Origin of the sequence: Klebsiella sp. CN_Kp113 (assembly GCF_040064585.1) — a bacterium.
Lineage (GTDB): Bacteria > Pseudomonadota > Gammaproteobacteria > Enterobacterales > Enterobacteriaceae > Klebsiella > Klebsiella michiganensis.
Genome location: NZ_JBEAID010000070.1, coordinates 1 through 86,400 on the forward strand (window position 1 = coordinate 1; position 86,400 = coordinate 86,400).

67 protein-coding genes and 1 pseudogene are annotated in these 86,400 nt (G+C 55.0%); 25 read left to right on the top strand and 43 right to left on the bottom strand.

Annotated features, from left to right (window positions below):
- Positions 1–33: 33 nt before the first annotated feature.
- Both ABLV30_RS27440 and ABLV30_RS27445 read right to left on the bottom strand, forming a co-directional pair.
- A complete protein-coding gene (locus tag ABLV30_RS27440; protein WP_348865704.1) occupies positions 34–1,893 on the bottom strand; it encodes an Ig-like domain-containing protein in 1,860 nt (619 codons plus the stop codon).
- Positions 1,894–2,494: 601 nt separating this feature from the next.
- Positions 2,495–2,908 carry a CoA-binding protein gene (locus tag ABLV30_RS27445; protein WP_014228669.1) on the bottom strand — a complete coding sequence of 138 codons (414 nt, stop codon included), beginning with the start codon at positions 2,906–2,908 and terminating at the stop codon, positions 2,495–2,497.
- Between the two features lie 154 nt (positions 2,909–3,062).
- On the opposite strand from ABLV30_RS27445, the gene mgsA reads away from it, so the two are divergent.
- Positions 3,063–3,521, top strand: coding sequence for a methylglyoxal synthase (gene mgsA, locus ABLV30_RS27450; RefSeq protein ID WP_014228668.1), 459 nt, complete (start codon positions 3,063–3,065; stop codon positions 3,519–3,521).
- 28 nt (positions 3,522–3,549) lie between these two features.
- Here mgsA and helD read toward each other — a convergent pair whose 3' ends face one another.
- The gene (gene helD / locus ABLV30_RS27455; protein ID WP_348865705.1) at positions 3,550–5,604 is read right to left on the bottom strand and encodes a DNA helicase IV; all 2,055 of its coding nucleotides are present in this window, start codon (positions 5,602–5,604) and stop codon (positions 3,550–3,552) included.
- A gap of 122 nt (positions 5,605–5,726) precedes the next feature.
- Here helD and ABLV30_RS27460 point away from each other — a divergent pair, with 122 nt between their 5' ends.
- Complete coding sequence (locus ABLV30_RS27460) at positions 5,727–6,173, top strand: YccF domain-containing protein (protein ID WP_004849527.1); 447 nt, start codon at positions 5,727–5,729, stop codon at positions 6,171–6,173.
- Positions 6,174–6,190: 17 nt separating this feature from the next.
- Positions 6,191–8,326, top strand: coding sequence for a YccS family putative transporter (gene yccS, locus ABLV30_RS27465; RefSeq protein WP_046878166.1), 2,136 nt, complete (start codon positions 6,191–6,193; stop codon positions 8,324–8,326).
- Here the strand turns inward: yccS and ABLV30_RS27470 are convergent.
- Entirely contained in the window at positions 8,314–8,937 is a 624-nt protein-coding gene (locus ABLV30_RS27470) for a TfoX/Sxy family DNA transformation protein (protein ID WP_046878167.1), read from the bottom strand. The genes yccS and ABLV30_RS27470 overlap by 13 nt on opposite strands.
- 462 nt (positions 8,938–9,399) lie before the next feature.
- Here ABLV30_RS27470 and sulA point away from each other — a divergent pair, with 462 nt between their 5' ends.
- Together sulA and ompA are read left to right on the top strand one after the other, a co-directional pair.
- Positions 9,400–9,909, top strand: coding sequence for an SOS-induced cell division inhibitor SulA (gene sulA, locus ABLV30_RS27475; RefSeq protein ID WP_048261052.1), 510 nt, complete (start codon positions 9,400–9,402; stop codon positions 9,907–9,909).
- Positions 9,910–10,262: 353 nt separating this feature from the next.
- The gene (ompA, locus tag ABLV30_RS27480) at positions 10,263–11,333 is read left to right on the top strand and encodes a porin OmpA (RefSeq protein WP_004849520.1); all 1,071 of its coding nucleotides are present in this window, start codon (positions 10,263–10,265) and stop codon (positions 11,331–11,333) included.
- Positions 11,334–11,436: 103 nt separating this feature from the next.
- Here ompA and matP read toward each other — a convergent pair whose 3' ends face one another.
- On the bottom strand, positions 11,437–11,889 hold the full coding sequence (matP, locus tag ABLV30_RS27485) for a macrodomain Ter protein MatP (protein ID WP_014228663.1): 453 nt from the start codon (positions 11,887–11,889) through the stop codon (positions 11,437–11,439).
- A 185-nt stretch (positions 11,890–12,074) separates the two neighbouring features.
- On the opposite strand from matP, the gene ABLV30_RS27490 reads away from it, so the two are divergent.
- Positions 12,075–13,832 carry a Lon protease family protein gene (locus ABLV30_RS27490; protein WP_032749746.1) on the top strand — a complete coding sequence of 586 codons (1,758 nt, stop codon included), beginning with the start codon at positions 12,075–12,077 and terminating at the stop codon, positions 13,830–13,832.
- A 69-nt stretch (positions 13,833–13,901) separates the two neighbouring features.
- Entirely contained in the window at positions 13,902–14,420 is a 519-nt protein-coding gene (fabA, locus tag ABLV30_RS27495; protein ID WP_004849514.1) for a bifunctional 3-hydroxydecanoyl-ACP dehydratase/trans-2-decenoyl-ACP isomerase, read from the top strand.
- 64 nt (positions 14,421–14,484) lie between these two features.
- Here the strand turns inward: fabA and rmf are convergent, their stop codons facing one another.
- From rmf to rlmKL, 6 genes are all read right to left on the bottom strand, one after another.
- A complete protein-coding gene (rmf, locus tag ABLV30_RS27500) occupies positions 14,485–14,652 on the bottom strand; it encodes a ribosome modulation factor (RefSeq protein WP_004100764.1) in 168 nt (55 codons plus the stop codon).
- 255 nt (positions 14,653–14,907) lie between these two features.
- Complete coding sequence (gene pqiC, locus ABLV30_RS27505; protein WP_004849513.1) at positions 14,908–15,471, bottom strand: membrane integrity-associated transporter subunit PqiC; 564 nt, start codon at positions 15,469–15,471, stop codon at positions 14,908–14,910.
- Positions 15,471–17,108, bottom strand: coding sequence for an intermembrane transport protein PqiB (gene pqiB / locus ABLV30_RS27510; protein ID WP_014228660.1), 1,638 nt, complete (start codon positions 17,106–17,108; stop codon positions 15,471–15,473). Before pqiB ends, pqiC begins: the two co-directional genes overlap by 1 nt.
- Positions 17,098–18,366, bottom strand: a complete 1,269-nt coding sequence (gene pqiA / locus ABLV30_RS27515) for a membrane integrity-associated transporter subunit PqiA (protein WP_049079884.1) — start codon at positions 18,364–18,366, stop codon at positions 17,098–17,100. The genes pqiB and pqiA overlap by 11 nt, the downstream gene beginning before the upstream one ends.
- 14 nt (positions 18,367–18,380) lie before the next feature.
- Positions 18,381–20,288, bottom strand: a complete 1,908-nt coding sequence (locus ABLV30_RS27520; protein ID WP_004849507.1) for an ABC transporter ATP-binding protein — start codon at positions 20,286–20,288, stop codon at positions 18,381–18,383.
- Between the two features lie 12 nt (positions 20,289–20,300).
- Positions 20,301–22,406, bottom strand: a complete 2,106-nt coding sequence (rlmKL, locus tag ABLV30_RS27525) for a bifunctional 23S rRNA (guanine(2069)-N(7))-methyltransferase RlmK/23S rRNA (guanine(2445)-N(2))-methyltransferase RlmL (RefSeq protein WP_014228658.1) — start codon at positions 22,404–22,406, stop codon at positions 20,301–20,303.
- Positions 22,407–22,504: 98 nt separating this feature from the next.
- On the opposite strand from rlmKL, the gene ABLV30_RS27530 reads away from it, so the two are divergent.
- The gene (locus ABLV30_RS27530; protein ID WP_032695055.1) at positions 22,505–23,614 is read left to right on the top strand and encodes a YcbX family protein; all 1,110 of its coding nucleotides are present in this window, start codon (positions 22,505–22,507) and stop codon (positions 23,612–23,614) included.
- Here the strand turns inward: ABLV30_RS27530 and zapC are convergent.
- A complete protein-coding gene (gene zapC, locus ABLV30_RS27535; RefSeq protein ID WP_004849504.1) occupies positions 23,611–24,153 on the bottom strand; it encodes a cell division protein ZapC in 543 nt (180 codons plus the stop codon). The genes ABLV30_RS27530 and zapC overlap by 4 nt on opposite strands.
- Before the next feature lie 168 nt (positions 24,154–24,321).
- The gene (gene pyrD / locus ABLV30_RS27540; protein ID WP_004130996.1) at positions 24,322–25,332 is read right to left on the bottom strand and encodes a quinone-dependent dihydroorotate dehydrogenase; all 1,011 of its coding nucleotides are present in this window, start codon (positions 25,330–25,332) and stop codon (positions 24,322–24,324) included.
- 248 nt (positions 25,333–25,580) lie between these two features.
- Here pyrD and ssuE point away from each other — a divergent pair, with 248 nt between their 5' ends.
- The 3 genes from ssuE to ssuB are packed head-to-tail and all read left to right on the top strand — an operon-like array spanning position 25,581 to position 27,774.
- A complete protein-coding gene (gene ssuE / locus ABLV30_RS27545) occupies positions 25,581–26,156 on the top strand; it encodes an NADPH-dependent FMN reductase (protein ID WP_009653287.1) in 576 nt (191 codons plus the stop codon).
- 56 nt (positions 26,157–26,212) lie between these two features.
- Positions 26,213–27,004 carry an aliphatic sulfonate ABC transporter permease SsuC gene (gene ssuC, locus ABLV30_RS27550; RefSeq protein WP_004849501.1) on the top strand — a complete coding sequence of 264 codons (792 nt, stop codon included), beginning with the start codon at positions 26,213–26,215 and terminating at the stop codon, positions 27,002–27,004.
- Positions 27,001–27,774: an aliphatic sulfonates ABC transporter ATP-binding protein gene (ssuB, locus tag ABLV30_RS27555; protein ID WP_014837971.1), complete on the top strand. Its 774-nt coding sequence runs from the start codon at positions 27,001–27,003 to the stop codon at positions 27,772–27,774. Before ssuC ends, ssuB begins: the two co-directional genes overlap by 4 nt.
- 65 nt (positions 27,775–27,839) lie before the next feature.
- Here the strand turns inward: ssuB and pepN are convergent, their stop codons facing one another.
- A complete protein-coding gene (pepN, locus tag ABLV30_RS27560) occupies positions 27,840–30,455 on the bottom strand; it encodes an aminopeptidase N (RefSeq protein ID WP_014228655.1) in 2,616 nt (871 codons plus the stop codon).
- Positions 30,456–30,782: 327 nt separating this feature from the next.
- On the opposite strand from pepN, the gene pncB reads away from it, so the two are divergent.
- The 4 genes from pncB (at position 30,783) to ABLV30_RS27580 (ending at position 36,743) form a co-directional block, all read left to right on the top strand.
- Positions 30,783–31,985 carry a nicotinate phosphoribosyltransferase gene (gene pncB / locus ABLV30_RS27565; RefSeq protein WP_025107499.1) on the top strand — a complete coding sequence of 401 codons (1,203 nt, stop codon included), beginning with the start codon at positions 30,783–30,785 and terminating at the stop codon, positions 31,983–31,985.
- Positions 31,986–32,287: 302 nt separating this feature from the next.
- Positions 32,288–33,688 (top strand): asparagine--tRNA ligase, encoded by a 1,401-nt coding sequence (gene asnS / locus ABLV30_RS27570; protein WP_004849497.1) that lies wholly within the window; start codon positions 32,288–32,290, stop codon positions 33,686–33,688.
- A 591-nt stretch (positions 33,689–34,279) separates the two neighbouring features.
- Complete coding sequence (locus ABLV30_RS27575; RefSeq protein ID WP_014228653.1) at positions 34,280–35,365, top strand: porin; 1,086 nt, start codon at positions 34,280–34,282, stop codon at positions 35,363–35,365.
- 187 nt (positions 35,366–35,552) lie between these two features.
- A complete protein-coding gene (locus ABLV30_RS27580) occupies positions 35,553–36,743 on the top strand; it encodes an amino acid aminotransferase (RefSeq protein ID WP_048261058.1) in 1,191 nt (396 codons plus the stop codon).
- A 59-nt stretch (positions 36,744–36,802) separates the two neighbouring features.
- Here ABLV30_RS27580 and ABLV30_RS27585 read toward each other — a convergent pair whose 3' ends face one another.
- The 7 genes and pseudogenes from ABLV30_RS27585 to cmoM form a co-directional block, all read right to left on the bottom strand.
- On the bottom strand, positions 36,803–37,450 hold the full coding sequence (locus ABLV30_RS27585; RefSeq protein ID WP_014837967.1) for an MBL fold metallo-hydrolase: 648 nt from the start codon (positions 37,448–37,450) through the stop codon (positions 36,803–36,805).
- Between the two features lie 13 nt (positions 37,451–37,463).
- Positions 37,464–38,015: a YcbK family protein gene (locus ABLV30_RS27590; protein WP_004130967.1), complete on the bottom strand. Its 552-nt coding sequence runs from the start codon at positions 38,013–38,015 to the stop codon at positions 37,464–37,466.
- Between the two features lie 300 nt (positions 38,016–38,315).
- A complete protein-coding gene (ldtD, locus tag ABLV30_RS27595) occupies positions 38,316–40,109 on the bottom strand; it encodes a L,D-transpeptidase (protein ID WP_219558148.1) in 1,794 nt (597 codons plus the stop codon).
- A gap of 183 nt (positions 40,110–40,292) precedes the next feature.
- Positions 40,293–44,741 (bottom strand): chromosome partition protein MukB, encoded by a 4,449-nt coding sequence (gene mukB / locus ABLV30_RS27600; protein ID WP_348865706.1) that lies wholly within the window; start codon positions 44,739–44,741, stop codon positions 40,293–40,295.
- Positions 44,741–45,445, bottom strand: coding sequence for a chromosome partition protein MukE (gene mukE / locus ABLV30_RS27605; protein WP_004100725.1), 705 nt, complete (start codon positions 45,443–45,445; stop codon positions 44,741–44,743). The genes mukB and mukE overlap by 1 nt, the downstream gene beginning before the upstream one ends.
- Complete coding sequence (mukF, locus tag ABLV30_RS27610) at positions 45,426–46,748, bottom strand: chromosome partition protein MukF (RefSeq protein WP_014228648.1); 1,323 nt, start codon at positions 46,746–46,748, stop codon at positions 45,426–45,428. The genes mukE and mukF overlap by 20 nt, the downstream gene beginning before the upstream one ends.
- A pseudogene (gene cmoM / locus ABLV30_RS27615) lies at positions 46,745–47,531 on the bottom strand (tRNA uridine 5-oxyacetic acid(34) methyltransferase CmoM). The gene mukF and the pseudogene cmoM overlap by 4 nt, the downstream one beginning before the upstream one ends.
- Positions 47,532–47,652: 121 nt before the next feature.
- Between cmoM and elyC the strand changes: the two are divergent.
- A complete protein-coding gene (elyC, locus tag ABLV30_RS27620; RefSeq protein ID WP_032748912.1) occupies positions 47,653–48,432 on the top strand; it encodes an envelope biogenesis factor ElyC in 780 nt (259 codons plus the stop codon).
- Here the strand turns inward: elyC and ABLV30_RS27625 are convergent.
- From ABLV30_RS27625 to ABLV30_RS27685, 13 genes are all read right to left on the bottom strand, one after another.
- Positions 48,409–49,302: a YcbJ family phosphotransferase gene (locus ABLV30_RS27625; protein WP_014228646.1), complete on the bottom strand. Its 894-nt coding sequence runs from the start codon at positions 49,300–49,302 to the stop codon at positions 48,409–48,411. The two genes, elyC and ABLV30_RS27625, sit on opposite strands and share 24 nt — an antisense overlap.
- Before the next feature lie 141 nt (positions 49,303–49,443).
- Complete coding sequence (gene kdsB, locus ABLV30_RS27630; protein WP_032748911.1) at positions 49,444–50,190, bottom strand: 3-deoxy-manno-octulosonate cytidylyltransferase; 747 nt, start codon at positions 50,188–50,190, stop codon at positions 49,444–49,446.
- Positions 50,187–50,369: a protein YcaR gene (gene ycaR, locus ABLV30_RS27635; RefSeq protein WP_004130952.1), complete on the bottom strand. Its 183-nt coding sequence runs from the start codon at positions 50,367–50,369 to the stop codon at positions 50,187–50,189. The genes kdsB and ycaR overlap by 4 nt, the downstream gene beginning before the upstream one ends.
- Positions 50,370–50,421: 52 nt before the next feature.
- Positions 50,422–51,651, bottom strand: coding sequence for a winged helix-turn-helix domain-containing protein (locus tag ABLV30_RS27640; protein WP_265800519.1), 1,230 nt, complete (start codon positions 51,649–51,651; stop codon positions 50,422–50,424).
- 45 nt (positions 51,652–51,696) lie between these two features.
- Positions 51,697–52,677 carry a tetraacyldisaccharide 4'-kinase gene (gene lpxK / locus ABLV30_RS27645; protein WP_014228643.1) on the bottom strand — a complete coding sequence of 327 codons (981 nt, stop codon included), beginning with the start codon at positions 52,675–52,677 and terminating at the stop codon, positions 51,697–51,699.
- Positions 52,674–54,422: a lipid A ABC transporter ATP-binding protein/permease MsbA gene (gene msbA, locus ABLV30_RS27650; RefSeq protein ID WP_048261067.1), complete on the bottom strand. Its 1,749-nt coding sequence runs from the start codon at positions 54,420–54,422 to the stop codon at positions 52,674–52,676. The genes lpxK and msbA overlap by 4 nt, the downstream gene beginning before the upstream one ends.
- Before the next feature lie 45 nt (positions 54,423–54,467).
- A complete protein-coding gene (locus ABLV30_RS27655) occupies positions 54,468–56,723 on the bottom strand; it encodes a ComEC family protein (protein WP_265800517.1) in 2,256 nt (751 codons plus the stop codon).
- 215 nt (positions 56,724–56,938) lie between these two features.
- Positions 56,939–57,226 carry an integration host factor subunit beta gene (gene ihfB, locus ABLV30_RS27660; RefSeq protein WP_004100704.1) on the bottom strand — a complete coding sequence of 96 codons (288 nt, stop codon included), beginning with the start codon at positions 57,224–57,226 and terminating at the stop codon, positions 56,939–56,941.
- A gap of 150 nt (positions 57,227–57,376) precedes the next feature.
- Positions 57,377–59,050 carry a 30S ribosomal protein S1 gene (gene rpsA, locus ABLV30_RS27665; RefSeq protein ID WP_004100702.1) on the bottom strand — a complete coding sequence of 558 codons (1,674 nt, stop codon included), beginning with the start codon at positions 59,048–59,050 and terminating at the stop codon, positions 57,377–57,379.
- Between the two features lie 137 nt (positions 59,051–59,187).
- Positions 59,188–59,871 carry a (d)CMP kinase gene (gene cmk / locus ABLV30_RS27670; RefSeq protein WP_004849475.1) on the bottom strand — a complete coding sequence of 228 codons (684 nt, stop codon included), beginning with the start codon at positions 59,869–59,871 and terminating at the stop codon, positions 59,188–59,190.
- Positions 59,872–60,163: 292 nt separating this feature from the next.
- Entirely contained in the window at positions 60,164–61,447 is a 1,284-nt protein-coding gene (gene aroA, locus ABLV30_RS27675) for a 3-phosphoshikimate 1-carboxyvinyltransferase (RefSeq protein ID WP_004849473.1), read from the bottom strand.
- Positions 61,448–61,520: 73 nt separating this feature from the next.
- Positions 61,521–62,609 carry a 3-phosphoserine/phosphohydroxythreonine transaminase gene (gene serC, locus ABLV30_RS27680; RefSeq protein ID WP_004849472.1) on the bottom strand — a complete coding sequence of 363 codons (1,089 nt, stop codon included), beginning with the start codon at positions 62,607–62,609 and terminating at the stop codon, positions 61,521–61,523.
- Positions 62,610–62,795: 186 nt separating this feature from the next.
- Complete coding sequence (locus ABLV30_RS27685; protein ID WP_014228639.1) at positions 62,796–63,488, bottom strand: DUF421 domain-containing protein; 693 nt, start codon at positions 63,486–63,488, stop codon at positions 62,796–62,798.
- Between the two features lie 114 nt (positions 63,489–63,602).
- Here ABLV30_RS27685 and ycaO point away from each other — a divergent pair, with 114 nt between their 5' ends.
- From ycaO to pflA, 4 genes are all read left to right on the top strand, one after another.
- Entirely contained in the window at positions 63,603–65,363 is a 1,761-nt protein-coding gene (ycaO, locus tag ABLV30_RS27690) for a 30S ribosomal protein S12 methylthiotransferase accessory factor YcaO (RefSeq protein WP_014228638.1), read from the top strand.
- 385 nt (positions 65,364–65,748) lie between these two features.
- Positions 65,749–66,606, top strand: a complete 858-nt coding sequence (focA, locus tag ABLV30_RS27695) for a formate transporter FocA (protein WP_004849465.1) — start codon at positions 65,749–65,751, stop codon at positions 66,604–66,606.
- 51 nt (positions 66,607–66,657) lie between these two features.
- Positions 66,658–68,940, top strand: coding sequence for a formate C-acetyltransferase (gene pflB, locus ABLV30_RS27700; RefSeq protein ID WP_014228637.1), 2,283 nt, complete (start codon positions 66,658–66,660; stop codon positions 68,938–68,940).
- Positions 68,941–69,143: 203 nt separating this feature from the next.
- Positions 69,144–69,884, top strand: coding sequence for a pyruvate formate lyase 1-activating protein (gene pflA / locus ABLV30_RS27705; RefSeq protein WP_004871674.1), 741 nt, complete (start codon positions 69,144–69,146; stop codon positions 69,882–69,884).
- Positions 69,885–69,938: 54 nt separating this feature from the next.
- Here the strand turns inward: pflA and ABLV30_RS27710 are convergent, their stop codons facing one another.
- Positions 69,939–70,796 (bottom strand): MurR/RpiR family transcriptional regulator, encoded by an 858-nt coding sequence (locus tag ABLV30_RS27710; RefSeq protein ID WP_014837957.1) that lies wholly within the window; start codon positions 70,794–70,796, stop codon positions 69,939–69,941.
- 122 nt (positions 70,797–70,918) lie between these two features.
- Between ABLV30_RS27710 and ABLV30_RS27715 the strand changes: the two genes are divergently transcribed.
- Genes ABLV30_RS27715 through ABLV30_RS27735 form a run of 5 tightly spaced genes read left to right on the top strand, consistent with a single transcriptional unit; the run spans position 70,919 to position 74,689 of the window.
- Complete coding sequence (locus ABLV30_RS27715; protein ID WP_014228635.1) at positions 70,919–71,194, top strand: PTS sugar transporter subunit IIB; 276 nt, start codon at positions 70,919–70,921, stop codon at positions 71,192–71,194.
- Positions 71,195–71,211: 17 nt separating this feature from the next.
- Positions 71,212–72,477, top strand: a complete 1,266-nt coding sequence (locus ABLV30_RS27720; RefSeq protein WP_232553425.1) for a PTS ascorbate transporter subunit IIC — start codon at positions 71,212–71,214, stop codon at positions 72,475–72,477.
- A gap of 12 nt (positions 72,478–72,489) precedes the next feature.
- Complete coding sequence (locus ABLV30_RS27725) at positions 72,490–73,287, top strand: transketolase (RefSeq protein ID WP_232553426.1); 798 nt, start codon at positions 72,490–72,492, stop codon at positions 73,285–73,287.
- A complete protein-coding gene (locus ABLV30_RS27730; protein ID WP_025107510.1) occupies positions 73,287–74,198 on the top strand; it encodes a transketolase C-terminal domain-containing protein in 912 nt (303 codons plus the stop codon). The genes ABLV30_RS27725 and ABLV30_RS27730 overlap by 1 nt, the downstream gene beginning before the upstream one ends.
- A gap of 53 nt (positions 74,199–74,251) precedes the next feature.
- Positions 74,252–74,689 (top strand): PTS sugar transporter subunit IIA, encoded by a 438-nt coding sequence (locus ABLV30_RS27735; protein WP_048261072.1) that lies wholly within the window; start codon positions 74,252–74,254, stop codon positions 74,687–74,689.
- 39 nt (positions 74,690–74,728) lie between these two features.
- On the opposite strand, the gene ABLV30_RS27740 is transcribed toward ABLV30_RS27735, so the two are convergent.
- The 8 genes from ABLV30_RS27740 to ftsK all read right to left on the bottom strand — a co-directional run.
- On the bottom strand, positions 74,729–75,877 hold the full coding sequence (locus ABLV30_RS27740; RefSeq protein WP_009653261.1) for an MFS transporter: 1,149 nt from the start codon (positions 75,875–75,877) through the stop codon (positions 74,729–74,731).
- Positions 75,878–76,151: 274 nt separating this feature from the next.
- Positions 76,152–77,015 carry a dimethyl sulfoxide reductase anchor subunit family protein gene (locus ABLV30_RS27745; RefSeq protein WP_025107512.1) on the bottom strand — a complete coding sequence of 288 codons (864 nt, stop codon included), beginning with the start codon at positions 77,013–77,015 and terminating at the stop codon, positions 76,152–76,154.
- A 1-nt stretch (position 77,016) separates the two neighbouring features.
- Positions 77,017–77,634 (bottom strand): DMSO/selenate family reductase complex B subunit, encoded by a 618-nt coding sequence (locus tag ABLV30_RS27750; protein ID WP_265800513.1) that lies wholly within the window; start codon positions 77,632–77,634, stop codon positions 77,017–77,019.
- Positions 77,635–77,644: 10 nt separating this feature from the next.
- Positions 77,645–80,083: a dimethylsulfoxide reductase subunit A gene (dmsA, locus tag ABLV30_RS27755; protein ID WP_265800512.1), complete on the bottom strand. Its 2,439-nt coding sequence runs from the start codon at positions 80,081–80,083 to the stop codon at positions 77,645–77,647.
- Positions 80,084–80,283: 200 nt separating this feature from the next.
- Positions 80,284–81,576 carry a serine--tRNA ligase gene (gene serS, locus ABLV30_RS27760; protein WP_009653254.1) on the bottom strand — a complete coding sequence of 431 codons (1,293 nt, stop codon included), beginning with the start codon at positions 81,574–81,576 and terminating at the stop codon, positions 80,284–80,286.
- A gap of 91 nt (positions 81,577–81,667) precedes the next feature.
- Positions 81,668–83,011 carry a replication-associated recombination protein RarA gene (gene rarA, locus ABLV30_RS27765; RefSeq protein WP_004849446.1) on the bottom strand — a complete coding sequence of 448 codons (1,344 nt, stop codon included), beginning with the start codon at positions 83,009–83,011 and terminating at the stop codon, positions 81,668–81,670.
- 8 nt (positions 83,012–83,019) lie between these two features.
- Positions 83,020–83,631 (bottom strand): outer membrane lipoprotein chaperone LolA, encoded by a 612-nt coding sequence (gene lolA / locus ABLV30_RS27770; RefSeq protein ID WP_004130911.1) that lies wholly within the window; start codon positions 83,629–83,631, stop codon positions 83,020–83,022.
- Between the two features lie 121 nt (positions 83,632–83,752).
- Positions 83,753–86,400 (bottom strand): DNA translocase FtsK (gene ftsK / locus ABLV30_RS27775; RefSeq protein ID WP_348865707.1); only part of this gene is annotated, 2,648 nt, incomplete at its 5' end.

Below are 86,400 nucleotides of genomic sequence, written 5' to 3' on the forward strand. Positions count from 1 at the left end.
TGAAAACCAGTATTATCAACGGCTCGGAAGTGTCTAGATTATCCGTGGCGATTCACTGTCGGAATCGGAGTCGCTGTCAGAATCCGAGTCACTGTCTGAATCGGAATCACTGTCAGAGTCCGAATCGGAGTCGCTGTCAGAATCGGAGTCGCTGTCCGAGTCGGAGTCACTGTCGGAGTCAGAATCGCTGTCTGAGTCAGAATCGCTGTCCGAGTCGGAATCACTGTCAGAGTCCGAGTCGCTGTCCGAATCCGAATCACTGTCCGAATCCGAATCGCTGTCGGAGTCGGAGTCGGAGTCGGTATCATCGCTAAGATCGACAGTTAATATAAATATCGGGGATCGTTCGCTGACGTTGCCGGCCAGATCGGTCACCGTGGTGCTCAGTCTATGGGATCCTTCAGCCAGTGCGTCAGGAGTAAAGCTCCAGCGTCCGTCCTCGTCCGCAATCGCGGTGCCCAATACGGTATCACCGTCATAAATTGTGATCGTGGCGCCTGCTTCCGCCGTACCGCTCAAGGTTGGTGTATCATCATCCGTCACGCTACCGCTGTTCAGTGTACCCGTGTCTTCTCCTGCATTATCAGTTACCTGCAGATCGCTAACCGGGTTCACTATAGTGTCTACCGTCAGTTCAAACGCCGGCGAACGTTCGCTGACGTTCCCAGCTTTGTCCGTTACCGTAGTGCTCAGGCTGTGGGCGCCTTCCTCCAGACTATCTGGAGTGAAGCTCCAGCGCCCATCCTCGCCGGCAACCACTGTGCCCAGCACGGTGTCGCCGTCATAGATCGTCACCGTGGATCCCGCTTCCGCCGTGCCGTTCAGGGTGGGCGTCGCATCGTTGGTCAGATCCCCGCTCTGCAGCTGGCCGGTGTGCTCTGCAACATTGTCGGTTACCTGCGGAATGCTGGCTGCCGGCGCAGTGGTATCGATGGTCAGTTCAAACGCCGGCGAACGTTCGCTGACGTTGCCGGCTTTGTCCGTCACCGTCGCGCTCAGGCTATGGGAACCCTCGCTCAGCTCCGGTAACGTGAAGCTCCAGTTGCCATTTTCATCCGCGACGACAGAACCCAGTTTGGTATCGCCGTCATAAATCGTTATCGTTGCCCCAGCCTCTGCTGTCCCTTTAATCTCCGGGGTCGTATCGTCAGTGACATCTCCAGAATGCAGCACACCGGTGATGGGGCCCACATTGTCAATGACCGCTATGTTCTGTGCCGCGGTAGGTAGCTCGGTATCAGTATCGGAGTCGCTATCAGCATCAGAATCACTATCCGCGTCGCTGTCAGCATCCGAATCACTATCTGAATCTGAATCCGAGTCGGAATCACTGTCAGAATCGGAATCACTATCTGAATCAGAATCACTGTCTGAATCAGAGTCGCTATCGCTGTCAGCATCCGTATCACTGTCGGAGTCTGAATCACTGTCAGCATCAGAATCGCTTTCAGAAACCGAAGAGTGGTGGTCTTTGTTTGAGGTGCCGGCGAACATTGCCGCAATACCCAGCAAAGCCGCGCCAGCCATGACCCAACCGGCAATACTTTGTCCCGCGCCACCGGTCGCGATGACTTCTGAAAGATCGCTAATCAGCGAATAGTGTGCCCCATCGGTACCCGCACCTTCTAGCCACCATAGCGCGCCGGTCTCATCATCCATAAGAACCAAATCACTATGCTGTCCATGCTCATCCACAACGAAAAAGTTTTTAATTGTAACGGTGTCACCGTTTTGGAGTTTTAGAACAAGATCATTACCTTGTCGGGTATATGAACGAATATCCTCGCGCTTAACGTGCAGGAGAACCACTGACTGCGTATTGAGATTAACTTGATTGCCATCGACGGTGTATTCAGCACCAGTTTCTTTCACTGTCACATTTATATTTTTCATCAGGCTGCACCCTTGAGATGAAGACGCAGTCAGAGGTATGAGATAATTCTTAATTATGCATCTTATTAGATATACCACTTAACGGAGTCCCGCAAGGTGAAAGCTAAATAATCCAATTACATTCTGTAATAAATTAAATTACTTAAATTACAATAAATTAAAATAATAAACTTACATTTTGAGATGTTAATAGAGACCAGAAGAAAAATGATTGCTCACGGTTATTACAATGAAGATAAAATCATGGATAATACATTTCTTATATCACCAAACCTCCATTTTAACGCTACCCAAAAAATATCTGTGATGTTAGTCATATAAATGACATGAGAAAAAACAATTATTTTTTAAACTTTAAAATATTTTACAATGATTTCCCATGTATTTTTCATGGTTTATTTATAGAAAATAAATTATCCTCGCGAGGAAATTTTAAGTAATAAGGGAGATAAAACCTGGACGATGTCTGTTAAATCCACAAAGATAATGGGTTTTATTTTAAAATAAAGAAACGTTTCGATGTAGTTTTAATTAAAATATTGACCATAAATAACTTAATCAATAGTGATAATAAAAAACCCCGCCAGGCGGGGTTTTAGGTTTAACGGGCTAATCCTAATCGCGGGATCTCTATCGCCGGACAGCGATCCATCACCACGTTTAGACCGGCGTCTCGGGCGAGAACAGCCGCCTGTTCATTGATTACCCCCAGCTGTAGCCATAGCGTTTTCGCACCGATAGCCACTGCCTCCTGGGCGACGCCCCAGGCCGCTTCTGAGTTACGGAAAACATCGACCATATCCACTTTTTCCGGCACGTCAGCAAGCGTGGCATACCCTTTTTGCCCCAGCAGCGTGGTACCCGCAACCTTAGGGGAAACGGGAATGACGTGATACCCCTGCTCCAGAAGATACTTCATCACCCGATAGCTTGGGCGGTCAGGTTTGTCACTTGCCCCCACCAGGGCGATAGTCCGTGTCGAGGTCAAAATACCTGCGATATCGTTTTCTTTCATCATCATCCTCCTGCTATTTAGCCCAAGTGTATGCTAATCCGGATGAACCCGCATGAGTCCTGACCTGCAGATGCGTCAAATTTTTTCATCCCGACGCTTGCAGCAACAGTCACTTCCAGTAATCTGTCTACAGGCCAAAATGTGGAATGAAATGATGGAACTAACAACACGTACCTTGCCAGCACGCAAGCATATTGCGCTGGTTGCTCACGATCACTGTAAAGATATGCTGATGAAGTGGGTCGAGCGCCACCAGCCACTGCTGGCGCAACACACGCTCTCGGCGACAGGAACGACCGGAAATCTGGTGTCACGCGCAACCGGGCTGGAGGTGCATGCGATGCTGAGTGGTCCCATGGGCGGCGACCAGCAGGTGGGTGCGCTGATTTCAGAAGGTAAAATCGATGTATTGATTTTTTTCTGGGATCCGCTAAATGCCGTGCCACACGACCCGGATGTTAAAGCGTTATTACGTTTGGCGACGGTATGGAATATTCCCGTCGCCACCAATGTCTCAACCGCCGACTTTATTATCCAGTCCCCGCACTTCAGCGACCCCGTTGATATCCTGATCCCTGATTATCAGCGCTACCTTGCAGAGCGTCTGAAATAAGCCCCGCTGGCGGCCACGCCGCCAGCCATCATGGCTTTCTTGCTACCGGCACATCCAGCGCCTCTAGCATTTCAACAAACGGCGAAGGTTGCTCTTTATTAAACAACAGCCATACGCGCAGGCGGGCGCGGGTGATGGCGACATACAGCAAACGCCTCTCTTCGGCATCGGGAAAATCCTCCGGCTGCGGTAAGAGCGCCTGCTCCATAATCGACTCACGCGCCGATGCAGGAAACGCATCATCCCCCTCCTGAAGGCCAAGAATAATGACGTAATCAGCTTGTTGTCCTTTGCTGGCATGAATAGTCATAAAATCGAGCTGCAGATGCGGCCAGCGCGTGGCGGCTTTCTCCAGCGCCGCCGGCTTCAAATGATGATAGCGCGCTAGCAATAAAATCCGCTGCTCTCGTTTGACATAGCCGCTCATTTTATCAAGCAGATCGTCGAGTTTGTCCTCCGCCAATAACGTCACCGCTTTTTTGTCCCCTGCGACCAGGCTGTTTAGTGGTTTCGTTAACTGGTGCGGATTTTGCTGGATAAACCCGTTGGCTATCTCGCCTATCCGGCTATTAAATCGGTACGTCGTATCCAGCGCACAGCAATCCCCTTCGCCAAAATAGTGATTAAAGGCCGTTGTTAAAGAGAGCTGAGCACCGCTGAAACGGTAGATAGCCTGCCAGTCATCGCCAACGGCAAACAGCGTCGTCTGCGTGTTTTGCCGACGTAACGCGGCGAGTAGGGATGCCCGCTGCGGGGAGATATCCTGAAACTCATCCACCAGAATATGCTTCCACGGGCTGACGAACCGCCCTTTATCCAGAATATTGATCGCCTGATGAATCAGGCCGGAGAAATCGACGGCGTTTTCATCTTTTAACGCCGTTTTCCACGCTTTTAGCAGAGGGGCCATCAGCTTAACGCGCTTGCCAAAAAGGTCGCGTATCTCTTTAGGGGCTCCGGCAATCATCTCAGCCTGCGATCCGCCATGCATACGCATCAAGCTAACCCAGCGGTCAAGGCGGCTGGCAACACGACGCTGCAGCTTTTTGTCCTGCCAGAAATCCCCTTCAGGGATCTGCCAGCCCATTTCCTCCTCCAGCCACAATCGCCAGCCTTTCGCCTGCGCTTTTTTCTCCTGGCACTGCTGCTGCCAGCTCTGTACTAAAAGCTTTTGCCGTGCAGCGCTGTCGCTCTCCAGCTTGCTGATCGCCGGGGCTTTTTTACTGCCCTGCTGGATAATGTGCAGGGCAAGGGAGTGAAAAGTACGCGCAGAGATCTCTTCAGTGCCCAGGCGCTCGCGGATGCGCTCATCCATCTCCTGCGCGGCTTGCCGACCAAACGCCAGTAGCAGAATTTGCTCAGCCGCCGCTTCGCCACGGGTCAATAACCAGCCTGCGCGCGCCACTAACACGGAAGTTTTACCGCTTCCGGCACCTGCCAGAACTAATAACGAACGCTCGCCGTTTACGACTGCGCGTGCCTGAGCCGGATTCAACGGCGATGATTCCACTGCGGCAAAAAATCCGCGGTATTGCTCCAGCATGGATTCCGTAAAAGTTTGGTTATGCTCGAGCCTGGCTTTTTCCGTATTACTCAACCAACTCTGGCATTGCCGCCATAGCTCGCGGCAGTTATCAAAAGCATCAAGACGGACTGTCGGCACTGGTAATCCGCTCAGCGCATGGCGTATTTTGCGCTGAATATCGCTTACCTGCTGACGCGTCAACCATTTACCTTCCGCGCTGGAACGCGCCACTTCCGCCAGCTGCTGGCGAAGTACATCAGCGGCAATATCGCTCATTTCCGCGCTCCACTGCTGCCAGAGCGTGTTCAGATGATGGTAAAAACGCTGGGTTTCACTCCATTCGGTACCGTGCAAACGCACAACTTTCTCGCCCGGTAGGGTAAACTCCAGCTCCCCCCAAACCAGCCCACGCTTGCAATGAATTGATAATAACTGATTGAAAGGTATAAGATATTCATGGCTATCACCGGAAACCTTTACTCCGGCATTAAGAAGTTGCACCCTGTCATAAGGATGCTGAGCCATACGCTTGCCCAATGTTGTCGCTCTAAGTTCCATATAATGTCGAATTTCAATCAGGTTGGATGTTTTTAAGTTTAACCGCCAGCGACCGGGTGCTCCAGCGTAAAAAACGCTACAATGGCCGTGCCTTATTATCCACCGTATTAAGCAGAGGGTTTATGCGTACCGTTCTGAATATTTTAAACTTTATCCTTGGCGGATTCGCCACCACGCTCGGCTGGCTTCTGGCGACGCTGGTCAGCATTGTGCTGATCTTTACCCTGCCTCTCACCCGCTCCTGCTGGGAGATAACAAAACTCTCTCTTTTTCCCTATGGGAATGAGGCCGTTCATGTCGACGAACTCGATCCTCAGGGAAAGAATAGCCTGCTAAACGCGGGTGGGACACTATTGAATATTTTATGGTTTATTTTCTTTGGCTGGTGGCTGTGCCTGATGCATATCTTTTGTGGTATCGCCCAATGCCTGACTATCATTGGCATCCCGGTTGGTATCGCCAATTTTAAAATCGCCGCTATTGCTTTATGGCCAGTAGGCCGACGAGTCGTCTCCGTCGAGACCGCTCGCGCCGCGCGTGAAGCCAATGCGCGTCGCCGCTTTCAGTAATTGAATGGAATAGAGAAATGCTCACCCCCCTGCTACGCCGCTATACATGGAACAGTGCCTGGTTATATAACATCAGGATATTTATCGCACTCTGCGGCACGACCGCATTTCCCTGGTGGCTTGGCGAAGTAAAACTCACGATTCCTCTAACACTCGGGGTGGTGGCAGCGGCGCTGACCGACCTTGATGACCGCCTGACAGGACGTCTGCGTAATCTGGCCATTACCCTCGTGTGCTTTTTTATTGCTTCAGCCTCAGTGGAACTCCTTTTTCCCTGGCCGTGGTTATTTGCGGCGGGATTAACCGTTTCAACAATCGGTTTTATTTTGCTCGGCGGCCTGGGCCAACGCTATGCCACCATCGCCTTTGGTGCTTTGTTAATCGCCATCTATACCATGCTGGGCGTTACGCTTTACAGCCACTGGTATCTTCAGCCGCTGTTTTTGCTGGCTGGCGCGGTGTGGTACAACTTACTTACCCTCTCCGGACATCTGATTTTCCCTATCCGTCCTCTTCAGGACAATCTGGCACGCAGCTACGAGCAGTTAGCTCACTATCTGGAGCTTAAATCACGCCTGTTCGATCCGGATATTGAAGATGAAAGCCAGGCTCCGCTGTATGACCTGGCGATAGCCAATGGCCAGCTTGTGGCCACGCTGAATCAGACGAAAGTTTCCCTGCTGACTCGCCTGCGCGGCGATCGCGGGCAGCGCGGAACGCGTCGCACTTTGCAGTATTACTTCGTGGCGCAGGACATCCACGAACGCGCAAGCTCATCGCATATTCAATACCAAACGCTGCGCGATCATTTTCGCTACAGTGACGTGATGTTCCGCTTCCAGCGTATGCTGTCAATGCAGGCGCAGGCCTGCCAGAAACTGTCTCGTGCCATCCTGCTACGCGAACCCTACCTTCATGACACTCACTTTGAGCGCGCTTTTATGCATCTTGACGCCGCGCTCGATCGCGTAAAAGCCAGCGGCGCGCCGGCAGAACAGATTAAGGCGTTGGGATTTTTGCTTAATAACTTACGCGCCATTGACGCCCAGCTGGCGACAATTGAATCCGTCCAGACGACTGTACAGTCCAGTCACAACACGGAAAACCTGTTAGCCGACGACCAACCCGGCAGTTTCAGCGATATCTGGCTGCGCCTGCGCAGTAATATGACCCCAGAGTCAGCTCTGTTTCGCCATGCGGTTCGAATGTCATTAGTCCTGTGCGCAGGTTATGCATTTATCCAGTTAACCGGACTGAACCACGGTTACTGGATATTGCTGACCAGCCTGTTCGTATGCCAGCCAAACTATAACGCCACTCGTCACCGGCTGGCGTTAAGGATAATCGGTACGCTCATCGGCGTAGCGATAGGCCTGCCGGTGCTGCTTCTCGTCCCTTCCGTCGAAGGCCAGCTGCTTTTAATTGTCCTGACCGGCGTGCTGTTCTTCGCGTTCCGTAATGTACAGTACGCCCATGCGACCATGTTCATTACCCTTCTGGTTTTGCTGTGCTTTAACCTCCTGGGGGAAGGTTTTGAAGTCGCCCTACCGCGTATATTTGATACGCTGATCGGCTGCGCTATCGCCTGGGCCGCAGTCAGCTTTATTTGGCCAGACTGGAAATTCCGCAACCTGCCCCGAGTACTTGAACAAGCAATCAATGCCAACTGCCGATATTTAGATGCCATACTCGAGCAATATCATCAGGGGCGCGACAACCGTCTTGCCTATCGTATTGCGCGAAGAGCGGCGCACAGCAGGGACGGTGAGCTGGCATCCGTTGTATCAAACTTATCAACGGAACCCAGAGCGGGCTCGCAAATGCGGGAAACCGCTTTTCGGTTGTTATGCCTGAACCACACTTTTACCAGCTATATCTCCGCCCTGGGCGCACACAGGGAAAAGCTGACAACGCCAGATATCCTGGCGCTGCTGGACGATGCCGTTTGTTATGTTGATGACGCGCTGCACCACTCACCGGCCGATGAACAGCGGGTACAGCAAGCTTTAACAAGCCTGCAAACCCGGATACAGCACCTTGAACCTCGTGCCGATAGCAAAGAGCCGTTAGTGCTTCAACAAATCGGGCTGCTACTGGCGCTGCTGCCAGAGATTTGCCGGCTACAGCGACAGGTTGAGATTCAACCTGAATAGCTCTCACTCTCCCGCATCTGTTCCGTTGCCCACTTCTCAAGCTCCTGACGCTGCTGCGTCGGGAGCGTGGCCGCGTGGACGCCTTCAATAGCCCCCTGTAAGGAATAAAGAATATTCACCGTTAGCGCTTTATTTATTTTTCGTAACCTCAACCAGGCTTCTTTGGCCCCAATCTTACGCAGCATCAATTCATCCGTAATGCCTGAATTAATCAGCTGTAGTTCCATATGAAAACTGATATTTGGCAAATTTTTTAATCTTCCGGAATGTCGCTGCCGATGTTTTTCATGACGCGCGCTCTGTAATGACAGCGCCGATAAATGAAAAAGCATTTTGCTATCCCGCCAAAGTTCCTCATCAATATGATAATACTTCAGCGCGACCAGACGACCATTCTTCTGCATCTTCAACAGCGGGTTTTTATGCGCCACGCGGTACTCCGCGCTCTGCTCGCAAACCCGAAGATAGATCTCTCCCTCAGCCATCATGGCAAACACGGTATTATCTATCGCCAGGCTATAGCCACCAAATAAGGGCCGACAGCTTATTTTTCCTAATGGAGACAAACATGCCCGAAACTGATGGATCCTAAGACATATAAGTTTCTTCATGATTATTCCTTTGTTAATCATGTAAATAAGACATAAATGTGCTAACGGATCCGTTAAAAGAGAAAATAAGTGACTTCTCTTCATGCGGCAACATGAATTATCTGTTCATTTTAATCAGCGTGTTTTTTTGCGAGCCGCTTTCAGAAAATAGTCATTTGATGAAGTTAAACGCGGGAAAGATAAAATGCTTAATTAATATTCATCACAGTAGCGTACAGAGAGCAGGGCATCCCTGTTCGCTCATAGACCGTTAATGCCATCATTTATGAGAAGAATTTAGCCAGCAAGAAAGCGCGACAACCATGAATTCACATTGTGTACGCGCGGACATCCGATGCGACCGGTTCGGGTTCACTCCCGGCGACGTACAAATTTCATCCAGCAACAGAGAAAATAGGGTTGATCTTTCACCCGGCCGCATATACTGTATATGCATACAGTAACCCACAGGCGGGATAGACTATGTTTACATCAGCTCACGCAAATCGTTCACCACTGACTTCTACTTCAGTACGTCGTCGCTCTCATGACGCTGCCGAACAGCCAGCTAATGGGCTGATCAGTGAAATAGTCTATCGAGAAGACCAGCCCATGATGACGCAGCTGCTATTGCTTCCTTTATTACAACAGCTTGGCCAGCAATCGCGCTGGCAGCTCTGGCTGACGCCACAACAGAAGCTGAGCCGCGAATGGGTGCAGTCGTCCGGTTTGCCGCTGTCGAAGGTGATGCAGATCAGCCAGCTCTCCCCCGCTAACACCCTGGAATCCATGGTTCGCTCACTGCGCACGGGAAATTATAGCGTCGTTATTGGCTGGCTATCAGAAGAACTGAGCATTGAGGAACATGAACGCCTGGTTGCCGCTGCAGAAGAGGGTCACGCGATGGGCTTTATCATGCGTCCGGTAAGAAATACCAATCAGCCAGGCAGACAACTTTCTGGGCTAAAAATTCACTCAAACCTGTATCATTAACCGAGTTTAGGATTAATCCTGGAATTTTTTTTGCCCTGGCGCGAGATGGGCTTTCTTGAACGGCATTTTTGTTAAAATGCTTGTCTGATGCGGCTTCGCGACTTTTTTTGCCTCGATTAAGTTCAACCGTATTGGTTAAACATAGCGTACACAACCCTTTTTTTTCATATGCCTGACGGAGTTCACACTTGTAAGTTTCGAACTAAGTTGTAGACTTTACATCGCCAGGGGTGATCGGCTTACGCTGCATGTATCAGCATAGTTAACAACAAGTCACGCCCCGGGTGAAGGATTTAACCGTGAGGTCTTCTGAACCTTCATGGCGAATTTTGGATGATAATGAGGCGCAAAAAATGAAAAAGACAGCTATCGCGATTGCAGTGGCACTGGCTGGCTTCGCTACCGTAGCGCAGGCCGCTCCGAAAGATAACACCTGGTACGCAGGTGCTAAACTGGGCTGGTCCCAGTATCACGACACCGGTTTCTACGGTAACGGTTTCCAGGGCAACAACGGCCCGACCCGTAACGATCAGCTGGGTGCTGGTGCGTTTGGTGGTTACCAGGTTAACCCGTACCTCGGTTTTGAAATGGGTTACGACTGGCTGGGCCGTATGGCTTACAAAGGCAGCGTTGACAACGGCGCTTTCAAAGCTCAGGGCGTTCAGCTGACTGCTAAACTGGGTTACCCGATCACTGACGATCTGGATATCTATACCCGTCTGGGTGGTATGGTTTGGCGCGCTGACTCCAAAGGTAACTACGCTTCTACCGGCGTTTCCCGTAGCGAACACGACACTGGCGTCTCCCCGGTATTCGCGGGCGGCTTAGAGTGGGCTGTTACTCGTGACATCGCAACCCGTCTGGAATACCAGTGGGTTAACAACATCGGCGACGCTGGCACCGTTGGTACCCGTCCTGATAACGGCATGCTGAGCCTGGGCGTATCCTACCGCTTCGGTCAGGACGACGTTGCTCCGGTTGTAGCTCCGGCGCCGGCTCCGGCTCCAGAAGTGACTACCAAGCACTTCACCCTGAAGTCTGACGTTCTGTTCAACTTCAACAAATCTACTCTGAAACCAGAAGGCCAGCAGGCTCTGGATCAGCTGTACACCCAGCTGAGCAACATGGATCCGAAAGACGGTTCCGCAGTTGTTCTGGGCTACACCGACCGTATCGGTTCTGATGCCTACAACCAGCAGCTGTCTGAGAAACGTGCTCAGTCCGTTGTTGATTACCTGGTATCCAAAGGTATCCCGGCTAGCAAAATCTCTGCTCGCGGTATGGGCGAATCCAACCCGGTTACTGGCAACACCTGTGACAACGTGAAAGCTCGCGCAGCTCTGATCGACTGCCTGGCGCCGGACCGTCGTGTAGAAATCGAAGTTAAAGGCTACAAAGACGTTGTAACTCAGCCGCAGGCTTAAGTTATCTCGTTAATAAAAAACCCCGCGATGCGGGGTTTTTTTTTACCTTAAATTCCGCTATCAAAAAGCAGCAGCGCACCGATATATCCCGATGCTTGCATCACTACTCTTTACCTAACAGTACCTGCAAATCATGCTTCAGGCTGGACATCTTGCTGGCATACTTCTCTTTATGCTCAGCATCCTCAATCAACTGCACAATGGTTTCAGAAAGCGTTTTACCCCGTCTTTGCGCCAGACCCGCCAGACGCTGCCAGACCATGAACTCCAGGTCGATAGACTTTTTACGCGTATGCTGATGCTCCGCGTTAAAATGACGCTTACGTCGGGCGCGGATAGTCTGCTTCATGCGGTTCACCAGCGCCGGATTGATATGCTGCTCAATCCAGGTATTCACCAGCACGGGTTCATTTTCGAGCGTCAGTAATAAATCGACGGCGGCTTGCGCAGCGCTGGCTTCAATGTAGCGGGTAATAAGCTCACCTTCCCGGTGCTTTTTTACCAGATAAGTCCATTTCCAGCCGCTTTCAAGATTTTCCAGTTGTTGATATTTCATTGCGATCTCAATGTGACCGTGTAACTCATTTCAGGATATCAGTTTTTTCCTGATGTGCTGAGAATAAATGATCTTTCGTGATGTTGGTAGATTCGTTATCACCGCGACAATCGCAATCCCTCGTGTGCTCGGACGCCGCATAATGTATAATCGCGCGTTTTACATCTGACTAAAAAACAGCGACTTTGACCATTACGAAACTTACCCGAAACGACCTCGCTCCTGATACGGAAAGTTATCAGGCGCTGTTTGCACAAGCCGACTTAGCTCACGCAGAGACATCGCTCTCAGGCGAACTGCAACCCCGACTCTTCTATGGCCTGGAGCAGCTCCTGGTCACTCCAGCCATTTCGCCGTTTATGCTGGTTAAAATTCCGGAAGAGCCGGAGTACCTGCAGTGGCTGGCTAACGAAACCCGTACTTTACACCAACCGGCACAAACGCTCTGTGGCGTTCGCTATCAGGTTGATGGCGGAAAAATCTCGCTCTCCCCGGCACAAACGGCTGAAGATAATTTCGCCAGCGTTGCGCCGGTTGAAGCCGCGGACTGGATCGAAGCAGAGCAGCTTTTTGGCTGCGTGCGCCAGTTTAATGGTGAAATCACGTTACAACCCGGTCTGGTCCATCGCGCTAACGGCGGGGTATTAATTCTCTCCCTCCGTGCATTACTGGCACAGCCCCTGCTGTGGATGCGGCTGAAAAATATGGTAACCCGCCAGCGTTTTGACTGGTTATCATTCGATGAGTCTCGCCCTCTTCCGGTCAGCATTCCCTCTATGCCCCTGAGTTTGAAAGTTATCCTGGTCGGCGAGCGAGAATCTCTTGCTGATTTTCAGGAGATGGAACCCGAGCTTTCTGCGCAGGCTATCTACAGCGAATATGAAGATAATCTGCAAATCGCTGACGCCGATACGCTGAAGCAGTGGTGCCAGTGGGTCTGGCAAAATGCTCAGCTGCTCGAACTACCGGGGCTGTCAGCTAACGCCTGGCCGCTGCTGATCCAGGAAGGTGCGCGTTATACAGGCGATCAGGAAACCTTGCCGCTGTGCGTGCTCTGGATTGCTCGCCAGCTTCGCGAAGCCGCCGCGTTCTGTGAAGGTGAAGAGATTAGCGCTGAAGAGATGCAAACCATGCTGGAGCGTCGTTTGTGGCGCGAAGGCTACCTTGCTGAACGCATCCAGGATGAAATACTGCAGGAGCAAATCCTGATCGAGACCGAAGGCGAATGCGTCGGACAAATCAACGCACTCTCCGTCATTGAGTTTCCGGGCCATCCGCGTGCGTTTGGCGAGCCTTCACGTATTAGCTGCGTCGTACATATCGGCGACGGCGAATTTATTGACGTTGAGCGTAAGGCCGAGCTCGGTGGCAACATTCATGCAAAAGGCATGATGATCATGCAGGCGTTTCTGATGTCCGAGCTGGAGCTCGAACAACAGCTCCCCTTCACCGCCTCCCTGACCTTCGAGCAGTCCTACAGCGAAGTGGATGGCGATAGCGCCTCCATGGCCGAACTGTGCGCGCTGATCAGCTCGCTGGCCAATGTGCCGATTAATCAGAGCATCGCCATTACCGGTTCTGTCGATCAGTTTGGTCGCGTACAGCCGGTTGGCGGGCTTAACGAGAAAATTGAGGGCTTCTTTGCTATTTGCCAGCAGCGTGGGCTGACCGGTAAACAGGGAGTCATCATTCCCTCCGCCAACGTTCGTCACCTGAGCCTGGCGCAGGAACTGCAACAGGCCGTTGCGGATGAGCAGTTCTTTATCTGGGCAGTCGATGACGTGACGGAAGCGCTGCCCATTCTGACCCAGCTACTCTGGGACGGCGAAGGACAAACGTTACGGCAAACCATTCAGGAACGTATTGCGCAGGCGACACAGCAAGAGAGTCGTCATCGCTTTCCGTGGCCGCTACGCTGGTTAGGCGGTTCAGGTTCGAACTGATCGGACTTGTTCAGCGTACACGTGTTAGCTATCCTGCGTCCCGAACTCAAAATAAGGCTTACTGAAAACATGGTAGATAAACGCGAATCCTATACAAAAGAAGACCTTCTTGCCTCTGGTCGTGGTGAACTCTTTGGCGCCAAAGGCCCACAGCTGCCGGCGCCAAGTATGCTGATGATGGACCGCGTCATCAAAATGACCGAAACCGGTGGTAACTATGACAAAGGTTATGTTGAGGCAGAACTCGATATTAACCCGGACCTGTGGTTCTTCGGTTGCCATTTCATTGGTGACCCGGTGATGCCGGGCTGTCTGGGCCTGGATGCCATGTGGCAGCTGGTTGGCTTCTACCTGGGCTGGTTAGGCGGCGAAGGTAAAGGACGTGCATTAGGCGTGGGCGAAGTGAAGCTCACCGGTCAGATACTGCCAACGGCGAAGAAAGTGACCTACCGTATTCATTTCAAACGCGTGATAAACCGTCGTTTGATTATGGGGCTGGCGGATGGAGAAGTGCTGGTTGACGGTCGTTTGATTTACACCGCAACCGATCTGAAAGTGGGCCTGTTCCAGGACACTTCCGCGTTCTGATAAACATCACGCGTTAGAAAAGGCGAAGCCCCCGCGCAGCGGAGGCTTCTTTTTAAAGAGACAGTCAGGCAATTTGTACCCTGTCCTCCATGGCCTCTCGCCAGCCTCCTAGCCAATAAGACCTTTGGTTTAAGGTCTGGTAAGGACACATTTCCTTAGACCTTCCGGTAATACCGGCCTGGTACCCACGCTGATGTGCCCGCTCCAGGCGATCTCGTTTTTGTCTCTTCATGCCTCGTTTCCCTCATACTTTGATCTGGTGGAAAAGAAAACAATGGTCACTAAATACGCAACCACGGTTAACGAATACCGCGAATCGGGGATAGCGTCAATGCGCAAAATTCACGCCATTGTCATATTTGTGAGCTACATGAAACTTCGTTTGTACAAAAACTGTGAACCAGCACAAGTAACAAACTGATGAGACAAATAAAAAAGCCGCTGCGATTTTCACTGTCGCAGCGGCTTTTATTCTTATTAATTTTACTTATGGCAAGCGGTTAATCTCGCTGGCAATCGCCGTCGCTTCCTGGGTCCAGGCCTGCGCGAGCGTTTTCACCATCGCGTCGTAACCATCCTCTTGTTGCTTAAGCTCAATATGGAACGGCCGCTTAATCAGCTGCCCCTGATGCTTCAGCAGCCACTCGCCGCTAACGATGACCCGGCCATCGTAACGGCCGTGAAAACCGCTGACGGACACGTTCAGCGTATCCTGCTCGCTCCCCAGCGGTTGAGAGGCAACCACCCAACCCGGAAGCTGGTTGCTAAGGTTCGCCACCAGCGTCGTTTTCAGCTGCTGATCGAGCGGGCTCGCCCACAGATTGTTATTCGCAATCACATACTGAACATCGGTGGTCTGATAGACCACCCCGTTACCGGCAAGATAATCCGGAATGCTCACCTGCTCGACCCAAAGCAAGTTTTTGCTTTGGTGGGCGGCGCTTTGCGCGCCACCCTGCGCCACGGGAAGCTGATAGTAAGTTTTACTCTCACCGCCGCTACTGCATGCCGTCAGCGCGCATACCGCCGCCGCTATTAGCCATTTCTTCATTATTTCGCTCCCTTCGGCTGCGGATCTTTTTTATCCTTCGCCTCAAATACCAGCGCATTGCTCTTATCATTGAGCGTTTTCAGTACCGGCTGCAGTTCACGAAGAACCTGATCGAGACGCTGCATATCCGCAACCATCTTATTGTATGCCGCAGATCCCGGCTGGAAGCCCTGCATACTACGATTAAGCTCGCGCAACGTATTCTGCATATCGCCCGGTAGCTGCTGCATCGACTGACTTGACGTTATCTTGTTCAGACTGTCCAGCGTCGCCTGTACGTGCTGCATCGTTTTTTCACTTTGCGCCAGCGTACTGGTTGCCTGCTCCAGCAGCGGGTTAATTGGCAGATTGTTAATTTTATCCAGCGCGTCCATCAGGCGCTGCTGGATCTGCGCCAGACCACCGCTCACGGTTGGAATAATCGGATAACCGCCAAACTCCTGCATCTTGCCGCGCGGAGGGGCTTTCGGGTAGAAGTCGAGATCGATATACAGCGCACCGGTCACCAGGTTTCCGGTTTTAAGCGAACCGCGCAGCCCGCGATTCATTAGATCATCGATATGCTTACGAATGTCAGGATCGGCGCCTAACTGATTGATCAGACGTTCCGGCTCAATTCGCACTTCTACCGGGATACGGTAATCGTCGTTGATGTTCTGCTTCAGGCCTGGGATAAAGAACGGCACCTTGCCGACGGTCCCCAGACGGATACCGCGGAATTCAACCGGCGCGCCGGGCTGCAAACCGCGAATCGAATCTTTAAAGAACATCACGTAGTCAATATGCTGGGTAAACACCGAATCCTGGATGCTGCGTTGATCGTCAAACAGATGATATTCTGTTTTATTCGCCACCGGCTCACCTAACGGTAGCCCTTCGGGAATATCAAAGCTGACGCCGCCGCCAAACAGCGTCGACAGCGATCCCATCTCAACGCGCATACCCGCAGCAGTCAGATCCACCGCAATACCGCTATCTTTCCAGAAGCGCACGTTATTGGTGACCAGCCGATCGTTAGGCGCGCTAATAAACAGCTGATAGGTAATATTGCGTTTTTGCGCATCGAAGGTGCTGGTTTCAACTGAACCTACGCGGTAGCCGCGGAAAAGCACCGGATCGCCGGGTGAAAGCTGCCCCGCTTTGCTGCTTTCCAGCAGAATGCGAATACCTTTAGCATCAGGGGAGGCCAGCGGCGGTGAATCCAGCAGCGGATACTGCGCAGGAACAGAGCCTTTGCTTCCCGGCTGCAGTTCGATATAGGCGCCGGATAACAGCGTTCCCAGACCGCTAATCCCTTCACGGCCGACCTGCGGTTTAACCACCCAAAAAACCGAATCCTGATGCAGCAGTTTTTCCATACCTGAATTCAGCCGCGCTTTAATCTCCACGTGGGTCAGGTCGTCCGTCAGCGTCGCGCTTTCAATCACGCCGACGTCAACGCTGCGGCTTTTTATCCGGGTTTTGCCCCCTTCAATACCTTCTGCGTTAGTGGTTATCAGGGTCACTTCCGGCCCCTGGTGGCTATAGTGATAAAAGAGAATCCATGCGCCAATCAGCGCCGTGACAATCGGGAAGATCCACACCGGTGACCAGTTCTTCACCTTTTGCACTTTCGCTTCTCCGCTCTTATTTTCCATGCTGCAGTCTTTCCTCATGGCTTGAATCTGGCTCACGATCCCACAATAAACGCGGGTCAAAGGTCATGGCCGAAAACATTGTCATTACTACGACCAGCGCAAACATCACTGCTCCTATCGCCGGATAGATATTCATTAATCCACCGATGCGAACCAGAGCGGAGAGGACTGCGATAACAAACACATCAATCATTGACCAGCGGCCAACAAACTCGACGACTTCATAAATCAGATGCATGCGCTCCGAGTCGCGCGCTCCCTTGCCGCTGGCGTTCCAGCATAGCCAGCCAATGGCGATCATTTTTAACGTCGGCACCATAATACTGGCAATAAAGATCACCATCGCCACCGGATACGATCCTTCGCTCCACAGCAGGATCACCCCCGCCATAATCGTGGAAGGCATTTTATCGCCCAGCAGATCGGTAATCATGATCGGCAGAATATTGGCGGGCATATAGAGGATCAGCGAAGTCACCAACAGCGCCAGCGTCCACTGCAGGCTGTTTTTACGCCGGGCGGTTCCCCTTGTCCGACAGCGCGGACAAACGGCCTCATCGACGGGCAAAACCGCCGTGCAGCATGAGCACGAGCGTAGCCCCTGACGCAGGCCGGAGACGCCGACTTTCAGCGGCTGTGTAATCGGCGGCATTGGTGCAATGTCATCCCATAACCAGCGGCGATCCACGCACTGGAACGTCCTCAGCTGTAACAGGCAGAACATACACCAGGGAACGAAGCTCAGGCCGATGCCGATATCGCCGTAGGCCATCAGCTTAACGAAGCTGACCAGCACCCCGGCGAGAAAGATTTCCGCCATCCCCCAGGTTTTAAGGTGAAACAGGATCCGCGCCAGAAACGCCTTTAGCCCGGAAGGCATGCTCACCCGATTGACCAGCAGCAGTATGGTGACCAGGCAGAAAGCCGGCACCAGCTGGACGAAAAGTAAAAAGAAGGTACCGAGGCTGGCGTAATCCTCGCTAAACAGCACGTTCGGAATTTCCAGCAGCTCGATTTCGCTGCTGATCCCTCCAACCTTCATATAGATGAAGGGGAACAGATTGGCCAGCAGCAGCATGAACAACGCGACCAGCGCGTAGGCTGTGGGACGCTGCCGGGGCGCGTCCCATGACGTTGTCAATGTCGTTCCGCAACGCGGACACGTAGCTTTCTGGCGATGCTCCAGCTGCGGCAAAGCCACCAGCAGATCACATTGTCGACACAGGATATGCCGCGCAGCATGATGATGATCGCACATGAAAACTCCTCAGCTTATGCGCCGTTTTTTAAACCTTCGAGATATTCCCAGCGTTCGAAGGCGGTTTCCAGCGCCTGCTCCGCTTCACTCAGCTGTGCGAGCACCTGCTGCGTATGGTCATGCGACTGACCAAAGAAAGAAGGGTCGGCAACCTGCTCCTGCAAATTCTGCAGCTGGGCTTCCAGTTCTTCCAGTTTTTGCGGCAGCTGTTCCAGCTCGCGCTGCAGGTTATAGCTTAGTTTGCTGGCAGCGCGTTTGACACTTTCTGCTTTCGGTTGAGCAACTTCAACTGTCTTTTTAGAAACCGGCTGTTTTTTCGCCAGATACTGCGCCTGCTGACCGCGTGCGTCATGATAGCCGCCCACGTATTGGCCAATTTGCCCCGCGCCTTCGAAGATCCAACACTCCGTTACCGTGTTATCCACAAACTGACGGTCGTGGCTAACCAGCATCACGGTTCCCTGATAACCGTCGACAAGCTCTTCCAGCAGCTCCAGGGTTTCGACATCCAGATCGTTTGTCGGTTCATCGAGTATCAACAGGTTGCTGGGCTTGAGGAACAGGCGCGCCAGCAGCAGGCGGTTACGCTCCCCGCCCGACAGTGCCCGCACCGGCGTCATCGCGCGTTTCGGATGGAACATAAAGTCCTGCAGATAGCCCAGGACGTGGCGCGGCTTGCCGTTCACCATCACTTCCTGTTTACCTTCCGCGAGGTTGTCCATCACCGTTTTATCCGGATCAAGTTCCGCGCGGTGCTGGTCGAAGTAAGCCACTTCCAGCTTGGTACCCACATGAATACGTCCGCTATCCGCCTGCAGCTGACCGAGCATCAGCTTCAGCAGCGTAGTTTTGCCGCAGCCGTTCGGGCCAATCAGCGCAATTTTGTCGCCGCGCTGGATTTGGGCGGTGAAGTCTTTAACCAGCACCTTGCCATCAACCTGGTAGTTGACGTTCTCCATTTCGAACACAATCTTGCCCGAACGCGCGGCCTCTTCCACCTGCATCTTCGCGCTGCCCATCACTTCACGGCGCTCACCGCGCTCGCGGCGCATGGCTTTCAACGCCCGCACGCGCCCTTCGTTACGGGTGCGACGCGCTTTGATCCCCTGACGGATCCACACTTCTTCCTGCGCCAGCTTGCGATCGAACTCCGCGTTCTGTAACTCTTCCACGCGCAGCGCTTCTTCTTTATCCAGCAGATATTGATCGTAGTTCCCCGGATAGGTCACCAGCTTACCGCGATCGAGATCGACAATTCGCGTCGCCATGTTGCGAATAAAGGAACGGTCGTGCGAAATAAAAATAATGGTGCCTTTGAACATCTTCAGGAAACCTTCCAGCCAGTCGATAGTTTCAATATCGAGGTGGTTGGTCGGTTCATCGAGCAGCAGCACGCGCGGCCCGCTGACCAGCGCGCGGCCGAGGGCCGCTTTACGCAGCCAGCCGCCGGACAGCGAGGAAAGCTCGGCGTTAGGATCCAGATTCAGCTGTTCCAGCACTTCATTAATGCGGCTATCGAGCTGCCACAGCCCTAAATTATCCAGTTGTTCCTGAAGGCGCGCCAGTTCGTTCAGATTCTTGTCGCTCGGGTCGGTCATCACCAGCTGCGAAACATCGTGATAACCCTTGAGGTATGCCGCTTGTTCAGCAATACCTTCCGCCACAAAGTCATAGACGGTTCCGGTAACATTACGCGGCGGATCCTGCTGTAGACGCGCCACAACCAGATCCAGTTCATAGATAATGCGCCCGTCATCAAGACCCTGTTCACGATTGAGGATCTTCATCAGGGTCGATTTACCCGCACCGTTGCGCCCTACCAGGCAGACGCGTTCGTTATCTTCGATATGCAGTTCAGCATTATCCAGCAGCGGCGCATCGCTGAAAGAGAGCCAGGCGCCGTGCATACTAATTAAAGACATTCTTTATTCCTTTCAGGCTGCGGTAATCAGCCAGCAGTTGTGAATCTGACGGTTGCGGGCAAAATCCTGAGACAGCGTTTTTTGCGTGATCTCCTGCGCCTTCAGGCCCAGCTGCGCCAGCCCGTCATGATCCATACGGAAACCGCGTTTGTTGTTCGAGAACATAATCGTGCCGCCTTTACGCAGCAGACGTTTTAAATCGGTCATCAGGCGCAAATGGTCGCGCTGTACGTCAAACGCATCATCCATACGCTTTGAGTTGGAGAAGGTTGGCGGATCGATAAAGATCAGATCAAACTGTTCGGTGGTCTCCCGCAGCCAGCCCAGCACATCAGCCTGCATCAGGCGATGCGCGCGGCCGGTTAAGCCATTGAGGCGCAGGTTACGTTCAGCCCATTCAAGATAGGTACGTGACATATCGACCGTCGTCGTGGAACGCGCGCCGCCAAGGCCGGCGTGGACGCTGGCGCTACCGGTGTAGGAGAAAAGGTTGAGGAAATCTTTGCCTTTGCTCATCTGGCCCAGCATGCGGCGAGCAATACGGTGGTCGAGGAACAGCCCGGTATCCAGGTAGTCGGTCAGGTTTACCCACAGACGTGCGTTATACTCCTGCACCTCAATGAACTCACCTTTTTCACCCATTTTCTGATACTGGTTTTTCCCTTTCTGCCGTTCGCGGGTTTTCAGCACCAGCTTGTTCGGCGCAATCCCCAGTACGGCAATGGTGGCGGCGATAATATCAAACAGGCGCTGGCGGGCCTTGTGCGCGTCAACGGTTTTCGGCGGCGCATACTCCTGCACCACCACCCAGTCGGCGTAGCGGTCGATAGCGACGTTGTACTCCGGGAGGTCGGCATCATACAGGCGATAGCATTCAATGCCTTCCTGACGCGCCCACTTCTCATATTTTTTCAGGTTCTTACGCAGACGGTTGGCGAAATCTTCCGCCAGCATCGCGGTTTTGCCGCCTTCGTTTTCCGCAAGATGATAGTTCTTCTGGACGCAGTCGAGCGGTCCATTTTTCGCTTTGAACTGCTTATCAGCGCGCAGCTGCAGGCAGCTCAGCAGATCCGGCGAGGCGCTAAACAGCGACAGGTTCCAGCCGCCAAACTGATTTTTCATGATCCGCCCCAGCAGGCTATGCAGGGCAATCAGCGCCGGTTCACTCTCCAGACGCTCGCCGTACGGCGGGTTGCTTATCACCGTGCCGTAAGGGCCCTTCGGCAGTGGGTTGCTAAGCTGGGCAACGTCTTTCACTTCGAAGGTAATCAGTTCGCCAATACCGGCGCGACGGGCGTTGCGCTGCGCACGTTCGATGACGCGGGCGTCAACGTCGGAACCGTAAAAGCGCGACTCATACGCCGCCAGCCCCTGACGGGCGCGGGTTTGCGCTTCGGACTTCACCTCTTTCCAGATAGCATCGTCATGCTGCGCCCAGCCGCCGAAACCCCAATGGCCGCGGTGTAAACCCGGCGCACGATCGGTAGCAAGCATCGCCGCTTCAATCAGCAGCGTACCGGAACCGCACATGGGATCGAGCAGCGGCGTACCGGCAGCCCAGCCGGAACGCATCACTATCGCCGCAGCCAGGTTTTCTTTGATTGGCGCCATACCGGTACCGTCGCGGTAGCCGCGCAGGTGTAGCCCCTCGCCGCTAAGATCCAGGGAGATATGCGCGGTCTCTTTATTCAGCCAGACGTTAATACGCAGATCGGGATTTTCGCGATCGACGTTGGGACGCGGCAGATTCTTACGCGTAAAGCTGTCGACGATGGCGTCTTTCACCTTCAACGCCCCGTACTGGCTATTGCGGATCTCTTCGTTCAGCCCGCTAAAGTGCACGGCAAAAGTGGCATCCTGAGTGAAAATCTCGGTCCATGGAATGGCCTGTACGCCAAGGTACAGATCCAGGTCGCTGTATACGCTGCACTGCCCCAGCGGCAGCATAATCCGCGAAGCCAGCCGGCTCCACATCAGGCTTTGATACAGCAGCCGCGTATCTCCCTGAAAATGGACCCCGCCCTGGACCAACTGGCAGTCCACCGCGCCCAGCCCTTCCAGTTCAGTTTTTAACAGCTCTTCCAGCCCACGAGCCGTACTGGCAAACAGAGAATTCATATCGTCACTTTTACTAAAAGAAAATTGGTGCGCATTATAGCCAATATGCGCCTCATGTCATAAAGTTAAAGGCTTATTTTTAAAGCCAGGGGCAGCGTATGGTAACCCTTTCGCGACTTTTCATTCATCCCGTCAAATCGATGCGGGGAATGGGACTCAGCCACGCTTATGCAGACAGCAGCGGGCTGGCCTTCGATCGTATATTTATGGTGACGGAAACCGATGGCACCTTCATTACCGCCCGTCAGTTTCCGCAAATGGTCAAATTTATTCCCGCGCCGCTCCATGATGGTCTGCATCTGACCGCGCCGGACGGCAGCAGCGCGATGGTGCGCTTCAGCGATTTCTCCGTACAGCAGGAGCCGACCGAAGTCTGGGGCAACCATTTTACCGCCCTGATTGCCCCGGACCGGGTGAACCAGTGGCTAAGCGGGTTCTTCAACCGCAGCGTTCAGCTCCGCTGGCTGGGGCCAGCGCTTAGCCGCAGGGTAAAACGTCACGATGCCGTCCCCCTCTCTTTTGCCGACGGTTTTCCCTATCTGCTGGCCAATGAGGCCTCGCTGCGCGATCTGCAAAATCGCTGTCCGGCCAGCGTAAGCATAGAACAATTTCGCCCAAATCTGCTGGTGACCGGCGCGGCCGCCTGGGAAGAAGATACGTGGAAAGTGGTGCGCATTGGCGAGGTCATTTTTGATGTCGTCAAACCGTGCAGCCGCTGCGTATTGACCACCGTCAGCCCGGAGCGCGGGCAAAAGCATCCTTCCGGGGAGCCCTTAAGCACGCTGCAGCGTTTCCGCACGGCGCTGGATAATGGCGATGTCGATTTTGGCCAGAACCTGATCGCGCGAAATAGCGGCGTAATCCGCGTGGGCGATGCGTTAGAAGTGCTGGCCCGCGGGCCGGCGAAGGCCTACGGCGCAGGCGAGAGTGATACTACGCCGGCACCTGAAGCGCAGGAGAACGCGACGGTGGAAATAGCGTGGCAGGGAGTGAGTTTTACCGGTAATAATCAGCAAATCTTGCTGGAGCAGCTGGAACAACAGGGAATTCGTATTCCTTACTCCTGTCGGGCTGGGATTTGCGGCAGCTGCCGCATCCGGCTGGAAGAAGGAGAAGTCAGCGCGCTGAAGAAAAACGCGGTCGCCGCAGATGGCACCATTTTATGCTGTAGCTGCGTGCCGAAAACCGCGGTGAGGCTGGCGCCTTAAACCGCCTGACCCAGGCTGTAGCTGGCGACGCCTGGCGCTGGCTGCAGCCTGTCGTTCATAATTTTAATCACGTCGCCGAGCTGCATCACCCGCCCGGCAAGCGTCAGACCGGGCTGGGCTAACAGGCACAGCGCGGCGTTTTCTCCGGGCTCAACCACCAGCAGATTCACCTGCTGGCCGGTATCGCTGAGCCATGCGCTGGCGGCATCGCCAACGCCGGGCTGCCAGCTCTCTTCATGCGTGTTGAAATGCCAGCTTTTCGGCATTTGCGGCTTGAGAAAACGAATAGCGACCAGCGCATTGAGTACTAATTCAGCACGCTGTTCTTTTGATAATTCGAGATCGCGGCACTTTTCTTCAAATGAAAAATAGAGCGCTGCGTCATCAACGCAAAATCCGGAAGGCGCGAAGGCGTCGGGCGTCAACATGCGGCGAGCAAAACGCGATCTGAATAACATACCATTAGCCAGATCGAGCATCATGCGGTCATGCTCTTCATCGTAATACCAGCGCCAGTTATCGTCAGGTTTGATCCGCATTTCTACCCCCGTCCTCTTCCACTTCCGTCTGTAATAAACAGGTAAACTGCTACAGAATATTTCAAAAATTAAGAAAAGACTAAAATGTCTAAATAAGCAACAATGAAGGAATATAAAACAACCAGGGCTATAAATAAAGCCCTGGTGGAGTATCAGAGGGGGAAAAGATTAGATATGGGTAACAATTTCTTTAATCAGCGGCGGGCCTTTAAAAATAAATCCGGAATAAATCTGCACCAGCGTCGCTCCGGCGGCTATCTTTTCCCGGGCGGCAATCACCGAGTCAATACCGCCGACTCCGATAATTGGCAGGCGGCCATTTAATTCCGCAGACAGCATGCGGATAATTTCCGTACTCTTCAGCTGCAATGGACGTCCGCTAAGGCCACCGGTTTCATCACAATGTTTCATCCCCTGCACCAGCGATCGATCCAGAGTGGTATTGGTGGCAATGACGCCATCTATATTATGCCGGACTAAACTGTCCGCTACCTGGATCAATTCTTCGACGGAAAGATCCGGAGCGATCTTTACGGCCACAGGAACATATTTTTGATGTTTCTCTTGTAGCTCGCGTTGCTTATTTTTAATACCAGAAAGCAAATCGTCCAGCGCATCTCCGTATTGTAAAGTGCGCAAGCCTGGGGTATTCGGCGAGGAGATATTAATGGCGATATAGCCGGCATAAGCATAGATTTTTTCCATACAAATCAGATAATCATCTTTGCCTTGTTCTACCGGTGTATCTTTATTCTTGCCAATATTAATACCCAGAATACCGTCAAAATGCGCCTTTTTTACGTTCTCCACGAGGTTATCAACACCGTGGTTATTAAAGCCCATGCGGTTGATCAAACCTTCGGCATCGACCAGGCGGAAGATCCTTGGCTTATCGTTGCCCGGCTGTGGACGCGGCGTCACGGTACCAATTTCAATGGAACCAAAACCCATCGCCCCGAGGGCATCAATGCACTCGCCGTTCTTATCCAGCCCGGCGGCCAGGCCCAGCGGGTTCTTAAATGTGAGCCCCATACAGGTTACCGGCTTTGTCGGTACCTTCTGGCGAACCAACATTTCCAGCGGGGTACCCGAAACACGGCGTAATTGTTGAAAAGTGACTTCATGAGCGCGCTCAGGATCGAGCTGAAAAAGGGCTTTACGAACGAAGGGGTAGTACATGAACTCTCCTGGATTCCCGGTGTGCAAACCGGGGGCGTATTATGTGCGATCCACCCCGGAAAGGGAATTGACCTACGACAAAAAATCTTACCTCCGACGCAAACGTTTACTTTTCTCCCGCTCGTTATGCACTTTCTGACAATCCAACGCCGGATAAATCATTTAGGGAAATAAAAGCGCTCTGTCACACTGCGGCTAAATGTTATCAATTATAGATAAATGCAAATATTTAGTTATAAGGAGAGAGTATGCGAGTCATCACACTTGCGGGCAGCCCGCGCTACCCTTCCCGCTCCAGCGCGCTTCTGGAATACGCCAGAGAGACGCTTTCGGCGGCGGATATCGAGGTCTGCCACTGGCATCTGCAGAATTTCGCTCCGGAAGACCTGCTCTACGCTCGCTTTGATAACCCAGCCCTCCATGCGTTAAATGAACAGCTTGCCGGCGCCGATGGGCTGATCATTGCGACGCCCGTCTATAAGGCCTCTTTTTCCGGCGCGTTAAAGACGCTTCTGGACCTGCTGCCGGAGCGCGCGCTGGAGGGCAAAATCGTTCTGCCGCTGGCTACCGGCGGAACCATCGCCCATATGCTGGCGGTGGATTACGCCTTAAAACCGGTACTCAACGCGCTGAAAGCCCAGGAGATCCTCCACGGCGTTTTCGCTGACGATAGCCAGGTTACGGATTATCAGCATAAACCGCAGTTTACCCCGAATCTGCAGGGCCGCCTCGACCAGGCGCTGGAAACCTTCTGGCAGGCGCTGCATCGCCCCAGCAGCCGCGCGCCGGCGCTGAAAACCTTACAGCGGGTTGAGCACGTTTAAAGTTCAGCGTTGATGCCCGTCACCAGGCAAAACGCTAAAGAATAAAGGAACACTGTATGGCGACGCTTTCGCAAAAACTCCTGATCCGCATAGCCCCCTGGCTTTTGCCGGTTGGCAGCGTGATTGTATGGCAATTCGCCTCTTCCGTTGGTTGGCTCTCTACCCGTATTTTGCCGTCACCGGAAGGAGTGCTCAAAGCCTTCTGGACGCTCTCCGCCAGCGGCGAGCTTTGGCAACATCTGGCCATCAGCTCATGGCGGGCGCTTATTGGTTTCAGCATCGGCGGTTCCATTGGCCTGGTTCTCGGGCTTATCAGCGGCCTGTCGCGCTGGGGCGAACGCCTGCTGGACACCTCCATTCAGATGCTGCGCAACGTGCCGCACCTCGCGCTGATTCCGCTGGTGATTTTATGGTTCGGCATCGATGAAAGCGCCAAAATTTTCCTCGTGGCGCTGGGGACGATGTTCCCGATTTATATCAACACCTGGCACGGTATTCGAAACATTGACCGGGGTCTGGTGGAGATGGCCCGCAGCTATGGCTTATCGGGTTTTGCTCTGTTCCGTCACGTGATCCTGCCGGGCGCCCTGCCCTCCATTATGGTCGGCATCCGGTTTGCGCTCGGCCTGATGTGGTTAACGCTGATCGTGGCTGAAACCATCTCGGCTAACGCCGGTATCGGCTATCTGGCGATGAACGCCCGCGAATTTCTGCAGACCGATGTCGTGGTCGTCGCCATTATTCTTTACGCTATTCTCGGCAAACTGGCCGACTTCAGCGCACAGCTTCTTGAACGCGTCTGGCTGCGCTGGAATCCGGCTTACCACCTTCAGGAGGCCAACGCATGACAACCGCGCGTCTTAATCCGGGGATCCCGCTGCTGCTAAACGGCGTAAGCAAGCGTTACGGCAGCAAAACGATTCTGAATGAACTCGATCTGCATATTCCCACCGGGCAATTTGTCGCGGTGGTCGGACGCAGCGGCGGCGGTAAAAGCACCCTGCTGCGGCTGCTCGCCGGGCTGGAAAAACCCAACGCCGGGCAGCTGCTGGCGGGTTCGACGCCGCTGGCGCAAATCCAGGAGGATACCCGGATGATGTTCCAGGATTCCCGCCTGCTGCCGTGGAAAACGGTGATCGACAATGTCGGCCTCGGGCTGAAGGGACAGTGGCGCGAGGCGGCGCTCAAGGCGCTGGCGAGCGTCGGCCTTGAAGACCGCGCCGGTGAATGGCCCGCGGCGCTTTCCGGCGGGCAAAAGCAGCGCGTGGCGCTGGCTCGCGCGTTAATTCATCGCCCCGGATTATTACTGCTTGATGAACCGCTGGGCGCGCTAGACGCCCTCACTCGCCTGGAGATGCAGGATCTGATTGTCTCGCTGTGGCAGGAGCACGGATTTACCGTTCTGCTGGTCACCCACGACGTCAGCGAGGCGGTGGCGATGGCCGATCGCGTTTTGCTGATTGAAGAGGGGAAGATAGGGCTGGATCTGCTGGTGGACATTCCCCGTCCGCGACGCACGGGTTCAGCGAAGCTGGCCGAACTGGAAGCGGAAGTACTGAATCGGGTGATGCAGCGCGGCAAGAACGAATCCTCGCCACGCTTAGTGAGCCACGGTTAACGACTGCGACGTTCCCCCGCTCGCGCTGCGCTTAGCGGGGCTACAGGTTTGGACTCGCGCTGGCGTTACGCCAGCGCTTTACTGATTTTCTCGAACAGATCCCCGGAAAGATTCTCCAGACCCTTCAGCTGCTCCAGCGCCCCGCGCATCAGCGCCTGACGTTTCTCGTCATAGCGTTTCAGACGAATCAGCGGCTCAATCAGACGCGAAGCCACCTGCGGGTTGCGGCTGTTCAGCTCAGTCAGCATCTCGACCAGGAACTGATAGCCGCTGCCGTCTTCTGCATGGAACGCCGCCGGGTTGCTGCCGGCAAAGGCGCCGATCAGAGAACGGACGCGGTTCGGGTTACCCATGCTGAACGAGCGATGATGCAACAGGCCGCGAACCGTCTCCAGGACGTTATCCGCCGGGCTGGTGGACTGCAGGATAAACCATTTATCCATGACCAGTCCGTCCTGGTGCCACTTGTCGTCATATTCCTGCATCAGCGCATCGCGGCACGGCAGCTGGGCCGCTACGGCCGCCGCCAGCGCCGCCAGCGCGTCGGTCATATTGTCCGCATGGTGATACTGCGCGCTAATCAGTTTATCCGCCAGCTCGGTATCGCCAAACGCCAGGTAGCGCAGGCAGGTATTACGCAGAGAACGCTTACCGATATCGGCATGCTCAACGCGGTAGCCGTCGAGCTTGTTGGCGTTGTAAACCGCCAGGAACTCGTCAGCCAGCTCTTTCGCCAGCGTGCGGGTCAGCGCTTCGCGCACCGCCGCGATGGCAAGCGGATCGATAATCGCAAACAGCTCCGCCATTTCATTCGCTGAAGGCAGCGTCAGGATCTCCGCCGCCAGCGCCGGATCGATCTTCTCATCCAGCAGAATCGCGCGGAACGCATCGGCGACGTGAATCGGCAGAGACAGCGGCTGCCCCTGCTGGTGACGGTTGACGTTGAGTTTGATATAGGTCGCCAGCAGGCTCTGCGCCGCGTCCCAGCGGGAGAAATCATTCCGCGCGTGGCGCATCAGGAAGGTCAGCTGCTGATCGCTCCATTTGTACTCCAGCTTCACCGGCGCGGAAAACTCGCAAAGCAGCGCCGGGACCGGCTGGAAGTAAACGTTGTCGAAAACAAAAGTCTGCTCCGCCTGGGTGACGTTCAGCACGTGATGCACCGGGTGACCGCCCTTCTGCAGCGGGATTACCTTGCCTTCGTTATCGTACAGCTCGATGTCGAACGGAATATGCAGCGGCAGCTTCTCCGCCTGCTCAGCGGTCGGCGGCGTGCGCTGGCTGATGGTCAGCGTGTACTGCTCCGTTTCCGGGTTGTAGTCATCATGGACGGTGACAATCGGCGTACCGGACTGGCTATACCAGCGGCGGAAGTGGGACAGATCGACGTTGGAAGCGTCTTCCATCGCCTGGACAAAGTCGTCGCAGGTCGCGGCGCTGCCGTCGTGGCGCTCAAAATAGAGCTGCATGCCTTTCTGGAAATTTTCTTCGCCCAGCAGGGTATGCAGCATGCGGATCACTTCCGCTCCCTTCTCATACACCGTCAGGGTATAGAAGTTGTTCATCTCAATCACGCTATCCGGGCGAATCGGATGCGCCATCGGGCTGGCGTCTTCGGCAAACTGCAGGCCGCGCATGGTGCGTACGTTATTAATGCGGTTCACCGCACGCGAGCCGAGGTCGGAGCTGAATTCCTGATCGCGGAAAACGGTCAGCCCTTCTTTCAGGCTGAGCTGGAACCAGTCGCGGCAGGTCACGCGATTGCCGGTCCAGTTATGGAAATATTCATGACCAATCACGCGCTCGATATCCAGGTAATCTTTATCGGTCGCGGTATCGGTACGCGCCAGTACGTATTTGGAGTTAAAGACGTTAAGGCCTTTGTTCTCCATGGCGCCCATGTTGAAGAAATCGACGGCGACAATCATATAGATGTCGAGGTCGTACTCGAGACCAAAGCGGGTTTCGTCCCACTTCATGGAATTTTGCAGCGAGGTCATCGCCCACGGCGCGCGGTCAAGGTTACCGCGGTCAACGTAGAGCTCCAGCGCCACTTCACGCCCCGAACGGGTTTTGAAGGTATCGCGCAGGACGTCAAAATCACCGGCCACCAGCGCAAACAGGTAGCACGGTTTTGGGAACGGGTCCTGCCACTGGATCCAGTGACGGCCATTTTCCAGCTCGCCCTGGGCCACGCGGTTACCGTTGGAGAGCAGAAACGGGTATTTTGCTTTATCGGCGATGATTTTGGTGGTGAAGCGCGCCAGAACGTCCGGGCGGTCCGGATACCAGGTAATGTGGCGGAAGCCTTCCGCCTCGCACTGGGTACACAGCGCTTCGCCGGACTGATATAGCCCTTCCAGCGCGGTATTCGCCGCCGGGCTGATTTCATTGACGATGGTCAGAGTGAAATGTTCCGGCAACCCGCTAATCACCAGCTGGTTATTTTCTTCCTTGTAGTCGCTCCACGGCTGACCATCAATCCGCAGAGAGACCAACGTCAGGTCTTCGCCATCCAGACGCAATGGCACATCAGACGTAGCCGCGTGGCGGGAGACCTTGCTCTCAGCCGTCACAACGGTTTTCGCGGCATCCAGGTCAAAGGTCAAATCGATATCGCTAATCAGATACTCCGGCTCACGGTAGTCGTGGCGGTATTTGGCTTGGGGCTGTTGTGTCATAAAAAACCTTTAGCGTGTCCTGTAAAGTGTCGACTCAGTCTATTCCTGTTGCGCAAATCTCGCTATGCAGAATCTTCATCTTTTCAATGCTAAACATGAAAATTGCTACATTTTGATAACACAAGAGGCACGAAATGCGCTCGACCAGGCGCAAAGCTTGTGGTGTGATGCGTGTTCAATATATTAAACTAGGCCTCGCAAATGACCGTCAGCGTCGCCATCAGCCGTCACCGCGGGACAGCGTCGGGTATTACAGGTATACTCCGCCTCCTTTTACCGCTTTGGTTTTGATGGAAACGCTCCAGTGAGAGGATGCTACTGCGCACCATGACCCAATTCACTTCTCCTGTACTGCACTCGTTGCTTGATACGGATGCCTACAAGCTGCACATGCAGCAGGCTGTCTTCCACCGCTACAATGATGTACAGGTTGCGGCGGAGTTCCGCTGCCGCGGGGACGATCTGCTCGGCATCTACGCCGATGCGATTCGCGAGCAGGTTGAGACGATGCGCGACCTGAGACTGCAGGACGATGAATATCACTGGTTGTCGAGCCTGCCCTTCTTTGCGCCAGACTATCTCGAGTGGCTACGCGGCTTCCGCTACGACCCGCGCCAGGTCACGGTCATCAATGACAACGGCAAGTTGAATATTCGCCTTTCCGGCCCCTGGCTTGAAGTTATTATGTGGGAAGTTCCGCTGCTGGCGGTGATAAGCGAGCTGGTACATCGCTATCGCTCGCCGGAAATCAGCGTCGATCTCGCGCTGGACACCCTTGAGCATAAGCTGACTGACTTTAACCGCCTCACTGCTGATATCGATATGTCGGGCTTCCGCCTGATGGATTTCGGTACCCGCCGCCGCTTCTCCCGCGAGGTGCAGCAGGCGATTGTTCAGCGTCTTCAGCAAGAATCCTGGTTCACCGGTACCAGCAATTACGATCTGGCGCGGCGTTTGAATTTGACCCCAATGGGGACCCAGGCTCACGAATGGTTCCAGGCGCATCAGCAGATCAGCCCGAACCTGGCGAGCAGCCAGCGCGCGGCTCTCGCTGCCTGGCTGGAAGAGTATCCCGATCGGCTGGGGATTGCGCTGACCGACTGCATTACGATGGACGCTTTTCTGCGCGATTTCGGGCCGGAGTTTGCGACCCGCTATCAGGGGCTGCGCCACGACTCCGGCGACCCGGTGGAATGGGGCGAGAAGGCTATCGCCCACTACAAAAAGCTGGGCATCGACCCGCTGAGCAAAGTGCTGGTATTTTCCGACAATCTCGACCTGACAAAAGCGGTTGATCTCTATCGCCACTTCTCATCGCGGGTGAATCTGAGCTTCGGTATCGGCACGCGTTTAACCTGCGATATTCCTCAGGTGAAGCCGCTCAATATTGTTATCAAGCTGGTGGAGTGCAACGGTAAACCGGTGGCGAAACTTTCGGATAGCCCGGGTAAAACGATTTGTCACGATAAAGCTTTCGTCCGCGCGCTGCGCAAAGCCTTCGATCTACCGCCGGTTAAAAAAGCCAGCTAGGTCATATAAAGACAAAATGCGTCCGCCAAAACGGGCGCATTTTTATTCGCCTCCGCTTATCACCCCGAGACGTTATCAAGCATTAAGAACCCCGGTCGCCCTGCATGGGATCATCGCGCTGAACGAATCTCTCTGAATATCAGGCTCTCACGCAGCAAAGTAGGCTATCTCCTTATTTATTTCCTAAAACCCCCTTTCTTGTGCGAAATCTACTTGTCTGATGGAAGATGACAGGTAACATAGATATCCCCCTGTTGCAGGGGAATACAGATTTTTCTATTGGACTAACAAGAGAGACTATTATGAGCGTTGTGCCTGTAGCCGACGTACTCCAGGGCCGCGTTGCCGTTGACAGCGAAGTCACCGTGCGCGGATGGGTGCGTACCCGCCGAGATTCTAAAGCTGGCTTTTCTTTCCTCGCCGTCTATGACGGTTCCTGCTTTGATCCTGTACAGGCCGTTATTAGTAATTCTCTTCCCAATTACAATCAGGAAGTGCTGCGCCTGACCACCGGCTGCTCGGTCGTGGTGACCGGTAAAGTCGTGGCATCTCAGGGCCAGGGCCAGAGTTTTGAAATCCAGGCCAGCCACGTGGAAGTCAGCGGCTGGGTGGAAGATCCGGATACTTATCCGATGGCGGCTAAACGCCATAGCATCGAGTACCTGCGTGAAGTTGCCCACCTGCGCCCGCGCACCAACCTGATTGGCGCGGTGGCGCGCGTTCGCCATACCCTGGCGCAGGCGCTGCACCGTTTCTTCGACGAGCAGGGCTTCTTCTGGGTTTCGACTCCGCTGATTACCGCTTCCGACACTGAAGGCGCCGGCGAGATGTTCCGCGTGTCAACGCTGGATCTGGAAAACCTGCCGCGCAACGAACAGGGCAAAGTCGATTTCGATAAAGACTTCTTCGGCAAAGAGTCGTTCCTGACCGTTTCCGGCCAGCTGAACGGCGAAACCTACGCCTGCGCGCTGTCCAAAATCTACACCTTTGGCCCGACCTTCCGTGCGGAAAACTCCAACACCAGCCGTCACTTGGCGGAGTTCTGGATGCTGGAGCCGGAAGTCGCCTTTGCTAACCTGAACGATGTGGCAGGTCTGGCGGAAGCGATGCTGAAGTACGTCTTCAAAGCCGTTCTCGAAGAGCGCGCAGACGACATGCAGTTCTTTGCCGAACGCGTTGATAAAGACGCTATCGACCGCCTGCAGCGTTTCGTTTCCGCTGATTTTGCCCAGGTTGATTACACTGACGCGGTCACCATTCTGGAAAACTGCGGTAAGTCGTTCGAAAACCCGGTCTACTGGGGCGTGGATCTCTCCTCCGAGCACGAACGCTATCTGGCGGAAGAGCACTTTAAAGCTCCGGTGGTGGTGAAAAACTACCCGAAAGACATCAAGGCGTTCTATATGCGCCTTAACGAAGATGGTAAAACCGTCGCCGCAATGGACGTTCTGGCGCCGGGCATCGGTGAAATTATCGGTGGCTCCCAGCGTGAAGAGCGCCTGGACGTGCTTGACGCGCGTATGGCGGAAATGGGTCTTAATAAAGAAGACTACTGGTGGTATCGCGACCTGCGCCGTTACGGCACCGTACCGCACTCCGGTTTCGGTCTGGGCTTTGAGCGTCTTATCGCCTACGTGACCGGCGTGCAGAACGTTCGCGACGTCATTCCGTTCCCGCGGACCCCGCGTAACGCGACTTTCTGATTTTTTTCTGCAATTTTCATCCAGGGCCAGCGCAAGCTGGCCTTTTTTTATGTCAATTTACGTTAACGAATATCAGGAAACTTAAACATCAACCATCCTGATTCACAATTATGTTACGCACTATTTCATTAGCGACCGCTAATTAAAACCGCACCTTATGTTCATAAATTGGCAAACATGCTGATTATATTGCTCGTTTTTTAACCAGTCACAGCACAACTTGCAACGACAAGATTTGAATAAAAATAAAGCAAAATGCTGACGTAAAATGCACAAACCCTCTCTTATCTAAATTAATCATAATTAATTCATATAGATATATAAAAACAGGTGATTTAATCGGCGAACAGGGGCGGAATGTTGATTGAGTTCACAAAGTTCCCAAAAATACATATTTAGTTACATAGGATTTCCTTTTGTTACTCATATGCGATATTGGTAGCATTTTCAGGCTAGCGAAACGTTGTTCTGAATGGAAAGATGCCTCCAGACACCAAACTATCATCAATAGTTCTGTAAATTTTTATTGACGAAACTTATTGACGGCAGTGGCAAGTGTTCATAAAAAAATATAAATGAGGGTAATAAATAATGATGAAGCGCAAAATTCTGGCAGCGGTAATTCCTGCCCTGCTGGTAGCCGGTGCAGCTAACGCTGCAGAAATCTATAACAAAAACGGCAACAAACTGGACTTCTACGGAAAAATGGTTGGCGAGCACGTCTGGACCACCAACGGCGACACCAGCAGCGATGATACCACCTACGCCCGTATCGGCCTGAAAGGCGAAACCCAGATCAACGATCAGCTGGTTGGCTACGGTCAGTGGGAATACAACATGGATGCGTCCAATGTTGAAGGTAAACAGACCACCAAAACTCGTCTGGCTTTCGCAGGCTTAAAAGCCGGTGAATACGGTTCATTCGACTACGGTCGTAACTACGGCGCCATCTACGACGTTGAAGCGGCAACCGATATGCTGGTTGAATGGGGCGGCGACGGCTGGAGCTACACCGACAACTTCATGACCGCGCGTACCAACGGCGTAGCCACCTACCGTAACTCTGACTTCTTCGGTCTGGTTGACGGCCTGAGCTTCGCGCTGCAGTACCAGGGTAAAAACGACGCTTCTAGCCGTGATGTTAAGAAACAAAACGGCGACGGCTTCAGCACCGCGGCAACCTACGCGTTTGACAACGGCATTGCGCTGTCTGCAGGCTATGCGAACTCCAACCGTAGCGGCGATCAGAAAGCTGACCGTCAGGGCGAAAAAGCTGAAGCATGGGCAACCTCCGCTAAGTATGACGCGAACAACGTCTATGCTGCGGTCATGTACTCTCAGACTTACAACATGACGCCGGAAAACGAAGGCAACTACTTCGCTAATAAAACTCAGAACTTCGAAGCCGTTGTTCAGTATCAGTTCGACTTCGGCCTGCGTCCGTCCATCGGCTACGTACAGACTAAAGGTAAAGACCTGCGCTCTCGCGCTGGCTTCTCCGGCGGCGATGCTGACCTGGTTAAATACGTCGAAGTGGGTACCTGGTACTACTTCAACAAAAACATGAACGTCTACGCTGCGTATAAATTCAACCAGCTGAACGACAACGATTACACCAAAGCCGCTGGCGTTGCGACCGACGACCAGGCCGCAGTGGGTATCGTTTACCAGTTCTAATCTGCAGTACACCCCTTCGTGATATGCCTAAAAAGCAGGACTTCGGTCCTGCTTTTCTGCTTTCCTGAGAGGAAGATCGTAACTTTCAAAAACCTTCTCGCTTTTTGTCGCAAACGGTTGGCAATTAACATAACTCCCGTTAACCTGATAGCGGATTTCCCTTCAGTAATCACAATGGAACCTCGTCATGTTTGAGAACATTACCGCCGCCCCTGCCGACCCAATTCTGGGCCTGGCCGATCTGTTTCGTGCCGATGACCGCCCAACAAAAATTAATCTTGGAATTGGTGTTTATAAAGATGAAACGGGTAAAACACCGGTCCTGACTAGCGTGAAAAAAGCAGAGCAGTATCTGCTGGAAAATGAAACCACTAAAAATTATCTGGGTATCGATGGTATTCCGGAATTTGGCCGCTGCACCCAGGAGCTTCTGTTCGGGAAAGGAAGCGCAATTATCAATGATAAACGTGCCCGCACCGCGCAAACGCCCGGCGGTACAGGTGGCCTGCGCGTCGCCGCCGATTTTCTGGCGAAGAACACCGACGTTAAACGTATTTGGGTGAGCAACCCCAGCTGGCCGAACCATAAAAGCGTGTTCAATTCAGCCGGGCTGGAAGTGCGCGAATACACCTACTACGATGCCGCTAATCACAAACTCGACTTCGAGGGGCTGCTGGCCAGCCTGAACGAAGCGCAGGCCGGCGACGTGGTTCTGTTCCACGGCTGCTGCCATAACCCAACCGGTATCGATCCGACGCTGGAGCAGTGGCAACAGCTGGCGCAGCTCTCCGTAGAGAAAGGCTGGCTGCCGCTGTTTGACTTTGCCTACCAGGGCTTTGCCCGCGGCCTGGAAGAAGATGCTGAAGGCCTGCGCGCTTTCGCCGCTCTGCATAAAGAGCTGCTGGTTGCCAGCTCCTACTCGAAAAACTTCGGCCTGTACAACGAGCGCGTGGGCGCCTGTACGCTGGTCGCCGCTGACCAGGAAGCGGTAGACCGCGCTTTCAGCCAGATGAAGTCGGTTATCCGCGCGAACTACTCAAACCCGCCCGCTCACGGCGCCTCGGTAGTGGCGACCATTCTCAGCAATGACGCGCTGCGCGCCATCTGGGAGCAAGAGTTGACCGACATGCGTCAACGCATCCAGCGTATGCGTCTGCTGTTCGTTAATACCCTGCAGGAAAAAGGCGCCAGCCGCGATTTCTCTTTCATCATTCAGCAAAACGGGATGTTCTCGTTCAGCGGCCTGACCAAAGAGCAGGTACTGCGTCTGCGTGAAGAGTTCGGAATTTACGCGGTGGCGTCCGGACGTATAAACGTCGCCGGTATGACGCCCGACAACATGGCGCCGCTGTGCGAAGCGATTGTTGCCGTACTGTAATCTCAGCGCAGGGCAAACAAAAGGCCGCATGTGCGGCCTTTTTTATATGCTGGTTTAGGTCACCAGACCGGCATTTCATCCTGCAGGAATGGGTTGTGCAGACGCTCATAGCCAAGGGTCGACATCGGTCCATGACCCGGAATAAACGACACGTCATCGCCCAGCGGCAACAGCTTGCGCTTAATCGCATCGATCAGTTGGCTATGGTCGCCGCGAGGGAAGTCGCTACGCCCTACTCCGCCTTTAAAAATCACATCGCCAGAAATCAACAGTCGGGAAGCAGGATCGAAGAAGACCACGTGCCCCGGCGTATGGCCTGGGCAGTGCAGCACCTGCAGGGAAATATTCCCCACGCTGACCGTATCGCCTTCGTTCAGCCAGCGATCTGGCTGCAGCGGCTGGCAATCTTCCAGACCGAACATCCGGCTCTGCGCCGGTAATCCTTCCAGCCAGAACTCATCTTCTTTTTCCGGCCCAATAATCGGCACGCCATAATGTTGTGCCAGCTCCGCCGCCGCACCAACGTGATCGAGATGACCGTGCGTGAGCAGAATCTGCATCAGGCTAACGCCTGCCGCCGCGACTTCCTGTTTGATTCGCTCAGCATCACCGCCGGGATCGACCAGCGCCGCCAGTTTGGTTTGTTCACACCAGATTAAAGAACAGTTCTGCGCGAACGCGGTAACCGGAATAATACGATAGTTCATGAGGCTCCTTTCGTTACCAGTGCCGTACTGGCCCGGTATCAATATGCACAAAGTTGCTACGTGGGTAGTATCCTACACCACCTGTGCGCATAGATAACGCGGCTTTGCGAACATTGCTTAACGAAATGCCTTCAATATGAAAATCCATGGCCTGGCCTTTAGTGTGGTAGCTGTGTTTTGCCACACCCCGGCTACGCGCGCGAAGCTCATTATTGGTATCAACAGAACGATAACCGGAAATAAGCTGGACAGGCTTGTTGGTACCAAGTAATCCCTGCAAACGATAGAGTTGATCGAACAAACCGGGATCGATGGACTTAATCTTATTCGCGCGATAATCACGGAAAAAATGATTAAGTCTTGCTAATTCATCCTGAATATAGCCTCTGCCATCGAAAAACTCCGCCTTGAGTGATTCACCGGTATGCAGGTTGTTCAGCGTCAAAATACGCGGTCGGGGGGTCGAGAGGGTGGCAAATGCCGGCGCAGGCAGAATGGCAGCAGCACCGAGCGCCGCTCCACCTAACGCCAGCAGTTTGCGGCGATTAGCGTCAAATTTGTCCATGATAATCAGGTCTACAGGTAAATGAATCGTAATATACTTTTCCCGCAACGCGCCCGTTAGCCGCCAGCACGCACTCGCTCCCCTACGGCTAATAAATATCAGCTATGGAGAACGGGCTGCTTACTGCCACAGCGCCTTTGCAGGATTATATGTATATGCACTTCTGGCGCACGAAAGGCACCTTACCGGGCATTATTGCCAACGTCAAGGTAGCCTAACCCCAGTAAACTCGGGCCTTGCAGCGTGCAAGGCCCGTTTTCACACAGAGGTAGGACAACCAAATCCGTTGAACTACTTCATTTATCTGATTAATTGTTCAGCTTTAGGTAGAATTTGTGCGCTGGATCGCGCGGTGAGATCGTAATTGTAAATATCTGTTCGATATTGTGTACGTCCATCAGCGCCGACGAACGCGGTCAAATAATAGAGATTAACCGGGATATTCTGGCGAATATTAACGTAGCGGGTATTCCCCTGTTTAAGCGCATCTGAAATACGCGCATCATTCCAGCCAGCATCCTGAAGCAGCATATTGGCCAGTTCTGAGGCTTTATTCACGCGCACGCACCCGGAGCTCAGCGCGCGTCCATCCCGCTGGAACAGATTGTGATTGGGCGTATCGTGCAAATATATCGCATCTGAACTTGGCATATTGAATTTATAGCGCCCCAGCGAATTGCGCGCGCCGGGAGCCTGCTGGAAGCGGAACGGCAGATTCGATGCGGTTATCGTTTCCCAGTCCACCTGATACGGGTCAATAGTCTCTTTGCTATTCCAGCCGCGCATCATCGTATAGCCGTGCTGCTCAAGATAGCCTGGGTTATTGCGCACCTTCGGCAGAATATCGTTGCGCGCCAGCGTCGGCGGAACGTTCCACGGCGGGTTGACCACAACGTTGTTCAGCGCACTGCTCATCATAGGGGTTTTGCGGTCCGGACGGCCAACGATAACCCGCGATGCCAGCACCTGGCTACCGTCCTGGTAATAGACCAGCGAAAAGGCGGGAATATTCACCATAATTCCGGTCGCCAGATTACCCGGCAGCAGGCGCAAACGCTGGATATTCAATGCCAGCACGCCGGCGCGCTGCGCAGGAGAAACGTTGAGCCAGTCGCGGGTCGCCTGACCAATCACGCCGTCAGCACCCAGCCCCTGCCACGCCTGGAAGCGCTTAACGCCCTCCACTAACTGGCGATCGTAAACGCCACGGCCGCTGCTTTTGGCCTTTTTCCCGGCGGACGGACTCACCACCTCATCGCCGGGCAACGAAATTTTTGCCGCGTCATCCAGCATACCGGTGCGCTGTAAAATTTCGCGCAGCGCGCCGGCATCGTTGCTCCATTCCCCCGGGCGCAGCGACGCCTTACCGGTGAGCTGCGGCCAGGGACGGGAATCGGCAACCTGAGCTAATAGCGCCTGATGCATTGCGGCATACTGCGGATGCTGCGGAGCCAGACTCGAAATAAACTGCGGCAGCGAACCGTTATCCAGCGCCACCTGCCACTGGTTAATCACCGACAGAGGCGGCGTCGACATGGCATACGGTTTCGTGCCATACAGCCAGCGGTTGCCCTGAGTCGGAATACCGCTAATAAAATGCAGATAGCCCATCATGGCGTCAGACAGAACGACATCCCGCGCCAGACCGTTCACTGCCGGGTCGGTCAACAGCTCAACCCAAGTGGTGAACTGCGGCTGAAAACCGGCGATAGCGACCTCAGCCAGCTGTTGTTGAAACGCCTGCACCGCCTCGCGGTTATCCCACATCGGTTTCATATCCCTGGCCGCATACAGCGATACCAGCGGATTCATAAATACGGGTTGATAACCGGACGGCAGTACCGCCTGAATCCCGGCGCGGCTCTTCGCTGCCGCATCGGCAGAAAGCGCCTGCTCGCCGGCCATTTGAGCGACCGCCGCGGATTGGTTTGCGCTTTGGCTTAGCGCGGAAGAGAGCTCGCTGATGGTGGCAGAGCTATCCGATGGTACCACTTCAGGCTCTTCAGCCTGGACATTGAACAGTGGAGCAAATGCAAACGCCAGGCTCAGGCTGAGCGCAGACAATTGACGACCATACCGTTTCTTTAGCAACATCCCTTGCCCCCTGTTAACACATTGCTGCCCGCTAAAATGGGGCTTACTTTCAGTATATGAAGACGAAAACGCTTTTGCCTTCCCAAATGTAAAGAAGTTAAAAGATTATACAATCCTAAAGTACAGGAACGGATAACAAAAAGGGCGACATCGCGTCGCCCTTTGGCTGGTTATTGTACCATCCTATGAAGCATTTGCCGTTCCCGGCAGCGTTTCGGGCAGCTGCGGTGCGAAGCCACGCAGCCCGACGACGTGCACGTGCTCGTGATTATTCACGACCTTACGCACCAGCTTATAGGTGGTACCTTTTTCCGGGCTGATATTTTCCGGCGCCGCGATAATCAGCTGCATCTCCAGACGATCGCAGAGCTCGAACAGCGTCGCGATAGAGCGAGCATCCAGACGCGCCGCTTCATCAAGGAACAGCAGACGACACGGCGAAATGTCCTTACCGCGCAGGCGCATGGATTCATCTTCCCAGCTCTGTACTACCATCACCAGAATCGACATCCCGGTACCGATAGCCTCACCGGTCGATAGCGCACCGGATTCCGCGCGCAGCCAGCCGTCGGAACCACGGTTAACTTCCACTTCCATCTCCAGATAGTTGCGGTAGTCCAGCAGCTCTTCACCGATGGTCTGCGGCGTACGCTGCCCCATATCAATCTGCGGATTGAGGCGCTGATACAGCTTCGCCAGCGCTTCCGAGAAGGTCAGACGATTGCTGTTAAACAGGTCCTGATGCTGTTCATGCTGTTCTGACAGCACGTCCAGCAGCATCGAGTGGGTTTCCCGCACGTTGACGTTCAGACGCACGCTGTTGACCTGGCCGAAGGAGACGCTCTGCAGCCCCTGGTTGAGCATACGAATACGGTTTTGCTCGCGCTGGATAGTCTTGCGGATAATATTGGCCACGCTGCGGGAGCTGATGGCCAGCTTCTGCTCGCGGTTGGTCAGCTCTTCCGTCAGACGGCTGAGTTCGATCTCCATCTGCTCAATCGCTTCCACCGGATCGTCGGTGCGGATGATATCCTGGCGAATACGCTCGCGCAGATGCTGATAAACGGCGACAAAGAACTGGATTTTACGCTCCGGGCGTTTCGGATCTTCAGAAATACGCAGTACATCGCGCAGGTGTTCGTTATCCGAGACCGCCAGACGCAGCGCGCCGAGCGCCTTATCCGACATCGAGCGCAGTTCATCTGCCGAAAGGTAGGCCAGCTCGCGACGATGCAGGCGACGCTCCACGCCGTTGTCTTTCACCAGGCGCATGACCGCACACCAGCCGGCTTTAGCGCTGACCACCTGTTCGCGCATTTCGCAGTAATCGCGCTCCAGCTTGCGCAGCCTGCGAGTCAGGTTATCCATTTCCGCTTCGCAGAAGGTCAATGCTTTTTCGAGCTGGTTCCGCCGCGCGCGGTTGTTGCTGAGCTGAGCATGAAGCTCATCGCGGCGCAGACGAGCGCGCTCTTCGGCGCCGGCGTCGGCGCGCACGCCAATGTCCTGAAGCTCTTTATGCAGGTCGTTGAGCAGCTCTTTCTTGGTGTCGTAGGAGCTTTTCAGCGATGCCAGCACCTGGTTGTACTGGTTGAGCTGCGCGGCGTGGGTACGCAGCGCTTCGCGGGTACGGGCGCGCTCCGCCTCAGCCTGCTCCAGACGCTGGCGCAGCTTCTCGTTCAGATCGCTATTACCGCTCAGCATCTCTGCGGAATCGGAGTAGCTAAAGTGGGCGCGACGCTGCACCACTTCGGTCAGCGCAAATGCCTGCTGACGCGCGTCGCGCTGAGTCTGCTGCGAATAGGCGTAATCTTCTTTCAGCTGTTCAAACTGCTCCGGGTCGCTTTGAAGCACGGAAACGATCGGCTCCAGTTTTGCCAGCTGATTCCCATGCTGCTGGACGAAGCGCGCGGCTTCCTGCGCTTCGTCAAGGCGTTCCTGGATCTCATCCACGCGATCGGCCAGCGAGTCATCGGCCAGCAGATTCAGACGCGGCAGCAGGCGGTTGAGTGCGGATACGCCCTCTTTTGCCTGCTCATACTGCACCCGGTTCTGCTGGTTATCGCTCTCATGGGCGGTCAGCGCCCGCTCCAGTTCGCCGCGACGCGTATTCAGTTTACGGATTTCTTCTTCCGGGTCGTCCTCAAAGGCTACCGCAAGATGGTTACCGATAAAGCGGCTGAACGCCTGACGGAGGCGCTGGGTTTTCTGCACATCAAACGACAGGGTCGCAAAGCGCTCGGACAGGCTTTCGCGCTCGGCGTGCAGCGTTTCAACGCGGCTTTCACGCGCGGCGCGGCCAAACAGCGGCAGCGTCGGGAAGCGTGAATAGCGCCACTGACGATCGGCAATCTTAACGACCACCGCCTTTTCCAGCTCATCGACACTGAATACGCTGTCATCGAACGACTGCGGATCGCCCTCGATCAGGTAGAGATCTTCGGGACAATCTTCGAGACCTTCCAGCTGATCGGCAATCAGCGACAGATCCGGTACCACAATGGCGTGGCGGGAAGGACCGTAGAGCGCGGAGTAATACGGCGCATCATCGAGGCTCACGTCATCGTAAATTTCCGACAGCAGTACGCCGCCAAAACGTTCCGCCAGCGCGTTCAGGCGCTGATCTTCCGAACCGCCCGGCTGGCTAAGACGCTCAATTTCATCGTCGATAGCGCGCTTGCGGGCCCCGACTTCATCGCGCTCCACGATAGCTTCGCGTTCACGCTCCAGCAGCTGCTGGAGATATTCGGTGACGTCCTGGCTTGACTCAAACTGCTCGCCGCTCTGCTCGCACAGCTGATTGAGGCTGTTCTGCGCCGCCAGCCAGATGGGCGCGCGGCGCATCAGCGTTTGCGTCCGCGACTGCAGCTGTTCCAGCTCCTGACGCAGGGTCATCCGCCGTTCGCTGGCGGTGGAAACGCTGTCGGAAAGGGATGCGATGCGGGCTTCCAGCTCCTGGTGCAGGGCTTCCAGCTCGTCGATATCGTAGCGTTTGCCCTGGCGCTTACAGAACTCATTGAGCTGGCGTTCGGCATCCTGCTGTTCACGCAGACGCTGTTCAAGCTCCGTCAGACGACTGCGCAGCCCGTGCGCCTGTTCGGCCTGATGACGTTGATTAACGCCTTCGCGCAGCAGCTCGCGCGCCACGCTCCAGGCTTCATTACGCGCCAGCGGGCCGTTGATCTCCGCCACCAGCTGGTAAGCCTGTTCAAACTGGCTGTGCGCGGTTTGCGCCACGCTCATCTTCTGTTCCAGCGACAGCATTTTCTCCGTCGCTTCCTGCTCTTTCGCCTGGAAAGTTTCCAGCCACTCGTCGGCGCTCTCCGGCGTTAAATCCGGCAGATGGCAGAGGGCTTTTGCCCGCTCCAGCGCCTGCAGCGCCTGGGTGTACTGAATCGCGCGAGTCTGCTGCACGTCCAGCGCCTGCTGATAGTCGGCAAGCTGGTTTTTCAGCTCATCCACTTCCAGCTCGGCGGCTTCGGCGCGAGCCTCGTTCTCTTCCTGCTGGTCAACCGCTTCCGCGACGACTTCATTTTGCTCTTCGAGGCGAATCTGCAGTTCATCAAGATCCGCTTCATAGCGCTCGATTTTTTCCTGCTGGCGCAGAGCGGTCTGCACCAGGTTCAGATGGTCGCTGGCGGCCTGATAATCGGCTTCCAGATCGCCTTCCGCGCCGTTATGTTCCTGCAGCTCGCGGGCCATATCGACGTGCTTATACTGTTCCGCCGCGAGCTGAGCGCGGGAGGTGAACAGATCGCGACGATACTCCAGCGCCTTGTCGAGATGAATGCGTCGCTCGTTAGCGTGACGCATATAGTCGGCGGCAACGTAGTTGGTGGCTTCACTGATCAGATGCTTGAACAGGTCGCGGTCCGACTGCGTCACGCGGATAGCTTCCAGCGTCATGCGGTTTTCACGCAGCGCCGCTTCCATATCCTGGAACGCCTTACGCACGCCGCCGTTTTCCGGCAACAGGTAGTCGCGCAGCGAGCGGGTAATGGTGCTCGAAATACCGCCGTACAGCGAGGCTTCGATCAGGCGATAGTATTTGCTACGGTCCGAAGCCGAACGCAGGCGGCGAGCCACCACGCCCAGGTCGAACATCAGCGAGTGATACTCGGTAATAGAGTTAAACTGCTTGAACTGCCCCCCTTCCATCGCTTCGAGCTTATCTTTCAGCTCGTTGAGCGTCACCACGCGCGCCTGGCGTTCGTTAAGAGTTTCGGTCAGCAGCTGAGTTGGCTGGATGGAGGTTGGCAGGCCCTGGATCGCAAAAGGCTTGATATCGACTTTACGATCGCGACCGGCGACCTGCTGTAGACGAACGCCGACCACCACGCGCTGGTGGCGGGAGTTGATCACGTCCAGCACGGAGTAGCAGACGCCAGCGCGCAGCTTACCGTGCAGGCCTTTATCGCGCGAGCCGCTGGTCGCCCCCGCTTCCGTGGTGTTACGAAAGTGCAGCAGCGTCAGGTCCGGGATCAGTGCGGTGACGAAGGCGGCCATGGTCGTGGATTTACCGGCGCCGTTACCGCCGGAAAGCGTGGTCACTAATTCATCAAGATCAAAGGTACGGGCAAAAAAACCGTTCCAGTTAACCAGCGTCAGCGAGCGAAACTTACCGCGTTCAATCATTACTCTTCCTCCCCGCTATCCGGCTGATTCTCTTCATTCTCATCATTAAGCTGCAGGCGATTTTCCAGCGCCATCGCTTCACCGTCGCGGATCATACGCAGCTGGGCTTCGCGCGGATCGTCACCGGCGCGCACGTCGGCGCCGAAGCGAAACACCGATTCGGTGATGCGGAATTTGCTGCTGTCATGGCCCATAAACCACACCATGCCGAGGCGGCGCAGGCGGTTGAGCGAAGCGCGCATTTTTTCCTGCAGCTTCTGGCGGTCAAGGTCGGACCCGGTAGAACGGTTATTGACCAGCTTGAGCAGCTTGGCTTCGTCTGCGAGGGTCAGCAGCTCGTCGTAAAGCTCCTGCTGCGTGAAGATGCCCTCGTTGGCCAGACGCTCCGGGCTGAGGTAGAGATAGCAGAGAATTTTACCCACCATCATATCCAGCTCGGAGAGCACCGAGCGCGGGATCAGCGTGGTCGACCGCGGGCGCAGATAGAAAAAACCCTCCGGCGCGCGAATCAGCTCGACGTTGTAGCGAGCATAAAACTCTTCCAGGTAATCCTGAAAATCCATTAAAAATGCGTGATTATCCAGCTCGTCAAGGCCGATATGACGGCCCGCGCGCAGGGCGCTATCCAGCGCCGGAAATAACGGATTAGCCAACGCTTGCGCCAGTTTAACCGGCATCACTTGTTCAATATTTGTCGATGACATGCGCCTGTACCTTGGCTCCGTAATCATTAATCGGCTGCCATTTTGCCGGCAGTCCGGTGAAATCTGCTTGCGCTACGCCCAAACGTACCGCCTGGTCGACCACAATACGCGCGACGTCAAAGTGGCGCGCGCGCGGATACTGCGACAGATATTCGCGTACCACCAGGCCAAGATCCAGCGGCAGTCCCTTCTCTTTATAGACCACCAGCTGTCCTTCAATCAGCGCCGCCAGCTGTTCGCGAATTTCGTTAAACTCTTCGTACTCCAGATCCGTTGGAAGTTCCCCGGTAACCTCTTCATCATGCAGCGCCATCTCTTCATCGCGCATATCAAGCAGACGATCGGCATTCGCATGGGTGAGCGCCCAGGGGGCGTCGAAGTAGGTTTGCACCGACTGACGCAGACGCTGTGCGAAGACGCGGTTTTTATCCATATCAATGGCGGTACGGATAAATTTATGCACGTGGCGATCGTAGCCGATCCACAGGTCAATCGCCTGCTGCCCCCAGCTGACGATACGATCCAGCTTGCTTTGCAGATCGAACACCAGACGATCGATAAAATTCAGATCGTCGCGCGCCATGGTCGAATCCTGGATACGCAGCAGGTTTGCCTGCAGCTTATCGCCCGCCGCGTCCAGGGTATCCTGCAGTTCCCGCAGGGTGCCGGACGTTTCCGACAGCAGCAGCTCGCAGCTGGAGATCGCCGCCCGCCAGTCTTTGTTCAGCAGCTGGGCAATATCATCTTTCACCAGCTGCTGCTGCTCATCCATGATCCGCTGAGTCAGGTCAATGCTGTCAAAGATTTCCGCTACCGAGTACTTCAGCGGAGCGAAAACGTTACGATGCCAGTGGAACTCATCGCCGCCCTCTTCTGCCGAGTCGGCGGCGCGCTTGAGTTCACTGGCAACGATGGATAGCTGCATCGACAGTCTCAGGGTGGAGAACTCGCGCTGGCGAATATAGTAGTCGGTGATCCCAATGCCCAGCGGCGTCAGGCGATAAATAGCGTTACCCTCGGTGATTTCGCTGGTAAAGCGGTTCAGCAGACGCTGGCGCACCATATCGTTAATGGCATTATTGGCGCGCTGGCTGATGGTTTCGCTGGTCTGCTCAAACGCATCACTCACGTGGCGGAACGCATCCACCAGTTCTCCCTCGGTCATTTCCCCTTCCATCCGCTCGCCGTTCAGCGTGGCAATCGCCAGCAGAAAAGAGAGTCTGTCGACCGGCAGCGAAATAGAAAAATCATTTTTCCTGGCCCAGGCAACCAGTTCGGGGACTGTCTGGGAAAATTCACTCATAGTTTATCCTTGCATCTGCGGCTTAAGCGCGGTGACGTGAATATAACGGCCTAAGCTAATATACGGCTCCTGGCGACAGTAGCGCGTTTCCAGCTCCAGCAGCGCCGCAAATTTATCGTGCTGTTGGTGTTTTTCACGCAGATAATCATGAAACACCCGCACGCCGGTCTTGCCGGTAATCTGCCAGCCAATCTCTTCCAGCCAGCCGTAAACCTGCTGCGGATCGCGCGGATAGTCCGGCGACAGCGTGCGTTTTTTCTTTTTCGGCATGCCGATTTGCACATAGTCGAGATTTCCGGCGACCATATTGTGCATCAACAGACCGTTAGCATTGTAGAACATCAGCGACAACGCGCCGCCGGGGCGCAGCATCGACCAAAGGGTACGCAACATCGCCTGTGGTTCGGCTATCCACTCCAGCACCGCATGAAACAGTATCAGATCGACCGGACTTTCCAAATGCTGCTCAATATCCTGAGCCGCGCATTGTACAAAATGCATGTTGTCGATCACACCTTTATCGGCAGCCGCCTGCCGGGCACGAGCCACCATTTCACCAGAGAGATCGCATAACGTGACGTGATGCCCCATTTCCGCCACTTTGATCGCCGTCTGCCCTTCGCCGCCGCCCGCGTCAAGAACTCGCAATGGCCCAGGCCCCAGCCGGTCCAGCAGCGGTTGCAGATCCTGCCAGAGGATCGCCTGCCGCAGCTGGCCTTTGGTGGTGCCGTATATATTGCGCGAAAACTTTTCAGCAATATCATCGAAATTACGATCCTGCACGGGTGACTCCACACGCCAACACAAAGCCGCTATTTTGTCATACCCGCGCGGAGAATGAAGCGATCTGTTGTAAGATCCGGGCATATCTTTGGTTATATGGTTAAAAAAGGAACCGTACGGCATGCTTTTTACGCTGAAAAAGGTTTTAGGCGGTATGATGCTGCCGCTTCCCCTGCTGCTGCTGCTCATTGCGTTCGGCATAGCCCTGCTGTGGTTTAGCCGTTTCCAGCGTACCGGCAAGCTCTGCGTCAGCCTCGGCTGGCTGCTGTTGCTGCTGTTGAGCCTGCAACCGGTCGCCGATAGCCTGCTCAAGCCAATTGAAGATAAGTACCCGACGTGGCGAGGTGAAAAGCGCGTGCAGTACGTGGTCGTGCTTGGCGGAGGCTACACCTGGAACCCGGACTGGGCGCCCAGTTCCAATCTCATCAATAATAGCCTGCCGCGGCTGACGGAGGGGATCCGCCTGTGGTATGAAAATCCGGGCTCGAAACTCATCTTTACCGGCGCAGCGGCAAAAACAAATCCGGTCAGTACGGCAGAAGCCGGGGCCAGAGTGGCAGAGAGCCTGGGCATACCGCGCAGCGAAATCCTTGTCCTGGATAAACCCAAAGATACCGAAGAGGAAGCCGCTGCGGTGAAGATGGCGATAGGCGATGCGCCGTTCCTGCTGGTCACCTCCGCCTCTCATCTGCCGCGGGCGATGATTTTCTTTCGCCGCGCCGGGCTAACTCCCCTGCCCGCGCCGGCCAACCAGCTGGCGATTGAGTCACCGCTTAACCCGTGGGAGCGGGCTATTCCCTCGCCCGTCTGGCTCATGCATAGCGATCGGGTGGGTTACGAAACGTTAGGCCGCATCTGGCAGTGGCTAAAAGGTTCTTCAGGCGAGCCAGGGCAGGATTGACTTTGCCGCCAGGTCAAACCGGACGCGGTCAAAGCGTCCGGTATTCACCAGATTATCCACTTCGTCCCACAGCAGATACAGCCAGCGCCGCCAGAGAAACGCTTCCGCCACCGGCGCCCGGCGCAGATAGTGCCACAGCAGCTCCTCTTCCTGACCGCTCTCGGCCAGACGGAAAAGCTCGTATTCCCGCGGCGCCCAGAGCATCATGCCCGGCCCCACCATCGCCAGCAGCTGATCGCTGCGCGGATCTTTAAGCATGCTGCGCAGCGTGAAGCTACCGTGTACCAGCACGCAGTTATCATTGAAACCTTTAAACAAATCCATAAGGCATTCGCGCGTGCGGAACAGGATGCGTTTGTCCTGCATCGTCAGGCCGGTATCCTGATAAAGATTCAGCGTACTCCATAGCACCTCCACGCGCTGGCGGTACCAGTACGGCCAGAGATTTTCCTGAGTGCTATCGACCATCCCGACGCAGCCGCCGCTATCCTGACGATGCCAGGCCAGCAGCGCTTCCACGATCTGCTCCTGCAGCTGCTCCCAGCGCTCCGGCGTGCGGGCGGGGGCTTCAACCGAGACGCCGCGCAGTCGTTCAATCAGCAGTACATCGGGACCCGGATGCTCGTCGTGCGTCATCACGCCGTAGACAACCGGCATACGGACGGTGCCGCTTCGCGCCAGGGTTGATATCTTCCACGCCAGCTGACGCGCCACCCCGGGCGTCGTAAAGCTGCGCGCCAGCAGCGGCATTGGGTTTCCCTGCGCATCATATAGCGACCACAGCGCCGACGACGGTTTCTCGCTGACGCACTCCACGCGGCTTAGTTTTTCACCCAGCAGGTGGCTCAGCTCGGTACGCAACTGTTCCATTTCTGATTACCCCTATGAATACTACCGGTTTCATAATGAGCGCCTGGGCCGGGGTTGTCATCGGGTGAGATCAAAATTGACGTAAAAAAGTATGGAATAACGGCCTGGGGATATCCCCTCCTGGCGGAGGGGATTGGGGGATTAACGCAGCTCCGCGCGAACGCGCTCCAGATCTTCCGGCGTATCGACACCTGTACCGGGAACCACTTCCGCCACCGCGACATGGATTTTCTCGCCATACCACAGCACGCGCAGCTGCTCGAGCATCTCTATTTGCTCCAGCGGGCTCGGCGCCCAGCTCACATAGCGACGAATAAAACCGGCGCGATAGCCATAAATACCGATATGACGCAGCAGCGAATCACCGATAGCCTCGCGGGATTTAGCGAAACGATCGCGATCCCACGGAATGGTGGCGCGGGAAAAATAGAGCGCGTAGCCCTCAGCATCCATGACGACCTTCACCGCATTTGGATTAAACGCCTCTTCCGCATCGTGGATTGGCACCGCTAAGGTTGCCATACCACTGGTGCTGGCAGCCAGATTCTCGGCTACCTGGCGCACGATCGCGGGCGGGATCATCGGCTCATCGCCCTGAATATTCACAATGATGGTGTCATCGCTGAAGGCGCATTTTTCAACCACCTCGGCCAGGCGTTCGGTACCAGACTGATGATCTTCACGGGTCATGCAGACTTCACCGCCGGCGGCTTCCACCGCGCGGGCCACGTCTGGATGGTCGGTAGCAACGATAATCCGCTCGGCCCCTGATTCGCGAGCGCGTTCCAGAACATGGACAATCATCGGCTTACCGTTGATATCCTGGAGCGGTTTCCCTGGCAGGCGGGTAGAAGCAAAGCGCGCGGGGATAATAACCACGAAACTCATGACTGGCTCTCTTCTACAGGAAGCGGGCGGGCTTCGGTTTCCAGCAGTACGGGAATGCCTTCACGCAGCGGAAAAGCCAGGCGATCAAGTTTGCAGATCAGTTCTTGCTTATCCTGGCTGTAATACAGCTTACCGTTACAAACCGGACAGGCGATAATTTCAAGTAAACGGTGATCCATGATTCCTCCAGATGGACCGAATAGATTCTTCAGCAGCATATCACACGTGGGCTCAGGCAGCGTCAATTTCCCAACCCTGTTGCCGCCCGGCAAAAAGTTCCGCCGGCAGCTTCCCGCAGCTCACCCGCGTGGCGTCCTGCCAGAGGGCAAAATCATCAATGGCGCGTTTTAGCCCGCTCTCCAGGCCCGACGTCACCTTGACGCCCTCCTCCAGCCACAGGGCGATAATTTCCAGAACGCCGGTTTTGCGGTGCATTTTGCTATCCATTCTGCCAACCAGTCTCCCCTGGTGCAGCAGCGGTAATACGAAATAGCCATACTGCCGTTTCGGCGCGGGCGTGTAGCACTCCAGGCGATAGGTAAAGTTAAACAGCTGTTCCGCTCGTTTGCGATCCCAGACTACCGGATCGAAAGGCGAAAGCACCGCGCTGCGGCTGGCGGCGAGCCTACCGCCGGGAGAAGACTCCAGCAGCGCCAGAGCATCACGGTGGAGCCACATTTCGCCCAGCGCTTCAACGTTAACCGGCACCACCAGCCCCTCCTCCTGCCAGCTCGCCAACAGTAGCGGCAGCGGGGGCTGACGCAGACGATAATAATCCGCCAGCCACTGCGCGCGAAAAATCCCCAGGCTGCGAGCACTATTACGTAACATCATGGCTTCAGCCTGCTCCTGAGAGAGCCCGTCGCGCTCATCGTCCCAGTCCGGCATGACCCGCTGCGTCAGATCGTAAACGCGCTGAAAATTACGCCGCTCGATAACCATCACTTCACCGGCGGTGAATAAGCCTTCAAGATGGCGCTTATGCGGTTTCCACTCCCACCATCCGCTGGCGCCTTTGCGCGGATGCTCGAAGTCGGCCGAGCGAACCGGGCCATTTTCGGCTATATGCGCCAACAGCGCCTGAATGCCCTCGGCGTGTTCGGTCATCCACGCTTTGTGATATTTCCAGCCCATTTTATCCGGCGTCAGCATGCGGTGACGCACCAGTGAAAAGTCGCTGCGCGGTAAAAAGCAGGCTTCGTGCGCCCAGTACTCCATCAGCTCGCCGGCGCGGAGCGCCTCGTCCAGCCAGCGCTGCGGATAGTGGCCGAGGCGGCTGAACAGCACCAGATAAGGACTGCGCGCAACAACGTTGATGGTATCGATTTGCAGCAGAGACATCTGCTTAATGGTCTGCAGAATATCCCCGGGCTTTGCGCGGCGACGGGGCTTTTTTAGCAGCTCCTGAGCGGCAAGGTGAAGATGGCGGGCTTCTTTAAGCGAGAGGGACAATACCGGCATGCAGCTTCTCCGTTAAGGGTTCCGGCGCAAGCGGTGATACGACAATTAGCGTTGCGCCAGGGTAACTAAGTCCGTGAGCAACCGCTGCGCGCGTTGGTCAGTCATTATCGCGTCGACCGGAAGATACCACCAGTTTGCCTGAGCAAATTCGCGGCACTTCACCGCATCTTTTTCGGTCATCAGCAGGGTTTGCTGCGGCGTCGCCAGCGCGGCGACTGCGCTCTGCGCCAATGCCTGATGATCGGCTAAGGCGACGGTTTTTACCGGACTGACGCCGCAGCTTTCAAGGGTGGCGAAGAAGCGCGGCGGGTGGCCGATTCCGGCCATCGCCACCACGTTGTCCAACGCCGCCGCATCCCGGCGTTCGCCGGTCAGCAGATTTACCGCCTGCCCGGGGCGAAGCTGCATCGGGATCTCTCCCGGACGGGCGAGACCGCCGTTAACGATAACCGCATCCACGCTGCGTAAACGCGAAGCGCGCTCGCGCATGGGGCCGGCAGGCAGCCACCAGCCGTTGCCAAAACGGCGCACGCCGTCAATCACCACAATTTCTTTGTCGCGCGCCAGCTTATAGTGCTGCAGGCCATCGTCTGTGACGATAAGCTGAAGATCGTGGGCGGCGAGCAGGGCCTGTACCGCATCGCTGCGTACCGGCGAGACGGCAACCGGCGCGCCGGTACGCTGGTAAATCAGCACCGGCTCATCGCCCGCTTCCGCTGTGGGGGTAGCCGTATTCAGCAGCAGCGGATAGCTCGCCGCTTTACCGCCGTAGCCGCGTGAAACGACGCCAACGCGAATACCGCGCTGCTGGAGCTGTTCCACCAGCCAGACGACAACCGGCGTTTTACCATTACCGCCCGCGGTCAGATTACCCACCACCACCACAGGCACCGGCGCTCGCCAGGCTTTTTGCCAACCCAGTTTATAGCTCAGCCGTATCAACCCGCTCACCAGGCCATAGAGCCAGGAGAGCGGAAGCAGCAGCCGCCATAAGGGCGACTCACCGGACCAGATGCGTGCAATCATGCGCCGAACTGCATCTTATGCAGCTGGGCGTAAACGCCCTTGTGCTCAAGCAGGTCGGTATGGCTGCCGCGTTCAACGATCTGGCCATCTTCCACCACCACGATCTCGTCGGCCTGCTCAATCGTCGACAGACGGTGGGCAATCACCAGCGAGGTGCGGTTTTTCTGCAGTTCGTCCAGCGCCGCCTGAATAGCGCGTTCCGATTCGGTATCCAGCGCCGATGTGGCTTCGTCGAGGATCAGTATCGGGCTGTTACGCAGCAGGGCGCGAGCGATAGCGATACGCTGGCGCTGACCGCCGGAAAGCATAACACCGTTTTCCCCGATAATCGTATCCAGGCCATTGTCCATTTTGTTGATAAAGTCCATGGCATAAGCCATACGAGCGGCTTCTTCTATCTGCTCGCGGCTGTACTCTTCGGTACGCGCGTAGGCGATGTTATTCGCTACGGTATCGTTAAAGAGATGAACGTTTTGCGACACCAGCGCAACCTGATCGCGCAGGGAGCTCAGGGTGTATTCACGCAGGTCGTGGCCGTCCAGTAAGATCTGCCCATCATCGACATCGTAGAAACGCGTAATCAGGCTGGCGATGGTCGACTTACCCGAACCCGAGCGCCCTACCAGCGCCACGGTTTTCCCTTCCGGAATATTCAGGTCTATATTGCGCAGCGCGGCGACTTCACGTCCCGGGTATCTGAAGGTGACGTTTTTAAATTCGAGGTTGCCCTTCGCGCGTTCGATAACCCGCGTGCCTTCATCTTTCTCCTGCTCGGAGTCAAGGATAGCGAAAAGCGTCTGGCAAGCGGCCATCCCGCGCTGGAACTGCGCGTTGACGTTAGTCAGTGATTTCAGCGGGCGCATCAGCGCGATCATTGAAGAGAAGACAACGGTGATGGTACCCGCCGTCAGCGTCTCCATTACGCTCGGGAAGCTGGCAGCATAAAGCACGAAAGCCAGGGCCAGAGAGGCGATCAGCTGAATAATCGGGTCAGAAATTGACGACGCGGAGACCATTTTCATCCCCTGCAGGCGCATTTTATTGCTGACTTTATCAAAACGTTTGGTTTCGACGGCCTGACCGCCAAACATCAGCACTTCTTTATGCCCTTTCAGCATCTGCTCTGCGCTGGTCGTCACCTGGCCCATGGTGTTCTGCATATTCTTGCTGATATTACGAAAACGCTTCGAGACCACGCGAATCGCGATAGACACGATCGGCGCCAGCACGATCAGAATCACCGACAGCTGCCAGCTGTAGTAGAACATCATGACGAACAGGCCAATAATCGACGCGCCTTCGCGCACAACGGTAATCAGCGCGCTGGAGGAAGAAGACGCGACCTGCTCGGAATCATAGGTAATACGCGATAGCAGCGTCCCGGTGGACTGTTTGTCAAAGAAGGCAACCGGCATCCCCATCATGTGGCTGAATAAACGACGGCGCATCGTCATCACGACCTTGCCGGAAACCCAGGAGATACAGTAGCTCGAAACGTAGCTGGTAATGCCGCGCAGAACCATCAACCCGATCACCACCAGCGGCATCCATATCAGCACCGAGCGATCCGTTTTACCAAAACCATCATCCAATAACGGTTTAAGAAGCGATAGCATGAAGGTATCACTAGCCGCGTTAAGCACTAACGCTACCGCTGCCACGATTAGCCCGGGTTTAAACGGCGCTATAATCGGCCAGAGTCGGCGGAAGGTCTGCCACGTGGAGAGATCTTTATCGTTCTGCATTCAATAAACCAGCTTGTGTTGAAATAGCCGCATATTCTACCCGTTCTACGCCTTCCCGCCAAACCACTGATGATACCATCGCGGTAAAACTTGATCCCGTAAGCCATGGATTTGCCAGCTATCCGGAGAAAAAACCACCGTAATTTGCCCCTGATGCGGCGTGTCGAACCACTGATAGCTCTGTTTTCGGTAGCGCTGAATCACTTTGGTTGATGGCATGCGCCATGCGTTATAGCGCGAAGCGGAAGCCAGCGCAGCTTCTCCGCCAACGCTCCGCAGCAGGGCGATTCCCGACGAGGTATTACTGCCGTGGTGGGGGACCTGGATAAGTGTAGACGTAAGATGTTGCCAGTAGCGGCTAATCATCGCCCGTTCCGCGGGCGTTTCGATATCCCCGGTCAGCAGAATACTGTGTTTACCGTCATCAATACGCACCACGCACGAGCGATTATTCCCCTGCGCTGTCGCTCCGGGCAGCGGCCAGAGCGCGCGAAAGGTTAAACCCCGCCACTGCCAGGTTTCTCCGCGCTGGCAGGCTAAATGACCCGCCCAGCCTAAAGGGCTTCGCACCCATATCCGGGGCCACGCCTTTAACACCGAAATTAGCCCGCCGCGGTGATCGAGATGCTCGTGGCTGAGAACGACGCCTTCAAGCTGCAAATGATGCCAGCGTAGCCAGGGAATAATGATCTGCTGACCGCTGTCTCCCTCGGGCCAGGCCAGGCCGGTATCATAGAGAAGCGCCGCGCCCTCGTGTTCAATCACCATTGCCAGCCCCTGCCCGACATCCAGCATGGTGACTCGCCATTCGTTAGCAGCCGTACTCTGCCAGAAGGGCCAGCTCAATAGCCCAAGAAATGCTAAACAAAACGCGGGCAACGTGCGCCACGCATGAAAACGCCAGACGATTAACGCCAGCCACGGCAGCAAGCTTATCCCAAGCCAGCGCGCATCCAGCGCCAGCCAGCCGGGCGGCAGCTTTCGTAAGAACCAGAATAGCGCGGCCAGTACACGGTCCGCCGATTGCCAGACCGCCATCTCAATGATAAACGGCGCGCAGAGGTGTAAAAACATCGCGGTCAGAATTAGCGGGACAACGACAAAGGTCACCAGCGGCACGGCAATCAAGTTGGCCAGCACGGACGTCAGGCTGATGCCGTGAAAAAGTGCGATCTGTAGAGGAGCAAGTAAAAACATTAAACCGATCTGCAGATGACATAACGCGAGGCTTTGACGCAGTAGCCCGCTCCTTTTGCCGCCCGGCATCGGCGCCAGCTGATACCAGAAGATAAGCGCCGCAACGGCAAACGCGGAAAGCCAGAGGCTTTCGGACAACACCGCCAGCGGATCGGCAAACAGTATTGCGCCAATGCAGCAGACCCATAGCTGCCATGGCGACCAGCGTTTTCCGGATAGCCGCAGCGCGCAGCCGGCGGCCAGCGCGACGCAGGTGCGCAACGCGGGTGGCTGCATGCCGGTCAGCCCGGCGTAAAAAATCGCGCTCGCCAGGCCAACGAGCAGCGGCGCCCGCCAGCCAAGCCAGCGGCACGGGAGAAAAAACTGCACACCTCTGAGCAGCAACCAGCCCAGTGAAGCCCCTAGCGCGATATGTAAGCCAGAAATCGCCATCAGGTGCGATGTCCCGGTTTCCTGCATCAGGGTCTTTATCTCGCGCGGTATTGCCAGACGCTCCCCCATGCCTAACCCTAGCATCACCGATTGCCACGGCAACGCGTTCAGCGTTTGATTCAGCGAAGCAAGATAACGCGCCCGCAAACTACAGGTCCGCACCCGAACGTCAGCGGTGATAAAGCGTCCGGTTAACGGACAATGCTGCGACAATGCATGACGCTGGCTATCAAACCCGCCATCGTTGAGCTGTCCGTGTACCGGACGCGCGCGCAGCGTCATTGCCCAAACCTGACCTGCGCAGGGCGTTTCTGGCAGGTAGCTGCCGTAGAGGCTAATCCCTGGCGCAGGAAACAGCCGTCGCCCATCCAGACGGATAATCTTCCCCTGATGCGTTGTCTGCCCGTCCGTTGCGGTTAGCTCAACGTCAACCTGGCGATTCCTGTCCGTTAACCTCTCCGTCGGCCACAGCACCTCGCCTGCGCTGAGGGCTCCCCAGACAAAAAACAGCGTTATCAATGCCGCATATTGCGCAGGTCTGCGTCGACATTGCGCAATGAGTAGCGCCAGGGCCATGAGCCCCCAGATAACCCACCGCCCGGGCAGCACTGGCAGCCAGAGCAGCGGCAGAATACCGATAATCACACAGCCGGCAAGTTGTGGTAAACGCATTAGCACCTCCCTGTCAGAGGGAGTGTTACGCTAAACGGGGAGTGTGTCGCCAGGCAAGGAAAGGAACTGCGCCGCGCCATCCGCAAAATCTACCGCGTTAACGCAACAGAACCCGCGTTTTGTGAGGTCACTTCAAAGAGAGATTTAAAGGCATAAAAAAAGCACCCGAAGGTGCTTTTTTAACGTTTAAGTATGTTGTCGCCGATCGGCGAAACTTACTCTTCGTAAATATTGGCGCGGTCGCGTAATTCTTTGCCCGGCTTAAAGTGGGGAACGTATTTACCTTCCAGTTCAACTTTATCGCCAGTCTTTGGGTTACGCCCGGTGCGGGGTGCTCGATAATGCAGAGAGAAGCTGCCGAAACCGCGGATTTCAATGCGCTCGCCTTGAGCAAGCGTTGAGGCCATATGCTCCAGCATTTCTTTAACAGCATCTTCCACTGCTTTCGCAGGAATGTGAGATTGCTGGCTGGCAAGTCTTTCTATCAATTCTGACTTGGTCATTATTCCTCCGGTTTCCTTCAAGGCAAAATTAGCTAACAGCTTAAACAAGGGCGGCCGTAGCCGCCCTTTGTGCTTGATTACAGGACGAATCCTGCAATCTGTCAAGTAAACTCGTCGTAATTCAGGTTGTTGTAACCCGAAAGACTAAGATTACTCGCCTTTAGCTGCTTTGAAAGCTTCAGCCATTGCGTTGTTGGAGAAGTTTGCATCTTCCTGTTTGTTAACAGTTGCGATTGCATCTTTCTCGTCAGCTTCGTCTTTCGCACGAACAGACAGGCTGATTGCGCGGTTTTTACGATCAACGCCGGTGAATTTAGCTTCAACGTCGTCGCCAACGCTCAGAACCAGAGTTGCATCTTCAACGCGGTCACGGGAAGCTTCAGAAGCGCGCAGGTAACCTTCAACGCCGTCAGCCAGCTCTACGGTTGCGCCTTTAGCGTCAACTGCAGTGACTTTACCGTTTACGATTGCGCCTTTCTTGTTCAGTGCAACCCAGTTGTTGAACGGATCTTCTGCGAGCTGTTTAACGCCCAGAGAGATACGCTCGCGCTCTGCGTCAACCTGCAGAACAACTGCTGCGATTTCGTCGCCTTTTTTGTATTCACGAACTGCTTCTTCGCCTGCAACGTTCCAGGAGATGTCAGACAGGTGAACCAGGCCATCGATGCCGCCGTCCAGGCCGATGAAGATACCGAAGTCAGTGATAGACTTGATTTTACCTTCAACACGGTCGCCCTTGTTGTGGGTTTCCGCGAACTGCTGCCATGGGTTGTTTTTGCACTGCTTCAGGCCCAGGGAGATACGGCGACGTTCTTCGTCGATATCCAGAACCATAACTTCCACTACATCGCCAACGTTAACAACTTTGGACGGGTGGATGTTTTTGTTGGTCCAGTCCATTTCGGAAACGTGAACCAGGCCTTCAACGCCTTCTTCGATTTCAACGAAGCAGCCGTAGTCGGTCAGGTTGGTCACGCGACCGGTCAGTTTGGTACCTTCCGGATAACGCTTAGCGATAGCTACCCACGGATCTTCGCCCAGCTGTTTCAGGCCAAGAGATACACGAGTACGTTCGCGGTCGAACTTCAGCACTTTAACAGTGATTTCGTCGCCAACGTTTACGATTTCGCTCGGATGCTTAACGCGTTTCCATGCCATATCGGTAATGTGCAGCAGGCCGTCAACGCCGCCCAGATCAACGAATGCACCGTAGTCAGTGAGGTTCTTAACGATACCTTTAACTTCCATGCCTTCCTGCAGGTTTTCCAGCAGCTGATCGCGCTCTGCGCTGTTTTCGGATTCGATAACGGCACGACGAGAAACAACAACGTTGTTACGTTTCTGGTCCAGCTTGATGACTTTGAATTCAAGCTCTTTGCCTTCCAGGTGCAGCGTATCGCGCACCGGACGAACGTCTACCAGGGAGCCCGGCAGGAACGCACGAATACCATTCAGCTCAACAGTGAAGCCACCTTTAACTTTGCCGTTGATAATACCGACTACAGTTTCAGCGTCTTCGTAAGCTTTTTCCAGCGTGATCCAAGCTTCGTGACGTTTAGCTTTCTCACGGGACAGCAGGGTTTCACCGAAGCCGTCTTCTACTGCATCCAGAGCAACGTCAACTTCGTCACCAACCTGGATTTCCAGCTCGCCCTGGGCGTTTTTGAACTGCTCTGCCGGAATGGCAGACTCAGATTTCAGACCGGCGTCAACCAGTACTACGTCTTTGTCGATAGCAACAACAACACCACGAACGATGGAACCCGGACGGGTTTCGATTGTTTTTAAGGATTCTTCAAATAGTTGAGCAAAAGATTCAGTCATGTTTAATCTTCAGGTTTCATATTTAACGTCCACCTGGCTCCATGCCGGATGGGGTTGTTTAACATACCCGCTAACACTCCATTGCTGCGGGGGTACTGCTATAATTCGGAGGCTGTTGTGCTTTATCGATAAGACGATTAAGCGGAAGCCAGTTTTTCGCGCGCATAGTGTAGCGCTTTTTCAATCACTTGCTCAATGTTTAGTTCTGTTGAATCAAGAACTAAAGCATCGGCAGCCGGGATCAGCGGCGCGACTGTACGATTGCGGTCGCGATCGTCGCGCTCTTTTATCTCGGATAAAAGGCGATCAAAGTTAACACTAAAGCCCTTCTCCTGCAACTGAAGCATGCGGCGATGAGCACGTTCCTCCGCGGAGGCGTCAAGGAAAATTTTCACCTGCGCATCAGGGAATACGACGGTGCCCATATCGCGTCCGTCGGCAATCAGGCCTGGCAATTCGCGAAAGGCCCGCTGGCGGCGCAGCAACGCTTCACGCACGCGGGGAAAAGCCGCCACTTTAGAGGCCGTGTTGGCAACATCCTGAGTGCGAATCTCAGCGCTAACGTCCTCCCCCTCCAGTACCACTTCCAGGCTACCGTTAGTGGAGACAAAACGAACATCCAGGTGCGCAGCCAGCGGCACCAGCGCCTCTTCGGATTCAACATCCACATGATGATGTAGCGCAGCGAGAGCAAGCACGCGATAAATCGCCCCAGAGTCGAGCAGATGCCAGCCCAGCGTTTCTGCCATTGCCTTGCATAAGGTGCCTTTGCCCGCACCGCCAGGCCCATCAATGGTGATTACCGGAACTGTTGCCGTCATCTTTTTCTCCTTCAGCAAGGCGCATCAATATATAAACGCCGCGCATTATACGCATCTCTTCGACGGAAAGTGAGCATTGCTTGTAAATTACGGATAACAGGAAATCTCCTGTGGAAGAATTGTGCAATTATAGCGGGCTGACAGAGCAACAGCCCGGAAGATGATGCCGTTTTACCGTTAATCTGCGGCGATGCCAGCGCGAATGTACTGCGCCAGGGCATGCCGGTTTAACACGCGGGCATAAAAAAACGCCGACACGAAGGCCGGCGTTTTTACCTTAAACGCGCGTTATTCAGGCCAGCGTACTGATTCGCGCCAGCTGCTCGAAGTAGTCCGGGAACGTTTTCGCCGTACACTTCGGATCAAGGATGGTGACCGGCGTATCGGAAAGCGCCACCAGCGAGAAGCACATTGCCATACGGTGGTCGTTATAGGTGCCGATCTCAGCAAACTGGAGCTTCGCGGGCGGAGTAATGCGGATGTAATCCTCCCCCTCTTCCACCTCTGCCCCCACTTTACGCAGCTCCGTGGCCATCGCAAACAGGCGATCGGTCTCTTTGACACGCCAGTTATAGATGTTGCGCAGCGTCGTGGTGCCCTTCGCGAACAGGGCCGCCGTGGCGATGGTCATCGCCGCATCCGGAATATGATTCATATCCATATCGATGGCGTTCAGTTCACCATGGGTGCAGGCAATGAAGTCATCGCCCCAGGTGACGGTTGCGCCCATTTTTTCCAGCACATCGGCAAAACGGATATCGCCCTGGACGCTGTTGCGGCCAATACCGGTGACTTTCACCGTTCCGCCCTTAATTGCGCCGGCGGCGAGGAAGTAGGATGCCGAGGAGGCATCGCCTTCAACCAGGTAGTCGCCCGGCGAGCGGTAGTGTTGATTGCCGCGTACGATAAAACGCTGGTAAGACTGATTTTCAACCTCAACGCCAAAGGTTTTCATCAGGTGCAGCGTAATATCAATATAAGGTTTGGAAACCAGATCGCCTTTAATCGCGATGACGGTATCCTGAGGCGCCAGCGGGGCGGTCATCAGGAGCGCGGTCAGAAACTGGCTGGAAACGCTGCCGTCCACTTCAACCTGGCCGCCGCTGAAACCGCCGCGCAGGCGCAGCGGCGGGTAGTTTTCCTGCTCCAGGTAATCAATCTGCGCCCCGCCCTGACGCAGCGCGTCAACCAGGTGGCCAATCGGCCGCTCTTTCATTCGCGGCTCGCCGGTCAGCACAATATCGTTACGGCCTAAACATAACGCCGCCGCCAGCGGACGCATCGCCGTTCCGGCATTACCGAGGAACAGTTCTAATGCTTCAGCCGCCTGCAGAGGGCCGCCGTTGCCGGTGACTTCACAGCGGGTACGATCGGAAGACAGGGTGTAATGAACTCCCAGCGCGCTCAGGGCATTCAGCATGTGGCGTACATCGTCGCTATCCAGCAGGTTGGTCAGCACCGTCGTGCCGCGGGCCAAAGCCGCCAGCAGCAAGGCACGGTTAGAGACACTCTTGGACCCGGGCAGGTTAATCGTGCCATCTACGCGTGCGATGGGTTGTAACGTCAGGGATTCCATTAAACTCAACTCTCAAACAAACAGAATAAAAACCCCGCAGACCGGCTGCGGGGATGAAAAAACGCGGCGGCGATTAACCGTGACGGCGTTCGAAGTCCTGCATAAAGTCGGTCAGCGCCTTCACGCCCGCCAGCGGCATGGCGTTATAGATGGAAGCACGCATGCCGCCCACGACGCGGTGGCCCTTCAGCGCATGCAAACCTGCGGCAAAGGACTCTTCGAGGAACAGTTTATCAAGCGCGCTGTCCGCCAGCTGGAACGGCACGTTCATGCGCGAGCGGTTCGCCGCAGCGACATCGTTGCGATAGAAACCGCTGTTATCGATGGTGCTATACAGTAGGTCGGCTTTCTGCTGGTTGATTTTATCCATAGCGGCAACGCCGCCCTGCTCTTTCAGCCATTTAAACACCAGACCTGACAGGTACCAGGCAAACGTCGGCGGCGTGTTAAACATGGAGTCATTGGCGGAAAGGATGGAGTAATCAAGAATCGACGGGCAGGCTACGCTGGCTTTACCCAGCAGATCTTCGCGCACAATAATCAGCGTCAGACCTGCGGGACCGATGTTTTTCTGCGCGCCCGCGTAGATCACGCCATAGCGGCTGACGTCAATTTCACGGGATAAAATCGTCGATGACAAATCCGCCGTGACGACCACATCGTCGCCAAAGTTTGGCGCTTCTTCAATGGCAATACCGTCAATGGTTTCGTTCGGGCAGTAGTGCAGATAGGCCGCGCCAGGGGTCAGCTGCCATTCGCTCATCGGCTTAACCGCGCGCAGGCCGTCAACGGTGATTTTGGCGTCGATCACGTTCGGCGTGCAGTATTTATGCGCTTCTTTTACCGCGCTGGCCGCCCAGTAGCCGGCATCGACGTAGTCGGCAACGGTTTTATCGCCAAGCAGGTTCAGCGGGATACCGGCAAACTGTCCGCGACCGCCGCCGTGGCAGAATAAAACTTTATAGTTGGAAGGAATATTGAGCAGGGAGCGAAAATCCTGTTCCGCTTCTTCAGCCACCTTAATGAACTCTTTACCACGGTGGCTGATTTCCATCACCGACGTCCCCAAACCGTTCCAGTCGCACAGTTCCTTTTGTGCCAGTTTGAGTACTTCCGCCGGCAGCATTGCCGGGCCTGAACTGAAGTTATAGACCTGAGCCATTTCCCCTCACCACTTGCTATGTTATTTACCCGCGAACCGTCGCGGGCATAAGTTATTCCTGTGGCTATCGGTTTTATCATTCAGTGACACGCACCGCAATGGCTAAAACTGAGCGTCGGGGAAATGCGGCCTCGCTCACACAAAAGAATCTGCCAGCTTGACGTCATAAAACCGACATAATTGCTGTCAGGTGACTCTTTTTGCCCGGCTGACCTTCGACCATTCTGCATTTGCGCAGCGAGGGCATAATTGTTTATCCCCGGCTCGTAGCGTAAGGATTGCGCTACAGCGAACGCAGGCATACTCGTCGTCCCGGGGTATCGTGGTAAAACGATCGGTAAAGCGGGAAGGAAGAATGGAGAGTCCGGCTTTAACATCGTCATCCTCATAGAAATAGAGGCTGATCTGCCCGTTGGTTTCCAGAATAGCCAGCCGCACCTGCCCCAGTTGCTCAACCCCGCTGATTCGCAGCTCCATAAAAAACTCAAATTCGGTCATGTTTTCCGCCTGCAGTTTCTCCCAGGCCAGCTCGCCGTTTTCCACAACAATAATCGGCTTACCCTCCAGCAGATCCTCCAGTTTTTCGCTATGCCCCATCAGCCACATAATCAATCGGTACAGCAGGGCCAGAGTGATAAAAACCGCCAGTACCGGCAGCATCGGAACGTCATCATAGAATGCGACGTCGCCCGCGGCCGAACCGAGGGTCAAAATGATGAGCACTTCGAACAGTGACATCTGACGAACGCCCCGCCGCCCGGTTATCTTGAGAAAAATAAATACCAGTACGAAGGTGTAGAGGCTCCGTAATGCCACCTCGGCCAGAAATTCCACGGGCACTTTATCCAGTGCCATACGATGCCAGTCAAATGTCTTCATGATTAACGCCTGAACAGTTATTGAGTGACATAAGCATAGCCAGACGATGGAGATAGCACCCGTCATCTAAAACCCGTATCATTGCGCGCTTTACGTACGATAAAAGTGACTGCCATGACTCAAACATTTATTCCCGGCAAAGATGCCGCCCTGGAAGATTCCATCGCTCGCTTCCAGCAGAAGTTGCACGACCTCGGATTCGATATTGAAGAGGCCTCATGGCTCAACCCGGTTCCGCACGTCTGGTCAGTGCATATCCGCGATAAAGAGTGCGCCCTGTGCTTCACCAACGGCAAAGGCGCCACCAAAAAAGCCGCGCTGGCCTCCGCGCTCGGAGAGTACTTTGAGCGTCTCTCGACCAACTATTTCTTTGCCGACTTCTGGCTGGGCGAGACTATCGCCAACGGTCCCTTCGTTCACTATCCGAATGAAAAATGGTTCCCGTTAACCGACGATGACGAAGTACCGGAAGGCCTGCTGGATACCCGCCTGCGCGCGTTCTACGATCCTGACGATCAGTTAACCGCCAGCATGCTGGTCGATCTGCAGTCAGGGAATGACGATCGCGGCGTCTGCGGTCTGCCGTTCACCCGCCAGTCTGATGGTGAAACGGTCTATATTCCGATGAATATTGTCGGCAACCTGTACGTTTCTAACGGGATGTCCGCGGGCAACACCCGCAACGAAGCCCGCGTTCAGGGCCTCTCAGAAGTGTTCGAACGGCATATTAAAAACCGCATTATCGCCGAAAGCATCAGTCTGCCGGAGATCCCGGCGGAGGTGATGGCGCGCTATCCGGGCGTAGTTGAATCGATCAATAAGCTGGAGGCCGAAGGTTTCCCGATTTTCGCTTATGACGGTTCGCTCGGCGGCAAATATCCGGTTATCTGCGTCGTGCTGTTTAACCCGGCTAACGGCACCTGTTTCGCCTCTTTCGGCGCGCATCCCGATTTCGGCGTGGCGCTGGAACGTACCGTTACCGAACTGCTCCAGGGCCGCAGCCTGAAAGATCTCGACGTCTTCACGCCACCCACCTTCGACGATGAAGAAGTTGCCGAACATGCGAACCTTGAAACGCACTTTATCGATTCCAGCGGCCTGATCTCCTGGGATATGTTTAAGCAGGATGCCGACTACCCGTTCGTGGACTGGAGCTTCTCCGGAACCACGGAGGAAGAGTTCGCCACCCTGATGGCTATCTTTAAACAAGAAGATAAAGAAGTTTACATCGCCGATTACGAACACCTGAGCGTCTACGCCTGCCGAATCATTGTCCCGGGCATGTCTGATATTTATCCGGCGGAAGACCTCTGGCTGGCAAATAACAGCATGGGCGCGCCTCTGCGGGAAACGATTCTTTCCCTGCCGGAAAGCGAGTGGGAAAAAGAAGATTATCTGGCGCTTATCGAACAAATGGATGATGAAGGCCTTGATGACTTCACCCGCGTGCGCGAACTGCTGGGTCTGGCGACCGGCAAAGACAACGGCTGGTATACGCTGCGCATTGGCGAGCTGAAAGCTATGCTCGCGCTGGCGGGCGGCGATCTCGAGCAGGCGCTAATCTGGACCGAGTGGACCATGGAGTTCAACGCTTCAATCTTTAGCGCCGAGCGCGCTAATTACTACCGCTGCCTGCAAACCCTGCTGCTGCTGAGCCAGGAAGAGGAGCGCCAGCCGCTGCAGTATCTGAACGCTTTTGTACGCATGTACGGCGCCGATGCCGTAGAAGCCGCCAGCGCCGCGCTGAGCGGAGAAGCGCCGTTCTACGGCCTGCAGGCAGTAGACAGCGACCTGCTCGCGTTCCCGGCTCATCAGTCGCTGCTGAAAGCCTACGAAAAGCTGCAGCGCGCAAAAGCAGCATTCTGGGGTAAATAAGCGCGCTTTACTGCCTGAATAACCCTATGATGGGGGCCGGCGAAGGCCCCCATTTTTATGTTTTCCGCAACCCCAAAGCCCGATTGTAGCCATAAAGTTAATTAGTGGTGAGAAATAATAAAATCCCACCGCAAATATTGTTAATTTTAATAAAAATACCCCATTTTAATTAACCGAAAAACGGGGGTAAAATGAAAATAATCAACATTATTTGTAAATTTTAAAATTTATTTTTTTATTAAAAAACAACAATTTAAACCAACATTAAGGCAAATCCACACACTCAAAAGGCCTATAGTTCCGGTAGGATATGATCTACATCAAATTCCCTTCTATAATGCTTTGTTAGTATCTCACCGCCAACTTACATAAAGAGAGAGTTAGTGTGAAAGCTGACAACCCTTTTGATCTTTTACTCCCTGCTGCCATGGCGAAAGTCGCCGAAGAAGCGGGTGTCTATAAAGCGACAAAACATCCGATAAAGACGTTTTATCTGGCGATCACCGCAGGTGTCTTCATCTCTATCGCTTTTGTTTTCTATATTACCGCGACAACCGGCACGGCCGGGATGCCATTCGGGGTTGCCAAACTGATTGGAGGCATCTGCTTCTCACTAGGTTTGATTCTCTGCGTTATTTGCGGTGCCGACCTGTTTACCTCAACCGTTCTTATCGTTGTCGCGAAAGCCAGCGGAAGAATCACATGGGGTCAACTGGCGAAAAACTGGCTCAACGTCTATGTTGGTAACCTGATTGGTTGCTTACTCTTTGTATTGCTGATGTGGCTTTCAGGCGAATATATGACTGCCAACGGTCAATGGGGACTTAACGTTCTGCAAACCGCCGACCACAAAATGCACCATACTTTTGTTGAAGCCGTGTGCCTGGGTATCCTGGCAAACCTGATGGTCTGCCTTGCGGTATGGATGAGCTACTCCGGCCGCAGCCTGATGGATAAAGCCATGATTATGGTTTTACCGGTGGCAATGTTTGTTGCCAGCGGGTTTGAGCATAGTATCGCGAACATGTTTATGATCCCGCTGGGTATCGTTATCCGCGACTTTGCAAGCCCGGAATTCTGGACCGCTGTCGGTTCAACTCCGGAAAGTTTCTCTCACCTGACCGTCATGAACTTCATCACTGATAACCTGATTCCGGTAACTATCGGGAACATCATCGGCGGTGGTCTGCTGGTTGGGTTGACATACTGGGTCATTTACCTGCGTGGCGACGACCATCACTAAGGGTTGTTTCAGGCAGTAAATAAAAAATCCACTTAAGAAGGTAGGTGTTACATGTCCGAGCTTAATGAAAAGTTAGCCACAGCCTGGGAAGGTTTTGCGAAAGGTGACTGGCAGAACGAAGTCAACGTCCGCGACTTCATCCAGAAAAACTATACCCCGTACGAAGGTGACGAGTCCTTCCTGGCTGGCGCAACTGACGCGACCACCAAGCTGTGGGACACCGTAATGGAAGGCGTTAAACAGGAAAACCGCACTCACGCGCCTGTTGATTTTGATACTTCCCTTGCATCCACCATCACTTCTCATGACGCTGGCTACATCGAGAAAGGTCTCGAGAAAATCGTTGGTCTGCAGACTGAAGCTCCGCTGAAACGCGCGATTATCCCGTTCGGCGGCATCAAAATGGTAGAAGGTTCCTGCAAAGCGTACAATCGCGAGCTGGACCCGATGCTGAAGAAAATCTTCACTGAATACCGCAAAACTCACAACCAGGGCGTGTTTGACGTTTACACCAAAGACATCCTGAACTGCCGTAAATCTGGCGTTCTGACCGGTCTGCCGGATGCCTATGGCCGTGGTCGTATCATCGGTGACTACCGTCGCGTTGCGCTGTACGGTATCGACTTCCTGATGAAAGACAAATACGCTCAGTTCGTCTCTCTGCAAGAGAAACTGGAAAACGGCGAAGATCTGGAAGGAACTATTCGTCTGCGCGAAGAAATCTCTGAACAGCACCGTGCGCTGGGTCAGATCAAAGAAATGGCGGCAAAATACGGCTGCGATATCTCTGGTCCGGCAACCACCGCTCAGGAAGCTATCCAGTGGACCTACTTCGGCTACCTGGCTGCCGTTAAATCTCAGAACGGCGCGGCAATGTCCTTCGGTCGTACCTCCAGCTTCCTGGACATATTCATCGAACGTGACCTGAAAGCCGGTAAAATCACCGAGCAAGACGCACAGGAAATGATTGACCACCTGGTCATGAAACTGCGTATGGTTCGTTTCCTGCGTACCCCTGAATATGATGAACTGTTCTCTGGCGACCCGATTTGGGCAACCGAATCTATCGGCGGTATGGGCGTTGACGGCCGTACTCTGGTCACCAAAAACAGCTTCCGTTTCCTGAACACCCTGTACACCATGGGGCCGTCTCCGGAGCCGAACATCACCATTCTGTGGTCTGAAAAACTGCCGCTGAGCTTCAAAAAATACGCCGCGAAAGTGTCCATCGATACCTCTTCTCTGCAGTACGAGAACGATGACCTGATGCGTCCTGACTTCAACAACGATGACTACGCTATCGCTTGCTGCGTAAGCCCGATGGTTGTTGGTAAGCAAATGCAGTTCTTCGGCGCGCGTGCTAACCTGGCGAAAACCATGCTGTACGCAATCAACGGCGGCGTTGATGAAAAACTGAAAATGCAGGTTGGTCCTAAATCTGAACCGATCAAAGGCGACGTTCTGAACTTCGACGAAGTGATGGACCGCATGGATCACTTCATGGACTGGCTGGCTAAACAGTACGTCACTGCGCTGAACATCATCCACTACATGCACGACAAGTACAGCTACGAAGCTTCCCTGATGGCGCTGCACGACCGTGATGTTATCCGCACCATGGCATGTGGTATCGCAGGTCTGTCCGTTGCGGCTGACTCCCTGTCTGCAATCAAATATGCGAAAGTTAAACCGATTCGTGACGAAAACGGTCTGGCTGTCGACTTCGAAATCGAAGGCGAATACCCGCAGTTTGGTAACAACGACTCTCGCGTCGATGATATGGCCGTTGACCTGGTTGAACGTTTCATGAAGAAAATTCAGAAACTGCACACCTACCGCAACGCTATCCCGACTCAGTCCGTTCTGACCATCACCTCTAACGTTGTGTATGGTAAGAAAACCGGTAACACCCCTGACGGTCGTCGCGCTGGCGCTCCGTTCGGACCGGGTGCTAACCCGATGCACGGCCGTGACCAGAAAGGTGCTGTTGCCTCTCTGACCTCCGTTGCGAAACTGCCGTTTGCTTACGCGAAAGATGGTATTTCTTACACCTTCTCTATCGTGCCGAACGCGCTGGGTAAAGACGACGAAGTTCGTAAAACTAACCTCGCCGGCCTGATGGATGGTTACTTCCACCACGAAGCGTCCATCGAAGGCGGTCAGCATCTGAACGTCAACGTCATGAACCGCGAAATGCTGCTCGACGCGATGGAAAACCCGGAAAAATATCCGCAGCTGACCATCCGCGTATCCGGCTACGCAGTACGTTTTAACTCCCTGACGAAAGAGCAGCAGCAGGACGTTATTACTCGTACCTTCACTCAGACCATGTAATGGTATTGACTGAAATCGTACAGTAAAAAGCGTACAATAAAGGCTCCACGCAAGTGGGGCCTTTTTAGCAATATCATCCTGCCCCAGTCTCTTTTGTCTGCTGTCTATACTTTATGGATAACAGCCAAAACAGACTCGACATAGCCTTTGAGCTGTGCATCTACATAGGCCCCGGATGGGCCAAATTCGGAGATATCACCGCAATGTCAACAATTGGTCGCATTCACTCCTTTGAATCCTGTGGCACCGTCGATGGCCCGGGGATCCGCTTTATCACCTTCTTCCAGGGCTGCCTGATGCGCTGCCTCTATTGCCACAACCGCGATACCTGGGATACCCACGGCGGCAAAGAGATTACCGTTGAAGAGCTGATGAAAGAGGTGGTGACCTATCGCCACTTTATGAACGCTTCCGGCGGCGGCGTGACGGCATCCGGCGGCGAGGCTATCCTGCAGGCCGAATTTGTTCGCGACTGGTTCCGAGCCTGTAAGAAAGAAGGTATTCATACCTGTCTCGATACCAACGGCTTTGTGCGCCGCTACGACCCGGTTATTGATGAACTGCTGGAAGTCACCGATCTGGTGATGCTCGACCTCAAGCAAATGAATGATGAAATTCACCAGAATCTGGTAGGCGTCTCTAACCATCGGACGCTGGAGTTTGCCCGTTACCTGTCAAACAAAAACATCAACGTCTGGATCCGCTACGTTGTGGTTCCGGGCTGGTCCGACGATGATGATTCAGCGCATCGCCTGGGCGAGTTTACTCGTGACATGGGCAACGTCGAGAAAATCGAACTGCTGCCGTACCACGAGCTGGGCAAGCACAAATGGGTAGCCATGGGCGAAGAGTACAAGCTGGACGGCGTCCATCCGCCCAAGAAAGAGACCATGGAACGCGTGAAGGGCATTCTGGAACAGTACGGTCATAAAGTGATGTACTAAAATCCCCGCCCGGTAGAGATTGCGCTACCGGGTGTTTCCCCAACAAAATCAGCGTCAGGACATAAAATATTCCGACAGCTTATTCGCCACGCTCTCAATCGAGAAAATGCGCTTCTGATGCGCTTTTCGGTATTCCGCATAGCGTTCATCCTGCTCTTCCAGCGCGCTGAGGATCCGGTCGGCCACCATCATTGCGCCGGCGATTTCCGCAAATCCCGACTCCCCTTCCCCCTGTAAAGCCACCGCCGCCTGAAGATTCCAGTCAGATAAACGGGCCAGCGGCGCAAACGTCCCGCGGGTCAGCGATAAAATTTTAACGCCCTGCTGCTTTGCCAGCGACAGGGCCTGCATCATATCCGCCGATGCCTGTTCGCTGTGAACGACGATGATGCCGGTTTTTTGACTGTCAGCCAGCAGCGGCATCGCCGCCGGATAGGAGCGATCGATAAAGCTGGCCGCCTTACCCATATTGATTAAATTCATCTGCAGGAACAACGCCACCGGCACCGCCGTGCCCACGGCATAAATAGCAATGCTGTTCAGGGTGTTAAGCCAGTCGGCCGCGGCTTTCAGCTCCTGGTTATCGACAATGGCATTACTGTCGCGAATGCTCGCCAGCACCGGCGCAATCTCTTCGCTCTCGTTGATACCGTGGTCTTCCGAGCGCGCGGCACCCTGCTCCATCGCCAGCGCGGTTCTGAAATCCGAGAAACCTTTAAAACCAAAGGCCCGACAAAAACGGGTGATGCTCCCCTCACTGGTATCAATGGAGTCGGCCAGTTCTGAAATCGTGTGACGCATCACAAAGTCAGGATTTTCCGTAATAAAACGGCCAACTTTCTCCAGTATCGGGCTTAGCCCTGAAGCTCCGTTTCTTATGCTTATCAACAAGTTATTGTCTATCTGGCTCATGTTTTGCCTTATTTGCTCAAAATGCAAACACAGTCACATCTTTCGTCCTGCCGCAAAGATAATAATTATTATCTCATACAAACAAATAAAAATAATTATTTTTACAAACAGGAGAACATCGAATGAAAGGTCTCATAGTCTGTCGTACCGGTATGGGCAGCTCCTTAATGCTCAAAATCAAAGCACAAAAAATCATCGACAAGCACGGCTGGAATATCGAGCTGGAGCATGACGTCCTCTCAGGGTTACGCACCTGGCGAGATATTGATTTTGTCATCACTATGCGCGATCTCACCGACGAAGTCGAAGCCGCCGGATTCAGAGCGGTCGGCATCACCGACCTGATGAACAGTGAAGAGATGGAGTCTGCGCTCACCGACATCGTTCAAAGCAACTAACCTCTCCCGGAGGCAATATGGATTTCCTCAGATTTATTGTATTCGACATTCTGGGCGTAACCCCACTTTTAGTTGGCTTTATTGCATTAATCGGCCTGTTAATCCAACGCAAGCCGATTGAAAAAGTCCTTTCCGGCACCTTCAAAACCATCGTCGGCTTCCTGGTTTTTGCCGGCGGCGCCGGTCTGGCAGTCACTTCCCTGGGTAACTTTCAGACCTTATTCAGCGATGGATTTGGCCTGAAGGGCGTCATGCCGCTGGCAGAAGCGCTAACCGGACTGGCGCAAACCAAATTCGCCATGTGCGTGTCGCTGATCATGGTGATTGGTTTTGGCTGGAACCTGTTTTTTGCCCGCGTGACGCCGTTTAAATACATCTTTCTTACCGGGCAACATAATCTTTATCTCTCCGCGCTGCTTACCGTAACGCTGAAGGCGCTGGGCTACAGCGACATGACGACCATCATTGTCGGCTCCGTGCTGCTGGGTCTCGCCGCCTGCCTCTATCCGGCCATTGCGCAGCCGTGGATGCGAAAAATTACCGGTAATGATGAGATAGCGATGGGGCACTACGTCACGCTGGCCTACGCCGCCTCCGGCTGGATTGGCGCAAAGGTCGGCGATCCGAAACAATCCACCGAAAAGCTGAATCTTCCCGGCTGGCTGGGGATCTTTAAAGATTACATCGTCTCGGTGTCGATCTCGGTGAGCATCTTCTACTACATCGCCGCGCTCGCTGCCGGAAAAGCCGCGGTCACCGCAGCGGCAGGCGGGATGCACTGGCTGGTTTACCCGCTCTTTCAGTCGCTGACCTTTACCGCTTCGCTGTACATCATCATTACCGGCGTACGCCTGCTGCTGTCAGAAATTGTTCCGGCCTTCCTCGGCATCTCGGAGAAGTTTATTCCTAACGCCAAACCCGCGCTCGACTGCCCGGTGGTCTTCCCCTACGCCCCGACCGCCACCGTGCTGGGGTTTATCTCTTCATTTGTCGGCGGGCTGGTGGTGATGGGCTTTCTGGCGATCCTTAGCCAAACCGTGATTATCCCGGTAGCCATTCCCTACTTCTTCATTGGCGCGACCGCAGCGGTATTTGGTAATGCCTCCGGCGGCTGGAAAGGCGCGATTGCCGGAAGCTTTATCACCGGGATCCTGATCGGCATCGGCCCGGCGCTGATTTACCCGATTATGGAATCCGTCGGTCTTTCAGGCACCAGCTTCCCGGAAACCGACTTCGTCGCTCTGGGTCTGGTCGTGTACTACATCGGTAAAATGCTGCCCTAAGAAGGAATGAACATGAACATTGATGAACTGAAATCCCACGCGCTTGCCGCCCGCCGCGAGATCGTCACCATGATTTACGAGTCCGGAGTTGGCCATCCGGGCGGGGCGCTGTCGATAATCGACGTGCTTACCTGGCTCTATTACCAGGAAGTCGATCTGGCCGCCTCCCCCCGCTCGCGCGTGGTGATGAGTAAAGGCCACGCCGTCGCCGCGCAGTACGCCATGCTGTATCAACAAGGCAAGATCGAGCGCAGCGAGTTCAATACGTTCCGACAGATCAACTCGCGCCTGCAGGGGCACCCGAGCATTAAGTCGCTGCCGGAAGTCGATGCGACAACCGGACTGCTTGGCCAGGGGCTGTCGATTGCTTTTGGTATGGCGGTCGCCAAAAAGCGGCGCAACGATCCGCACCGGGTATTTGCCATCGTTGGCGATGGCGAAATGCATGAAGGCCAAATCTGGGAAACCTTACAGCAGGCCGGGCATATGAAAATGGATAATCTGGTCGCCATCATCGATTACAACGGCTTCTCTTCCCACGATCCGGTCAATGACGTCATTAATCTCGAGCCGCTGGCGGACAAAATCCGCAGCTTTGGCTGGCATGTACTGGAACTGCACAACGGCAATGATATGCATCAGGTTGCCGATACCCTGATGCTATCCCGTCACCTGAAAGGTAAACCTGTCGCCATCGTGGCGCGCACCACCAAAGGTTCCGGCGTCAGCTATATGGAAAACAACGGCGACTGGCACTCAAAAACCCCGAGCAAAGAACAATTTCAGCAGGCGATGGAGGAGTTACAGTGATGAAAGCACCCCGTGATGAGATCGGGCATGCCCTGATTGCGCTAAAAGAAAAGGGCTATCCCGTTGTTGTTATCGACAGCGATTTAGCCAGCTCTACCCGTACCGACCAGTTTCAGGCCGTCTATCCTGAGGCCTTTTTCGAAATGGGCATTGCGGAAGGTTCCGCCATGAGCTTCGCGGTCGGCCAGGCGCTGGAAGGCTTTATGCCCTTCTATGTTAACTTTGCGATGTTCGTCACCGGCACCGCCTGGACCCAGCTGCGGCAGGCCTGCTATGCCAAAGCCAATATTAAACTCGTCGGTAGCCACCCCGGTATGGATGATGGCCCGGACGGCGCTTCGCACCATGCGCTGGAGGATTTAGCGCTGACCCGCGTCCTTCCGGGATTAACCGTCCTGACCCCGGCAGATGCGGAAGAAATCGCCGAGGCCTTCGAGCAGGCGGCAAAAATAAAGGGACCCGTTTATATTCGCGTGGCGCGCGAGCCGATGCCGGTTCGCGACAAAAGCGTCGTTCCCCGGGTCAGCGATATCGCCGCCATCGCCGACAGCGGCACGGATTTTGCGATTCTGTTTGAAGGAACGGTACTGGAACAGGCTACCGACGGCTATGAAAAGCTGCTCGCCAGCGGCAAAAAGGGCAAGCTTATTCACGTTGCAACCGTCAAACCCTTCAACCAGCAGGCGTTTTATCGGCTGGTCGAAGGCTGCCCGCTTATCGCTACGCTTGAAAATCACACCGTCAACGGCGGCCTCGGCGGCCTGATCGCGGAAACCCTGGCGCAAAAGGCACATCCGGCGCGCCTTACGCGTCTGGGAACGCAGGACACATTTACCGAATCGGGTAATAGCAGGCAGCTAAAAGCGAAATATGGCATCTCGGGAGACGCGCTGTTTAACGCGCTACGCTAACCACCAGGCGAGCCGGTCAGTTGGCGGTCGGCTCGCGCGTAAAGGGAACGTTTATGGAAGAGAGGCTATTTTCCGCCTGTCAGTTCACCAGCGACTGCCTGAGCTGGCGCAGCGCCGTTCATCTCGCCTGCCGCCCGCTTGAGGAGCAGGGAAAAATCACCGGGAGCTATGCCAGGGCTATTATCAGCGCCACGGAGCAGGATGGCCCCTGGTATATATTGAGCCCGGCGTTTGCGCTACCGCACGCGCGTCCAGAAGCCGGCGTGCTGAGCAGAAACAGCGCGCTTTCGCTGCTTTGCTGTAGCGAGGCCGTTGATTTTCCGGAGCATCCCGGCATTCGGCTGATAGTCGTACTGGCGGCGGCCGATAGTGAACAGCATATCCAGACCATCCAGCGGTTAGTCTGCTGGCTGGATGAGGGGGAGAGACTTCAGCGATACAGCACGGTGCAAAACCGGGCACAGTTTATTGCGCTTCTTGCGTCGCATTAATCCATAGCCAGGGACGTGCCCTGGCTATGTTCTGAAAAATCAGGCGTGCGCCACCGGCGTAGGATGGTGCCCCGCTTTGCGCAGCAGCGTCAGCAGGTAGATGAATGACACGCTGGCAATCATGATAAACAACAGATTGTCAGAGAAGTTCTGCATCAGCATGGCGGTCAGCGTCGGCCCAAGCAGGCTGCCCACGGTATAGCTCATTAACAGCGCCTGGTTCATCGCCACCAGCTGATGACGCTCAACTTTTTCGCAGGCCCAGGCCATAGCCACCGGATAGAGCGTGAAGCCGGAAGCGCCCAGCACGAACAGCGCGGGCGCCATTGCGGCCTGGCTTAACATCGCCAGACAGCCGAGAATCACCACAAACACCTGAACGCGCAGGACCAGCAGACGGCCGTAGCGATCGGCGAGCCGGCCAATCGGCCACTGCCCCACGATACCCGCGCTCACCATCACCGCCATCCAGAAGCCGATGCCGGAATCGCTAACGCCCTGGTGGTTGAGCCACAGCGGCATCAGGCCATACAGCGAACCGAGCACAATGCCGGAAATAATGCAGCCGTTGACGCCATGACGGGCCTGACGCAGCCTTAACATTGGCCAGATACGCGCCGGTTCGTGCGGCTCATCGGCCTGAGTCGCCACGCGAGCAAACAGCAGCGGCAGAATGGCCGCCAGCGCCAGCGCCGTCACCCACGGCAGAACGCTCATCAGATCCGTCGGCAGCTTGCTGACCATTAACTGGCCCAGCACCGTGCCGACGTAATAAATCATCATATACGCCGCCAGCAGGCGACCCCGGCTCCGCGAAGTGCCGCTACAGACCAGCGCGCTCTCCACCACCACCCAAATCATCGCGCAGCCGACGCCGGCGATAAAGCGCCAGCTGAACCAGCTCCAGAAACCCAGCGTAATACCAAGACCCACGCAGCCCACGGCAAAAATAACCGATGCCAGGTAATAGCTGCGGTTAAAGCCCAGACGCTTAATTACCCATCCGGCAAGCAATGTTCCCACCAGATTACCGGTAAAATAGGACGAGCCCACCATCCCGACCTGCCAGGTCGGCATATTTTCATGGGCGAGCCAAAGCGGGACGAGCGTATTTAAAACCGCTATCGCCAGGGTCAACAAAAGCAGGCCACAGAGCAGCATTTGCACTGGCCGGGTGTAGATGGTCATGGATATAAACCGTGATGGAGTTCAGATTTCGTGCGCATCATGCCACTGCTGCAAACATTGTCAATCCGCCTGAAATCAGGCGTGACGCGGTTTGCGGGGGAACGATAGAAGTTTTTTATCCAGCGGATCGACAACAGAATAGCTATTTATATTATTCCATTGTTTTTATTAATTTATTGGAAAATAGCGGTGGGAATATCGGTAGAAATATTTCATGAATCGACCGCACTTTTTATCGCGCCAGAATAAGGGTTTCTGGCGCGATAAAGGGCGATTAGCTGGCGATTGCCATTCCAACGGTCATATGCAGGCCGTAGAAGACGCCGCGGCCGATCGTCTCGCCGATCAGCACCAGCACAAAAGCCAGCCCCAGCATCGGCAGCGCAGGCTGGTAGCCTTTGAGCTGGGGGGCAATCCAGCAGACCAGCGCCAACGCCAGCGCAACCAGGCGCCACGCCATCAGCGAGCCGTAGGCTGGCACCAGCGCCGAGGCCTGCTGAATAGAGCTATGGATTGTCGCCAGCTCGCTGCCTTGCATCAGCACCACGATGGCGCTAATCACCAGCGCCAGCAGGGTCACCGCTGGCAGCAGGCGCATCGCCCAGCCGTTGACATCGGCAACGCGCAGCAGCAGATATCCCAGCAGCGGACCGCCGATAAACATCGTCAGGAAGAAGCTAAGCGGCGTCCAGACCGTATACCAGGTGGGTACCGTATCAATAGTGTTATAGACGCGGACCATCATCCAGACGAAGATAATCCCCAGCACCATGGTAATGACCAGCCAGAGATGACGCAGCCCCGCCGGTAGCTTATTGACCACCGCCAGCAGCCAGCCAATGCCGCCAACGGCGAAGAAAAGCGCCCCGCTGGCGATTTCGTTACTGAGCGACGAGGCGCCTACGCGATTAAGCGAGTTAAACGCGCGCATGGGCGACCCAAGATGCAGGGTTGAGGCAATAAAGCCCACGCCCATCAGCACCCACAGGCCAAACATGCTCCACACGACGCGCTGTTGCTGTTCACGCGATAAGTCGCCTTTCATTAGCGCCAGAGCCAGCACAATAAAGCCGCCCACCACGCACTGACCAAAGACCGTGAAAACAATCAGCGGCCATTCATGCCATCCACTCCCCATCTCACACCTCCTTCGGGTTGGCCAGGTAGCCGGTGGTATATCCACACGGTCGGCTGTTGGCGTTAGGTTTAATCACGATACTCGGTTTAGTGAAGTGGGCCGAAGGCAGCGGCGCAACGGCGGCCAGCTGGCCGTGTTTTTGGCGCAGCTCTTCAATCGGGCCGAAATCTAACGCGCGCAGCGGGCAAGATTCCACGCAAATCGGCTTTTTGCCGTCGGCGACGCGCTCGTGGCAGCCGTCGCATTTGGTCATATGACCTTTTGTCGCATTGTACTGCGGCGCGCCGTACGGGCAGGCCATATGGCAATAGCGACAGCCGATACAGACATCTTCATCGACAACGACAAAGCCATCTTCACGTTTATGCATCGCCCCGCTCGGGCAAACTTTGGTGCAGGCCGGATCCTCACAATGGTTGCAGGCAATAGAGAGGTAATAGGCAAAGACGTTTTGCTGCCAGACGCCGTTATCCTCCTGCCAGTCGCCGCCGGCGTATTCGTAGATACGACGGAAGCTCACTTCCGGCGTGAGGTTTTTATAGTCTTTACAAGCCAGTTCGCAGGTTTTGCAACCGGTGCAACGGGCGGAATCAATAAAAAATCCATATTGAGTTGTCATCGGTTACTCCTTACAGCTTTTCAACCTGGACGAGGTTGCTATGCGATGGATTGCCTTTCGCCAGCGGCGACGGGCGTTGGGTGGTCAGCACGTTAATGCAGCCAGCCTGATCCACGCGGCCTGCGTCCGGGTTATACCAGGCCCCCTCACCCAGCGCGACCACGCCCGGTATCATGCGCGGGGTCACTTTGGCCTCGATATGCACTTCACCGCGATCGTTAAAAATGCGGATCCGATCGCCATTGGCGATACCGCGCTTCTGTGCATCAAGCGGGTTGATCCACATCTCCTGACGGCAGGCGGCTTTCAGTACGTCAACGTTGCCGTAGGTGGAGTGTGTGCGGGCTTTATAGTGAAAACCGGTCAGCTGCAGCGGATACTTTTTCGCCAGCGGATCGTCATAGTTTTCAAACCCAGGGCTGTATATCGGCAGCGGGTCGATAACATCCTCTTCTTTCAGCTCCCAGGTCGCGGCAATTTCCGCCAGCTGCGCAGAGTAGATTTCAATTTTCCCTGACGGCGTCGTGAGCGGACTGGCGGCGGGATCTTCGCGGAAAGCTTTATAGGCAACGTGGTGGCCTTCCGGATCGCGCTGTTTGAAGATTCCCTGCTTGCGGAATTCATCAAACGGCAGCAGCGCCGGGATCGCTTTACGGGATTGCTCATAGAGGTGACGCAGCCACTCTTCCTGAGTGCGGCCTTCGGTGAAACGTTGCTCAACGCCCATGCGCTTCGCCAGCTCCGTGGTCATCTCATAGATGGTTTTGCATTCAAAACGCGGCTTGATGGCCCGATCGGCAAAAATCACGTATGACATGTTGCCGCAGGAGGCATCGAGGGCAAAATCCATCTGCTCCGAAGCCGTACAGTCCGGCAGCAGAATATCGGCATATTTCGCCGAGGAGGTCATATGGCAATCAATGACCACAATCATCTCGCACTTCTTGTCATCCTGAAGGATGTCATGGGTACGGTTAATCTCTGAATGCTGGTTGACCAGGCAGTTACCGGCATAGTTCCAGACCATTTTAATAGGCACGTCGAGCTTATCTTTGCCGCGCACGCCGTCGCGCAGTGCGGTCATTTCCGTCCCGCGCTCAATCGCATCGGTCCACATAAACATGGAAATACTGGTTTCCACCGGATTATCCAGCGTCGGCATACGTTCAAAAGGCAGGGAGTAAGAACCTTCACGCGCGCCGGTATTGCCGCCGTTAATCCCGACGTTGCCGGTTAAGATTGCCAGCATGGAAATCGCGCGGGAAACCAGCTCACCGTTGGCATGTCGCTGTGGGCCCCAGCCCTGAGAAATATAGGCAGGTTTAGCGCTGGCGATTTCGCGCGCCAGCTGCACGATACGCGCCTGGGGAATGCCGGTAATCGTCGACGCCCACTCAGGGGTCTTCGCGATACCGTCTTTGCCCTGACCGAGAATATAGGCCTTATAGTGGCCATTGGCCGGCGCCCCTTCCGGCAGCGTTTTCTCGTCATAGCCTACGCAGTACTTGTCGAGGAAAGGCTGGTCAACGAGGTTCTCGTTAATCATCACCCACGCCAGCGCGGAGACCAGCGCGGCATCGGTTCCCGGGCGGATAGGGATCCACTCGTCTTCGCGTCCGGCGCCGGTGTCGGTATAGCGTGGATCGATAATAATCAGCCTGGCGTTGGATTTCTCCCGCGCCTGTTCCAGGTAGTAGGTCACCCCGCCGCCGCTCATGCGGGTTTCCCCGGGGTTGTTGCCAAACAGCACCACCAGCTTGCTGTTTTCGATATCCGACGGGCTATTGCCATCGGCCCAGCCGCCGTAGGTGTAGTTCAGTCCCGCGGCAATTTGCGCGGTGGAGTAGTCGCCATAATGGTTGAGATAGCCGCCGCAGCAGTTCATCAGGCGGGCAATCAGGGTTTTCCCCGGTGGCCATGAGCGAGTCAAGGTTCCGCCGAGGGTTCCCGTTCCGTAGTTCAGATAGATGGACTCATTACCGTACTCTTTTATCAGACGCTGCATATTGCTGGCGATAGTATCGAACGCTTCTTCCCAGCTGATTTGCTCGAATTTGCCCTCGCCGCGTTTGCCCACGCGCTTCATCGGATATTTCAGGCGGTCCGGGTTGTAGACGCGTCGACGCATCGAGCGGCCGCGCAGACAGGCGCGAACCTGATGCAGACCGTCGTAGCTATCGTCGCCGGTATTGTCCGTTTCAACATATTTTATCTCACCACCCACCACATGCATCCGCAGCGGGCAGCGGCTGCCGCAGTTCACCGTACAGGCGCTCCAGGTGACCGTTTCGCTGGCGGGGTTGAGGCTGTCTGCGGCTTGGGCAATGCGCGTGAAGGGTAAGGTAAAAGCGCTGCTGGCCATCGCCAGCCCGCCAATCGCCGTGGTTTTCATTAAACCACGCCGGCTCACCTCAGCAGCCAGTAAAGCATCGGAGGTTTTGGTTTTCATAGATACTCGCTTTGGTTGCTCACAATTAACTTAATGCCGTTATATAGTTATATATACAACGAAATTAACCTTTATTAGTTTTTTATCCTGTTTAATCCAAAGGGAGTATCTTCGTAATCGCGAAGGCGATTATTGCCCGGTATCAAGAAGGGGGTAAAAAAAAAGCGCCCGCAGGCGCTTTTGAGAAGAGCGTTGAAAAATCAGCCGATAAATTCAAGGCCGCGCATATACGGGCGCAGAACTTCCGGGATCTCGATGCGACCATCCGCCTGCTGATAGTTTTCCATCACCGCGACCAGCGTACGTCCAACCGCCAGGCCAGAACCGTTCAGCGTGTGTACGAGGCGAGTTTTCTTGTCAGATTTGCTGCGGCAGCGTGCCTGCATGCGACGCGCCTGGAAATCCCAGACGTTGGAGCAGGAAGAGATCTCACGATAGGTATTCTGCGCCGGCACCCACACTTCCAGATCGTAGGTTTTGCATGCGCTGAAGCCCATATCGCCCGTGCACAGAGCCACTTTACGATACGGCAGACCCAGCAGTTGCAGCACTTTCTCGGCGTGGCCGGTCATCTCTTCCAGCGCCGCCATGGAATCTTCCGGACGTACAATCTGCACCATCTCGACTTTGTCGAACTGGTGCATACGGATCAGACCGCGGGTATCGCGGCCGTAAGATCCGGCTTCAGAGCGGAAGCACGGCGTATGCGCGGTCATTTTGATCGGCAGATCGTCTTCATCAATGATTTCATCGCGAACCAGGTTGGTCAGCGGAACTTCCGCCGTCGGGATCAGCGCGTAGTTGCTGCTGTCGGCTTCTTCTTCCAGCGGACGGGTATGGAACAGGTCGCCGGCGAATTTCGGCAGCTGACCGGTACCGTACAGCGTGTCCTGGTTAACCAGATACGGGACGTAGTTTTCGCTGTAGCCGTGCTGTTCGGTATGCAGATCCAGCATAAACTGCGCCAGCGCGCGGTGCAGGCGTGCCAGCTGGCCCTTCATGACCACAAAGCGAGAACCGGTCAGCTTCACGGCGGCGGCAAAATCCAGCCCTCCGTGCATTTCGCCCAGCGTGACGTGATCGCGAACGTCAAAATCGAACTCGCGCGGGGTTCCCCAGCGGCTGACTTCAACGTTGTCGTTTTCGTCGCGACCGGCCGGAACGTCGTCGTGCGGGATATTAGGGATAGCCAGCGCGATATCGCGGATCTCCGCCAGCAGCGCGTCCAGCTCGGTCTTAGCGGCATCAAGCTGCTCGCCGAGTTTGTTCACTTCCAGGCGTAATGGCTCAATATCTTCCCCGCGCGCTTTCGCCTGGCCAATGGATTTCGATCGGGAGTTGCGCTCCGCCTGCAGGTTTTCAGTTTGAACCTGCAGAACTTTACGACGCTCTTCCAGAGCGCGAAGTTTATCTACATCCAGCTTAAAGCCCCGGCGTGCCAGTTTTTCTGCGACTGCGTCTGGCTCGGTACGCAGCAGATTGGGATCGAGCATGCTTATCCTGTGCTTATCGAATTAATAAAAGAAAAATGGCCGCAGAGCGCGACCACGGAAATAGTGTGACAACCTTACCGCAACGCCTCAATTATCGGTAGCGTTTTATCGGGCTATTTTGATCCTGTTCGGTTAACCAGGCGAGCTTTTCGCCTATTTTGCCCTCCAGCCCCCGGTTTGTCGGCTTATAATAGCGCGTTTGCGCCATTTCCTGCGGGAAGTACTGCTCCCCGGCGGCATAAGCATTCGGTTCATCGTGAGCATAGCGATACTCTTGCCCGTAGCCCATCTCTTTCATCAGCTTCGTTGGGGCATTGCGCAAATGAACCGGGACGTCGTAATCGGGACGTTCGCGGGCGTCGGCCATCGCCGCTTTAAACGCAGTGTAAACCGCGTTGCTTTTGGGTGCACAGGCAAGATAGACAATGGCCTGAGCAATTGCCCGTTCGCCTTCCGCCGGTCCGACACGGGTAAAGCAGTCCCATGCGGAGATCGCAACCTGCATCGCGCGCGGATCGGCGTTGCCGACATCTTCCGAGGCAATCGCCAGGCAGCGGCGGGCAACGTAGAGCGGATCGCCGCCGGCGGTAATAATCCGCGCGTACCAGTAGAGGGCGGCGTCCGGGGCGCTGCCGCGAACCGATTTGTGCAGTGCGGAGATTAAATCGTAAAAGCGATCGCCTTTGTTGTCGAAACGCGCGCTGCGCTCACCGGCAATTTCAGTCAGCAGCTCAACTTTCAGCACGCGATTGCCGGAGGCGTCGGCTTCGGCCATATCGGCCATCATTTCCAGCGTATTCAGCGCCCGGCGCGCATCACCGTTGACAAGGTCGGCGATGGCCTTGCGCGTCTCGTCCGGCAGGACGATATTTTGCCCGCCGTAGCCGCGCGTTTTGTCGCTCATCGCCTGGTTGAGCACCTGCTCGATGTCGTCGCTGGTCAGCGACTTCAGCAGATAAACGCGCGCGCGGGATAACAGCGCGGAATTGAGTTCAAAGGAGGGATTTTCCGTCGTCGCGCCGATAAAGGTGATGGTCCCGTCTTCAATATGCGGCAGAAAGGCGTCCTGCTGGCTTTTATTGAAACGGTGCACTTCGTCGACAAACAGGATCGTGCGGCGACCCGCGTTGCGGTTTTGGCGCGCGCGTTCAATGGCCTCGCGGATCTCTTTCACCCCGGAGGTCACAGCTGAAATACGTTCAACGTCGGCGCTGGCGTAGCGCGCAATCACTTCGGCCAGGGTGGTTTTTCCTGTCCCGGGCGGCCCCCAGAGAATCATCGAGTGAAGATGCCCGGCCTCAATCGCCCTCGGTAAGGGTTTACCCGGCGCCAGCAGGTGCTGCTGGCCAATGTACTGCGCTAAATTTTCTGGCCGCATACGGGCGGCCAGAGGTTGAAACGCGTTATCGGAAAAATCGAGCGACAGGTTGCTCACGTTCGCCTCTATTTACGTTGATCGTCCACCGTAACCCCTTGCGGCGGCGTAAAGGTGAACTTAGATGCATCCACGGCACCATTTTGTTGCGATTTCAGCTGATAGCTGCTGCGTTGATCGTCCTGTTCCACGGCGCTAAACTGATGAATCGTACCGTCGCGACCCACGTTGATGGTGAACTGCTTCAGATTACCGCTGCCGTTTTTCGGCGTCAGAACAAAATCGTCACCGTTCTGCTTAATGTTGTAGTTCTGCCAGTCGCTGGCCTGATTGCGGGCAATCAGCATAAACGGCGTGTTGCTGGTCGCATCTTTCAGCCAGGTAGCGGTAGCCTGCTCAACAAACGGGTTGTAAAACCACAGCGTTTTGCCGTCGGAAACCAGCACGCTTTCATCCGGCTGGGTCATATGCCAGTTGAACAGATTAGGCCGCTTGACCCACAGGTCCCCCTGCCCGTCCTGCACGGCATTACCACTGCCGTCCGTCACTTTCTGCGTAAAGCTGGAGTGGAAGCTGCTCACTTTATCAAGGCGGCTTTTTAAATCGCTGGCGGCATCCGCCCATACCTGACTGACGACAAAACTGGACAGTAATGCACAGGTGATTGCGAGTTTTTTCATTGTTATTCCTTAATGTGCGTCACTCCCGACGCGGGAGCCTGGTCTGCTGCTAATGTAGAACGGCCAACGGCCGTAAAACAGCAGAACAGGCTGATTTTCACTTATTTACCCAACTTTGCGGTTACTCAAAAGGCGGCGGCGCCAGCACTTCACGGTTACCGTTATGCCCCTGCTCGCTCACGATCCCCTGAGCTTCCATTTGCTCAATGATACGCGCGGCGCGGTTATAGCCAATGCGGAACTGACGCTGTACCCCAGATATGGAGGCTTTGCGTTTTTCCGTCACAAAGTTGACGGCCTGATCGAACAGCGGATCGAGCTCTTCACCGCCCTCGTAGCCACCGCCGCCGCCTTCGCTTTCGCTATCGGAGGTAATGCCATCGACATACTGCGGACGCCCGCGCGCCTTCCAGTCCTGAACGACGGCGTGAACTTCCTCGTCGCGTACAAAAGCGCCGTGGACGCGCACAGGGATCGTCGAGTTAGGCGCGGAGTAGAGCATATCGCCCATTCCCAGCAGTGATTCCGCACCGCCCTGGTCAAGGATAGTACGTGAGTCAATTTTACTCGATACGGTAAAGGCGATACGCGTCGGGATGTTGGCTTTAATCAGGCCGGTGATAACGTCAACCGACGGTCGCTGGGTCGCCAGCACCAGGTGGATCCCCGCGGCGCGCGCTTTCTGCGCCAGGCGCGCAATCAGCTCTTCCACTTTCTTGCCGACGGTCATCATCAGGTCGGCAAACTCGTCGACCAGCACCACGATGTAAGGCTCTTTTTTCAGTACCGGATGCGTCGCATCCATACTGTCGCCAGGCTTCCAGTAAGGATCCGGAATGGGCCGTCCCATACGTGCGGCTTCAGCAATCTTCTCGTTATAACCCGCGAGATTACGTACGCCCAGCGCAGACATGAGTTTATACCGGCGCTCCATCTCGTTGACGCTCCAGCGCAAAGCATTGGCCGCGTCTTTCATATCCGTCACGACTTCCGTTAACAGATGCGGTATTCCCTCATAGACCGACAGCTCGAGCATTTTCGGGTCAATCATGATGAATTTCACGTCTTCCGGCTGCGCTTTATAGAGCATGCTGAGGATCATGGCGTTGACCCCAACGGATTTACCGGAACCGGTGGTACCCGCTACCAGCAGGTGCGGCATCTTCGCCAGATCGGCAGTGACAGGTTCGCCCGCAATGTCTTTCCCGAGGACCACCGTGAGCGGTGAAGGATTATCGCGGAATTTCGCATTATCCAGCACTTCGCGCAGGTAAACGGTCTGGCGCTTTTTGTTAGGCAGCTCCAGGCCAACGTAGGGTTTACCCGGAATCACTTCCACCACGCGAACCGCCGCAGTGGACAGAGAACGGGCCAGATCGCGCGACAGGTTGGAAATGCGCGCCGCTTTCACGCCCGGCGCCAGGTTAAGCTCAAAGCGGGTAATAACCGGGCCAGGTGAGTAGTTCACCACATCGGCTTTAATGCGGAAATCGGCCAGACGAGCTTCAACCAGACGCGCCATTTGCTCAAGCGCAAAGGTATCGATCGGCTCAACTTCAGCCGGTGGCGGCGTGAGCAGGTCAAGCGAGGGCAGCAGCGTTGTCGGCTTCTGTAATGGGCGACTGTCGCCATTGCGCATCAACAGCGGGTGAATGAGACTTTCCTGCGGCTGCGGGATCGGCTGCTGCGGATAGCTGCCAGGAGCCTGCTGCGGCATCGGCTGATGGTGAACCGGCTGCTGCGGCGCGGGTTGATAAGACTGCTGCTGCGCATGTTGCGGCGGCTGAGGCATCTGCTGGTGCGGCATCTGCTGCTGTACGGGCTGCGAATGCTGGGCCGGCTGCTGATTCTGCGGGGCAGGCTGCTGTACTTCCGGCAACGGCGTGAAGACAGGCTCGCTCGGCGTATCATCAACTAACGTTTTCATTGGCGAGAATTCATAATCCGCCGCAGAGAACGGATGCGATCCCGGCGGCTGCTCGCTGGCGTAGCGCTGCTGCTGGGAAGCGGCAAACTGACGGGCAAGTTCGGCTTCAGCGGCAGAATCCTCGTCTACATCAGCCTCTTCCGCAGCGTAGCTATCGCCATAGCGCTGATTTTGCGCAGCCGCGAACTGACGCGCCAGCTCACCCTGCTCAAGCTCTGCAACTTCCTCGTCCGTCAGCGCATCGTCATCATAGTGCTGATGCTCTGCCTGACGCGCACGTTCTTCAGCCAACCGCTGCGAAGGCAGCTTAATGCCATAGGAAGCCAGCTCACGGCGCGTGGGCACGCGAACGCGGTTTGGACGCGGCAATTTCGGGCCTATGCCCTCTTTTACCTGCGCACGCGGGCCGCCTGACGCCGGGCTAAATAGCGGCGCGGCGCTGGATGCGGCAGATGCGACGGAGGCCGCCCCTGTGGCCTGATGGACGCCAGCCGCCAGCGCGCTCACCGCGGCAACATCAGCCGCCGGAGCAGGCGGAGGCGCGATCGGTTTTGTCGCAACCGGACTGACCGGCTCCGGAATCGGCTGATACCATGCGGCAAGCTGCTCGCGTTCACGCGCGCGTTTCTCTTCCACTTCTTCGAAGTAGTACATCGGCGGACGCTGAGGCTTCACCTCCTCTTGCGGAGGCTCAGGCTCAACGGAGGCGGCGTAAGGCTCAGGCTGCTGTACCGGGGCCTGTTCCGGCTGGTACGCGTGCTGCGGCTGGTAAGCCGGTTCCAGCTGGTACGCTGGCTGCTGTACCGGGGCCTGTTCCGGCTGGTACGCATGCTGCGGCTGGT

Excerpts from the sequence above, each read along its gene's own strand:
- ABLV30_RS27440 (WP_348865704.1), bottom strand. The coding sequence starts at position 1,893 with ATGAAAAATATAAATGTGACAGTGAAAGAAACTGGTGCTGAATACACC.
- ABLV30_RS27445 (WP_014228669.1), bottom strand. The coding sequence starts at position 2,908 with ATGAAAGAAAACGATATCGCAGGTATTTTGACCTCGACACGGACTATC.
- mgsA (WP_014228668.1), top strand. The coding sequence starts at position 3,063 with ATGGAACTAACAACACGTACCTTGCCAGCACGCAAGCATATTGCGCTG.
- helD (WP_348865705.1), bottom strand. The coding sequence starts at position 5,604 with ATGGAACTTAGAGCGACAACATTGGGCAAGCGTATGGCTCAGCATCCT.
- ABLV30_RS27460 (WP_004849527.1), top strand. The coding sequence starts at position 5,727 with ATGCGTACCGTTCTGAATATTTTAAACTTTATCCTTGGCGGATTCGCC.
- yccS (WP_046878166.1), top strand. The coding sequence starts at position 6,191 with ATGCTCACCCCCCTGCTACGCCGCTATACATGGAACAGTGCCTGGTTA.
- ABLV30_RS27470 (WP_046878167.1), bottom strand. The coding sequence starts at position 8,937 with ATGAAGAAACTTATATGTCTTAGGATCCATCAGTTTCGGGCATGTTTG.
- sulA (WP_048261052.1), top strand. The coding sequence starts at position 9,400 with ATGTTTACATCAGCTCACGCAAATCGTTCACCACTGACTTCTACTTCA.
- ompA (WP_004849520.1), top strand. The coding sequence starts at position 10,263 with ATGAAAAAGACAGCTATCGCGATTGCAGTGGCACTGGCTGGCTTCGCT.
- matP (WP_014228663.1), bottom strand. The coding sequence starts at position 11,889 with ATGAAATATCAACAACTGGAAAATCTTGAAAGCGGCTGGAAATGGACT.
- fabA (WP_004849514.1), top strand. The coding sequence starts at position 13,902 with ATGGTAGATAAACGCGAATCCTATACAAAAGAAGACCTTCTTGCCTCT.
- rmf (WP_004100764.1), bottom strand. The coding sequence starts at position 14,652 with ATGAAGAGACAAAAACGAGATCGCCTGGAGCGGGCACATCAGCGTGGG.
- pqiC (WP_004849513.1), bottom strand. The coding sequence starts at position 15,471 with ATGAAGAAATGGCTAATAGCGGCGGCGGTATGCGCGCTGACGGCATGC.
- pqiB (WP_014228660.1), bottom strand. The coding sequence starts at position 17,108 with ATGGAAAATAAGAGCGGAGAAGCGAAAGTGCAAAAGGTGAAGAACTGG.
- pqiA (WP_049079884.1), bottom strand. The coding sequence starts at position 18,366 with ATGTGCGATCATCATCATGCTGCGCGGCATATCCTGTGTCGACAATGT.
- ABLV30_RS27520 (WP_004849507.1), bottom strand. The coding sequence starts at position 20,288 with ATGTCTTTAATTAGTATGCACGGCGCCTGGCTCTCTTTCAGCGATGCG.
- rlmKL (WP_014228658.1), bottom strand. The coding sequence starts at position 22,406 with ATGAATTCTCTGTTTGCCAGTACGGCTCGTGGGCTGGAAGAGCTGTTA.
- ABLV30_RS27530 (WP_032695055.1), top strand. The coding sequence starts at position 22,505 with ATGGTAACCCTTTCGCGACTTTTCATTCATCCCGTCAAATCGATGCGG.
- zapC (WP_004849504.1), bottom strand. The coding sequence starts at position 24,153 with ATGCGGATCAAACCTGACGATAACTGGCGCTGGTATTACGATGAAGAG.
- pyrD (WP_004130996.1), bottom strand. The coding sequence starts at position 25,332 with ATGTACTACCCCTTCGTTCGTAAAGCCCTTTTTCAGCTCGATCCTGAG.
- ssuE (WP_009653287.1), top strand. The coding sequence starts at position 25,581 with ATGCGAGTCATCACACTTGCGGGCAGCCCGCGCTACCCTTCCCGCTCC.
- ssuC (WP_004849501.1), top strand. The coding sequence starts at position 26,213 with ATGGCGACGCTTTCGCAAAAACTCCTGATCCGCATAGCCCCCTGGCTT.
- ssuB (WP_014837971.1), top strand. The coding sequence starts at position 27,001 with ATGACAACCGCGCGTCTTAATCCGGGGATCCCGCTGCTGCTAAACGGC.
- pepN (WP_014228655.1), bottom strand. The coding sequence starts at position 30,455 with ATGACACAACAGCCCCAAGCCAAATACCGCCACGACTACCGTGAGCCG.
- pncB (WP_025107499.1), top strand. The coding sequence starts at position 30,783 with ATGACCCAATTCACTTCTCCTGTACTGCACTCGTTGCTTGATACGGAT.
- asnS (WP_004849497.1), top strand. The coding sequence starts at position 32,288 with ATGAGCGTTGTGCCTGTAGCCGACGTACTCCAGGGCCGCGTTGCCGTT.
- ABLV30_RS27575 (WP_014228653.1), top strand. The coding sequence starts at position 34,280 with ATGATGAAGCGCAAAATTCTGGCAGCGGTAATTCCTGCCCTGCTGGTA.
- ABLV30_RS27580 (WP_048261058.1), top strand. The coding sequence starts at position 35,553 with ATGTTTGAGAACATTACCGCCGCCCCTGCCGACCCAATTCTGGGCCTG.
- ABLV30_RS27585 (WP_014837967.1), bottom strand. The coding sequence starts at position 37,450 with ATGAACTATCGTATTATTCCGGTTACCGCGTTCGCGCAGAACTGTTCT.
- ABLV30_RS27590 (WP_004130967.1), bottom strand. The coding sequence starts at position 38,015 with ATGGACAAATTTGACGCTAATCGCCGCAAACTGCTGGCGTTAGGTGGA.
- ldtD (WP_219558148.1), bottom strand. The coding sequence starts at position 40,109 with ATGTTGCTAAAGAAACGGTATGGTCGTCAATTGTCTGCGCTCAGCCTG.
- mukB (WP_348865706.1), bottom strand. The coding sequence starts at position 44,741 with ATGATTGAACGCGGTAAGTTTCGCTCGCTGACGCTGGTTAACTGGAAC.
- mukE (WP_004100725.1), bottom strand. The coding sequence starts at position 45,445 with ATGTCATCGACAAATATTGAACAAGTGATGCCGGTTAAACTGGCGCAA.
- mukF (WP_014228648.1), bottom strand. The coding sequence starts at position 46,748 with ATGAGTGAATTTTCCCAGACAGTCCCCGAACTGGTTGCCTGGGCCAGG.
- elyC (WP_032748912.1), top strand. The coding sequence starts at position 47,653 with ATGCTTTTTACGCTGAAAAAGGTTTTAGGCGGTATGATGCTGCCGCTT.
- ABLV30_RS27625 (WP_014228646.1), bottom strand. The coding sequence starts at position 49,302 with ATGGAACAGTTGCGTACCGAGCTGAGCCACCTGCTGGGTGAAAAACTA.
- kdsB (WP_032748911.1), bottom strand. The coding sequence starts at position 50,190 with ATGAGTTTCGTGGTTATTATCCCCGCGCGCTTTGCTTCTACCCGCCTG.
- ycaR (WP_004130952.1), bottom strand. The coding sequence starts at position 50,369 with ATGGATCACCGTTTACTTGAAATTATCGCCTGTCCGGTTTGTAACGGT.
- ABLV30_RS27640 (WP_265800519.1), bottom strand. The coding sequence starts at position 51,651 with ATGCCGGTATTGTCCCTCTCGCTTAAAGAAGCCCGCCATCTTCACCTT.
- lpxK (WP_014228643.1), bottom strand. The coding sequence starts at position 52,677 with ATGATTGCACGCATCTGGTCCGGTGAGTCGCCCTTATGGCGGCTGCTG.
- msbA (WP_048261067.1), bottom strand. The coding sequence starts at position 54,422 with ATGCAGAACGATAAAGATCTCTCCACGTGGCAGACCTTCCGCCGACTC.
- ABLV30_RS27655 (WP_265800517.1), bottom strand. The coding sequence starts at position 56,723 with ATGCGTTTACCACAACTTGCCGGCTGTGTGATTATCGGTATTCTGCCG.
- ihfB (WP_004100704.1), bottom strand. The coding sequence starts at position 57,226 with ATGACCAAGTCAGAATTGATAGAAAGACTTGCCAGCCAGCAATCTCAC.
- rpsA (WP_004100702.1), bottom strand. The coding sequence starts at position 59,050 with ATGACTGAATCTTTTGCTCAACTATTTGAAGAATCCTTAAAAACAATC.
- cmk (WP_004849475.1), bottom strand. The coding sequence starts at position 59,871 with ATGACGGCAACAGTTCCGGTAATCACCATTGATGGGCCTGGCGGTGCG.
- aroA (WP_004849473.1), bottom strand. The coding sequence starts at position 61,447 with ATGGAATCCCTGACGTTACAACCCATCGCACGCGTAGATGGCACGATT.
- serC (WP_004849472.1), bottom strand. The coding sequence starts at position 62,609 with ATGGCTCAGGTCTATAACTTCAGTTCAGGCCCGGCAATGCTGCCGGCG.
- ABLV30_RS27685 (WP_014228639.1), bottom strand. The coding sequence starts at position 63,488 with ATGAAGACATTTGACTGGCATCGTATGGCACTGGATAAAGTGCCCGTG.
- ycaO (WP_014228638.1), top strand. The coding sequence starts at position 63,603 with ATGACTCAAACATTTATTCCCGGCAAAGATGCCGCCCTGGAAGATTCC.
- pflB (WP_014228637.1), top strand. The coding sequence starts at position 66,658 with ATGTCCGAGCTTAATGAAAAGTTAGCCACAGCCTGGGAAGGTTTTGCG.
- pflA (WP_004871674.1), top strand. The coding sequence starts at position 69,144 with ATGTCAACAATTGGTCGCATTCACTCCTTTGAATCCTGTGGCACCGTC.
- ABLV30_RS27710 (WP_014837957.1), bottom strand. The coding sequence starts at position 70,796 with ATGAGCCAGATAGACAATAACTTGTTGATAAGCATAAGAAACGGAGCT.
- ABLV30_RS27715 (WP_014228635.1), top strand. The coding sequence starts at position 70,919 with ATGAAAGGTCTCATAGTCTGTCGTACCGGTATGGGCAGCTCCTTAATG.
- ABLV30_RS27720 (WP_232553425.1), top strand. The coding sequence starts at position 71,212 with ATGGATTTCCTCAGATTTATTGTATTCGACATTCTGGGCGTAACCCCA.
- ABLV30_RS27725 (WP_232553426.1), top strand. The coding sequence starts at position 72,490 with ATGAACATTGATGAACTGAAATCCCACGCGCTTGCCGCCCGCCGCGAG.
- ABLV30_RS27730 (WP_025107510.1), top strand. The coding sequence starts at position 73,287 with ATGAAAGCACCCCGTGATGAGATCGGGCATGCCCTGATTGCGCTAAAA.
- ABLV30_RS27735 (WP_048261072.1), top strand. The coding sequence starts at position 74,252 with ATGGAAGAGAGGCTATTTTCCGCCTGTCAGTTCACCAGCGACTGCCTG.
- ABLV30_RS27740 (WP_009653261.1), bottom strand. The coding sequence starts at position 75,877 with ATGACCATCTACACCCGGCCAGTGCAAATGCTGCTCTGTGGCCTGCTT.
- ABLV30_RS27745 (WP_025107512.1), bottom strand. The coding sequence starts at position 77,015 with ATGGGGAGTGGATGGCATGAATGGCCGCTGATTGTTTTCACGGTCTTT.
- ABLV30_RS27750 (WP_265800513.1), bottom strand. The coding sequence starts at position 77,634 with ATGACAACTCAATATGGATTTTTTATTGATTCCGCCCGTTGCACCGGT.
- dmsA (WP_265800512.1), bottom strand. The coding sequence starts at position 80,083 with ATGAAAACCAAAACCTCCGATGCTTTACTGGCTGCTGAGGTGAGCCGG.
- serS (WP_009653254.1), bottom strand. The coding sequence starts at position 81,576 with ATGCTCGATCCCAATCTGCTGCGTACCGAGCCAGACGCAGTCGCAGAA.
- lolA (WP_004130911.1), bottom strand. The coding sequence starts at position 83,631 with ATGAAAAAACTCGCAATCACCTGTGCATTACTGTCCAGTTTTGTCGTC.